71 protein-coding genes and 8 pseudogenes are annotated in these 81,502 nt (G+C 69.0%); 38 read left to right on the plus strand and 41 right to left on the minus strand.

What is annotated here, in order from left to right; genetic code table 11:
• Positions 1–7: 7 nt before the first annotated feature.
• The gene (locus ACFWVP_RS28840) at positions 8–256 is read right to left on the minus strand and encodes a hypothetical protein (protein ID WP_384500901.1); all 249 of its coding nucleotides are present in this window, start codon (positions 254–256) and stop codon (positions 8–10) included.
• A gap of 371 nt (positions 257–627) precedes the next feature.
• Between ACFWVP_RS28840 and ACFWVP_RS28845 the strand changes: the two genes are divergently transcribed.
• The gene (locus tag ACFWVP_RS28845; protein ID WP_384500902.1) at positions 628–942 is read left to right on the plus strand and encodes a hypothetical protein; all 315 of its coding nucleotides are present in this window, start codon (positions 628–630) and stop codon (positions 940–942) included.
• Between the two features lie 77 nt (positions 943–1,019).
• Here ACFWVP_RS28845 and ACFWVP_RS28850 read toward each other — a convergent pair whose 3' ends face one another.
• Entirely contained in the window at positions 1,020–1,601 is a 582-nt protein-coding gene (locus ACFWVP_RS28850) for a helix-turn-helix domain-containing protein (protein WP_384500903.1), read from the minus strand.
• Between the two features lie 399 nt (positions 1,602–2,000).
• Here ACFWVP_RS28850 and ACFWVP_RS28855 point away from each other — a divergent pair, with 399 nt between their 5' ends.
• From ACFWVP_RS28855 to ACFWVP_RS28865, 3 genes are all read left to right on the plus strand, one after another.
• Positions 2,001–2,534: a hypothetical protein gene (locus ACFWVP_RS28855; RefSeq protein WP_384500904.1), complete on the plus strand. Its 534-nt coding sequence runs from the start codon at positions 2,001–2,003 to the stop codon at positions 2,532–2,534.
• Positions 2,535–2,665: 131 nt separating this feature from the next.
• Positions 2,666–3,124 (plus strand): lantibiotic dehydratase, encoded by a 459-nt coding sequence (locus ACFWVP_RS28860; protein ID WP_384500905.1) that lies wholly within the window; start codon positions 2,666–2,668, stop codon positions 3,122–3,124.
• Positions 3,125–3,390: 266 nt separating this feature from the next.
• Positions 3,391–3,558 (plus strand): Tn3 family transposase, encoded by a 168-nt coding sequence (locus ACFWVP_RS28865; RefSeq protein ID WP_384500964.1) that lies wholly within the window; start codon positions 3,391–3,393, stop codon positions 3,556–3,558.
• A 451-nt stretch (positions 3,559–4,009) separates the two neighbouring features.
• Here ACFWVP_RS28865 and ACFWVP_RS28870 read toward each other — a convergent pair whose 3' ends face one another.
• Positions 4,010–4,396, minus strand: coding sequence for a VOC family protein (locus tag ACFWVP_RS28870; RefSeq protein ID WP_384500906.1), 387 nt, complete (start codon positions 4,394–4,396; stop codon positions 4,010–4,012).
• Positions 4,397–4,459: 63 nt separating this feature from the next.
• On the opposite strand from ACFWVP_RS28870, the gene ACFWVP_RS28875 reads away from it, so the two are divergent.
• A complete protein-coding gene (locus tag ACFWVP_RS28875; RefSeq protein WP_384500907.1) occupies positions 4,460–5,425 on the plus strand; it encodes a helix-turn-helix transcriptional regulator in 966 nt (321 codons plus the stop codon).
• 138 nt (positions 5,426–5,563) lie between these two features.
• Here the strand turns inward: ACFWVP_RS28875 and ACFWVP_RS28880 are convergent, their stop codons facing one another.
• On the minus strand, positions 5,564–5,818 hold the full coding sequence (locus tag ACFWVP_RS28880; RefSeq protein ID WP_384500908.1) for a hypothetical protein: 255 nt from the start codon (positions 5,816–5,818) through the stop codon (positions 5,564–5,566).
• Between the two features lie 169 nt (positions 5,819–5,987).
• Between ACFWVP_RS28880 and ACFWVP_RS28885 the strand changes: the two genes are divergently transcribed.
• Complete coding sequence (locus tag ACFWVP_RS28885) at positions 5,988–6,506, plus strand: bacterial transcriptional activator domain-containing protein (RefSeq protein ID WP_384500909.1); 519 nt, start codon at positions 5,988–5,990, stop codon at positions 6,504–6,506.
• A 150-nt stretch (positions 6,507–6,656) separates the two neighbouring features.
• On the opposite strand, the pseudogene ACFWVP_RS28890 reads toward ACFWVP_RS28885, so the two are convergent.
• From ACFWVP_RS28890 to ACFWVP_RS28900, 3 genes and pseudogenes are all read right to left on the minus strand, one after another.
• A pseudogene (locus ACFWVP_RS28890) lies at positions 6,657–6,882 on the minus strand (ISKra4 family transposase); the annotation flags it as partial.
• Positions 6,883–7,011: 129 nt separating this feature from the next.
• Complete coding sequence (locus tag ACFWVP_RS28895) at positions 7,012–8,277, minus strand: MFS transporter (RefSeq protein WP_384500910.1); 1,266 nt, start codon at positions 8,275–8,277, stop codon at positions 7,012–7,014.
• A gap of 62 nt (positions 8,278–8,339) precedes the next feature.
• The gene (locus ACFWVP_RS28900; protein ID WP_384500911.1) at positions 8,340–8,720 is read right to left on the minus strand and encodes a MerR family transcriptional regulator; all 381 of its coding nucleotides are present in this window, start codon (positions 8,718–8,720) and stop codon (positions 8,340–8,342) included.
• Between the two features lie 396 nt (positions 8,721–9,116).
• On the opposite strand from ACFWVP_RS28900, the gene ACFWVP_RS28905 reads away from it, so the two are divergent.
• Positions 9,117–9,824: an alpha/beta hydrolase gene (locus ACFWVP_RS28905; protein WP_384500912.1), complete on the plus strand. Its 708-nt coding sequence runs from the start codon at positions 9,117–9,119 to the stop codon at positions 9,822–9,824.
• A gap of 799 nt (positions 9,825–10,623) precedes the next feature.
• Here the strand turns inward: ACFWVP_RS28905 and ACFWVP_RS28910 are convergent.
• Positions 10,624–11,460 (minus strand): annotated as a pseudogene (locus ACFWVP_RS28910) (helix-turn-helix domain-containing protein).
• A 265-nt stretch (positions 11,461–11,725) separates the two neighbouring features.
• Positions 11,726–12,241, minus strand: coding sequence for a M23 family metallopeptidase (locus ACFWVP_RS28915; protein ID WP_327267791.1), 516 nt, complete (start codon positions 12,239–12,241; stop codon positions 11,726–11,728).
• 645 nt (positions 12,242–12,886) lie between these two features.
• Between ACFWVP_RS28915 and ACFWVP_RS28920 the strand changes: the two genes are divergently transcribed.
• On the plus strand, positions 12,887–13,258 hold the full coding sequence (locus tag ACFWVP_RS28920; protein ID WP_384500913.1) for a ClpX C4-type zinc finger protein: 372 nt from the start codon (positions 12,887–12,889) through the stop codon (positions 13,256–13,258).
• Positions 13,259–13,268: 10 nt separating this feature from the next.
• Here the strand turns inward: ACFWVP_RS28920 and ACFWVP_RS28925 are convergent, their stop codons facing one another.
• From ACFWVP_RS28925 to ACFWVP_RS28940, 4 genes are all read right to left on the minus strand, one after another.
• On the minus strand, positions 13,269–14,117 hold the full coding sequence (locus tag ACFWVP_RS28925) for a transposase (protein WP_384500914.1): 849 nt from the start codon (positions 14,115–14,117) through the stop codon (positions 13,269–13,271).
• Entirely contained in the window at positions 14,099–14,629 is a 531-nt protein-coding gene (locus ACFWVP_RS28930) for a DUF6233 domain-containing protein (RefSeq protein WP_384500915.1), read from the minus strand. The genes ACFWVP_RS28925 and ACFWVP_RS28930 overlap by 19 nt, the downstream gene beginning before the upstream one ends.
• Positions 14,630–14,701: 72 nt before the next feature.
• Positions 14,702–14,947 (minus strand): hypothetical protein, encoded by a 246-nt coding sequence (locus ACFWVP_RS28935; RefSeq protein WP_384500916.1) that lies wholly within the window; start codon positions 14,945–14,947, stop codon positions 14,702–14,704.
• A gap of 1,704 nt (positions 14,948–16,651) precedes the next feature.
• Positions 16,652–17,218, minus strand: coding sequence for an MmcQ/YjbR family DNA-binding protein (locus ACFWVP_RS28940; protein ID WP_384500917.1), 567 nt, complete (start codon positions 17,216–17,218; stop codon positions 16,652–16,654).
• Positions 17,219–17,440: 222 nt separating this feature from the next.
• Here ACFWVP_RS28940 and ACFWVP_RS28945 point away from each other — a divergent pair, with 222 nt between their 5' ends.
• Entirely contained in the window at positions 17,441–18,271 is an 831-nt protein-coding gene (locus ACFWVP_RS28945) for a helix-turn-helix domain-containing protein (protein ID WP_384500918.1), read from the plus strand.
• A 62-nt stretch (positions 18,272–18,333) separates the two neighbouring features.
• On the opposite strand, the gene ACFWVP_RS28950 is transcribed toward ACFWVP_RS28945, so the two are convergent.
• The 8 genes and pseudogenes from ACFWVP_RS28950 to ACFWVP_RS28985 form a co-directional block, all read right to left on the minus strand.
• The gene (locus ACFWVP_RS28950) at positions 18,334–20,901 is read right to left on the minus strand and encodes an excinuclease ABC subunit UvrA (RefSeq protein ID WP_384500919.1); all 2,568 of its coding nucleotides are present in this window, start codon (positions 20,899–20,901) and stop codon (positions 18,334–18,336) included.
• Between the two features lie 317 nt (positions 20,902–21,218).
• Positions 21,219–21,650, minus strand: a complete 432-nt coding sequence (locus ACFWVP_RS28955; RefSeq protein ID WP_384500920.1) for a YybH family protein — start codon at positions 21,648–21,650, stop codon at positions 21,219–21,221.
• A gap of 70 nt (positions 21,651–21,720) precedes the next feature.
• Positions 21,721–22,701, minus strand: coding sequence for an alcohol dehydrogenase catalytic domain-containing protein (locus tag ACFWVP_RS28960; RefSeq protein WP_384500965.1), 981 nt, complete (start codon positions 22,699–22,701; stop codon positions 21,721–21,723).
• Positions 22,702–23,074: 373 nt separating this feature from the next.
• The gene (locus tag ACFWVP_RS28965; protein ID WP_384500921.1) at positions 23,075–23,995 is read right to left on the minus strand and encodes an SDR family oxidoreductase; all 921 of its coding nucleotides are present in this window, start codon (positions 23,993–23,995) and stop codon (positions 23,075–23,077) included.
• Positions 23,996–24,205: 210 nt separating this feature from the next.
• The gene (locus tag ACFWVP_RS28970) at positions 24,206–24,685 is read right to left on the minus strand and encodes a MarR family winged helix-turn-helix transcriptional regulator (RefSeq protein WP_384500922.1); all 480 of its coding nucleotides are present in this window, start codon (positions 24,683–24,685) and stop codon (positions 24,206–24,208) included.
• A gap of 11 nt (positions 24,686–24,696) precedes the next feature.
• Positions 24,697–25,758 carry an alkene reductase gene (locus ACFWVP_RS28975; RefSeq protein WP_384500923.1) on the minus strand — a complete coding sequence of 354 codons (1,062 nt, stop codon included), beginning with the start codon at positions 25,756–25,758 and terminating at the stop codon, positions 24,697–24,699.
• 83 nt (positions 25,759–25,841) lie between these two features.
• Positions 25,842–26,747, minus strand: a complete 906-nt coding sequence (locus tag ACFWVP_RS28980; protein ID WP_384500924.1) for an NADP-dependent oxidoreductase — start codon at positions 26,745–26,747, stop codon at positions 25,842–25,844.
• A 788-nt stretch (positions 26,748–27,535) separates the two neighbouring features.
• Positions 27,536–27,834: pseudogene (locus ACFWVP_RS28985) on the minus strand (DinB family protein); the annotation flags it as partial.
• Between ACFWVP_RS28985 and ACFWVP_RS28990 the strand changes: the two are divergent.
• From ACFWVP_RS28990 to ACFWVP_RS29005, 4 genes and pseudogenes are all read left to right on the plus strand, one after another.
• Positions 27,835–28,653 (plus strand): annotated as a pseudogene (locus tag ACFWVP_RS28990) (transposase); the annotation flags it as partial. It abuts the pseudogene before it with no gap.
• Positions 28,654–28,830 (plus strand): annotated as a pseudogene (locus ACFWVP_RS28995) (transposase); the annotation flags it as partial.
• A 311-nt stretch (positions 28,831–29,141) separates the two neighbouring features.
• Positions 29,142–30,032, plus strand: coding sequence for a MerR family transcriptional regulator (locus tag ACFWVP_RS29000; protein ID WP_384500925.1), 891 nt, complete (start codon positions 29,142–29,144; stop codon positions 30,030–30,032).
• Positions 30,033–30,400: 368 nt separating this feature from the next.
• Positions 30,401–30,643 (plus strand): annotated as a pseudogene (locus tag ACFWVP_RS29005) (transposase); the annotation flags it as partial.
• A gap of 214 nt (positions 30,644–30,857) precedes the next feature.
• Here the strand turns inward: ACFWVP_RS29005 and ACFWVP_RS29010 are convergent.
• Positions 30,858–31,463, minus strand: coding sequence for a TetR/AcrR family transcriptional regulator (locus ACFWVP_RS29010; protein WP_384500966.1), 606 nt, complete (start codon positions 31,461–31,463; stop codon positions 30,858–30,860).
• Positions 31,464–31,781: 318 nt separating this feature from the next.
• Between ACFWVP_RS29010 and ACFWVP_RS29015 the strand changes: the two genes are divergently transcribed.
• The gene (locus tag ACFWVP_RS29015) at positions 31,782–32,636 is read left to right on the plus strand and encodes an alpha/beta hydrolase (protein ID WP_384500926.1); all 855 of its coding nucleotides are present in this window, start codon (positions 31,782–31,784) and stop codon (positions 32,634–32,636) included.
• 171 nt (positions 32,637–32,807) lie between these two features.
• Here the strand turns inward: ACFWVP_RS29015 and ACFWVP_RS29020 are convergent, their stop codons facing one another.
• The gene (locus tag ACFWVP_RS29020; protein ID WP_384500927.1) at positions 32,808–32,960 is read right to left on the minus strand and encodes a hypothetical protein; all 153 of its coding nucleotides are present in this window, start codon (positions 32,958–32,960) and stop codon (positions 32,808–32,810) included.
• Positions 32,961–33,806: 846 nt separating this feature from the next.
• Here ACFWVP_RS29020 and ACFWVP_RS29025 point away from each other — a divergent pair.
• Positions 33,807–34,496 (plus strand): annotated as a pseudogene (locus ACFWVP_RS29025) (transposase); the annotation flags it as partial.
• Between the two features lie 391 nt (positions 34,497–34,887).
• On the opposite strand, the gene ACFWVP_RS29030 reads toward ACFWVP_RS29025, so the two are convergent.
• Both ACFWVP_RS29030 and ACFWVP_RS29035 read right to left on the minus strand, forming a co-directional pair.
• On the minus strand, positions 34,888–37,680 hold the full coding sequence (locus ACFWVP_RS29030) for a GH32 C-terminal domain-containing protein (protein ID WP_384500928.1): 2,793 nt from the start codon (positions 37,678–37,680) through the stop codon (positions 34,888–34,890).
• A 195-nt stretch (positions 37,681–37,875) separates the two neighbouring features.
• Complete coding sequence (locus ACFWVP_RS29035) at positions 37,876–40,809, minus strand: GH32 C-terminal domain-containing protein (protein WP_384500929.1); 2,934 nt, start codon at positions 40,807–40,809, stop codon at positions 37,876–37,878.
• Between the two features lie 262 nt (positions 40,810–41,071).
• On the opposite strand from ACFWVP_RS29035, the gene ACFWVP_RS29040 reads away from it, so the two are divergent.
• The 7 genes from ACFWVP_RS29040 (at position 41,072) to ACFWVP_RS29070 (ending at position 48,518) form a co-directional block, all read left to right on the plus strand.
• Complete coding sequence (locus tag ACFWVP_RS29040; RefSeq protein ID WP_384500930.1) at positions 41,072–42,106, plus strand: LacI family DNA-binding transcriptional regulator; 1,035 nt, start codon at positions 41,072–41,074, stop codon at positions 42,104–42,106.
• 142 nt (positions 42,107–42,248) lie between these two features.
• Positions 42,249–43,550, plus strand: coding sequence for an ABC transporter substrate-binding protein (locus ACFWVP_RS29045; protein WP_384500931.1), 1,302 nt, complete (start codon positions 42,249–42,251; stop codon positions 43,548–43,550).
• A gap of 63 nt (positions 43,551–43,613) precedes the next feature.
• Positions 43,614–44,549, plus strand: a complete 936-nt coding sequence (locus tag ACFWVP_RS29050; protein WP_384500932.1) for a carbohydrate ABC transporter permease — start codon at positions 43,614–43,616, stop codon at positions 44,547–44,549.
• Position 44,550: 1 nt separating this feature from the next.
• Positions 44,551–45,423, plus strand: a complete 873-nt coding sequence (locus tag ACFWVP_RS29055; protein ID WP_384500933.1) for a carbohydrate ABC transporter permease — start codon at positions 44,551–44,553, stop codon at positions 45,421–45,423.
• 80 nt (positions 45,424–45,503) lie between these two features.
• Complete coding sequence (locus ACFWVP_RS29060) at positions 45,504–46,982, plus strand: glycoside hydrolase family 32 protein (RefSeq protein ID WP_384500934.1); 1,479 nt, start codon at positions 45,504–45,506, stop codon at positions 46,980–46,982.
• A gap of 185 nt (positions 46,983–47,167) precedes the next feature.
• The gene (locus tag ACFWVP_RS29065; RefSeq protein ID WP_384500935.1) at positions 47,168–48,163 is read left to right on the plus strand and encodes a carbohydrate kinase; all 996 of its coding nucleotides are present in this window, start codon (positions 47,168–47,170) and stop codon (positions 48,161–48,163) included.
• Positions 48,164–48,350: 187 nt separating this feature from the next.
• A complete protein-coding gene (locus tag ACFWVP_RS29070) occupies positions 48,351–48,518 on the plus strand; it encodes a hypothetical protein (RefSeq protein ID WP_384500936.1) in 168 nt (55 codons plus the stop codon).
• 178 nt (positions 48,519–48,696) lie between these two features.
• On the opposite strand, the gene ACFWVP_RS29075 is transcribed toward ACFWVP_RS29070, so the two are convergent.
• Entirely contained in the window at positions 48,697–48,903 is a 207-nt protein-coding gene (locus ACFWVP_RS29075; protein WP_384500937.1) for an MmcQ/YjbR family DNA-binding protein, read from the minus strand.
• 204 nt (positions 48,904–49,107) lie between these two features.
• Between ACFWVP_RS29075 and ACFWVP_RS29080 the strand changes: the two genes are divergently transcribed.
• The 3 genes from ACFWVP_RS29080 to uppS are packed head-to-tail and all read left to right on the plus strand — an operon-like array spanning position 49,108 to position 52,525.
• Positions 49,108–49,716 carry an ABC transporter ATP-binding protein gene (locus ACFWVP_RS29080; protein ID WP_384500938.1) on the plus strand — a complete coding sequence of 203 codons (609 nt, stop codon included), beginning with the start codon at positions 49,108–49,110 and terminating at the stop codon, positions 49,714–49,716.
• Positions 49,713–50,582, plus strand: a complete 870-nt coding sequence (locus ACFWVP_RS29085; RefSeq protein ID WP_384500939.1) for an ABC transporter permease — start codon at positions 49,713–49,715, stop codon at positions 50,580–50,582. The genes ACFWVP_RS29080 and ACFWVP_RS29085 overlap by 4 nt, the downstream gene beginning before the upstream one ends.
• Before the next feature lie 17 nt (positions 50,583–50,599).
• Positions 50,600–52,525: a polyprenyl diphosphate synthase gene (gene uppS / locus ACFWVP_RS29090; protein WP_384500940.1), complete on the plus strand. Its 1,926-nt coding sequence runs from the start codon at positions 50,600–50,602 to the stop codon at positions 52,523–52,525.
• 200 nt (positions 52,526–52,725) lie between these two features.
• On the opposite strand, the gene ACFWVP_RS29095 is transcribed toward uppS, so the two are convergent.
• A complete protein-coding gene (locus tag ACFWVP_RS29095; protein ID WP_384500941.1) occupies positions 52,726–53,481 on the minus strand; it encodes a transposase family protein in 756 nt (251 codons plus the stop codon).
• Positions 53,482–53,854: 373 nt separating this feature from the next.
• Here ACFWVP_RS29095 and ACFWVP_RS29100 point away from each other — a divergent pair, with 373 nt between their 5' ends.
• Positions 53,855–54,094, plus strand: coding sequence for a hypothetical protein (locus ACFWVP_RS29100; protein ID WP_384500942.1), 240 nt, complete (start codon positions 53,855–53,857; stop codon positions 54,092–54,094).
• 840 nt (positions 54,095–54,934) lie between these two features.
• On the opposite strand, the gene ACFWVP_RS29105 is transcribed toward ACFWVP_RS29100, so the two are convergent.
• On the minus strand, positions 54,935–55,594 hold the full coding sequence (locus tag ACFWVP_RS29105) for a ScbR family autoregulator-binding transcription factor (RefSeq protein ID WP_384500943.1): 660 nt from the start codon (positions 55,592–55,594) through the stop codon (positions 54,935–54,937).
• A gap of 537 nt (positions 55,595–56,131) precedes the next feature.
• Here ACFWVP_RS29105 and ACFWVP_RS29110 point away from each other — a divergent pair.
• Complete coding sequence (locus ACFWVP_RS29110) at positions 56,132–56,812, plus strand: HAD family hydrolase (RefSeq protein ID WP_384500944.1); 681 nt, start codon at positions 56,132–56,134, stop codon at positions 56,810–56,812.
• Between the two features lie 43 nt (positions 56,813–56,855).
• Here ACFWVP_RS29110 and dhaL read toward each other — a convergent pair whose 3' ends face one another.
• The 3 genes from dhaL to ACFWVP_RS29125 form a co-directional block, all read right to left on the minus strand.
• Positions 56,856–57,518, minus strand: a complete 663-nt coding sequence (gene dhaL / locus ACFWVP_RS29115; protein WP_384500945.1) for a dihydroxyacetone kinase subunit DhaL — start codon at positions 57,516–57,518, stop codon at positions 56,856–56,858.
• A 53-nt stretch (positions 57,519–57,571) separates the two neighbouring features.
• Complete coding sequence (locus ACFWVP_RS29120; protein WP_384500946.1) at positions 57,572–58,570, minus strand: dihydroxyacetone kinase subunit DhaK; 999 nt, start codon at positions 58,568–58,570, stop codon at positions 57,572–57,574.
• Positions 58,571–58,919: 349 nt separating this feature from the next.
• Complete coding sequence (locus tag ACFWVP_RS29125; RefSeq protein WP_384500947.1) at positions 58,920–59,096, minus strand: hypothetical protein; 177 nt, start codon at positions 59,094–59,096, stop codon at positions 58,920–58,922.
• Between the two features lie 173 nt (positions 59,097–59,269).
• Between ACFWVP_RS29125 and ACFWVP_RS29130 the strand changes: the two genes are divergently transcribed.
• Positions 59,270–60,436 carry a hypothetical protein gene (locus tag ACFWVP_RS29130; RefSeq protein ID WP_384500969.1) on the plus strand — a complete coding sequence of 389 codons (1,167 nt, stop codon included), beginning with the start codon at positions 59,270–59,272 and terminating at the stop codon, positions 60,434–60,436.
• A 153-nt stretch (positions 60,437–60,589) separates the two neighbouring features.
• Positions 60,590–60,805, plus strand: a complete 216-nt coding sequence (locus tag ACFWVP_RS29135) for a hypothetical protein (RefSeq protein WP_384500970.1) — start codon at positions 60,590–60,592, stop codon at positions 60,803–60,805.
• A gap of 428 nt (positions 60,806–61,233) precedes the next feature.
• On the opposite strand, the pseudogene ACFWVP_RS29140 reads toward ACFWVP_RS29135, so the two are convergent.
• Positions 61,234–61,620: pseudogene (locus ACFWVP_RS29140) on the minus strand (hypothetical protein); the annotation flags it as partial.
• A gap of 181 nt (positions 61,621–61,801) precedes the next feature.
• Here ACFWVP_RS29140 and ACFWVP_RS29145 point away from each other — a divergent pair.
• Positions 61,802–62,122 (plus strand): histidine phosphatase family protein, encoded by a 321-nt coding sequence (locus ACFWVP_RS29145; RefSeq protein WP_384500967.1) that lies wholly within the window; start codon positions 61,802–61,804, stop codon positions 62,120–62,122.
• On the opposite strand, the gene ACFWVP_RS29150 is transcribed toward ACFWVP_RS29145, so the two are convergent.
• On the minus strand, positions 62,090–62,836 hold the full coding sequence (locus ACFWVP_RS29150) for an ABC transporter ATP-binding protein (protein WP_384500948.1): 747 nt from the start codon (positions 62,834–62,836) through the stop codon (positions 62,090–62,092). The two genes, ACFWVP_RS29145 and ACFWVP_RS29150, sit on opposite strands and share 33 nt — an antisense overlap.
• Positions 62,833–63,921 (minus strand): ABC transporter permease, encoded by a 1,089-nt coding sequence (locus tag ACFWVP_RS29155; protein WP_384500968.1) that lies wholly within the window; start codon positions 63,919–63,921, stop codon positions 62,833–62,835. The genes ACFWVP_RS29150 and ACFWVP_RS29155 overlap by 4 nt, the downstream gene beginning before the upstream one ends.
• 171 nt (positions 63,922–64,092) lie before the next feature.
• Between ACFWVP_RS29155 and ACFWVP_RS29160 the strand changes: the two genes are divergently transcribed.
• A complete protein-coding gene (locus ACFWVP_RS29160; RefSeq protein WP_384500949.1) occupies positions 64,093–65,319 on the plus strand; it encodes a sensor histidine kinase in 1,227 nt (408 codons plus the stop codon).
• Positions 65,320–65,321: 2 nt separating this feature from the next.
• Positions 65,322–65,960, plus strand: a complete 639-nt coding sequence (locus tag ACFWVP_RS29165) for a response regulator (RefSeq protein WP_384500950.1) — start codon at positions 65,322–65,324, stop codon at positions 65,958–65,960.
• A 394-nt stretch (positions 65,961–66,354) separates the two neighbouring features.
• Here ACFWVP_RS29165 and ACFWVP_RS29170 read toward each other — a convergent pair whose 3' ends face one another.
• From ACFWVP_RS29170 to ACFWVP_RS29180, 3 genes are read right to left on the minus strand one after another with little or no spacing between them, the layout of a single operon-like run.
• On the minus strand, positions 66,355–67,068 hold the full coding sequence (locus ACFWVP_RS29170) for an N-acetylmannosamine-6-phosphate 2-epimerase (protein WP_384500951.1): 714 nt from the start codon (positions 67,066–67,068) through the stop codon (positions 66,355–66,357).
• Positions 67,065–68,009 carry an ROK family protein gene (locus ACFWVP_RS29175; protein WP_384500952.1) on the minus strand — a complete coding sequence of 315 codons (945 nt, stop codon included), beginning with the start codon at positions 68,007–68,009 and terminating at the stop codon, positions 67,065–67,067. The genes ACFWVP_RS29170 and ACFWVP_RS29175 overlap by 4 nt, the downstream gene beginning before the upstream one ends.
• The gene (locus tag ACFWVP_RS29180; RefSeq protein ID WP_384500953.1) at positions 68,006–68,965 is read right to left on the minus strand and encodes a dihydrodipicolinate synthase family protein; all 960 of its coding nucleotides are present in this window, start codon (positions 68,963–68,965) and stop codon (positions 68,006–68,008) included. The genes ACFWVP_RS29175 and ACFWVP_RS29180 overlap by 4 nt, the downstream gene beginning before the upstream one ends.
• Positions 68,966–69,125: 160 nt before the next feature.
• Here ACFWVP_RS29180 and ACFWVP_RS29185 point away from each other — a divergent pair, with 160 nt between their 5' ends.
• Positions 69,126–69,830 carry a FadR/GntR family transcriptional regulator gene (locus ACFWVP_RS29185; protein WP_384500954.1) on the plus strand — a complete coding sequence of 235 codons (705 nt, stop codon included), beginning with the start codon at positions 69,126–69,128 and terminating at the stop codon, positions 69,828–69,830.
• Positions 69,831–69,912: 82 nt separating this feature from the next.
• On the opposite strand, the gene ACFWVP_RS29190 is transcribed toward ACFWVP_RS29185, so the two are convergent.
• The 4 genes from ACFWVP_RS29190 to ACFWVP_RS29205 all read right to left on the minus strand — a co-directional run bounded on the left by ACFWVP_RS29190 (position 69,913) and on the right by ACFWVP_RS29205 (position 74,662).
• On the minus strand, positions 69,913–71,358 hold the full coding sequence (locus tag ACFWVP_RS29190) for an exo-alpha-sialidase (RefSeq protein WP_384500955.1): 1,446 nt from the start codon (positions 71,356–71,358) through the stop codon (positions 69,913–69,915).
• A gap of 69 nt (positions 71,359–71,427) precedes the next feature.
• Entirely contained in the window at positions 71,428–72,723 is a 1,296-nt protein-coding gene (locus ACFWVP_RS29195) for a GDSL-type esterase/lipase family protein (protein ID WP_384500956.1), read from the minus strand.
• Positions 72,724–72,738: 15 nt separating this feature from the next.
• Complete coding sequence (locus ACFWVP_RS29200; RefSeq protein WP_384500957.1) at positions 72,739–73,776, minus strand: acetylxylan esterase; 1,038 nt, start codon at positions 73,774–73,776, stop codon at positions 72,739–72,741.
• A gap of 154 nt (positions 73,777–73,930) precedes the next feature.
• Positions 73,931–74,662, minus strand: coding sequence for a FadR/GntR family transcriptional regulator (locus tag ACFWVP_RS29205; protein WP_384500958.1), 732 nt, complete (start codon positions 74,660–74,662; stop codon positions 73,931–73,933).
• 166 nt (positions 74,663–74,828) lie between these two features.
• Between ACFWVP_RS29205 and ACFWVP_RS29210 the strand changes: the two genes are divergently transcribed.
• The 5 genes from ACFWVP_RS29210 to ACFWVP_RS29230 all read left to right on the plus strand — a co-directional run bounded on the left by ACFWVP_RS29210 (position 74,829) and on the right by ACFWVP_RS29230 (position 81,344).
• Positions 74,829–76,433, plus strand: coding sequence for an ABC transporter substrate-binding protein (locus ACFWVP_RS29210; protein ID WP_384500959.1), 1,605 nt, complete (start codon positions 74,829–74,831; stop codon positions 76,431–76,433).
• Between the two features lie 73 nt (positions 76,434–76,506).
• A complete protein-coding gene (locus tag ACFWVP_RS29215) occupies positions 76,507–77,457 on the plus strand; it encodes an ABC transporter permease (RefSeq protein WP_384500960.1) in 951 nt (316 codons plus the stop codon).
• A 1-nt stretch (position 77,458) separates the two neighbouring features.
• A complete protein-coding gene (locus ACFWVP_RS29220) occupies positions 77,459–79,432 on the plus strand; it encodes a dipeptide/oligopeptide/nickel ABC transporter permease/ATP-binding protein (RefSeq protein WP_384500961.1) in 1,974 nt (657 codons plus the stop codon).
• Positions 79,429–80,409, plus strand: coding sequence for an oligopeptide/dipeptide ABC transporter ATP-binding protein (locus ACFWVP_RS29225; protein ID WP_384500962.1), 981 nt, complete (start codon positions 79,429–79,431; stop codon positions 80,407–80,409). The genes ACFWVP_RS29220 and ACFWVP_RS29225 overlap by 4 nt, the downstream gene beginning before the upstream one ends.
• Positions 80,406–81,344 (plus strand): dihydrodipicolinate synthase family protein, encoded by a 939-nt coding sequence (locus tag ACFWVP_RS29230; RefSeq protein ID WP_384500963.1) that lies wholly within the window; start codon positions 80,406–80,408, stop codon positions 81,342–81,344. The genes ACFWVP_RS29225 and ACFWVP_RS29230 overlap by 4 nt, the downstream gene beginning before the upstream one ends.
• Positions 81,345–81,502: the final 158 nt, after the last annotated feature.

Raw genomic sequence — 81,502 nt, forward strand, 5'->3', positions numbered from 1 at the left:
TATTTGTTTATAAGCCACAGGCGCCCCACGGGCGGGGTGGAGCGATGGGACGACGATCGCTCCACCGCGACGGTGGAGCGATGGCGATGTAGCGCAGCGGCTGTTCGGTGGGCAGGGGGATCAACTCGCCCGACGGGGTGCGCTCCGCCTTCCACTTCGACAGGTCGACGCAGTCCTCGACCGTGGCGGTCGGGATCTTGGCCTCCAGGTCCACGGCGGTCACCGTGGTGTCGTCGTGGGCCAGGTCGCCGCGCACGACGGTCTGAACCCCAGATCTCGAATGTCCGTCAAAGCGGATCAAGCCCACCGGCTGGTGCCACCCCCGGAGAGCGATCCCCGGGCGTCCCGAACACAAGACGATCCGTGTTCTGGCAGACCCCACACCCGCCGGAGACGCCGACAGTCCGCCACGGGCGGGGCACGGGGAGCCCGCCAACCCCCTCCCCGTCGCACGGGCCTTTGCTCGGCAAGCCACTCTCATCCGGCCGGGAGTGCGAGTCAGCGCACCGCCAAGCGAGCGCATTGTGACGCCTGTTCGTATCAACCAGCGTGTCCCGGCCGGTTGAGGAAACCGGGCACTGGTGAAGTTCACTGCGTCCCTAACCTCCGCTTCCTGGAAGGAAAAGCATGCCGTCTTTCCGTAAGACCTTCGCGGCCGTTGCTCTGGCCGCTGCCGCGCTGATGACCGGCCCCGGAATCGCCTCGGCCAACGACTACTCCGAGCTTGGCCAGGAGCCGACGCTCTACGCGCAGTGCAACGACTTCACCACGCAGCTCGGCGCGGTGAACTTCAACCAGGGCCCCGTCTGTGTCGACTTCGGTTCCTCCTACGAGCAGGAGGGGCACAACAACGGCGGCGGGATGAACTTCTCCTGCAACGCGGCCGTCACGCAGTACGGCCTGGTGAACTTCAACCAGGGCCCGGTCTGCGTCAAGTTCTAACTCACGCACCGACGAGCTTGCTGCCTCGGGCGCGACCAGAGGACGGCCGCCCGCGTGCGGCCGGGAGGGGCCGGCACTCACCGCTCATGCCGTTGCGGCCCATCCCACAAGACAGCACCCGCTGAAAAGCGGACACGTGCCGGGCCCGGACCTCGCGTGGAGGGCCGCGCCCGGCACCGTGTTTCCGGGAGTTCCTCGCACACCCCTGCGCATACGCACGTCCCGGCACGCGTGCCACGGCAGATGGGTGACATCCGTACGGCTCGCCCCGCGCACGGCGCCGGTTCGCCGGGTGGCCACGTGAGGAGGAGCACCGTCACCAGCGCGAGCGCCCGCCCCCGGCCCCCAGCAGGGCCGCCCGAGGCAACGACCATGCCAGCGTCCAGCGCCCACCGAATCGGCGCTATCAGTCCATCCAGTTCATCAGCGCGCAGGTCGTCCTTGTACGGCTGCCCAACGATGGTCGAGACCTCGACGCGCATGGCGCGGGCAAAGCAGGCGACGGAGTGCGGGGTGGACTCCAACCTGCCCTGTTCGATCTTGGTCAGCGTGTTGTACGGGACTCCGGAGAGGTCGGCCAGGGCTTGCTGTGTGAGGTGGCGTTCTCGGCGTAGACGCGCAATTCGCACACCGGTGTGGTCTTGAGGCAGAGCGTGCATAATTGTCTCCTGTTCTGCTCGACAACAGAACGGTGCCCCGCGATCGGCTTCGTGGGGCACGGACGACCCCGCTCCCCAGGGAGCGGGATTCTTCGCTGATTGGCTGTCAAACTGCCGACTGGGGAATGTGCAAGAGCACCCCACCGGAGCGGATTGAAACTGGCACCTTGTCCCTGCGACGAGCGTATCTACGGGCTGGTGCCTGGCCACCGTGCTGAACGGGCTGCGGCTTGTGCTCCGTCGGACCTACGATGGCTGTTCGTCCTGTTCCGGGAGGCACCCGTGGCACCGCACCGCCCCGACTATCCCCCGAAGACTCCGCCGCCACCGAAGAAGCCAGTCGAAGCTCCCCGCCCAGACCCGACGCCCCCGATGACTCCATCGCCACCGACGAATGCCGTGGAACTCTCACGTCCGAGGTCGGAGGATGGACAGGGCGCGGCGAGCCCGGTAGCCATCCGCGGCCGCCGCTCCCGCAACTGGCCCTATGAGGCCAGTGCAACGGTCGCCGGCCGCGCGGGGCGCGTGGCAGAAGACGCCGTGACCCGGTGGGGATACAAGGTCACGGGGCATCAGGTTCAGGCGGTGGTGGAGTTGCTGTTCCGCGCGGCGGCGGAGGACGGGGGCCGACGGCTTTCCGTGCACCTGGCGGATGACGAGGACCGTAGCCAGGTCCTCGTGCTCGTGATCAGCCACCGGCAGGACATGCCGGTGGGCGACGACGACCAGGTCCTGAGGGAAGCGCAGCATATGCGGACGCTGGCCTCTCTCGGGCCGCGCGATGTGGGTGTCGAGACCACGAGCGAGGGTCGGCGATGGTGGGCCGGGCTCGATCTTCCTCGTCCTGGTGTCCCATGTTCACTGGGCAACACGCCAGCTCGGGCGATCTCCCGGGGGCCTCGGAAGTTGGAACGGCCCCCCGTCAGCAACTGATCCCCGCCTGCTATAGCGCATCCACTCCGGTACAGCCCGGCACCGGCGACGGCATCGCTCATTTCTTCACCCACCCCTGAACACCCCGAACCCTGCCGGCCCCTCTGGGGTCGCACGCGATGGACCTCATCATGCAAGGCCCCTCCTACCGCACCCAGCGGCCCATCCTGGTGCGCGCACCAGGACACCACGACCTGCCCGTCCCGCCGCTGCCCGACCCGCGCGACACCATCCCCGCGGGCGCGGCCGCGCGCCAGGCGTGGCTGCACCAGGCATGGGCCGTCAAGGACCTCGCCGAGGCGGTACGTCACGCCTCCCTCAGCCTCGGCGGCTCGATCGACGCCCTGGCCGGCGCCCCGGACACCACCGGCGACGACGGGGCTGTCCTGCGGGTGGCGAAGTCGCTGTGCGGCTACGCGCTGCGCGCCGCCATGAGGCCGACACCGTTCCGCCTGCTCGCGGGCATCACCGAGGGCCGCTTCGCCGACCGGGCGCGAGCGGACTGGGGCACCGGACACACGGTGGTCGCCTCCGCCGGGGCACAGTGGCTCCCCGACATCGTCGACCGGCTCGAAGCCGACAACCGGTAGGTTCCACAACTTCGACGCGGGACCCGCGGCAGGCAGAGCGCCGAGGACGCCCTGGTGATCGCCCCCGCAGCCCGCCGCCAGGGTGTAGCACATCCCAGCAGGAAGCCCGCGGGTTCCCAGTTTCTCGGCGTACCAAGGCAGCGAACCTGGTCGCCGGATCGCCCTGAAGGAGAGGTCCGGAGCGGGTTGGCCTCGGGGGAAGATCGGAGCGGCCGGGTGCCCGACCGCCCTGGGGACGCGTTCGCCCACTGCGGGCGATCTTCAAGATTCTGCACCTGCGCCAGTTCGTCTCCAGGACCGGATACCGCCGCGTGCTTGGTAAGCAGCTCAACATCACCGGGGCCTGCCACCGCCTGGCCCGGAAGATCTTCTTCGGGCAGCGCGGCGAACTGCGCCGGCACTGGTGTGGAGGACCACACGGTCGCCGGGGCTGAGCTGCGTGTGGCACAGGGTGGCTTCCAGGCCCAGATCGGTGCCGAGCGGCGGGCCGGGTGAGCACGGTGGCAGAGGTGACCACCGGCCGTGGCCTGCGGGGCAGACAGGGGGACGACGCGGGCGCGCGGCGACCGGAACGCCCCCCACTCCCGATGTCTGTCACTGGTTCGATTGCTGTGCCCGCCCTGCCCTTCCGGCACTGTTTCAGTAAATGCATATACCTCGCCCCCGAGGCCGGAAATGGCCCGCCGCAGGTCGCGATGATCACGGTAAGGGTCCGCCGCAGTAAGTCCGGTAAGTACTGCGGCGGCAAGCTGCGTCGGAGCCACGGACCGTTGACCAGGGGTTCCTGCTCGCTAGCGCCTTTTCCGCCGCACTCTTACTGAGGACAACGATGAGTTCGCACCTTGCGTGGGCGCGCGGCCGTGGTCGTCGGCCGACCGCTGATGCTCAGTCCTGCGTGGAGATACAGAAGGGGTGGCCTGCGGGGTCCAGCAGGACCCTCCGCTGATCGGGGTGCGGTTGGACAGGGGGTTCCATGGCGCCCAGTGCCAGCATCCGTGTGTGGGCGGCGTCCAGATCGTCGACGCCCATTTCCATGTGAGCCTGCTTGCCCTGGGACGGGTCCGGCCAGGTCGGACGCCGGTAGTCGGCCACCCGGATGAAGCCCAGTCCAGGTGAACCCTCCCGGCCGAGCAAGATGAAGTCGTCGCTGGAGTAGACGACGGGCAAGCCGAGCGCGGCGCCGTAGAAGCGGGCCAGCTCGGCGGGGTCCGGGCAATCGAAGTCGACAGACAGCAAGCGGATCGCGGGTCCAGATTTGGGTTCGGTACTCATGGGCGGAACGCTATGACGGGACCAGGACAGTTCCGGTCCTGGTCATGGGGAACACTTCGGGATGTGATCAGCACCTCCGCCCGCCTGCTGCGACTGGTCTCGCTGCTGTCCACTCGACCGACGTGGACCTGCCGCGAGCTGGCCGAACGAATGGCGGTCACCGACCGCACGGTCCGGCGAGACATCGTCCGGCTGCGGGAACTCGGCTACGGCATCGAATCCGACCCCGGGCCCTGGGGCGGCTACCGCCTCAGCGGTGGTACCCGGGTGCCACCGCTGATCCTCGACGACGAAGAGGCGCTTGCCGTGGCCGTCGCGCTGCGAGAGGCCGCGCTCAGCGGCGTCCTGGGCAGCGACCAGGCCGCGCTGTCGGCGCTGGTGAAACTTCGGCAGGTCCTACCGCCCCGGATCGCGGACCGGCTGGGGGAGATGAACGTGATCTTCGAACACACTCCCAGGCCCGAGGGACGTCAGATCTCGCCCGGCGTGCTGCTGGAACTGGCCACCGCCTGCCGTCGTGGCGAGCGCGCCCGTCTTTCGTACCGCGACCATGCGGGGAAGGCCACTGCTCGGGACATCGACCCCTACCGCCTGGTACACACAGGCCACCGGTGGTACTTCGTCGCCCGGGACGTGGCCCGGGACCAGTGGCGGACATTCCGGGCCGACCGGGTGGTACAGGTACAGCCGACCGGACATACCGTCGAACTTGTCGACCCGCCCGACCCGGCGCTCCTCGTCTCTCGAGCCATCGCGGGTGTCGTGTACCCGCTCTACGTCACAGTCCGGCTAGCGCACCCCATGGACCAAGCGCTACGGCTGGTCCCGCCCACGATCGGCACTCATGACCCGGACGGCCCCGATGCCACCATCGTCGAAATCGGCGGCAACGACGCCGACCAGCTCGTCACATACCTCCTCAGCCTGGGTACCACGCTACGGATCCTGTCACCGGACCACGTACGGGAGGCGCTGCTGCGCCGTACCCAAGACCTGTTCGAGGACAACGGGGGCAATCAGCCCCGGTAGCGGGCGTTGCGCCGGGTATGAGACCTCAGCCGCTACTGGTGTCAGAGGGTCACTCAGCTCCTTCGGACGGATGCGATCAGCGGGTGCCTTCAGGACCGGCCCGGACGGCGGGTCCGCGATGGCCAACCTACATACGCTTCAGGGCGGGAGAGGCTGTGGCGTCGCGCAGGGGCCGCTTGCGGTGCGGGCCTCGAAGGAGACGTTCTCACCCGCGTTGACCGCCGTGAACAGTTCGAGTTTGGAGGCGTACAGCATGTCGTAGTCCTGCTCGTCGTGGTCGAAGAGCGGGAACCGCACGACGGTGAACTTCGCCGAGGCGACCGGTCCGCGCAGTCCGGCATTCGCCATGACGGAGCGCAGGACGCCCAGGAGGGCGGCCTGACCGAAGTGCATGGCCCAGTTGACCGGCAGAGGCTGCCTTCCGGGATGTTCGGGCATACCGGTCGGGCGCTGCAGCACCCGCGCGGGCACATGGGAGTCGGGCCGACCAGTGACGGCTTGCTCGAGTTTTTCGCCGGATCTCGCCGAGCTTGCCGATCGCCCAGTCCGCCGCCGTATTTGCATGCAGCACTTCGTCCACCACGTCCAGCAATCGGAGGCCGAGGGCCTCCACCAGCGGTACTACGTAATCCACTTGCTTGTAGCGGTCGCCACCCGCGGCCTGGCCGCAGGCCCCGGCACGGGCATCCCCGACCTCGAAAACGCGCTGGGCCTGGTCCGCGGCAAGCCTGTCGAAGGCCGGGACTACCCGTGGGCCGACTCCATCCAGCAGGAAGTCATCGCCCGCGTCGTCGACGTCACGCACACCCTCGCCGCCTGGCTCACCGAAGGCGACAACCCCGACATGGACGCGGCCCGGCACGCGGTGCTGCGCGGCCTGGACGTCGACGAGACCTCCGAAGTCCTCTACCGGGACTGGCTGCACATCGAATGGGCCACCGGCAACAACCTCGGGGTCCGCAAGGTCATCGCCCGGCTCCAGCAGGTCGCCCGGCTCTTCGACATCTCCCTCGAACCCCTCACCGAACAGACCATGTCCCTGGTCCTATCCGACTCACACCAGCAGGTACCAGTGCGCTGACCAGCAGTTCCTGACCTCAATCAGGAGACGGCGACCAGGTACGCGGCTGCTGTCAGCCGCCCGGCGCACACACGAATCATCATCGACGATGGGTGTCGCTCTGACCAGGGATTTGTTGATCAAGCTCCGAGTCTGAAGTTGTCCTGGTAGCGGGCTTGGGTGGACGCGCCGGTGTTCCTGCTCCGTGGTAGGCGAAGTAGTCGTCGAGGTCGCCGTTGCTGTGCAGGGCGCGGAGTTTGCGTACGGTCTCGGCGCCGGCCAGGTCCCATCTTGATCCAGTGATATCGAGACGGTCACCGACGAGATGTCTGCACGCCCCCTCGATGATCCCCGTCGCGATCGGCCAGCCCTTGGTCAGTGCGGTGTCGTAGGCAAGGAACTCGCATTTCCGAACCGGCCCCCTGGGCCAAAAGCCGGTGTTCACGACGGGTACATCTCGGTCTCAAGCGCCGAATCGCGCCGTGTGCCCTCCCACCGCCATGGTCGGCCGGGCCCGTACCCCGCCTCATTCCCCGGGCGCGACAGCGACGGCAGAGCCCCGCTGTGCGCGGTCGCGGTCGCGGGAGTACATGCGGCTGGGGGACGGGAAACCATCGCGTCGGGCGAGCACGGCCGTCAGCACGGCGGCGGCGAGCAGGGCGGAGGCCGTCCATGGCAGTGCTCCCGAGCCGGCGCCGTCCAGGACGGCACCGCCGAGCAGGGAGCCGCCGGCCATGCCGATGTTCCAGCCGGTGACCCAGAGGGAGTTGGCGGTGTCGGGATCGAGCGGGGCAGCCTTGACCCCCGCGGTCTGTGTCAGCGTCGGAATGCCGCCGTGTGTCACGCCCCAGAACACCGCACCGAGCACCACGGCCACGGTGCTGTGCCCGACCGCGCCGAATACCGCCAGGCATCCGGCGGCTAGAGCCAGCAGGCCGATCGTGGCGACGCGCAGCCGACGGTCCGCGGTGGCTCCGGCGATCAAGACACCCCCCATGGAGCCGAGGCCGAACAGGAACAGCACGGTGCCGGTGCCGACCCCCATCCCTGCCTGTTCCACGAAGGGGGCGATGTAGGTGTAGAGCACGTAGAAGCCGAGGACCATCAGGAGCGACGCGATGTTGATGGCGGGGATGCCGGGCGTACGGATGGTGCGCATCAGCCCCGTGCCGCGGCTTGCCGCCTCGCCGGGCAGCTGCGGCAGACGCCACAGCGCGGCGGCGGCCAAGGCCACAGCCAGTACGGTGAGCAGCCCGAAGGTGGCGCGCCAGCCGATGAGTCCGCCGAGCGCGGTGCCGGCCGGGATGCCGAGCGACAGCCCGACCGTCATGCCGGCCAGCGCGGTGGCGATCGCCTTGCCGCTGCGCTGCGGGGCCAGCCGAGCGGCGTATGCCGGAATCATGGCCCACAGCAGGCCGGCAAAGACCCCGGAGACGACCCGCGCGGCAAGTGTCAGGGCGAAGCCGGTGGATATCGCTGTCACGACGTTGGTGGCGGCGAAGCCGAGAAGGAGCGCCAGCAACAGGGTGCGGCGGGGCAGGATTAGGGTCCAGGCGGTCATCGGAATCGCGGTGAGAGCCGCGGCCAGTGCGTAGACGGTGATCAGCAGCCCCGCACGTGCCTCGGTGACGCGCAGGTCGGCGCTCATCGCGGGCAGCAGTCCTGCCGGCAGAGCCTCGGTGAGGATGGTGACGAACGCGGAGCCGGCGAGCACCAGCAGCCCGCTCAGGGGCCAGTTCGCATTGGTGGAAGGGGGATTCTCGGCAAGCGGGAAGTGAGTGGCAGAGCTCATGCCCGGAGGCTAGAACCCTCACGTCTACGTCAGAGTCAAATCTCGGTTCCGGCTACCCCGGCTCATGCGTCCTCCGTCGCGCGGGCGGCCTTCCGGGCGGCCCGCAGATAGGCGTCGACGGCGTTGCGATTACGGGTCAGGCATCGGATGCGGCTGTCGAGGTGCTCACGCTCGGCGGCCACCTGGTCGAGCATCTGCGCGCAGGGGACCGGCGGCAGCAGATCCGACGGGCCGTCCAGGTACGGCAGGATGTCGCGGATGATCCGGGTGGGCAGCCCGCACTCGATCAGACCGCGGATCTGCCGTACCACCTCGTCGGCGCCGTCGCAGAAGTCGCGATAGCCGTTGCTGCTACGGGTGGGACGGATCAGCTTCTCCTCCTCGTAGTAGCGCAGTGCGCGCACGCTGACGCCGGTCATCCGCGAGAGCTCGCCGATCTTCATGTGCTCCACCTCACGCCATTTCCGATTGACCCTCACGTACACGTGAGGGTTTTACGTTACTGCACCTCAGCCCTCGAGAGGAAAGGCTCACCCGCATGTCCGACCCGAGCACGACCGACCGCATCGACCCCCAGATCCACCAGGGTCTGCGGATCTGCACACGCTGACCGGACCTGGCGGTCTCATCAACTTCGACATCCCGCGCCAGCGTGAGCTGTACGGGGAGATGAACCGGGCGGCACTTGCGGCGCTGCGGCCCAATGACCGGGTGCGGTACGAAGACCTCACCGTGCCCGGACCGGCCGGCGGCCCGGAGGTGAACATACGGATCCACCGCCCCGCAGACAGCACGGAAACCGGCACCCTCCCGGGCACCCTGTACTCCACGGCGGCGGCATGATCACCGGCAGCGTCCTGACCGACCACCGGCAGGTGCTGCCCCTCGTCGAGGCGGTCGACGCGGTCGTCGTCTCCGTCGAATACCGCCTGGCGCCCGTACACCCCGACCCCGCCCCCGTCGAGGACCGCTACGCCGCACTGCTGTGGATGGCCCGCAATGCCTCCGCGCTCGGCATCGACCCCGGCAGGCTGGCCCTCTACGGCGGCAGCGCGGGCGGCGGCCTGGCCGTCGGCGTCGCCCTGCTCGCCCGCGACCGCAGGCACCCTCACCTGGCCTTCCAGATGCTGCCCTACCCGATGCTCGACGACCGCAACACGACACCGTCCAGCCACGAGATCACCGACATCGGCATCTGGGACCGCGCCGCCAACCTCCAGGGCTGGCAGTCCCTCCTGGGCGACAGGCTCGGCACCGACCACGTCAGCCCCTACGCCGCCCCCGCCCGGGCCGATGACCTCAGCGGACTGCCGCCCACGTACCTATACGTCGGCGGCCTCGGCCTCTTCCGCGACGAAGACCTCAACTACGCCAACCGGCTCATGCAGGCCGGCGTCCCCGTCGAACTCCACGCCTGCCCAGGGGGCATCCACGCCGGCGAACTACTCGCCCCCGACGCCGAACTCAGCACCCGCAACACCAACTACCGCATGACCGCACTCAACCGGGCCCTGCACCCCTCCCGCACCCCGGACGGACCTCAATAACCACCAATACGGGCCGCGTCGCGCTTCCTGTGGGCGCTCCGCTGTCCCGCAACGTACGCACTCCAGGCCCTCCGGCCACACCCACGTCGACCGCCACCCCCGGCGCTCGCCGGACGGCCACCGCATCGGCGGCCCTCCTCCTGCCGGGTCTCGCGGGCCGCCCGCAGGTCCAGCGGTGGGCCGTGCTGCCCTCCGGCCAGCGGGTGGACACACACGGCAACCAGTCCGACTACCTGGCTGCGCAAGTAAGCGCCGACCGGAAGGATGCTGCCAGTCGGCAGTGTGCAGCGCCTTGTCCGTCTGGATCGCCGCGAGCTCGGCCTTCATCGCTACGGCCGGCCTGGGACAGGTACGACTCGTAGAAGCCCAGTTGCACATCGACAGCGGTGCGGTCGTGCTCGATCACCCAGTCGCTCGACGTGGCCAGCATCGCGGTCCCACCCTCGGTGCTGTGCGGGAAACCGACCGGACCGGCCGCAGTCGGCGCAGACCGTGGTGTGCAGCGGATAGGCCCGGTAGGCGATGTCCCGCGGCTGCTCGACCAACGGCACCAGGCCACGCTGCTCCCGGCACGGAGTACACGCGTACAGGCCCGCCCCGGGGCCGGATGTCTGCTCGATGACGTCGACCAGGGCGGCGGTTCCGGACGGTCCCTTGTGCCGGTGGCACCAGTCGGCGGAAACGAAGGCGGTGGCGCTCGTGTTTGTGGCCATGAGTGGACCGTAAGAGCGGTTGTGGTGGGCGGTCCTAACGATTGCGCGGGATTGCGGCAGCCCGGCCGAGGGCTGACCCGGGGCGCTCAAGACTGGGCCATCACGTGCCTCGCTCGGGCGATGATGCGGTGCGCCTGGGCGCCATGCACGGCGGCTTCGTTCAGGCCGTCCCACACCCGCCCGTACAGGATCAGGTCATCAGCCGAGTCGAATGACAACTCCGTGTTGATCGTCTCGACGACGCGCTCCTCGTCGAAGATCCAGAAACCGTGCTTCGGAGTGAGGGACAAGGGCGCGCCGAGCGGGACGATGCCGAACTCCACTGTGCTCATGCCGATCAGCCCGACGAGTCGGTCGAGCCGGCCGGCCATCACCTCCCGCGGGCATACCAGGGCGTGAAGGGCGCCTTCCCAGACGAGGACGCGGAAGAGTCTGCCCGCCTCGTACAGCACCTCCTGAAGGGCATGCGGGCGGCAACGGCCGTATCCGTGTCACGGGGCGAGCGCATCAGCGTGGCGTTCCGCACCAGGAGATGACGGGCATAGTCCGGCGTCTGGAACAGCCGGGATCACGGACGTCTCGTATCCGCGTACCGTCGAGGTCCGGCGGTACTCGACGACGTACCGGTCCTGCACGGGGCCGTGCCCCGCGGCCAGCTGGTCGACGCCAGTGCCGTTGGTGGGACTACAGCCCACGCAGACGTGCCTGCAGCTCCGCGGCGACGTCAGGGGAGCCGACGGCCGCCGCCCACGCTTGCAGGTCCTCGGGCGTGGCCGTCTGCCGGCCGTTCTGGAGCCGGGACACCTTCGACGGCTGGCAGCCGAGCCGCTCAGCGAAGTCTTTGCCGTTGAGCCCCGCCCTCTCGCGCAGTTCGTTCAGGCGCGCACCGAGGGCCCCCTGGCGCTCTGGAATTCGGTGCTCACACCGACACGTACCTGCGCCCACAGAGCGGCAGACGGCGCGGAAAGGGGCCAGGCCGCATCCCGGGCGCGGCAGGCGGCGAGAACGGTCGCAGGATCGTCGAGGAGCTCCACTCCGAGCGTGGTGTCGGTTGTCGTCCTGCCACCCCAGAAACGGCCTGGCGGTCCCGTGTGGGGCGGCGACCTGACACGTTCATTTCCCATGTGGTGAGTGCGCCCGGACCAGACGGTTCGGGCGTACCCAGACGATGAGCGGGGGTGCCGAAGATCAGGCGTACGAGTTCACGCTGACCGGGCGGGTTCCGGTGTAGGGCGTCCAGCCCTGCAGCGTGGCGGGCAGGCCCACGCGGGTGTTGCAGTTGATCACCTGGAAGTGCAGGTGGGGCGCGGTGGAGTTTCCGGTGCTTCCCGACCAGCCGACGACCCGCCCCTGGGGGACCCAGTCACCGGTGTTGTAGATGGCCTTGTTCAGGTGTGCGTAGTGGGTGCACTGGCCGTTCGAGTGCCGGATGATGACCTCGATGCCGTTGCCGGCGTACGGCGACCAGTCGGATATGAGGATCGTGCCGGCTTGTGCGGCCGACACCTCGTAGTTCGCCGGGAGCCCGATGTCCCAGGCGTACTCGTTGTAGGGACCGACGTGCGAGTACGTGCCTTCCGGGCCCTGCGTGATGGTGTACGCCTCGCCCGCCGGGTACGGCATCTCGTAGTAGTAATCCACGGCCGTGGCCGGGGAGGCTCCTGTCAGCGTGATTGCCGCCGCCGTCATCAGCGCACCGGCCATGACAACGATTCTGCGCAGAACTGTTCTCGCTGGACTCACGTACTTCTCCGTTCACGTAGTCCCGGGCGACCTGTCTCCGCGGTCACCGTCGGTGAAGAGATTGCAGGATCGGTCCTGACGGCCCGTCATGCAAGGGCACAAAAAGGGCCCTCAGAGTTCGTTATTGGTCTCGACCACTGGCTTCCGGACATTCCGGTCCAGGCCTCTGGCGCAGGCCGGCGCGCCGGGCAGCGGCAGGCGCAGTCAAAGCGCCAGGCAGGGTGCCACGCCCGACGAGGTGCCGCCGACGCGGCACCCTCGCTCATGCCGGGAAGGTCGCTGACGTGTCACCATCCCGAAGTGATAAATGAAAGTTGACGCGGACCTGACCGCGGAGGCGATTCCTCCAGAAATCCCGGACACCGGGCAGCGCCTCGTCGACGGTTGGGTTGGGCGGCCTGTGGGCTCGGTCTGCTGGATCGCGCCATGACACGTTGTTACGTACGCGCATGAGCGGATGCCCCTCGATCTCTGCCGCCTTCTCCACGAGCGGAGCGGATTCGGTCGGGTCGCCGGTACGCTCTGCTTGTCAGGTGAATCCTGACATCTGTAAAGTGCCCGTCAGGAAAGCCTGACAGGCGGGCTGGTGGTGAATGGAGAGTTGACATGCTCGCCGACGCAGCGGACCGCGACGGCCGGGCCTGCTCCTTCTGCGCCAAAGCCGAGGCAGAGGTGACCAAACTGATCGCCGGCCCCGGCGTGAACATCTGCACCGAGTGTGTCGATCTGGCCGCCTCGATCGTCGCTGAGCACCGCCCCGGGCAGACCGATCTGCGGATACCGATGCGGGGCGACCTCACCGATGCCGGGATGTTGCAACGGCTTCCCCGGATCGCGGCAATCGCCGATCAGGTTGAGTCCGATGTGCGCCTCTGGGTCGTGGAGTTGCGACGGCGCGGCGTGACCTGGGCCAGAATCGGTGAGGCGCTCGGCATCACCCGACAGTCGGCCTGGGAACGGTTCTCCGGGGAGGAGTGACCTTCCGACATCATCCACCTGCTGCATACGCAGGCGGATGCGGGGCCGGCGGCACCGGAGACCGGCGCGAAGCATGTGTCGGCGGCCTTCCGGGCGATGGCCGGTGCGACCACAGGCGAAACGTGTGCTCCAGGTCGAAGCGGCGGAGGAAAAACTGCCAGCAGCGATCCCTGTCCTCGGAGGTGGCCCCGGTCTTGGACCACCACAGCCAGACGGGCTTGTTCACCCCGCCGCTGGGCAGCTTCTCGACCACCAGGCGGACGACAGTGCCCTCGATGATGGGCAGTGGCCCGTCATAGTCGAGCCAGGCCGCCCGGCGGGTCAGACGCGGGTGCAGCCGGTCCCATGCCTGCGCGGTCGCCTTGCCGTAGAGGCGGGTGTCCATTGAGGTCACGGCCTGCTCGGTGCCCCAGGTGGCAGGGTCGCCGAAGGCGAACTCGCCGCCGTGCTTGGGCGGTCGGCCGCCCTTCGGATCGTAGACGCGCGGCGGTGTCGGGCGCCGCATCACGCGGTCCGAACGGAGACGGCCGAGGATCTGCACCGGCAGACCGTCCAGCAAGTGAGCGATGCGCGGTGCGTCGTAGCCGGCATCCAGAGCCACCAGGACCTCCGGGTCACCCGGCTGCGACTGCCCAGCGTCCACCAGTCGCTCGACGACCTCGCGGATCTGGACCGTGGTCACGGCGGCGACGTCCGCCCCAGGGCTCCAGGCGGACCGCGTCCAGCACCGCCGTCCACGAGGTGCGGCCGGTCTCCAGCGCGGCCACCACCGCGTACGGCCAGCCCGGGACCAACTGGAGCTTATCCTCGCCGCGGCCGAACGTGTGACAAAAGGCACCGTCAGCACAGGTGTTGGCATCCGGCCTCAGCCACAGCGAGATCCACAGCCAGCGCCAGCCGGCCGCCGCCCGTGGCAGCGGCACCTCGACCAGGGCTGCGGCCGCCCACCGTGACCCGTCGGCCGCCCGTAGGCGACAGCTGGTGCACGACGATCGGCGGATGCTGCATCCCCCCTGCCTGCACCGGGCCTGCGGGCAGCACCCCGAGCGCGGTGTCCGGCTGGTACACGTCGCACGCCTGCCCCGAGCCGTTGCCGAGCAGGCGCAGCGCCTCGTCCCGGCTCACGGCCCGCATGTGCTTGTCGACGATCCAGCACTCGCCCTGATCCACGGTGACGACCCTGATCCCGTACGCCCGTGCCCTGCTCGACGCCCCAGTCCGGAGGCGGCGGGGGCGCGGCTGGCGGGACGGGGGTCGCGGCCTGGCGCTGCTCCTCGGCGGCGAACCACTGGCGGGTCCGTGCGAGGTCCCGTTCCTGTACGCGTTCCAGGAAGCGGAGCAGATCGAGACACGAAAACCCTTCGGACGCAAATTCGAGTCTACGGTCGTGCACCCTGGCGCCCGCGAAGCCCCTGACCGTAACGGCCAGGGGCATCCGCGCCGTCAGTCCGATACGACGTGGAGAGACTCGTGGGCCTCCTCGTAGTTCGCCAGGGCCAGCCCCAGCCCGAAGAATGTGGGCGCCCACTCACCGACGAAAATCCCCCACCGGTCAGCACGCGCCACCCCCATCGGCTCCACCTTCATCGACCCACACCACGAGACGACGGATAGGCCGATCGAGACGAACGCCGCAGCGTAGGCGTGCTCGGACTTCAGGCCCTTTTTGTGCAGCATCTTGACGATCATGATTCTCCCGGGGAGTGCCGGATACCTTTCAATCCAGGCTCGCCCGGGACGCCGACCACCGCATCTGGAGCACGACGGACGCCCCCGCCACATGGACCGGGGTGGACCCGCCCACAACTGCGACGAAGAGGCAGGTCCGTCATGAATCGTATCGACACGCCCCCCTGGCAGCCCCCACACTGCCCCGCTCGTACACGAGCCAGCTCCGCACTGCGATCGCCGACCAGCACGACGCCGGCACCCCCGGCCTCGTCCTCAGCCCTGCACCTAGAGCAGCGCCCTCGACACGGCCGTGCACCTCGTCGTCGACGGCCTGCCGCAGCCGGTCCGCACCGACGCTCTCGCCGGCCTCATGCGCGGGGGCATCGACATCCGCCCGCACGGATTAGGGCATTCACCGCAGGAACGTTTCGAAGCCTCGCTCACCGGCAGCCGCCCCGAACCGTGGCCAGGGATCGGGCGGCGCGCTGTTGGTCAGGTCGCGGAGACCTGGCGCCTGGCTGCTGCCAGGAGTTCCGCGCGGGCTGCTGCCTCACCGTCCGGGGGCCGGGTCCGCCATCGTGGGCGGCCCCACGGACACGGGTGTGCACCCGTCGGCTTTCCCTGAGATCACGTCACGGCAGTAACGCGGCATCTACTTGCGGAACAACTGTTTTCGGTCACACCCCTGTTGATTGGCTGGTTTCGGTGCCATGCTGATCACGCGAGCACCCGGACCACCCCCGAGACCGGGATCCCGCAACGGCCCCGCCTCCCTGCCTTGGCACAGGCGGGGCGTGCCGCCCCTCCCGGCCTCCCCACGGGAGGGTCGCCGCACGCCATGGCTGGTCAGCTTTTTGTTCTGACCACACGGATGCGACGGTCGTCGAGTCGAACGGTGCATGCGGATCAGCCCACGCATCACCATCGACTTTGCCCGCCCCGGCAGCTGTTCCGCTCTGGCCGGTGAGCCAGCCAGCGCACTAGGTAGTGCGTTGTTGCCAACTTGGGTCCGGAATCATGAATCATGATTTCTCGGCAGCGATCGGCTGGGTCTGCACAGCAGGAACCGGCTGCCGCGACCAAACGAGAAGGCCGCCCGACCCCACCGCCGTACAACAGTGGAGTCGGACGACCGTTCATCTCACGTCACGCAGTGGCAAGCGGCCCGGTTGCCCCCGGGCCGTTTTGCTGTTCAGAGATGGTCGAACAGCTTGTCCAGAGCCCACACGGCGCTCGCACCTGCGATGGCCTCGCCGACTCTGACGGCTGTTCGAGTAGCTGCCTTACGAAAGGGCCGCTTGTTGCTGCCTCCACTGCTGTGACGCTCCGTCTCTCCCGTGGCCGTGCCGGCGTCGCCCGGTTCCTCCGGGTCGTCGTCCGGCGGTTCCGGCGTGTTGCCGGTGGCTGCGGTCGTAGATATCGCATCTCCTCCAGCGCCCTCACCGATGTGACGATGCCCGGACAGAGCACATGCCGCCGGGCACCGGTTCCATCGGTCAGTTCGAGGTAGAAGCTGCACCATGAGCTTAGTCGCGAGGAGGCACTCGGCAGTGCCAACAACGGCGCCAACGCGCTGATTGATGGTCCGTCAGAGGAGCAAGTAGGAGTCATTGCGGATAGTTGAGCGAGGGCAAAGAATCTAGATTTCCTCCGGAAGATCATTTTCCGGGTGCTGCTCGCAGGTAGGGCAGACTGAGCCTTCTCGTCTCAGGGCCGACGGCGTCAGCGAAGCCGGACCACGGTCAGGGTGCCGTGGCGGCCGGTTCCGGCGAGGACTTCCACCACCAGGTCGGTCTCAAGCCCCGTGCAGGGCTCTCCGTGCGCGGGCCGCTGCCCGGTGGCCAGTGCACCGAGCAGGGCGGTGCCGACGCGGGCCGCCAGGACGGGGTCGAGACGTGCGGACAGGCGGGGCCGGGCCGCTCCGGCCGGGACGAGGGCGAGGTTCCGCGGCCGCCGTCGCGTACCGGTGAACCCGACGACCCGGGCCTCGACTGTATCCGCATGTCTGACCTTCACCCAGGCCCTGCGGCCGAAGGGGTACCCGGCGGTGCCGCGCTTGGCCATGACACCTTCGGCCCCCAGCGGCTGCAGCGACTCGGAGAGCGTGGGCCTCACCGGGTCCGCCTCGAGGATCACGACGGGGTGCCTGGGGCCCTCGGTCATCAGCATGAACACCTTGCCTCGTACTTTGAAGACCTCCCAGTTCGGGCCGAAGGGGTGCTCCAGCTGGGCTTCGGGAAGTTCCTCCGCGCACTCGGCGGCGAACATCTGCAGGGTCGATCTGTTCATGAAGGTTCCTTCCTTACTCCGGTGGTGGCGGGCGGGGCCACGGAAGCGGATGGCGCACCCCATCCTTATCTAGGGCGGGCAAAACGGGCAGTAAGATACGGACACGTGATGGTCGACAAGCGACACTCCAGATGTTCTTCTCCACGCGTCGGACGCAGCGGGCAGGCCGTGGTTCCGCTGTACGGCTTCCAGCCCCCGGTCGGCACTCCGTACGGCCTTGAGGTGAGCACCGTCGAAGACTTCTTTGCCGAGCACGACGACTGGCCGTGGAATCCGCCCCGTCCGGGCCGTGCCACCTTCCACTACCTGATTCTGGTCACCGAGGGTGAACTGCTCCACGATGTCGACCACGCCACGCGGACCATTGCCTGCGGCCAGTGGCTGTGGGTACGTCCCGGGCACGCTCAGTGCTGGCATCCGCCGGGTGCCGCCCGTGGCTTGTTCATCCTGTTCGAGCCGGACGTGCTGACGTCTGACGCCGCCCGCCTGCTGGCCCCGCTCACCGCGCACGAGGCCCCTGCCGTACTGAGTCCGCACCCTGATGACGCGGGCTGGCTGCGGCAGACGGCGCTCCAGCTCCTGGACGAGCACCGTGCGCTGGGGCGGCGCCGGCTCGATGTCCACCACGCCCTGCGGCGCAGCCTGCTTGAATCGCTGCTGCTGCGCCTTGCCAACTCCCCTGATGTCACCCCCGCCGGCGCGGCGGCGGGCGGCACGGGCCGCGGGGACACGTACGCACGGTTCGTGAACACCCTGGAGCTGCACTTCCGGGAACTGCACCGGGCCGCGGACTACGCCGGGCTGCTCGACTGTTCGGTTCGCACCCTCAGCCGCGCGGCCCGGGACGCCACCGGCAAGGGGGTGCGTGAGGTCATCGACGAGCGGCGGCTGCTCGAAGCCCGGCGCCTGCTGGGAGGTGCCGGTTGGGATGCCCGGGCTGTGGCCGTCCATCTCGGGTTCACCGATCCCGCGAACTTCGGCCGCTTCTTCCGTAACCACACCGATCTCACCCCGGCCGCCTTCGCGGCCCGCGAAGCGAAGTCCGGTACCTGAGGCCGGGCCGGGCGCAGGCCTCTCCTGGCTGGCGGTCAGGGCGGGGACGACGGGTACGGCCGTCACCGCCGGCCCGGCCGGCCTGAGGGTGCGAGCACGTCACGCAGGTAGCGGCCGGTGACGCTGTCGGGGCTTTCCGCGATCTGGCCGGGGGTGCCGGTGGCGGTGATGCGTCCGCCGTCCATGCCACCGCCGGGGCCGAGGTCGATCACGTGATCGGCGTTGGCGATCATGTCGAGGTCGTGCTCGATGAAGACGACGGTGGCCCCGTTGTCGACCAGCCGCTGCAGTACGCCGAGGAGGACGCGGACGTCGAGCGGGTGCAGGCCGACGCTGGGTTCGTCCAGGACGAACAGGGCGTCGTGCTGGTCGCGGTCGAGTTCGGTGGCGAGCTTGAGTCGCTGTGCCTCGCCGCCGGACAGGGCTGGGGTTGCCTCACCGAGGGTGAGGTAGCCCAGGCCCAGGTCGACGAGGGTCTGCAGGCGGGAGCGGACCTTGTTCAGGTCGCCGTTGTGCTCGATGGCCTGGGTGACGGTGCACGCCAGCAGTTGCGGCAGGGTCAGCCCGTCGTCCGCCTCGCCTCCACGCGGCATCCGGCGGATGGCGTCGGCTGCGGGAGCGTAGCGGGAGCCTTCGCAGTCGGGGCAGAGGATGTCGACGTCGGGAAGGAACTGGACGTCGAGTTCGATCTGGCCGGTGCCTTCGCAGGTGGGGCAGCGCAGGCTGCCCGTGTTGTAGGACAAATCCCCGGCCTTCAGGTCGCGTTCCTTCGCCGCGGGGGTGGCGGCGTACGCGCGGCGAAGGTCGTCGAGGACGCCGCTGTAGGTGGCGACGGTGGAGCGCACGTTGATGCCGATGGGGGAGGCGTCGACAACGTTGACGCGGGTGATGCCGTCCGGGGTGATCTTCTGGACGTGTCCGGGGAGCGGCTGTTCTGCGGCGTGCGCCTTCAGGGCCGGGACCAGGCTCTCCAGGACGAGGGTGGTCTTGCCGGAGCCGGAGACACCGGTGACGGCGGTGAGCCGGCCGCGCGGGATGTTCAGGTCGAGGGCGTGGACGGTGTGCAGGGGCCCGGTGCGCAGGTGGATGCGGCCCGTGGTGAACACGTCGTTGGCGTCGGGCCGGGGGCGGGCGAGGATCTCTTCGTGGCCGGTGAGGAAACCGGCGATCAGGGATGCCTTGCTGCGTCCCACGTTCTTGAGGGTGCCTTCGGCGATGACGGTGCCGCCGTCGCGGCCGGAGCCGGGGCCGATCTCGATGAGGTGGTCTGCTTGGCGCAGGATCTGGATGTCGTGGTCGACGACGATCACCGAGTTGCCGTCCGCGAGCAGGCTGCGGATGACGCCGAGGAGGCCGTCGACGTTGGCGGGGTGCAGGCCGATCGAGGGCTCGTCCAGGACGTACAGGACACCGGTGGTGCGGTTGCGGACCGCGCGGGACAGGGCGACGCGCTGGCGTTCGCCGGTGGACAGGGTGGCTGAGGCGCGGTCGAGGGTGAGGTAGCCCAGGCCGAGTTCGATGAGCCGCTGGGCGGTGGCGGCCATCTGGGAGACGATGCTCTGCGCCATGGGGGCCATCGGTTTCGGCACGGTAGCTGGGATTGCCTGCACCCACGTGGTGACGTCGTCGAGGGTCTTGGCGGTGGCGTCGGCGAGGTTGATGCCGTCGACGAGGCTGGAGCGGGCCTGCTCGCTCAACCGGGTGCCGTGGCAGTCCGGGCAGGTCTGGACGGACAGGAACCTGTCGACACGGTCGAGCCCCTTCTTGGTGGTGGCCTTCTTCAATGCCTCCTCGACCGTCTGGCGGGCGTTGCGGTAGCTGGCGTTCAGCTCGAAGAGCTTGCCGTTCCTGGCCGGGTACAGGATGACGCGCTTGACCGGCTCGCCCTCGAAGACGATGCGGCGCTCCTTCTTCGTCAGCTTCGAGAACGGCACGTCGGTCCGCACGCCGAGTTCGGCGGCCACCTTCGGCACCGCTGCAAGGCCGAACATCTGCCACGGAACGACGGCGCCCTCGTCGATGGTGCGTGAGGGATCGGGTACGAGGGTGTCCTCGTCGACCTCCCGCACGGTCCCGGTTCCCGCGCAGCGCGGGCAGGCGCCGTCGCTGTTGAACGCGTACGACTCCGCGCCCGGCGGCCCGAACACCACCTGGCACTCGGGGCAGGTCAGGGGCAGGTCCAGGGCGACGTCCATGGTCGGTTCCAGGCGGTGCCCGTTGGGGCACCGATGGTGTCCGAGCCGGGAGAAGAGCAGGCGCAGGCTGTTGAGGAGTTCGGTGGAGGTCCCGAACGTGCTGCGCACCCCGGGAATGCCGGGCCGCTGGCGCAGCGCGAGCGCTGCCGGCACATGCTCGACACTGTCCACGGCTGCGTGGGCCGCCTGGGTGAGGCGGCGCCGCGTGTAGGTGGACAGCGCCTCCAGATAGCGGCGGGACCCTTCGGCGTAGAGCACGCCGAGGGCGAGCGAGGACTTGCCCGAGCCGGACACTCCGGCGATCGCGACGAGCTTGCCCAGCGGCACCGAGACGTCGATGTCCTTGAGGTTGTGGACGCGTGCCCCGCGCACCGTGATCGCGTCCGGTGCCGGGGCCGGTCCGGAGCCCGTGGCCCCCTTCGATGGCTTGCCCACCGGCTGGTCCTTTCGCTATGCGTGGTGGCGCCCGACGGGTGATCGTGTCACCCGCCCCACCGCCTCCGGAGAGGACGCGGCGCTTCGGGTCCTCCCTGTCAGGAAGCGAGCTTCAGCGGTCTCCGCTGCTCCATTGCCACTGAATGGACTTCTCGAATTCGACAAGCGATGCGATGTCTTCGGGGGTCATGGCTTCCCATCTTTCGTTCATGTCGGCTTCTTTTGTTTCCAGGCGTGGCCCGCAGGCCTGCCTGGTCCAGCCGGAGCGGCTGCTCACATCGGCGCTGGGCTGCCGATGCGTTCCACGGCCCCGTCGGTCAGGAAGCGAATTTCTCCGTCACGGTCTCGGAGAAGGCCCAGTTGGAGTGCACGATGCGCCACTGGTTGTCCATGAGGCGGTACCCGTGTGTGGCGTTCCAGGCGCGCAACTGCTTCTCCTTGCCGTTCTCGTCGAGGACGTAGGTGTTCAGGTTGTATGCCAGGACAGCGAAGTCACCTTCGTCGCTTATGTGAACCTGCGGGTCGAGGTACTCGCTGCGAACGATGTGCGGGTTGGAGTAGATGGAGTCGATCCATGCGATGACCTTGTCCCGGCCGACCACTATGTTCTTGAGGATCGGGTCGAAATAGCTGACCTCGTCGGCGAACGCGTCGAGGTAGCCGCGGTTGTCGCCGACGCTCCACCGCTCGTTGAAGGACTTCTCCAGCTCGATGATGGTCTTACTGACTTCTTCCTTGTTGACGCCCATGGCGCTTCCTTTCGCGCATGCCGCGGCCGACCGGCTCTGACCTGACCGGCGCGGAATGGTGTGTGTCTCTTCAGTCGTCGAGCAGCACGACGTGCTTGCCCGGTGTCGTGCCGGTCTCGACGTCGGCCTGGGCGGCGCGCACCTGCTCCAGGCCGTGGTATACCTTCGCGACCGAGACCGTGAGCCGCCCGGCGGCGATGGCCTGCAGTTGCCGCTGGAACACCTCGGCGGGCAGGTCTGTGGCCTCGCCCGCGTAGGCGGTCAGCCGCACCCCGCTGGGGATCATGAACGGGCTGAAGTCGGGGATCGTCCACTGGCCCGCCAGGGCTCCGGTGAAGCAGACGGTGCCGTGGCGGCGGACGGTGCGGAAGGTGTCGGCGAGGGTTGAGCCGCCCACCAGTTCCAGTGCGGCGTCGACGCCGTCTGGCATCAGCTCGCGCACCTGGCCGGCGATGGTGCCGTTGTCGACCAGAGGATGGTCGACACCCGCGTCCCGCAGTTCCCCGGCCCTCCTGGGGCTGCGGGTGGTGGACAGCACGGTGGCGCCGAGGTCCTTCGCGATCGTGGCCGCGCTCAGCCCGACCGTGGAGGTGCCGCCGCGGATCAGCAGCGTCTGCCCCGCCTGCAGACCGAGGCCCGTGGCGAGGGAGCCGTAGGCGGTCTGGAACATCTCCGGCAGCGCACCGACCACCTCCCACGGCAGATCGGTCTCGAACGGGATGACCTGCCCCGCAGGGACGGTCACATACTGCGCGTACGAGCCGTCGAAGGACCGGCCCATGCCGCCCATCATGGTCGCCACCTGCTGGCCCGGGCGCAGCCCGCTGCCCTCGTCGGCCTGGTCGACCACACCGACGCCCTCGATGCCCGGGATCCGCGGGTAGGTGACCTCAGGGTCCGACTCGCCCGCTCGGGTGGTGACCTCGGACTCGTTGACGCCGAACGCCTTCACCTTGATGCGCACCCATCCGGGCCGCGGCTCGGGCATCGGCACTGTGGTGACCTCGAGGGCATCCAGGCCGCCGGGCTGAGTGACGACGACCGCGCGCATCGTCACAGAGGTGGCGCCCGCGGATGCTGCGTGCCTGTCCATGCCGGCTCCTTACCTGTCGAGTACGGCCCTGCGGGGGGCCCGCTCCGGCCCGCGGCGAAGTTCTCGCCGCGGTACCTACCGATCCTCTGCCGAAATCCGGCGAATCGCTCAGTCAGGTGCGGACATCTGGTTGTCGATAGGGGACATCTGGTGAAGCCCCACGTTCGCGGCGCTTCACCTGGTGTCCCCCATCCAGGACGGAGAAGCCCTGAGATCCCGCCCGTCAGCCACTCAGCTCGGCCGGAACCGATACGGGTGGTCCGGCCCGAAGGAATAGGCCCGAGGCGTCCTGGTCGGGCCGCCGCGGGGGCGAGGAGGGGACGCGGTCCTGTCAGGGGTGCTGTGCGGTGCGCAGCTCGTCGGTGTACCGGGCGAGGGCGTCCTCGGCCGTGGGGACGGGCCCGAACAGCTGCTCCTGGCGGCGGGGGTCGGCGACGTAGCGTCCGGTCCCGAACCAGCGGAACATCGCGGCCATGTCCTTGATCAAGGGCATGAAGCGGCCGGTGACGGCTCCTGCGGCGCGGGCGACGGCGGTCGGAACGGCCCACACCTTGATCTTCTTTCCGGCCCGGCGGCCCATCACGTCGGCCACCTCCCGCATGCTGACCGGACGGTCCCAGCCGATGTCGATCCGCTCACCGGCCTCGGCCTCGGCGTCGACCGCGGCCGCCAGGTACGCCGCAAGATCGGTGGTGTGGACGAAGGTCAGCGGGACGGTGGCCTTGCCGAACCACATCATGCGGCCCTTGTCGACCGGGTCGCCGGCCATGCTCGCGACCTGGTCGAGGAAGGCTCCCGGGCGCAGGGCGACGAACGGGACGCCGAGCTGTTCGAGCTTGTCCTCAGCGAGCTTCTTGTGCCAGAAGTGCGGGACATCGGGCGTCTGGTCGCTGGTAAGGATGCTGGTCAGGACGAACCGCCGGATGCCGGAGCGGTGGGCGGCCTCGGCGAGGTTGGCGTTGCCGATGGTGTCGACGTCGTTGGCGTTCTTGCCGCCGCGGGTGTAGCCGGCGGCGGTGGTGATGACGGCGTCGGCTCCGTTCATGGCGGCCACGAGCGAGTCGACGTCGAGCATGTCGCCGCGGGCGATCTGAACGCCACGGCTTTCGAGCCGGCCGGCGTTGCTGGTCGGCCTCACCAGGGCGCGGACGTTCTTGCCACGCGCCAGGAGTTCGTCGACGACCTTGCTCCCCAGGGAGCCGGTCGCCCCGACGACGAGGACCGGGAGGGTGGTGGGGTCGGTGGCAGGCATGGGAAGTCTCACTTTCCATCAGGCTGACGGGCGGTGGCTGCAGGCGTAAGGCGCGCCTGCATGTCATGGGGATCATGGCGGCGGGCCGCGGGGGCGGATCCGCAGAGCGCCTCGCCGCCGAAACGTGCCTCGTCCGATGGCGCCGGAACAGCCCGCGTGCCCCTCAATGTGTGGTGTGGCGTAGGCGGGCGGGGGGTGCACACCGGACAGTCACGCGGACTCTTCTTCCGGCAGCGCGCGGCTGCTGATCGCCTCGGTGATGGCGTACGCGGTCTCGACGAAGGACTCCGCCTGCTGCTCCGACAGATTCCGGGCGGAGGTCTCCTCCAGGGCCTGCCACAGGGCGGCTATGGGTTCGCGCATGGCCCGGCCCTTGTCGGTGAGGTGGACCACCATGACGCGCCGGTCATGTGCGGCCGGCTCGCGGATGACCAGGCCGGCGTCCTGCATGCGGCGTAGCGCCTTGGAGATGGTGGAGTGGTCCACTCCGAGGCATTCGAGCAGCTCGGACTGGGTCTGGCCGTCCCGGTCGAGAAGGTGCATCAGCAGCAGTTCCTGTCCGGGATACAGGTCCATTTCGCGCAGCAGGGTGGCGGCGTAGGCGCGGTGGGCGCGGGCGAGTTGGAAGATCGCGTAGCTCATCGGTCCTGCGCCGGCCGTCGTGGGGGTGCGGGGTTCGGGGGTGGGCATGGTGCGATTCCTCAGCCGGTGTGGGTGGGGTAGTCGGTGTAGCCGGCCGCTCCGCCGCCGTAGAAGGTGGCCGGGTCGGGGGTGTTGAGCTCCGCGCCGGTGCGGAGGCGCTCGACCAGGTCAGGGTTGGCGAGCGCGAGGGCGCCAACGGAGACGAGGTCGGCCGTGCCGTTGTCGATGTCCTTCGCGCGGGTGGGCAGGTCGGTGCCGCCCCGGTTGAGGATCAGTGTGGTCGGCCACTGCGCGCGCAGGACGTCGAGGAGGGCCTCGTCGCCGGCGTGCATCACGTGGAGGTAGGCCAGGCCGAGGGGGCGCAGGGCTTCCAGGAGCGCCGGATACAGCTCAGCGGTGTCGGACTCGGCGATGTCGTTGAAGGGGTTCGCGGGGGAGATACGGATACCGGCACGCTCCGGGCCGATCTCGTCGGCCACCGCGGCGGCGACCTCGACGGCGAAGCGGATACGGCCCTCGATCGAGCCGCCGTAGCCATCGGTGCGCTGATTGGTGTTGTCGGACAGGAACTGGTGCACCAGGTAGCCGTTGGCGCCGTGGATCTCCACGCCGTCGGCGCCTGCCGCGACGGCGGCCGCTGCGGCGCGGCGGAAGTCCTCGACGGTCGCCGCGACTTCCTGCGTCGACAGGGCACGGGGGGTCGGCATCTCTTGGGGCCCGGACGCGGTGAACATCTCGCCTTGGGGGCGGATCGCCGAAGGGGCGACCGGCTGGTGCCCGTGGGGGGTGTTGTCGGGGTGGGCGATGCGTCCGGTGTGCATCAGCTGGATGGCCAACCGGCCGTCGGCCGCGTGCACGGCGTCGGTGACCTTGCGCCACCCTGCGATCTGCTCGTCGTTGTGGATGCCGGGGGTCAGGAGGTAGCCCTGGCCGTCGGCGGAGGGCTGGGTTCCCTCGGTGATGATCAGCGCGTGCGAGGCCCGCTGGGCGTAGTACTCGGCGTTCAGCTCGGTCGGTACGCCTTCAGGTGTGGAACGGTCACGGGTCATGGGGGCCATGACCAGGCGGTGCGGCAGAGATATGCCGCCAAGAGTGGTCGGCGTCCACAGGGAATCCAGCATGAGGGGGGTCCTTCGATAGGGCGGTGACCGGCCGGTCACCGAAAAGGCAGCGGGTGGTCGTGGGCAGGTGGTGGCGGGGGTGCTCAGTCGACGGTCAGGACAAGCTTGCCCCGCACGTGCCCGGCGTCGCTGACCTGCTGGGCCGTGGCCGCCTGGTCGAGCGGGTAGGCGGTGACGGTGGTGACGAGCTTGCCGGCAGCGGCGTCCTGGGCCAGGGCGGCCAAGCGGGCGGTCGAGCGTTCCTGGGACCCCTGGGAGAAGGTGATGCCCAGCTGCCGTGCACCGAAGTCGGCGATGGTGACGATGCGCTCGGTGCCGCCCCGCAACGTGATGGAGTCCTCCAGGGCGCCCTTCCCGGCCAGGTCGAACACAGCGTCCACGCCGTCGGGGGCCAGCGCCCGCACCCGCTCGACCAGGTCCTCGCCGTACACGGTCGCGGTGGCGCCGAGCAAGGTGAGGTAGTCCTGGTTGGAGGGGCCCGCGGTGGCAATCACGCGTGCTCCGCGGGCCGTGGCGAGCTGGACCGCGAGGGTTCCCACCGCTCCGGACGCGCCGTGCATCAGCACGGTCTCCCCGGCGGCGACCCCCAGCAGGTTCAGGACCCGCTCGGCCGTCTCGCCGGCCACTGGCAGCGCGACCGCGTGCTGCCAGTCGAGGCCGGCGGGCTTGGGGGCCACGGTGGTGGCCAGCGCGTACTGGGCGTACGAGCCGGTGTCCGACCAGCCCAGCACCTCATCGCCGACCTGCACGTCGCTCACGCCCTCGCCCACGGCGTCCACCACACCGACCAGCTCACCACCGGGGACGGCGGGGAAGACCGTCGGGCGGACGGCCTCCAGCATCCCGGCGCGAATCTTGCCGTCCAGCGCATTCAGCCCGGCGGCCTTCACACGGACCCGGACCTGGCCGGGACCGGGCTGCGGGACCTCGATGTCCGCCTCGTGCAGCACGTCCGGGCCGCCGAACTGGTCGAAAACGATTGCCTTCACGATGACTCCATTCACTTCGACCGCCAAAACGTGGCTGGCCACATAATTAAGGTAACAGCAATCATGTGGCTAGCCAAGTATTCGTGACGCGGCAGCGAGGGTAGCCACCTCGGCTCGCTTCGGGGGGCGCCGACCACTCGCGTGGCCGACCACGTAAACGTACGCGGCCACCGCCAGGTGCGGCCGTACCGCAGATCGTGTTCACGGTGCCGGCGGGCAGGAGTGGGCCGGCCACGCGTGGTCTCCCCGCGCCAACGCCTACACGGACCGGGGCACCCAGTGGCGATGCGGTGGCGAGGTACCGTGTTAGAGGCCCCGTTGTCTCCTGTGGCTACTGGCCACAGGGCGCTGTGACGGCCGCCGGTCTGTGTCCCCGGGGCCGCCCGTATGGGAACGCGGAGCCGAGGATGACGGCTGCTACAGCCCGGCTCCGGGATCATCTGTGCCTGCGGTCCGGGGAGATGCCGCCAGGGCCTCGGCGTCCACCTTGCGGCCGGCGCCGCGCAGTTCGTCGACGGCCACACTGCACCCGCTGGGACAACCGGCGCGACACCGTGGTCAAGCAGCCGTCCGCCACCGCCGGGGAGGGCTCATGCTGAGCACCGTCATCGCCGTCCTCGGCACGCTGCTCGGTGCCGTCGCCGCCGGGGTGCTCCAGCACCGCACCACCCGCACCACCCGCAGCGAGGCCAGGACGACCACCGGCGCGACCGGGAGCTGGAGCTGTCACCGCCTTCGCCTCCGCCGCTGTCGGCCACCGCCGAGCCATGGCCGTACGGGAGGGCCTGTATTCGGCCCGGTACGGCTCCGTCCTGCCAGCGGTAGAGGTCGCGCAGCAGGGAAATCTCGGCGCCGTGATGGATCAGCTCCCTGTTGACGTGCAGGACCCTGTTCTCCATGGGAAACCGCTCAGGACCCACCGTGGGCGGATTGTCCAGGTCAGCTTCCGAGAGCTCGTGGACCCCCGCGTTCCATCTCCCAACATCTCATCGAGCTGTTTAGCGCCTCGCCAGCGGTCCCCGCGTAGGCGAATGCCTGGGACTCGAGGTCCTGGCCGCCGAAGTGGCCATCCGACCCGACAGCCCAGGTCGCCCGCCGCAAATCTGATTACCTGGACGCCATGGTCCTGGCCAACGTGTTGCGGACCGACGCCTCGGCCCATCGGCAGTTGCCGCGTGATTCCGAACTGGCCCAAGCCATTGGAGTCCTGGCCCGCGCCCAGCAGGACGCCGTCCGGGACCGCACCCAGGCCAGCAACAAACTCCGCTCCCACCTGCACGAGTACTTCCCCGCAGCCTTGGAAGCCTTCAGCACTCGCGAGGGGCTGTGCGCCCCCGCGGCCCTGGTCATTCTGACTGCCGCCCCCACTCCGGGGCAGGCCGCCAAGCTCACCCGCACCCAGTTACGGGCGCTGCTGAAGAAGGCCGGCCGTCAGCGCAGCATCGACGCGGAGGCCGAGCGGCTGCGCGAGTTCTTCCGACGCCCTCATATGCGTCAACTGCCGTTGGTGGAGGAGGCGATGAGCCGCCAGACCGTCACGCTGGTGCGGAAACTGGAGATTGCCTGCACCAGCGCGGACGACCTCGCTGCAGCGGCGGTTGAGTCATTTGACAAGCACCCGGACGCACAGATCATCACCAGTTTTCCAGGGCTCGGGTCACTCACCGGCGCCCGGGTGCTCGCCGAGATCGGCGACGAACGATCCCGTTTCGCCGACGCCAAGGGCCTCAAAGCCTTCGCCGGGGCCGCACCGGTCACCCGGGCGTCCGGCAAGAGCGTGGCGGTCATGGCCCGCCGGGTCAAGAACCAGCACCTGGCCGACGTCGGCTACGTCTGGGCTTTCGCCGCACTGACCGCCTCACCCGGCGCCAGAGCTCACTACGACCGCCGGAAAGAGGCCGGCGACCGAGGCATCGAGACTTCGCAACGGCTCGGCCGCCACCGTTGGACCATCGAACGCACCATGTCCTGGCTCGCCGGATGCCGACGCCTGCACCGCCGCTACGAACGCAAAGCCGACCACTTCCTGGCCTTCACCAGCATCGCCTGCACCCTCATCTGCTACCGCAGACTCACCAAATAGGGACGGATACGGCCGGGCTGGATTCGACCTCCTGCGACGCCAGGTCCTCCTCGCGGACTGAGCACCGTCACTCGCCGTTACCGAACCACAAGAAGTGGATCAGAACCGTGGGAATACCCCAGCGGCGGCCACTTGGTGGGGAGCGACCTGGCCACCGGTGGTCACTGTGCGTTGCCGGATGGTTCGTCGTTCTTGATCGGTCCCGGCGGCAGCCAGGGCCTGGCTCCGGTGGCACCTGGATGGGGTTGTTGCACATGCCGTAGCGGCATGTGGTGGGGTCGGGGCATCACGCACGAAAGGCTCTGGCTGCGATGTGCCCCTCCCTCACGCCTCCCCGGCAGGTCAAGATCGGTGATGCCGCTGCGTTCGCCGGGATCACTCCACGCGCCATCCGCCACTACCACGAGATCGGTCTGCTGCCGGAACCCGAGCGCGGTGGGGACGGCCGGCGCCGCTACGGCTATGCCGACATGACCCGCCTGCTGTGGATCCGCAAGATGGCTGATGCCGGTATCAGCCTGGACGACATGCGGGCCGCCTTCGGCGAAGCCCGGGGCGAAGCTGGAGACGAAGCCCTGGACCACGCCCCGGATATCGAGTCGGTCCTGAGCAGGCTGGAGGAAACCTTGGCGGCGCAGGAGGCCGCCATCAAACGTCGGCGCGCGGCTGTCCAGCGCCTGCAGGCGGTGGGCAGTCCGCTGGGGCTGCTCTCCGAACTGGTCACGGACCGGCTCAGCCACCTGCCCCCGGGAGCGTTGCGCCCCTCCGATCTGGACACCCTGCTGGTCACGGAACGGATCTTCGGGCCGCTGGGCGCCGCCATCCAGGCCAGTACGTTTATCGTGCTGGCCACCCACCCCGACCTGCGGGCCGAGGAGGACCGTCTTGAGGCGGCCGAGGCCGCTCTCGACGACGGCGTCGAACCCGACGACCCGCGCGTCGAAGAGCTCGCCGTACAGCGATGCGCTCACCAAATGGCCCTGAATCAGGCCATCGAGGCAGCTGGTCTCGACGCGGTCGAGGAGAAGATCTTCGAGATCTACGACGCCGACCTGAAAGGGGAGGAGGGCACAGAGATGAGTGCCGCCGCAGCGATCACCAAGATGCCCTACGACTTCTCTCCTGCCCGGATGCGCTGCGTGGAACTCGCCGGACGACTCTTCGGCGAGGCCCTTACCGACGCCCACTCCGCGGACAGTTGATCGCCCGTGCCTGGCACTGACGTGGCCCGACAACCGGTCACGTCCATCCGCATGTGACCGGTCGGGTCAGACGTCGAGCCCGGGACGTAACCAAGAGTGACATCACAACGGGCCGTACGTGGGGATTCCGAGCTGGCCGCTGACACACGTCTGCGGTTGCAAAGCCAGCACCTCCCAATCGCCATATCGACGCCGACCACCGCCCTGTGGTCGCGAACGCACCTCGGGCACCACCCGCTGGAACAGTTCCCCCAACGCATCCGGCACCAGCCGCACCACGATCGCCACCACTACCGACAGACCGGCGATCCAATTGAGATGACGTCTAAGACCGTGTCCTACATGGTCAGTTGGCATTTGTACTGGTCATGGGGAGTGGACGGTGGGGATGGATCGTTCCGGACGGATTATGGGAGATAGCTAGGCCGTTGCTGCCGCCGGCGCGGGTGCGACCGCAAGGTGGCGAGGTCGCGAACATCGATGATGAGGCGGTCTTCGCGGCGATCATCGACGTCCTGGTCAGCGGATGCGCCTGGCGGGCCATACCGCCGTGCTTCGGGGCGTCGAAGTCGACCGTGCACCGCCGCTTCGCCATCCGGTCGAGAATAGGTGGGCCCCGTCTGGCGGGCTCCACCTCGCCGCCATCTTCATCTGTTCGGCGCGGTGATGCGATGGCAACGGCCTTGTGCCGCCGCCTCCACGTGCCGATGTCATGGCTGTCGGGCGTGATCCCGGGGGCATGTGGAGGCAGGTGGCCGTCGGCGGCGGCAAGGGCCGCCGAGTTTTCGAAGTGATCTTCGCGCTGTTCCGGATCGGCGCGCCTGCTTAGCGCTCCGGATGTGATCGTGGATCGGGCCGGCCCCTTTTCATACGCAGGATCAAGGTGACTGCATCCTCCGGACGGGTTCCGGGAGTCAGGACTTCCTGCAGAAGGAGGCCGCGTATCGCGGCAACGGTGACGGCGGCCACGTTCCTCGCTTCCTTCGTGTCGAGCCCTTCGCGTTCCGCGAGAGAGGACAGCATCGTGGTGAGGTCGCCGATCGACTCCACGAACTCACGGAATTCTTCGGGTTCGTACGCGGCCAGTCCGACGACGTGGAAGAAGCCCCGGACACGCGACAGTTGTTCCTTCCGGGTATACGTACGCCAGATCGCCGCGACGAAATCATCGAAGGTGCTTTGCTGGGCTGCCTGCAGAAGCGTCTCGTTGTCACGGGACCGCTGCGCCGTGAGCATGGCGGCCAGGGTGCCCGGGAGCGACCCGAAGTGGTAGCGCAGCAGGGCGTGGCTGGTCTCGGTCCGGGCGGCGATCCCACGGAGCGACATCTCCGGCGGGGGAAGGGCCCCGCCGAAGGCATCGAGAAGCCGGGCCAGGAGCCGCTCGCGCGGCGCGCTGCCCTTGGGTTCTGAAGTTGACAGAATCACTCCTATAGTTTTTCCATTGGAAAAGAATGATAGGCGGTCCGGTGCTGCTCCGCACATGGTCGCGGTCAGCTCGCAACGGCGGAGGATCGATCATGGGGCCTGCTCAGGCAGTCGCGTGGCATCCGTCGATGGATCGGGGCGCGTCACAGCAACCTCGACGTCACCGTCGGGAGCGGCCGCGTGCCCCAGCCCTGTGCTTCCAGCGCGGCACGTCGGCGGGCCCCGTTCTGCGGAACGGCAACCTCCCCGAACACCCGAAACCGCTCTCGCCCCCGCCAACGCCGTCCTCGTCATCCGGGCCGGCCCCATCGTGAAGGATCTCAGATGAGCACCATGTGGCAGGGCTGCCTCGCCCACACCGACTACTTCGAGATGCGCTCCAGCGGTGGGCACGACTACGGCATCTGGGTCACCACGCCACCGAACTACGACCCTGTCGCGGCGCAAGCGCCTGTCGTGTACGTCCTCGACGGCAACTGGACCGTGGGCATGACCGCCCCACTCATCGTCACGCAACTCGACCCGATGCAGTCGATCCAGCCCTACGTCCAGGTCAGCGTGGGCTACGCGGGCGAGGAAGCGGAGCAGTGGGAAAGCCTGCGCAACCGCGACCTCGTTCCCCCCGGCGAACCCATCGCGAAGGAGTACATCGATGCGGTGGAGATGGGGATCGAAACAGGCACGATGACACGCGAACAAGCCGACGCCTACCTGGCTGAACTGAGCGACAGCCGCGGGGACATGTTCCTGGACTTCCTCACCGACGACCTGCACCCGCGGATCGAACGCGACTATGGCACCGCCCCGAGCGGGCACGGCCTCTTCGGCTACTCCTACGGCGGACTCTTCAGCCTCTACGCCTGGCTCACCAAGAGCACCTTCTTCGAGAGCATCGGCGCGGGCAGTCCCGGCATCGTCAACGCGGACAGTCAGGTCTTCGCCCTTCTTCAAGCAAGGGGCGACACCTTGCCTGATACCAAGCTTCACGTGACCTTCAACGACCGGGAGATCCTCGGAGACATTGCGGTCTACCAGAACCTCGCGAAGAACGCGGCCACGTTCCTCCACCACCTCACCGCACGCGGCGGATCCGTCACCAGCGCACTCATGCACGAAACCCACGTGACCGGGCTGCAGGCATCGTTCCTCAGCTACCTCAGAACCTGCCGCGCCCAATAGCTTCCTGCTCACCGCCGTCGTCATGAGCCAGGAGGCGCGCTGCCTCCTCCGACAGGCTTCGAGCGAGACCCCCGAGCCCTTGTACGGGCCCGGGGTCAGTCGGAGCCGGGAGCCAGTAGCCATCACGCTCGGAGCTCGGTCCGTAGCGCTCGGTGAGAGCACAGGTGCAGGTCACGCCGCCGTGGCGATGTGTTCATCGGGTCCACCGACGGCGGACGCACCTTCGTCCTCCTCGACCGCCACCTCCGCGGAGCCGACCGGCTGCTGACCGAGATCGGCTTCCTCGCCCGTGAACACCTCGGCCGCAGGCTCTACCTCCGCCATCGCCACCGTGACGGCGATCCTCTACGCCGAGAACCGCACCCTGAGGAAGCGGCTTGGCCGCAGAGGCATAGCGGTCCTGTCCTCCCCGGAACAAGGACCAGCGTATGGACGACTCCGGTCGGTGCCTCAGTGGCGGAAGGCGGTGCGGACGTATCCGGTGCGATCCTCGGTGTCGACTTTGACCAGGCCGATGGCGTCGGCGAGCGTGGTCCCTTCCGCCGCCCGCGACCCCGGGGCTGCATGTGCGGCCTGGGCCGGTGCGGGAGCGAGGAGGGAACGAGAGCGAGGGAGAGCGCGCCGGAACCGCGCAGGAGGTTCTTCATCATCACGACGGCGTTCTCCGGTCGCTCCGCATCCCGCGTACCGAACAGCCCTTGGTCACCCGCACGGATTAGGGCATTCACCGCAGGAACGTTTCGAAGCCTCGCTCGTCCGGAGTCGACTCCACGTGAGCTGCGGCTGCGCCGGCCGGGGGTCGGGTCCGCCACTCGGTGGGGGCGTCGCCCATGTGGCATCTGCCCGCAACGTAACTGTTTCCGGCAATGCCTCTGTCGGTTGGCTGGTTCTGGTCCAATGCTGATCGCGCGTGCACCCGGACCACCCCTGAGACCGGGATCCCGCAACGGCCCCGCCCTGCTTCGGCAGAGGCGGGGCCCTGCCGACCCTCCCGGCTTCCCCACGGGAGGGTCGACGCCCGCCACTGCGGCGGCCGCACCGGCGTCTCCCCTGCCCTCCGGCATCAACTCTCCCTCGGCGCTTGGATTTTGACGCGACAGCTGCTGCGGCCCGATGTGCCGAGCGACCCGGGCGGCGGCCGTCCAGCCCGCGTACTCGGGGTGCTAGTAAGAACGCTGTCACCAGCCGCTCCTCGGCCGGGGCGTCGGCCTGCTCGACTGCTCCCGCCGGCTGGGCCTGGCCGTGAACACCGTCAAACGCTACGCCCGGATGCTCGAATCCCAGGCCCTGCGCATCGCCCCCACCTATCGGCCCACCCTCGTCGGCCCCTACCGCGACCACCTCCGCGAACGCCGCCGGACCGACCCCGCCGTGCCCGTCACCCACCTGCTGCGCGAGATCCGAGAGCTGGGCTACACCGGCAGCGCCAACCTGCTGGTCCGCTACCTCAACCAGGGCGCCCCATCACCACCCCGCGCCACGCCAGCCGCCTCCCGCTCACCGCCCCCGAAAATCTGCGCCCGAAGGAAACGAGCCTGTTGGGAGAGATCACCGCGGCCTGCCCGGAGATGACCGCACTCGCCGTTCTCGTACGCGGCTTCGCCGCCCTGCTGAAGCCAGCCGAGGGCAACAACGACAAACTCACCGAGTGGATCGCCACCGCCCGCGCCGTCGACCTGTCTCACCTGCGCAGTCTCACCAACGGCCTCGAGATCGACCGGGCCGCCGTCGACGCCGGCATCACCTTGCCCCACCACACGCCGCACCGAAGGCGTCAACGCCCGCACCAAGAGGATCATGAGACAGATGCACGGACGCGCCGGATTCGACCTCCTCAGCCACCGCATCCTCCTACCGTGACGGCTACCTGGTGTCACCACCGACTACGGGACAGGGCCGTTCTTCGTACAGTCCCTGGGCTGGCGGCCTGCCTACTACCTCCGATTAGCCCCTCCCTCTGGTGGGACCGCTGTGGTCCCACACTGATGTACGACGTCCGCACGGGCGGCCTCGTCTCCTCTTGCAGAGTGTGTCGTGCACGACGCCCCCGGGCGTTCTCGACAAAGCGTTGCGTCGCAATGGCGAGAGGCGCGCCGCCGGGCAAGCCAACGGCCGGTTGGTGAGGCAGGCGCTTCAGTTGGATGCCGATACCTCGGGAAACACGCTCGGCCCACAGCGGCAGGGCTGTGGGCCGAGGAGGCTGAGGGCACGGCAGCGGAGTAAGGCCGTGCCCTCTGTACGTGTGGTCGGGTCAGTCGGTCATGTTGCCCATCTTCCAGACGGTCATGGACTTGATGACGCTGCCGTCACCGAACAGTCGCAGGCCGAGGGAGTCCTGCCGGAAGGGGTAGGCCCGGGTGGTGATGGACTTGTGGGAGTTTGCGTATGCCTCGATCATCGAGCGGTCGAGAAACACGTCGAGGGTGAGGTTGCCGCCTGAGAGCGTGAGCGGCCCTTTGTGGATGCCGAAGTTGGGCTCGGCGCTGGAGTTGTTCCCGGATCGTGTGCGGTCGACGCCCAGCTGTCCTGCGGGGGCGTCGTAGAACAGGCGGGTTCGTTCTTCGTCTCCGGGGCTTCGGAGCACATCGAGGCCGAAGGTGTCGGCGGTGCCTCGTTCCATGGTCAGCTTGATGTGGAGCATGTTGCCCTTGACGGAGGCCAGGCGTGCGTTGGCGTCGTTGACGGAGGTCGGTGCGGTGATGTTGAGGAGCGGTTCGCCGGTGTGGAGGCGGGCGACCTCCTCCACGGGTCGGAAGCCGAGGTCTCCGTCGGGGCGCATGTTCAGTTCGATGGGGAGGCCGGCGTTGTGGGCCCAGCCGGCGTCGTGGTGGGCGCGTTCGGTGCGCCGGTCCTGGGCGATGCTGAAGACGAGGGAGCGTCCCTTGTCGTCGACGGTTCCGCTGGGGCCGGTGAAGTGGTCGCCGTAGTCCATCAGTTTGGGCTCGGCCGTGTCGGGTGTCCACCGTCGAGCGCCAGCGTCCCAAGTGCCGACCCAGTAGTAGACGAACTTGCTGCTGTACTCGCCGGGGCCGGCGGGGAAGGCCGGGTTGATCAGCAGAGCCCGGCGCTGGCGGCCCTGTGCGTCCTTGCCGATGGGCAGGAAGGTGGGGAGCTCCCAGACCTGGCCGGTCTTGGGATGGGTTGCCACGTCGCCGACCATCAGAGGGCCCGAGTAGGTCCAGTCGGTGAGGTTCTTGGAGGTGTAGAGGAGAGCGGTGCCGCCGATGTCGGTGCCCAGGGTGTTCTGGACGCCCGAGCCCATCAGCTGGAACCAGGTGTCGCCCTCCTTCCAGACGAACGGGTCACGGAAGTCGCCGTAGCGGACCTTGCGTCCCGCGCCGACGTTGAGGTCGGCGGTCTGGCTGGTGACCAGGGTGGGGTGCATCTTCCACTCGACCAGGTCGGGGTCGCTGGGGTCGACGGGCCGGGCGAGTCCGGTCGCCTGGTTGGGGCGCTGGGCGTCGTTCCCGGCCGTGAACAGCAGGACGGGCACCCCGTTCTCGTCCAGGGTCGAGTCGCCGGACCAGACGCCGTCGGGGGCCACGCTGTCGGCAGTGGGGACGAGGGCGTCGGGCAGGTCCTTCCAGTGGACCAGGTCCTCGCTGACCGCGTGCCCCCAGCCGATGTTGTGCCAGTAGGGGCCGTGGGAGTTGTGCTGGTAGAAGAGGTGGTATTTGCCGTTGACCTGGATGGGGGCGTGGGGTTCGTTCATCCAGTGGTTGGGGGCGGTGAAGTGGTAGCCGGGGCGGTAGCGGTCGCCTTCGTAGCGTGCGCGGTCCATGGCCATGCGGGCTTTGGGGATGCTGCCGCCGCTGAACGTCTGCAGATCCTTGTCGTGGCTCGCTGTGACGGCTGCGGGGGTAAGCGGGTTGGTGTGGACCTTCACTTCGTCGATCAGGCCGTTGAACATGTTCACGGCGAAGGTGCCGTTGATGATCGCGGGCTGGTTGTGGCGTCCGATGATCAGGGGGATGTCGGCCTCGGCCAGGCGTGCGTTGGTGGGAATGGTGGTCTGTGCGACCTGCGTACCGTTCAGGTACAGCCTGATGGCACCATCACCCGGTGCGAACACGGCGGCGAGGTGGGCCCACTTCCCGGCTTCCAGGGCTGCGGATTTGGGCACCTTCGTCTCGTACCAGGTGTCTCCGGTGCCGACGCCGAACTCCCACACTCCGTGGCGCCCGACGCCGAGGGAGAAGCCGCGCTTGGCGCCCCTGTCCTGCTGGTTGACGATGGCGGAGGGCTTGCCCTCGTCGCCCCATTCGAAGGCGCGCGGGGCGACCCATCCTTCGACGGTCATGCCGTCGGTGGGGATTTGCGTCTGGGCTGCGGCGCGTGTGACCCAGGTGGAGTAGCCGTCGAACAGGAGGGCGCCGGAGAGGACGCCTTCCTCTTCGCGTTCGGTGCGCCACAGAGGGGCGCTGTCCGGCTTGTCCACCGCGTCGTTGAAGACGTAGCTGATGGGGTCGGCGGCCTGGCTGATCTTCTCGATGGTCGTGGTGCCCTGGCCCTCGGAGAAGTCCCAGTGGGCGGCCAGACCTTCCTGGGCGGGGTTGGGTGCTTTGTCGATGCCGACCCGGACGTCGTCGAGGTTGATGTGGCCCCAGCCGCCGGTGGCCCGGTCGACCGCGGTGATGCGCAGTTGTTGGCCGAGGTGGGCGCGGGCGTCCCAGGTGACGCGGCGGTATGCCTCGTCGTCGGTGCCTGTGGCTTTGTGGAGGACAGTGCCGTCCAGGGTGGTCAGGGCGACGTAGAGCTGGGCTTCGTTACGGCCGCCGGAGATCAGGGCGCTGACCATGCCGGTGCCGTTCACGGTGAACGGCTCGGAGGTAATGGTGCCGATGGCTGCGTCGCCTCCGCCGGCGAATCCCCAGAGGTGGTGGGTGCCTGCCTGGTTGAAGCAGCATCCCCACCCCCATCCCGGGTCGTCGGTGACCGCGCCGTTGAAGGCGGTGCCGGTTGTGGTCCAGCCGCTGAGGTTGCCGGTCTCGAAGCCGGGGTTGGACAGGGTGGTCTCACTCGCGCTGGCGGTCTTGGCCATCATGGGTGATGTCAGGCCGAGGCATATGGTGAGCGCGAGCAGCAGGCGCAGCAGAGTACGCCTGGTTGCTGGTATATGTTGCGCTGGGGAGCGCGTTCGCATGCGGACCTCCGGTGTGGGGGTTGTGGTGTGCGGGTGGACGGAACGCTGCCCCTGGTGGTCGTGCGGTTCGCCGGGGCAGCGTCGTATGGGGGCTTCTCAGGGGCGCTTGACGGGCACGTTGACGTCGTCGACGTTGATGTGGCCCCAGCCGCCCGAGGCGCGGTCGACGATCTCGATGTAGATCCGGTCGCCGATGTGGGCGGCGAGGTCGAAGACGACCCGGCGGTACTGTTCGGCGCCGCGGCCGGTGGCCTTGGCCAGAACCTTGCCGTCGCCGGCGCGGACGACGGCCGCGTAGAGCTGGTCGGGGTTGTCTCCGCCGGAGACGAGCAGGTCGATCACGCCGTCTCCGCCGAGGACCACGGTGGCCGAGCGCAGGACGCCGGTGGCGTCGTCTCCGCCCGCGTCGGGGTTGAAGCCCCACAGGTGGTGACCGGTCGGGTCATCGTCGGTCTCGGCCTGGTAGAAGGGGCCGCCCCAGCCCCAGTCGGGGCGTGTGGTCACGTTGGCGTCGCTGAAGGTCGTGCCCGAGACGACGGTCCATCCGGTGAGGTCGCCGGTGGCGAAGTCGTGGTTGGGCAGGACGTCGACGTCCGTGGGACGCGGCGGGTCGTAAGCAGCGGGGGCGACGGATCTGTCGTAGGCGCCGTTCATGCGCCAGACGTCCAGGGACACCACGTGCGCAGATCCGCCGTCACTGGTCAGGCGCATGCCGGTGGCGTCCCGGCGGGTGGGGTAGAGGCGGCTGGTGAGACTGTTGCTGCCGTTGACGTATGCCTCGATCATCGAGCGGTCGAGCAGGACCCTCAGCCTGAGCTGCCCGCCGTCCAGTTTCACGCTTCCGCCGTGAATACCCTTGCGTACATCCGGGTCGAGGCTGGAGCGGCTGCGGTCGATCTGGAAGCGTTGGGTGGCGGTGTCGTAGGACAGCAGGGTTTCTTCGGTGCTGTCGGCGCAGGCGCGGACCGCCAGAGTGATCGTCCGCGCGCCGCGCGGGTCGATAACGGCGCTGATGTCCAGTAGGTCGCCGGAGACACCGGTCAGGCGCCGGTTGGCGTCCTTGAGCGAGGCGTGCCGGATGTGGGCGAGCTTCTTGCCGCGGAGGGTGGCTGCCTCGTCGATCGGTTCGACGCCCAGGGTGTTGTCCCTGCGCAGGGAGAGGCTCACCGGCATGCCGGCGTTGTGTGCCCATCCGGACTGGGCGTGCTGCTGTTCGGTGCGGCGGTCCTGGGTGATGCTGAAGATCACGGATCTGCGGTCGGGGGTGACGAAGCCGGACGGGCCGGTGAAGTGCTCGCCGAAGTCGAACTCGCGGGGCTTTTCGTGGTCGGGAACGAAGCGGTGCCGCCGCTTGTCGAAGGTGCCGATCCAGTAGTAGGTGTGCTTGACGGCGTTCGGGTTGAAGCCTTCCCACCACGGACAGATCAGCAGGATGTGCTTGCCGGTGCGCCGGCCCCGGGGGTCGGGGAGCGGGAGGAGTACGGGCAGTTCCCATACCTCTCCGGGTTCCGGCAGTGCGGCGAGGTCGTTGTGGTGCAGTGGGCCCTGGTACGTCCACGGCCCTTCGGGCCTGCGGGCGGTGTAGATGAGCGCGGTTCCGCCGTGCTTGTGGGTGACCTGAGTGCCGTCGTAGTCGACGATGCCGCTGCCGACCAACTGGTACCAGGTGCCGTCCTCTTCCCAGACGAAGGGGTCACGGAAGTTCTCCGCCCACGCGGTTCCGGGGCCGGCCGGAAGGGCTGCCGGGGCTTCGGTGACCGGCTCGGGCTTCATCGTCCAGGTGAGCAGGTCGGTATCGCGGTCGGCCTGGTAGGTGGACACGGCGAGTCCGGTGCGCTGGCGGTAGGGAAGCCGGTCGTCGCCGCCGGTGAAAAAGAGCACCGGTCCCCGGTCGCCGTCGACGTAGGCGGAGCCCGACCAGCAGCCGTCCGGGCCGGCCGAGGCCGCTGCCGGGGCGAGGGCGATCGGGAGGTCGCGCCAGTGCACCATGTCGGTGCTGACCGCGTGGCCCCAGTGGATCTGGCCCCAGAAGGGACCGAGCGGATCATGCTGGTAGAAGATGTGGTACTTGCCCTTGAAATAGACGGGCGCGTGCGGCTCGTTCATCCAGTGCCAGGGCGGCAGCATGTGGAACTGGGGGCGGTGCCGGTCGCCGTCGAAGCGGGCCCGGTCGGGGGCCAGATCCGGGCGGGGCACGCGGCGGCCCGGCAGCGCGGCAATTCTCGCGGCGTGCTCCCGGTGTGCTGTCGCGTCGTCCAGGGTGCCCGGGCGAATGGCGAGGCTGTCCATCAGGCCCATGTACATGTTGGCGTGGAACTCGCCGTTGAGCAGGGTGGGGCGGTTGTGCTTCCCGATGAGGAGGGGCACCCCGGAAGCCTGCACGGGGGCCTGGCCGGGCGTGGTTTCCGTTCCGATCAGCCGTCCATCGCGGTAGAGGCGCAGTTGATGGGCCGAGGGGTCGTAGGTGGCCGCGACATGGGTCCATCTGTTCCTGGCGGCGGGCTGGTCCGGGGCCCCCTTGACCTCGACCAGATGGGTTCCGAATCCGAACTGGAAGACGATCTGGCCGAAGCGGCGCAGGCCGAGCAGAAACCCGGTCCTGGCATCCGGGTCGTGCTGGTTGACCAGGGCCTGGGGCTTGCCGTCGATGCCGTGCTCGTAGGCGTAGGGGGCGATCCACACGTCGATGGTCATGCCTCTGGCGAAGTCGAGCTCGCCGGGTCCTTCCGCGGTGACGGCGGTGGAGTAGCCGTCGAAGTACAGTGCCCGGCCCTGTACGCCGCGGCGGCGGACAGGATCGCTGTCGGGCTTGTAGCGGGCGTCGTTGAAGACGTAGCCGACGGGGTTCGCGCAGCCGGATACGGCCTCGCGGGCGACGGAACCGGTGCGCTCGTCGAAGTCCCAGCGCGCGACGGGGCTTCGCAGGGCGGTCCGTCCGGTGGCAGCGGCGTGGGCGGGAGCGATCGAGAGCGGTAGGACGGTGCCGCCAACAGCGGCGGACACGACGCTGAGGGCTGTTCTTCTCCTCATGCAAGCTCCTGAAGTGCGCGACAGTCTGACGACCTGCCAAACCGTTTTAGGTGATGGGTCGGCATGGTTCGCGTGGCGTCGCCGCTAAAGCAAGAGCTAACGCACACAGATTTCGACCTCGTGACCCCCATAGGTGGCGAAAACGACACAAAAGCTCATCGTTATGCAGGCGAGATGTCCGGGGTGTTGACAGTGCATGACGGGTGGAGCAATCTCGTCACATCTTGCTAATCCGATTTAGCCGAACGGGGCTGATCCTCTGATGTCCGAGCGTCGCGTGACCATGGCCGACGTCGCCCGCAAGGCGGGCGTCTCGCCGACGACCGCGTCGTTCGCCCTGTCCGGCCGGACCGACATGCGTATCTCCGAAGCCTCGCGCGAGCGCGTTCTGGATGCCGCCCGGGAGCTGGGATACCGCCCGAACGTCACGGCGCGCAGCCTGCGCACGAAGTCCACGCAGACGATCGGATTCGTCTCCGACCGGATCACCACGACGCCGTTCGCTGGCGATGTAATCCGCGGCGCCATGGAAGCCGCCCGGGAGAAGGACCACCTGGTGTTCATCACCGAGGCGGGCGGCGATCGCGCCGCCGAGTCGTCGCTCGTCCATGCCCTGCTGGACCGTCAGGTCGACGCGGTGGTCTACGCGTCCATGTTCACCCGGTACGTGACCCCGCCCAAGGAACTGTTCGGACGCCGGGTGGTCCTGCTGAACTGCCTTGCCCCAGGCTTCGACGCGCCCTCCGTCGTCCCCGACGAGTTCGAGGCCGGACGGGACGCGGCCCGTGCTCTGCTCGCGGCCGGTCACACAGAGGGGATCTGGGCAGTCGGCGGCCACCAGGCCGTTCCCGCCACCCCCGAGGGAATCGTCGCCGGCAACGAGCGCATGCGGGGCCTGGAAGAGGTCCTCCGGGAGGGCGGAGCACGCCTGGAGGGCGTCGTCGAGTGCGACTGGGACACGCTCGACGGCCACCGTGAGGTGTCCGCCCTGCTGGCGGCGGGCCGCCGGCCCCGCGCCCTGGTGTGTCTGGCCGATCGGGTGTCCTTCGGCGCCTACCAGGCGCTCGGTGAGGCAGGTCTGTCCGTGCCCGGCGATGTATCGGTCATCTCGTTCGACGACCAGGACATCGCCTCCGTGCTGCGGCCGGCGCTCACCACGCTGCGACTGCCGCACTACCGGCTCGGGCACCTCGCGATGGAACTGATCCTCCGCCCCGGCCCGCTCGAAGCCGTCGTGCACCGCGTGCCCATGCCCCTGCAGAGCCGTGCATCGCTCGCCGCACCCGCCAGCGGCTGACACCGGCACCCAAGACAGTCGTCCCGCCACCCGCACCGATGATCGGGCAGGTGACGGGACGACCACCAAGAACAGCGACCGTCGCAACCGGTCGCCGAGAGCGGGTCCTGCAAGACCCGCCTCAGTGAGATGGAGGAACCTCATGCTGTTCAGAACACGACGCCTCGCTACTGCGAGTGTAGCCCTCACGGCGGCGACCGCGCTGGTCGCCGGATGCACCTCAGGAGGCGGGAGCACGTCTGGTGCCAGCGGCGACACGCTGACCCTGTGGACGCACAACGCCGGCAACTCGGTGGAACTCGACGTCGTCAAGAAGATCATCAAGGACTTCAACGGGTCCCAGGACAAGTACAAGGTCAAGCTGCAGGCGTTCCCGCAGAGCGACTACAACAACTCGGTCGTGGCGGCCGCCTCCGCCCGGAAGCTGCCCTGCCTCCTCGACGTCGACGGCCCCAACGTGGCGAACTGGGCATGGGGCGGTTACCTGGACCCGATCGACGTCACCGGCAGCGAAGTGCCCGTGCTCAGCCAGCTGGCCAGCACCGTCGGGCGGTACGACGACAAGCTCTACGCGTTCGGGTTCTACGACGTCTCGCTGGCCTTCTTCGCCCGCAAGTCCGTACTGGAGGAGCACGGAATCCGTGTTGCCACCATGGACAAGCCCTGGACGAAGGCCGAGTTCGACACCGCACTGGCCAAGCTGAAGAAGAGCGGCAAGTTCGAGTACCCGCTGGAGATGGGCACCGGCGGCTCCGGCGAGTGGTGGCCCTACGGCTACTCCCCGCAGCTGCAGAGCTTCGGCGGGGACCTGGTCGACCGCAGCGACTACAAGAGCGCCTCGGGCACCCTCGACAGCAAGGCCGCCGTTGACTGGGCCACCTGGTTCCAGTCCCTGGTCGCCAAGGACTACATGGCGAAGAAGTCCGGAGCCGACCCCAACAAGGACTTCCTCGCCGGCAAGAGCGCCATCCAGTGGGACGGCAGCTGGAACGCGGCCAAGAACGCCGAGAAGCTCGGCGACGACGTGGCGATCATCCCGCCGGTCGACTTCGGTGAAGGGCCCAAGATCGGCGGCGCCTCCTGGCAGTGGGCGATGAGCTCCACCTGCTCCAACAAGGCCGGGGCTCAGGAGTGGCTGAAGTTCTCCCGCCAAACGAAGTACTTCACCGACTACGCCAAGGCCACCAGCACCATCCCGGCCACCGAGGCCGCCGCCGAGCAGATCGCCGATTACCAGCGGGGCGGCAAGTTCGACGTGCTCGTCGAGTTCGCGCGCGAGTACGCGACGGTGCGTCCCGCCACCCCGGCCTACCCCTACATCTCCACCGAGTTCGAGAAGGCGGCCAAGGACATCCTGGCCGGCGCCGACCCGCAGAAGGCTCTGGGCCAGGCCGCGAAGGACATCGACAGCAACCTGAAGACGAACAACTACTACTCCAACTGACCTGCCCGGCCCGGCTCGGGCGCGACCACGCCGCCCGAGCCGGACCGACCCTCTGGAGATACCGTGCCCACCAAGACCGCAGCCCCCGAGCGGCTGCGTCCGGTCCGGCGAACCCGAACGACCAACGCCCGTCGCCGTGAAAGCCTCACCGCCTTCGGCATGGCCACCCCGGCCGTCGTGCTACTGATCGTCTTCCTCGTTGTACCGGTCGCCCTGGCCTTCGCCCTGGCGTTCACCGACGCCAGGCTCGTCTCGCCCACCCCAGCCCGCTTCGTGGGGCTGAGGAACTTCACCCTGCTCTTCCAGGACCCGACCTTCTACAAGTCCCTGCGCAACACGGCCTACTTCGCCGCCGTCGTCGTCCCGCTCCAGGCCGGGCTCGCCCTGGTACTGGCCCTGCTCGTCAATGCCAAGGTCCGGGGCATCAACTTCTTCCGCACCGTCTACTTCCTGCCGGTCGTCACCTCGATGGTCGTGGTTTCCCTCCTGTGGACCTTCCTCTACCGGAAGGACGGACTGGTCAACCACGTCATCTCCACGCTCACCTTCGGCCAGGTCGAGGGACCGGACTGGCTGGGCGACCCGGCCACCGCCATGCCCGCCATCATCCTGATGTCGGTGTGGCAGGGCGTCGGCTTCCACATGATCATCTGGCTTGCCGGGCTGCAGACCATCCCCGCCGAGCTGTACGAGGCCGCCGACCTCGACGGAGCGACCCGCTGGCACCGCTTCCGCCACGTCACCTGGCCGGGACTGCGTGCCACCCGCACGTTCGTGCTCGTCACCATCACGATCGCGGCCTTCAGCCTCTTCACTCAGATCAGGGTGATGACGCAGGGCGGCCCCCTCGACTCCACCACCACCGTCGTCTACCAGGCGGTGCACACCGGCTACGACCAGCAGCAGACCGCCTACGCGGCGGCCATCTCGCTGATCTTCTTCGTGCTCGTACTGAGCGTGTCCCTCGTGCAGCGCTTCCTGACCCGGGAGAAGGACTGACATGACTGCCTTCCTCAAGCACCTCGGCGGTCAATCCGGCCGCATCGCCCTCGCCCTGGTCTTCGCGCTCCCGCTCGTCTTCATGCTCGTCTCGTCGTTCAAGCCGGACGACCAGATCTTCGGCGACCTGGACTCCCCACGTGCCTTCCTGCCCGTCGGAGCCCTGTCGCTCGACAACTACACCGCCGTCTTCGAACGGGTCCCCGCGGCACGGTTCCTGCTGAACTCCGTTCTGATCTCCGCCAGCACGGTGGTGCTCGGCATCGTGATCAACAGCATGGCCGCCTTCGCCCTGTCCCGCATGCAGTGGCCCGGTCGCAAACTCGTCCTGACCGCGGTCATCGCCACCCTCATCGTGCCCTTCGAGACGTTCGCACTGCCACTGGTGTGGTGGGTCAACCAGCTTCCGCTGCTGAGCGTCAACGGCTTCCACCTGCAGTGGAGCACCGGCTGGATGGACACCTACCAGGTGCAGATCCTGCCGTTCGTCGCCAACGCCTTCTCGGTCTTCTTCTTCCACCAGTACTTCCAGAGCATCCCCAAGGAGCTGGACGAGGCAGCCATCGTGGACGGCGCCGGCTGGTTCACCATCTACCGCCGCATCGTCATGCCCCTGTCCGGGCCGGCCGTTGCCACCATCGCGATCCTGACCTTCCTCCCGGCCTGGAACTCCTACCTGTGGCCACTGATGGTCGTGCAGAGCGAGGAACTGCGCCCGGTGATGGTGGGCATCTCCTACTTCTTCCAGCTGAACGTGGGATGGGGCCAGATCATGGCCTACTCCTCCATGATCACCGTGCCGATCCTGGCGCTCTTCGTGGCGTTCCAGCGCTCCTTCGTCAACAGCATCGCCTCCAGCGGCGTCAAGGGCTGACCCGCACAGCGGCGCCACACCGCTCACTCTGCTCGTCCCCTGACACCGTGTGCCTCCGCGCACCCCGAGAAAGGCCCTGTGTGTCCGCGTTGCCTGCCGACCCCCACCTCCCGGCCATACACCTGCGACCGCCCCGCAACTGGATCAACGACCCCAACGGTCTGGTCTTCCACAACGGGCACTACCACGTGTTCTTCCAGTACAACCCGCACGGCCCGCAGCACTCCAACGTGCACTGGGGCCACTTCCGCAGCCCCGACCTCATCAACTGGGAACCCCTACCCGTCGCCCTCACCCCCACCCCGGGCGGAAACGACGCCGACGGCTGCTACTCCGGCAACGCCGTCTCCGTCGACGACCGCATGGTCGCCTTCTACTCCGCCCACCGCAACGACCGCTGGTGGCAGCCCATCGCCACCGCCCAATCACACGACAACGGCCGCACCTGGGCCAAACGCCCCGACCTGCTCATTGCCGAACCACCCGCCGGCACCACCATGTACCGAGACCCCTACGTCTGGCAGCAGGGAGAACGCTGGCGGATGCTGGTCGGCTCCGCCCTCGACGACGGCCGCGCCGCAGCACTGCTGTACGAGTCCGACGATCTGGAAACCTGGGCATACCACGGCCCCTTCCACACAAGCGACGCCGCGCCCGGCACCGACCCGATCGGCTGGGAATGCCCCCAGTACGCAACGTTCGGCGACCGGAGCATCCTGATCGTCAGCGACTGGACCCCGCACAACGGCCCCAGCCACACCACCGTCCACACCGGCCGCGAACAAGACGGCCGCTTCACACCGGTCGCCTCCCCCGTGCCCCTGGACCACGGCCCCGACATCTACGCCCCTGCCCTGCTGAAGGTGCCCGGGACGAACCGCTGGCTTCTGTGGGGCTGGGCCTGGGAGGCACGCGACGAGGACTGGGCGCACGAAACGGGCTGGGCAGGCGTCCTCACCCTCCCCCGCGAGGTGAGCCTCACCCCCGACGGCACCGTCGTCCAGCGCCCTGCCCGCGAACTCCTTGCCCTGCGCGGCGCCCGTGCACTGCACCGCACCGGGCACGTCACACAAACCGCGCCCGCCGCACTCGGACAGGTCAGCCGCACCTTCGACCTCACCGCCTCCCTGGTCCCCGACCCCTCGGGCACGAGCGGGCTGCGCCTGGTCACCTCTGCGGACGGCTCCGAGTACCTCGATATCGGTCTCGATCCCGCGTCCGGGAAGCTCATCGTCGACCGCACCCACGCCTCCCTGGACCAGCGGGCACGAAAAGGCTCGTACACCGCCCCCTGCCCCGCCCTGAGCCGCCCGGGTACCCCCGTCGAACTGCGCGTCATCGTGGACCGCTCGATCGCTGAGGTCCACCTCGGCGACGGACAGGTCCTCACCCTGAGGTTCTATCCCCTCGCCGACGGGCCGTGGCGACTGCAGGTCCGTACAACAGGCACCGGGCGCAGCGACTTCGCCGTCGAAGCATGGGACCTGGCCACCGGCGGTGTCCATCAAGAATCCGTTCTGGCGGGCCAGCCACGGGACCCCGCGCTCACACGTCCCTGACAAGGCGGACGTGTCGGTCTTGTCCGCGGCCCGTCCAACCGAACGACAAGTGCCGTCTTCCCCGTGAAGGCAGCGCATGCCGTCAGTTACCTCCCTCGCAGCACGGTCTTGTCCACCCGGGCCCCGGCTGCGCCCACGGCGCGAGGCGGCAACCCCGCGCCCTCCCTGAGAGGCAGACAGTCACCATGGCCCGATCCGGGTCCCCCGGCAGCATCACCGTTCTCGGCGAGTGCGTCGCCGACATATTCGAAGACCCCGCCCAGTCAGGTCCCGAGGGGCTGTCGCTGCGGGCCATGCCAGGTGGCGGCCCCGCCAACACCGCCGTCGCACTCGCCCGGCTCGGCACCCCCACCCGCTTCCTCGGACGCTTCTCCAACGACACCTTCGGAACCCTCTTCCGCGCCCGCCTCAACTCCAGCGGTGTCGACCTCACCGCCAGCGTGAACGCCCGTGAGCCCAGCACTCTCGCCGTCGCCGACCTCGACGCGACCGGCCAGGCCACCTACACCTTCTACGCCGACGGTGCCGCCGACTGGCAGTGGACCGACCACGAACTTGCCGAAGCCACGAAGGACGACGCTGTCTGCCTGCACACCGGCTCCCTCGCCCTGGTGCGTCAGCCCGGCGGCAGCCGCATCGAGGACCACCTCGCCCAGGCCCGTGAGCAGGCCACCGTGTCCATCGACCCCAACGTCCGCCCCCTGCTCGTACCGCCTTCCGTGTACCACGAACGTCTGCCCCGCTGGTGCGCCGCAGCCGACATCCTCCGCCTGAGCGAGGAGGACTGCGGCATCCTCGCCCCCGGAGCCAGCTTCCAAGAGGCTTGCGACACCTGGCACGCCGCCGGCGTACAGCTCGTCGTCATCACGCTCGGCGGACGCGGAGCACTCGTATCACTGGACGGCACACGCGTCACCGTCCCAGCACCACCTGTCGTGATCGTTGACACTGTCGGCGCCGGCGACTCCTTCACTGCAGGTCTCCTCCACCGCCTTGCCGCCCTCGGACATCTCGGCGGCCGACTTGACGAGCTGACCCTTGAAGATGTCACCGACGCCTGCACCTTCGCCGCCCACGTCGCAGCCTTGACATGCTCGGTCTCCGGCGCAAATCCACCCTGGGCAGACGAATCAACGCTGCGAATCGGTGCCGCACCACATCTGCCCCAGCTCGGGAGCTGAAGATCTTCATCATCAGCGACCGGCCCCCGATGATGTGTACCCCGGCCTGCCGAGGGCGTTCCCCGAGATCAACCGGGCCGCAGCGTCCCTCCCCGCCGGGGTGGAGTTCGCACCCACGACATGGTCCCCGGCGACAAGCTTGCGTCACCGGCCACCTCCGGCTCTCCCGCACCCCCGACGAGCCGGTGTGGCTGTCGTTACCGACCTCGCCGTGCTGGCGACCGCGCCCCTCCTCACCGACCCGGCCACCGACGCCACAGCCGTGCTGGAGCGGTACGGGCCTGCCGTTGCTGACCGGAGCCGGGCGATGTTGGTCGTCCCGACGCCGGCCGGCCCCGCAGGATGGTGGAGCTGAGGCGCTGCGGGCGACCATGGGGGCCGAGCATCAGCGTCCGCGGCCAGAAGGGGGTTCTCCTGGCGCCCTCTTCCAGCACTGGGAGGCGCAGGCGGGCGGGCGCGAACGGGACGAGCCGTTGCACAGGCCGCTGACGAGCGAGAATTCAGCTGTTCGCGAGGAAGCTAGCTCACGGTGCTCATCGGGTACGGGGCCGGTCGCGCCCGGGGAGCCGCTCGACGGCCAGGTCGTAGGAATCCTCGACCGCGTCGGTGACCAGCCGCTCGGTGATGCCGGGGCCCGGTCCGAGCGAGATCCAATGCCGTTTGTCGAGGTAGCGGCCCTGTGTGATCGACGCGTGGGCATGCACGAGCGCGCGGGCGTGTTCGGGCCGGTCACCGCGCACGAGGCTCCTGCCGTGCTGAGCCCGCACCCCGAGGACGCCGCCATGCTCCAGCAGACGGCCGCGCGGCACCGTGGCCTGCGGCTCTTGGATCCGTGGCGCCGATGCAGCCACGCCCCGGTGAGGTGCGATGCCGTGCCCTTTCCAACTCGTGATCGTTAGGCCGTTCGGTCACAGTCGGTTCAGGTCTACGGGGGAAGGACGGGCGTGGAGGTCAGGGATGTGCACCATGCCTACCGGCAGCGCGCGGTCCTGCAAGGCGTTGATCTGCGGCTGCGGGCCGGGACGCTGTGTGGGATCGTCGGGGAGAATGGTGCTGGCAAGTCCACCCTGCTGAAGATCCTCTCCGGCGAGCTGCGGCCCACGCGCGGCACGGTCCGTCACAACGGCCGGTTCGGCTACTGCCCGCAGCACGTGGTCCTCAATGACGCCCTGACCGTTCGGCAGCACCTGAGCTACTTCAAGACGGCCTACCGCCTGGCCAACGTGCGCTACGCCGAGGAGATCATGGAGGTACTGGGCTTCACCGGATACGTCGATGAGCGGGCCGGTGTGCTCAGCGGCGGCACGCGGCAGAAGCTGAACGTGACGCTGGCGCTCATGCACGATCCGCAGGTCCTGCTGCTGGACGAGCCGTACCAGGGCTTCGACTGGGAGACGTACCAAAGGTTCTGGGACCTGGCGGTGCGGCTGCGGGACGCGGGACGCTCGATCCTGGTCGTCTCCCACCTCGCCTACGACACCGAACTCCTGGACGAGCTGTGGCGCCTGGACACCGGAACGCTGCGTGCGGACCGGGCGGGGGTGGCCGCGTGAGGTCCCGCCTGACCCGCTTCGCCGTTGCCACCCGGTTCACGCTCATCGAGCACGGCCGCAACCGCTTCGCCATGATCCTGGTGATCCTGTTCGTACCCGTGTGGACGACCCTGGCGTACGTCGCGATGCCCGACACCCCGGCCCGGATACGGCTGCGCGCCACCGGCGAGGCGCTGGCCCCGCCCGGCAACGAACTGACCTCGATCAGTGGGGCCCTGAACGCCGTCACTCTGATCACCGGGTTCATGATGTTCGCCGCCACGTTCTCCGGCAGCGGCTTCGACCGCCGCCTGGCCATGGCCGGCTACCCCCGCGCCCACCTGGTCCTGGCCAAGGTCACCGCCCTGGCCCTGGTCTCGGCGGCGGTCGCCGCCTACGCCACCGCCGTCGCCTGCCTGGTCTGGACACCCCGCCAGCCCTTGCTGCTCGCCGCCGCCCTGTTCTGTGCCGGACTCACTTACGGCGCCCTCGGTGTCGGCTTCGGGTCGCTGCTGCGCCGGGAAGTCGAGGGGATGTTCGCCATCGTGATGACCAGCATCATCGACCTCGCGCTGCAGAACCCCATCACGAGCTCCGGGGCCGACAACCCGCTCATGCGCTACCTGCCCTCGTATGGGGCCATGCAGGCCAGCACGGCGGCCGGATTCTCCGCCAGCCCCGTCCCCGGGCACCTGGCCATCCAGCTCACCTGGTTCGCCGGCGCTGCCCTTCTCGCCCTGCTGGGCTTCCGCGGCAGCACCCGCAACTGCCTGCCACCGGCCACCCCCGCCCCGCCACCCGGGCCGCAAAGCAGCACAGTCGGCCTTCCCGCGCCGCGCCAAGCCACCACGCCATCGGCTGCGGCGTCTGACGCGGAAACACACTGAGGTCCTGGTTCTCCGACATGCGCGCCGCTACGAAATCCACCACGGCCAACCTCGATGCCGCCCCAGCACAGCGACAGCGTCTTGTCCGCCGCCCGCCCACCCGTCATGACCCGTCGCTGCGGGCGGCGTACCGGCTGTGCCAGCGCACCACACGACAGCACGATCCCGCGATCTACGCCCTCATCCAGTTGATGCCGGCCGTGCTGCGCCCGGCCGGCTGGGCGTTGTGGGCGGCGGCAAGCGTCCTGGACGACCTCGCCGACCAGCGGGATGCACAACCGGCCGAGCGTGAGGCCCGCGTCGAAGCGTGGACCCGAGCCCTGCAAGACGACCTGGCGGCTGGCACCAGCACCGATCCAGTCCGCCACGCCCTGGTGGACACCGCCCTGCGATGGCATCTGGACCTGTCCAGCCTGCAGGGCGCCATGACCAGCACGCGTGAGGACGTCCGCGGCCGGCGCTTCGCCGACTGGGACCAGTGGCGCGCCTGGTGCACCGAGGCAGTGGTGCCGTGGGTCGATCAGCTACGGCACCTGTTCGAGCAGGCCGGAGCGCCGATGACGCTCCGGCTGGACCGGCACGAGGACTACGAGCAGTTCGTCGACGGCGCCCAGCTCACCGACATCCTCACCGACCTGAGCACCGACCTCCCCCAGGGCGGCCTGCTCCTGCCGCACGAAGCCCTGGCCGCCTTCCCCGGCGTGGAAGACGACCTGCGGCAGGGGCGTTGGAGCCCGGCCACAGCGGCGCTGATCGGGGAGATGGCGGCCCTGGCCCGCCAGTGGCTGACCCAGCCCACGATGACCAGGGGCATGCACCCGGGCGCTGCCATCGTCCTCGACACGGCCGCCTGCCTGATGCGCGCCCAACTCGATGCCGTCGACGCGGCCGGACCCGTCCTGCTCGAGCGCGCCCCGCGCCCCACCTTGGTCGCTCGCACCCGCATCCTCGCCCCCGCCCGCCTCCGCTCGCACCTGGCCTGGAGCCTGACGCCCCTGACCGCCCCCGGACCGCGGAGACCCTCGCTCACCCTGAGCGCTGTGAGACCGGCAGCGGAGAGCACCGCCCTGCGGCCCCCGCCCCCGCACCCCGACGGCGCCCGGCCCCCGCAGATCCCCGCCGACCAGATGCCCTCCCACGTGGCGGTCATCATGGACGGCAACGGCCGCTGGGCGAACCAGCGCGGCCTGCCCCGCCCAGAAGGCCACCGCGCCGGCACCGCCGCCGCCCACGAGATGGTCTACGGCGCACTCGAGATCGGCCTGCGCCACCTGACCCTGTACGCGTTCTCCACCGAGAACTGGAAACGCGACACCGACGAGATCACCACCATCCTGGGCGCGATCCGACGGGACCTCGACGAAGGCCCCATCCGCGACCTCGACGTACGCCAGCGCTGGCTGGGCCACCCCGACAAACTCCCCGACGAACTTGTCCACGCCCTGCGACGCGAGGAGCACCGCACCCGCACCCGCACCGCACTGACCCTGACCGTGTGCATCAACTACGGCGGCCGCGACGAGATCACCCGCACCGCCGCAGCCCTCGCCCAAGCAGCCCACGCGGGTGACATCGACCCCCACCTCATCGGCGAGGACGACTTCACCCGCCACCTGCCCCACCCTGACATGCCGGACGTCGACCTGTTGTGGCGCACCGGCAACGAGCAGCGCACCTCCAACTTCCTGCCTTGGCACGCCGCATACGCCGAGCTGCACTTCACCCCCGGCTACTGGCCCGACGCCGACCGACGTGACCTGTGGCAGGCCATCACCGAGTACAGCCGGCGCCAACGCCGCCACGGCGCCGCACCCCTCATCGCCCCCCGCCAACCGTCAACCGTGCCGTTACCTGCGCCGTGTCCTGCCGATGCCACGCCACCCACCACCGCTGGCGCCGTCCCAGCGCCGACGGGGGCGGCCAGCGACTTCGCAAAAGGGTGAGAAGCAAAAGCGTGCCACGAGCCGTGAAGACACAGGCGAAAGATGGATCAGGCCGGGAAACAGTGGCGCTCGGTTCAGCTTTCCATCGAAGCGACGGCACCGACGAGGTTCCTGGAGCAGGCCACCTCACGGGCCGCGGGCCGTAACCCGGGAGCGCCGGTGAGCGTTCGTCGGTCCGTCATACGCGTCATGAACCTCTCTCATATGTCCGACGCGGCGCTCTCACCACGGCGATCGCCTCCGCCGCCGTACTCAGCACGTCCGCCTCCGCGGTGACCGCGCCCCCCTCCGTGGTATCCGCACCCGCCACGGCAGTGGCCGTGCCCGCCTTCGCTCAGGCGGCCGAGTTGTCGCCCGCCTGCCAGTCGGCTCTGCTGGACACGGTGGAGAAGTTCCCGGTCGTGGACTTCGCCGTTCCCGAGAAGGTGCAGAACACGGTGCTGGTCGAGGTCCTCAACCTCAGTGACGCCGACCAGGCCGTGTTCACGCCGACAGCGTGCACCGCTTGGAACAACTGGGCCACCACCAACGGCAAGGCCATCGGCGACGACCTGGACACCCGCTACCGGTCCGCCGCCGCACCGGTGTGCAACAATTTCGCCCGCTCCACCCTCGCCACGATCAAGAAGCACGCCCCCAACATCCCCGCCGAGACCCGGGAACTCGAAAAGGTCGCCAAGAAGGTGTGGGCGAGCTCCATGCGACCAGGACGCGGCGAAGGGTGGAGGCGGACGGCGGAGTGCGGACCCCAAGCGGTCCGTGGGCGCGTATGCCGAGCCGCCGGGCGAGGGTGTGGTGTGCTGGGGAGCGTGGCGGGCCCATTGCCCGATCGCCAGGTAGGAGCGGGCGCCGGCCAGGACCGCGCAGGAGGCGGTGAGGAGAACCGAGACCAGCGAGTGTCGTCGTCCGCGGCGGTCGCGCGGGTCGGGCAGAGCCGTCAACCGATCCCTCAACACGGACAGTTCGCGTGTGGCGGGGCTGGGCGACTTGATCAGGCAGACGATGGCAGACTGGCGGCACTTCGAGGCTCCGGTGATGCAGGGCGACTTTGGTCGGTCACCCCGTCAACCGGAGCCTCCTTGCGTTCGTGACGGCCTCGCCAGTCCCGTTACCCTCCGGTGACCTGCACGACGCCCACTACCCGGACTATGAGTCAGCCCTGACCCCGGACCGGGGCCGAACAGCCCCTTTGGGTATGGCTTCTGGGCTCGCCCACAAGACCGGTACGCTGCCGTGGATAACCTGTGCCGTCGTCGATGCAGGGGGATCACACATGTCGAACACCATTGTCCTGCCCCTCTCCATCGCCCGCTCGCCATGGTCCTGGCGATGATCGCCGCGCACGGGTTGGGCGAGAGCAAGGACGCCTACACCGGGGAGGTCACCGGCCGGGGGGTGAGCAGTTCGACCGGTACCTACGGCCCGACGGGCCACTACATGATGCACATCCGCACCGACGAGGGGCGGGAGCTCAGCATCGAGGTGAACAGCCGGACGTATCGGTCGCTCGCCGTCGGCGACCGGGTGGTCAAGGAGTGGGGTAGGCGCTGGCCGGAGCGGTCGGAGTAACGGAGCGAACAGCTCTGCCGCACCGTCCTGCACGCCCTCGCCGCCCGCGACCACCCACGGCCCTGTACCAGGCACTCGGCTTGCCCGAAGGCCCGCAGACACGCCGCCCGGACGCGGGTCGCACCGGGACACCGCAGACCGCGCGCGGCTCGCGCACCGACACTCTCCGTCAGGCAGGGAACCGCAGCATCGCGGCTGGCCTGCGCGAGGTCTCCTACGCGCCCAACTCCCGCCCCCTCGACCTACTCAGGCTGCCCTGACCGGCAACAACCTGTGGCTACGACAACTATGAATCAGTCCTGGGCAAGAGGGGTGCGGGCATCAGCCACACGACGAATACAAGCTGCGCAATCGCGATGAACTTCCACCGCCCCAGCGCCCGGTGGACCGACACCCCGCGAGCCTGCACACGCACATCCCGCCTGGCAGCCCTTCGGCCCGCCGAATAGCACTCAGCGGACCGAATTCGACAACGCTGTCGATCCGATGCCGGGGGCGGGGCCTTTCCCGTCAAGGTGCCTGCCGAGGCCTGACGTGGGGAGCTGGCCTGCAGCGGAGCTCTCCCCGCCAGGAATGCAACGCACGCGCATGTCGGCGATCGAGATCTGGCTCACCGACGGAGGACTCCTTCTGTGTCAGGCCCGGCTGAGCGCACTACACCAGCGCCCGGCGGTCGCCGTAGCTGCACCCCTGCACTCCTGCACTCCTGCAACGGGAAGATGTGGACGGCAACGCCGAAGAGCTCCTCAATTTGAGCGCCTGCCGCGGTCGCTCCCCCGCCCCATTGGTGTCGGCGTTTCGGAGGACGCCGTCGTCGAGACCGGCGAGTGCGGGACGCCGTCAGCCGCGGCGCGGAGCCAGGTCCTCCGGCGGCGTGGGAATCCGCCCCCGGGCGCGCTCGAGCAGAACGGCCGGCTCCGGCTCCGCCTGCAGGGACTTGAGCATGAACAGCCACCACTGGTCCAGCCGCTCCGCCCAGTTCCGACCGCCCGGCCTCTCCTCGCTCAGCGTGCAGAGGCCGAAGAAGGAGTACACGAGCGTCACGGCCGCGGTCGACGGTGTGACCTCGTCCGCCAGCTCACCTCGCGTGCGAGCCTGGGTGAGAAGCCGGGTGACGGCCAAAACCCAGCCGCCGAACGGCGCCGGCACGGGGGACTTAATGGTGCGGCGTTCCGCCCACAGGCGCGCGCCCGCGCGCGCCACGACGTCCTCGCTGAGGAACCGTGCGACACCGAAGCTGAGTACGACCAACTTCTCCAGTGGAGGGATGTCGGGGGCGGAGTAGGGGGCCGCGAGTTGTGGCCAGGTGGCGAACTGCTCATGGATCACCGCAAGTGCCAGCTTCTCCTTGCTGGAGTAATGGAAATAGATCGCTCCGCTCGTTTTCCCGGAGTGATCACTTATGTCATTGACACTCGTTCCTGCATATCCCCGTTCGATAAATAGATGTGCTGCTGATTCGAGCAGCTCTTTACGGGTGGCACGGGCCCTGTCCTGCACTTCAGTTCCACTTTCGTTCAAATGTTCCAGCAGTAGCGATGGAGGCTGACGTCTCCGCCCGGAGTGCCCATCCACAGCGCGTGGAAGATCCTATTATTCTTTGACCGTGCGCGCTTGGGGGTAACTTCCGTGAATTCGCCACCTGCTGCGCAGAATCGTTTCGCCGGGCGTCCGAACTTCCTGCCAATCGGTGCGACTCGGAACCTGGAGGACGTTTCCCATCAGGCCATTTGCCTGCTTTCCGTGGAGCAGGCAGCACCGCGCACGGGGGAGACGGCCATCTTCCTCGGGAATATTTCTGTCACTCAAAATGGTGATTGCGGAGTCCGGAGAGGCTGAATTAACATAATGCCTACGATGTTTCGGATGTAGCCAAAAAGGGGCGGTCGTGCCTCCCTGACGCGCACGGAAATGTCACGTGGCGCATGAGTGGCGCAGCCCCCACGCTCCTGTCTCATTTCTCCGAATGAACCCATCCAGGCACCCGTCTGCGCCCGTGCCGAGCCGGTCGGCGCAGCCTCCGAGAACGGCAGTCACATGACAGTTCGTCCCATCCTTTCCTGGTCCCCGTCCGCCATCGTTTTCGACTGCGACGGGACCCTGATGGACACCGAGCGACACTGGCAGGAGGCCCGAAATGCCACATTTCGGGCGTTTGGCGTCAAGCCGCCGACCAGCTTCGCCGACCGGGCCAAGGGCGTGCACTTCACCGAGTGCGGGGCGCTCATGGCCGAGGAGTCCGGGAAGCCGGACCTCGTGGACGACTTCACGGATAAGCTCCTCAGCACCTTCACCGCGCTGGTCGACCAGGACCCGGTCACCATGCCCGGAGCCGCCGCACTGGTCCGGCTGGCCGTCGGCCGTGTCCCTCTCGCCGTGGCGAGCAACTGTCCCCGGACGATGGTGGAGTCATGCCTCGGGCGGGCGGGGCTCCTCCGTTGCTTCGACCACGTCGTGGTCGCCGGCGAGGAGCTACGGCCGAAGCCGGAACCCGATGTCTACAGGGAGGCCGCACGTCTCTGCGGCGTACCGCCAGAGCAGACTCTGGCCGTGGAGGATTCGCTCACCGGCATGCAATCCGCACGGCGGGCAGGTCTTCGCGTCATCGGGATCGGGCCGTGCCCGCCGGGCTTGGAGGCGGAGCAGGCCGATCTGTGGGTCAGGAGCCTCGCCGCGGACGAGCTGTTGTCATGGGCCAGGCGCCGGATCCGCGCGTAGAGCGACGCAGCCGCGGACGCCGGGCCCTGGCCTGAGAAGGCGGTCAGCCGGTGGTCACATGGTGCGCCAGGGTGTCCACGGTTCCGGTGGCAGAGGCGAAGAGCAGGGCAACGCCGACCGCCCCGGGGTCCGGGATGCCCGTCGCCCTTTGTCCCAGGTAGCTCGCCCGGCCCATGCGTGCCGTCAGGGACGCCGTGTCCCGCACCCCCTGCCAGGCGCTGTCCGCCGCCGTGGCCAGAGCCTGAGCGGGCGGCGTGCCCTTCGCCACCAGCAACGCGGCGGCAGCCGGAGCGAGCGCGTCGACCAGTGTCTTGTCCCCTGGTGAGGCATCCCCCACACGGCGGATGGCGGCCAGGCCCAGGGCGGTGCCTTCGGCGAGCGAGGCCGTAGTCAGATGGGGTCCGGAGTCGGCGGCCCTGCTCAACGCCTGGAACAGCAGGCCGAACAAAGGACCGCTGGTCCCCCCGATCTCGTCGAGGAAGGCATCTGCCATGACGCCCAAGGTCTCCGCAGGGCCGGTCGGCTCCTCTGTGCGGTCGAGCCGCAGACCGGCGGCCCGGACCCCTGCGGCGAGGTTCGCGCCGAAGTCGCCGTCTCCCACCCGCTGGTCGAGCGCGGTCAGCTCGGCCTCGGTGGCATACACGGACTGGGCGAAGCGACGCATCCAGGCACGGACCTGCGTGCCGTCGAAAGCGACGTGCGTCATGATGTCGTCCTCCTGCTCCAGTGGTGACCTGCGGGATCCCGCAAATACGGGCCTCACCATGACAGCGCAGGGGTGCGGACCGGCGCATCGTAGAAGTCCAGTACGGCCCGGTCGGCGACCATGAGGGTCAGGGAGAAGCCCCGCATGTCGAGAGCGGTGACGTAGTTGCCGACGAGGTGCCGGGCCAGCCGCACTCGCCGCGCCTCGAGAACCCGGGCGAGTTCACCAAATATGCCGTACAGCTCAAGTGACGTGACCGCCCCCAGGCCATTGACCAGGGCAACGACCGGCTCGTCGGGGCCAGGGCGCAGCGCGTCCAGCAAAGCGCCGGCCATGTCCTCCACCAGTACACCCAACGGCTCTCGGCTCCTGGTCCGGTCGGCGCGCTCACCATGGATTCCCACGCCGTACTCGAGTTCACCGGGCGGCAGAGCGAACGCGGGCTCGCCGTCGGCCGGTGCATGGTGAGCGGCGGAAGCAACTGCGAGGGTCCGGCACCGGCCCGCCACGCTGGTGCCGAGATCGACCAGCCCGCCGAGTCCCATTCCGCTGTCCGCGGCACCGCCCAGGACCTTCTCCACCAGCAGAGTGGCACCCGTGCCACGGCGTCCGCCAGCTATCTCCTCGGAGTCGGAAGCGAGGTCGTCATCGACCAGGACGCGCCCGCAGGAGATCCCCGCATCGGCGAGCCGTTCGGCGGCGATACCAAAATTGATCCGGTCCCCGGTGTAGTTCTTGACCACGTGCAGCACGCCTTCCGGCCTCGCCACCGCGAGGGACGCCCGGAAGATCTGCCGGTTGTGAGGAGAGGCGAAGATCCTCCCCGGGCAGGCGGCGTCGAGCATCCCCGCCCCGACGTATCCGGCATGCAGGGGCTCGTGACCCGCCCCTCCACCCGAGAGCAGGCCCACCAGCCGGGCCGGTGCGGTGTGCAGGGCCCTGACGAATCCGTCGGCGGCGTCGTATCCCACGAGATCTGCGTGGGCGCGCGCGAAACCGGACAGTGCGTCGGAGGCCAGTTCGCCCGCGCAGTTCTCGAAGTACCTGGCCATGATCGGCACGCCTTTCGTCCCCGGCACGAGACCGGATGAGCCGGATAGGTCAGCCTCCGGACGAGACCTCCATGGTGAGGGTGACGGTGTGCTGACGGCAACTCGCCCAGAGTGGTCGATGCGTCGAGGACAGGGGCCGCTAGGGCTCAGCGCAGGCTGGTCCTTCGTTCGCGCCGGCCCTTCCATGTGGGGCCAGAGTGTCTGCAAGAGCCCGCCCGGGAAGCTCTCGCACGCTGCCATCGGGCGGGCGTCCTACGGTGTGGCGGATCCTGTGCCGGCTCAGATGAGGTGCAGGACGCGGGATGCCCGCCGAGGGCCATGTAGGGCATCAGCGGGCACCCTGTGATCGTTACAGTCTGGTTCGGTCCTGGCCGAGCAGCAAGGCCAGGGTGGCTCGGGCCTCCTTCCGGCGTTGAGGGGATGGATCGAAGACCGCTGTCAGGGCGACGATGGCGACCGTTATGCCGTGCGCGGCGATGACAGTGGTGGCGATGGGCTCGTTGAGCTGCTCGAGCAGTGTGATCACACTGTTCTCCTCCTGGGTGGGCCCTGGCGTTCATGCGGCGGGGCGTGCGGGAGGATTGCCCCGCGTCCGGAGGGTTTCCGGCGACGCGTGCTCGCCTAGCCGGGACGCGTCTAGGCTGCTCAGGGCCTGCGTGGCGAGTTTTCCGGTGCTGTCCGGTTCTGGATGAGTGGTGGATGGAACGGCAAACTGCGGCCCAGGCCTTCGCAGCCGTTCTCGTCGATCTGCACAGGAAGGCGGGTAGGCCGACTCTCGACGCGCTGGTCCACCAAGGGCAGAAGCAGGTTCCGCCCGTCTCGCTGCGCAAGTCGTCACCGGGCGACTGGCTGACGGGAAAGAGCGTCCCTTCGAACCGGGCAGCGGTTGGGTTCCTCTTCGCTCACCTCATGGTGCTCGCCCGGAGAGCCGATCCATCGCTTCCCGTCATCTCGTGGGTGAAGCTGTGGGAGGAAGCCTGGGCGGAAAGGCAGGCTCTGCGGGGTGGGCGTCCGTCCCGCCCTCGCGTCGCGCCGGCCGAGTCCCTGGCTGCGCCTGTGGGGCGAGGAAAGCTTCTTGCGGCACTGCGGCTGGCGGACGCCTGTACCGAGTGGGAGGTGCGTCCCTCTGGCGAGGCGGCGTCCGGCACACCGGGGGTCTTGCCTCTGTATGTGCGCAGGACGCACGACGCTGTGGTGCGGCAGGTGGTGGCGCAGGCTGAGGGCGGCTCGAGCGGGATGGTCGTTCTGGTCGGCGGTTCGTCGTCGGGCAAGACCAGGGCGTGCTGGGAGGCGGTGCAGGAACTTCCGGCAGGGTGGCGGTTGTGGCATCCGCTCGACCCGACGCCTGTCATGGCGCTGGCCGCTGTGCTGGAGGAAGGCATTGCGCCGCACACCGCGATTTGGCTCAACGAGCTTCGGCGGTACGTCGGGGAAGGCGCCGGCAGGGAAGCGGAGCCAGTGGCGGCGGGGCCTCGTGCGTTGCTTCAGGATCCAGAGCGTGGTCCCGTTCTCGTCCTGGCGACCGTCTGGCCGGAGCACTGGACCGCGATGACCGATCGTCCCTTCATAGGTGCTGACCCCTATCCGCAGGCTCGTGAGCTGCTTGCGGGCCGGGCCATCCACGTACCTTCCTCTTTCGACGAGGCCGTGTGGGGTGACGTGCGTGCGGTCAGTGCGCCCGCCATGACGGGAGCGTCGACAGGGCGGCGGCACGATCCTTGCTGGAAGCTGCGGCTGCCGCCGGCATTGCGCAGGCGTATGCGGCCATGGTCGAGGACGCGGAAGACGCCGGTCTCACGGAGGAAGCCGACCAGTGGGCTCTGCGTGCTGTGGCCGGCGCCTACACACAGCCGCTGTGGAACGTGATCAGAGGGCGGGAGAGGACCGGCCGCTTCGACGCGGCTGAGCGGCTGGCCTGGCACGCGGCCACTTCCCGGGACCTCAATCGTGCGCCGGCTGGCAGCGAAACGCAGCGCCGAAGCGGCACTGCCGCTGCTGTGGCGCGCCCACCAAGCGGGCATGCCCTGGGCTCCCGGCATGCTCGCCATGCGTCTGGAAGCCGCCGGAGAACACGCGCAGGCCGAATCCCTGGCCCGGATCGCCGCCGACTCAGGCGACAGAGAGCCTCTGGAGGGTCTGGCCCAGAAGCGGGCATGTGACGATCCCGGCGGCAACTGGAGGGCGCTGCTGGCCAACGGCCTGACGGCACAGGGAACAACCGCGCTCCCCTGTTGAGTTGAGAGGAACGTCAGCTGCGGGTTCGTGCACACATCCGGCCTGCCGCACCTGCTGGTGGGCCTCTTCAGCGAGAGCTTCGGGGTCGTGGCCGAGGTTCGTCGGCCAGCTGCTCGGGTCAGTCGGGCGGCATCGGGGCGGCCCGGGCGAGGAAGACACCGGGCTGGAGACCAGGCGCCAGTGCCCTGGCATGGGCTCGGGACACCCAGTTCGCGACGCAGCTCGTCGGCGTGGGTGATCCAGAGCCGGTAGAGGCGCTCCCACACCTTGGGTTCATTGGGCCGCTCGTCCAGGTGCTCCACGATGAGACCGGATGCTGCGGCCTGCTCGGCCCACGTGGGGGTGGCGCTTGGGCGCAGGGACCGGGTCATCACGAGCTGGCCGCCCGGGGCCAGGACGCGGCCGAGCTCGGCGACCGCCTGGTCGCGGTCGTTCGCGCGGCCAAGAGCGTCGATGCAGACGATGCCGTGGGCGGCGGAGTCGGGCAGGGCGGTGTTCTGCAGGTCGGCGACGCGGAATGGCGCGGGTGGTGTCGCTGCCGAGGAAGTGGGGGCGGCGGGCGGTGGCTTGGGTGACGGCGACCGGGGAAAGGTCGAAGCCGTCCAGGCGCAGGGCCAGGGCGCGGGCCAGCCAGAGGCCGATCCCCCGGTTCCGCGGCCGGCATCGATGAGGAGCTGCCCCGGTCGCAGTCTCAGCCGCGCGGTGATGAGCCCCAGTAGGGGCCCAGTCGCAGGAGCTCGAAGCGCCGATCTCAGCCGGGTAGTCGGCGCCCATCGCCGCGGCGTACATCCGGGCAACCAGATCGGTGCGGGCACAGGCGGTGTGGAAGGCGTCGCACTGTGCGGAAATCGGCAGCGCAGGCACGGGTGACTGGGGTTCGTCGGGGCATCGATCTCCGGATCCGCGAGTGGGTGCCGGGGCAGAGGACCTGCACGGATGCGCGCTCGTTCGCGGCGTTGGGCGGCCAGGACCGCGGGGTGGCGGGCGTTGACGTGACTGCGTGAGTGCAACTACGGAGACCTCAACGGACACCCGATCTCCCTCATCGCCGCCCAACGAGCCCAGCACATCGACGAACCGTTTCCCGGAGGCCAGAGCTACTGCCAGGTCGTCACGGCCACTCGTGCCTTCCTTCACGACCTCGCCACCGGATGGGACAGCAGCAGAATCCTGGTGATCGCCCACTCGGCCAACCGATGGGCACTCGACCATCTGCTCACCGGAACACCTCTGGAAGAACTGCTCCAAGCACCGCCTACCTGGCGCCCGGGCCGGCACTGCACGCTATCCGCCGACTGGCCCGCCTCGGTCCGGTGAACCTATGCGGTCAGAGCACTGAGCCGCGGTCGGGTCAGGTGTGGCGGGCAGGTGCAGGCGTCCGTCGTGGACTTCGGCGATCTGGTCGACGGCGGCGAGGTGGGCACGGTCGTGGGTGACCAGGACGGTCGCGGTGGCTCGTTGGTGGGTGAGGCGGGTGATCAGGTCGATGACGGCGGCGCCGCGTTCGTGGTCGAGGGCGCTGGTGGGTTCGTCGACCAAAAGGACGGTGGGGTCGTTCATCAGGGCGCGGGCGATGTTGAGGCGCTGGCGCTGGCCGCCCGAGAGCTGGTGGGGCCGCCGTGCGGCCCGGTCGGCCAGGCCGACGGCGTCGAGCATTTCCATGGCCCGGGTGTGGGCGGTGTGGGGCTTGCGGCCGTCGATCTGGGCCATGACCTGGAGCTGTTCGGCGCCGGTGAGGGAGGGCAGCAGGTTGGGCTGCTGGAAGACAATGCCGATCTTGTGGCGGCGCAGTTCGGTGAGTTCTGCGCGGGTCAGGCCGGTAGTGGCCTGGCCGTCGATGGTGACGGTGCCGGAGTCGGGGGTGATGAGGGTGGCGGCGACCGCGAGGAGGCTGGACTTGCCGGAGCCGGAGGGGCCGACGACCGTGGTCAGGGTGCCCTTGAGCACATCCAGGGTGACGTCGTCGAGGGCGGTGAGACGGTTCTCGCCGTCGGGGTAGGTGAGGGTGATGTCGGTCAGGTTGAGGCTCATCGGACGCTCCCCAGAGCGGTCAGCGGGTCGACGGAGGTGATGCGGCGGATGGACAGGGCGGCTCCGATCGCGCCGAGCGCGATCATCACGGCGGCCGGGACGAGAACGCTGGTGGGAGTGAGGAGGAACGGCACGGCAGAGCCGGAGACGAGGGCGCCGAGGCCGGCGGCGATGCCGGTGCCGATCAGGGTGCCGCCGGCTAGCAGAACGACGGCCTGGCCGAGGGCGTCCTTGAGCAGGTTGGCGGTGGAGGCGCCCAGTGCTTTGAGGACGGCGACGTCGCCGTTGCGCTGGATGGTCCACACGGTGAAGAAGGCGCCGATGACCAGGGCGGAGATGGCGAACAGGAAGCCGCGCATCAGCTGCAGGGAGCCGTTCTCGGAGGTGTAGGAGCCGATCGCGGACAGCGAGTCGTCCAGCGAGACCGTCTTGGTGTCCGCAGCCTCGTCGGTGGCGCCGATGTCGGCGCCAGAGGTGGTGTTAAGGGCGATGGCCGTGGCGACCGGTTTGTCGCTCTTGCCCGTGGGGGGTGCGACCTGCTGCCAGGTGCCTAGGCTGGTCCAGATGACCGGGGTGTGGCTGAAGGAGGCGTCGCCGCTCACCGCGGCCACGGTCACCTTCTGTCCGGCCAGGGTGAAGCTGTCGCCCGGGCTCACGCCGAGGTCGTCGGCGGCGGTGGTGGACAGCACCGCCGACTGGTCGTCGATATTGTTGCTGTCGGGGGCGAGTGCGGAGCCGGGCTGCACGCCGAAGGCGGAGACCCCGGTGCTCTTGTTTCCGGCGATGGCCTTGGTGGTGGTGATGCCCAGCGGTTCGGCGCTGATCACGCCGGTTGCCTTGGCCCACTGCTGCCACTGCTGCTCGGTGACGGTGGAGTTGGCGTACGAGATGTCCTGGCCGCTGCTGGGTGCGTCGAACGCGATCTGGTTCGCGGGCAGGGACGTGATCGCGGAGATGTTCTGCTGGCCCAGGCCGGCGGTCAGCCCGGACAGCAGCCCGACCAGCAGAGTGATTAGCACGATGACGGTGCCCATCAGGGCGAAGCGCCCCTTGGCGAATTTCAGGTCTCTCCAGGCGACGAACACGGCGTGGGCCTGCCCTTTCAGGTGGTGGAAGCGGTATGTCTCCACCCTCGCCGCCAGAGCCCCGGCCGGGCATCTGGCCCAGGACAGCACTTGTCGCACCGAAAGACGGCACGCCGGTTGTGACTTTCGATGGAAGCCGCGCCGGGGACTTCTTCATAGGCTGGAGGGACTGTGAACACCACCGCCCCCGCCTTGACCCCTACCACCCGCCCTCTGGCCTGGTGCCTGCACCTGCTGGTCGTCGGTCTCCTTGGGCTGGCCGCCGGCCGGGCCGTGGCCGCCCAGCGTCCGCACGCCGGGTGGGTCCTCGCCGCGGCCGTAGCGTGTGGTCTGGTCTATGCGGTCGGCCCGGCACTGCCTGGCATAAGCCGCTCGCGGCGGGCCGCCGCACTATGGCTGACCGCCGTAAGCACCCTCTGGCTGGTACTGCTGGCCCTGTCCGCCGACGGGGTGTGGGTGGCCTTCCCCTTGTACTTCCTCCAGCTGCACCTGCTGCCCCGCCGCGCCGGACTGGCCGCGGTGACGGCCACCGCGGCGGCGGCCGTCGCCGGCTTCGCCGTACACCAGGGCTCCTTCAACGCGGCAATGGCGATCGGGCCGGCCCTCGGCGCCGCCGTAGCGGTGGCGGTGGTGTGGGGGTATCAGGCCCTGTACCGAGAGAGCGAACATCGCAGGCGCCTGATCGAGGAACTCACCGCCACCCGCGCCGACCTGGCCACTGCTCAGCACACCGCCGGGGTGCTGGCCGAACGCGAACGCCTGGCCCGCGAGATCCACGACACCCTCGCCCAGGGACTCTCAAGCATCCAGCTGCTGCTGCGCGCCGCCGAACGCGCTCTGCCCGCCGCACCCGACAACGCCGCTCGCTATGTCGATCAGGCACGCCAGACCGCCGTCGACAACCTCGCCGAAGCCCGCCGCTTCGTCGCCGCCCTCGCCCCACCCGCCCTGGAAGGCACCACCCTCGCCGCCGCCTTGGAGCGGCTGTGCGCCACCACCAGCACCCGCCACCGGATCACCGCACGCTTCCACCTCACCGGCGAGCCCGTACCACTGCCGACCGCGCACGAGGTCGCCCTGCTGCGCATCGCCCAGTCCGCACTGGCCAACACCGTCCGCCACGCCGACGCCACCACCGCCGAGGTCGCCCTCAGCTACCTCGGCGATCACGTTGCCGTGGATGTCGTCGACGATGGACGCGGCTTCGACCCCGCCCACTTGCCCGTCCCCGACCCCGAGGCCGGTGGGTTCGGACTGGCCGCCATGCGCGCCCGCACACAGGCCCTCGGCGGCACCCTCACCGTCGAATCCGCCCCCGGCCACGGCACCGCCCTGGCCGCCCGACTGCGCCTCGACCCCACCCCCGACACCCCACCCCACCCCGCACCCGAGGCATGACCGTGACCGACACCCCCATCCGCCTGCTCCTGGCCGACGACCACCCCGTCGTACGGGCCGGGCTCCGCGCCGTACTGGAGACCGAGCCCGGCATGACCGTGGTGGCCGAGGCCGCCACCGCCGAGGCCGCCATCGCCCGCGCCGCCCAGGGCGACATCGACGTCGTCCTCATGGACCTCCAGTTCGGCAAGGGCATGAACGGCGCGCAGGCCACCGCCGCCATCTCCGCCCGCCCCGAGGCGCCCCGCGTCCTGATCGTCACCACCTACGACACCGACGCCGACACCCTCCCCGCTATCGAAGCCGGCGCCACCGGCTACCTCCTCAAGGACGCCCCACCCGAGGACCTGGCCGCCGCCGTACGCACCGCCGCCACGGGCCGCACCACTCTCGCCCCCGCCGTCGCGGACCGGCTGATGAACCGCCTGCGCACCCCCGGCACCACCCTGACCCGACGCGAGAGCGAAGTCCTGGCCCTGGTCGCCGAGGGCCTGTCCAACCAAGCCATCGGCGCCCGGCTCCACCTCACCGAAGGGACCGTCAAGTCCCACCTGACCCGCATCTACGCCAAGCTCGGTGTCGACTCGCGCACCGCCGCAGTCGCCACCGCCACCGAACTCGGCCTCATCCGCCGCCGGTAAGTCCCGCCCCACACCCGCACAGCCCGGCCCTTCCCCCGCCGCATTCCCTGGCTCGAGTCCGGACGACGTCCCACTGATCACCCGGCGGAAGGCAGCGCGGTCACCGGGGCCGGGCCATCGAATCGGTGGCATCCAGCACGTTCACCATGCGGTTCAGCCCGCCGCGTGCACGTGCTACGTGAGCTCAGGGCAGCCGGATCTCAGTGGTGGCCCCGGAGGCGTCCGCCACCCCGTGGGACCAGGGCCAGCACCGGCATGCTGCTCAAGCGTGGCGGCAATCCGGCCCAGCGCTCCACGGCTATCGCGGAGCGCCACGCTGAGCGTGCACGCCGCATCCACTCGTGTCCAGGACCAGCCAGTCCGGGCTGCGCGGCGATCACCGTGATCTCTCCGGTCAGCCTCGTACCGAGTCCTCCTGGCCGGCTCCCGGTCCATGTGACAGTGCGCCGACGAATCGTGAAGTCAGAGCGGTCGGCGCGGTGATGGCCGTGCCGACCACGACGCTGTGGGCGCCGCAGGCGAGCGCCTCTGCAGCCTCGCCGGGGGAGTTGATTCGCCCTTCGGCGACGACCGGTACGGAGATCGCTGCCGCAAGTGACACCACGAGAGCTAGATCCGGGCCGGTTTGCTTCGGTGTCCCGGGAATGTAGCCGGAGAGGGTGGTCGAGACGAAGTCGGCCCCCTGCGCAGCGGCGGCAATTCCCTCGGCGAGTGTAGCGACGTCGGCCATGACCAGGGCTCCCGCCGAGTGCACTGCGTTGACCAGCTCGCTGAAGGCGGAGCCGTCCGGGCGTGCCCGGTCGGTGGCGTCGGCGGCGACTACGTCTGCGCCGGCCTCCACCATGGCCAGAGCGTGCCGGACGGTCGGCGTGATGTACACCCCTGTGTCGCCGTCCTTCCACAGACCGATGACCGGCAGGTTCACTGCCTTCACGATCGCGGCGACGACTTCCGGCTCGTTGGCGCGGATCGCGGAGCAGCCGCCGGCCGCTGCCGACAGTGCGAGCCGCACCAGGGTGGCGGTCTCCCGCATGGGATCGCCGGGGGGTGCTTGGCAGGAGACGATCAGCCGGCCCCGGAGCGTGTCGGTCAAATGTCGTGCGTTCATCGGTGAGCTCCCGGACGGTGGAGGGGAAGGGCGACGGTCAGGGCGGCGGCTCCGAGTACGGCGGCGTCCCTTCCGTGCAGTGGAGGCTGGGGGACGAGTCCTCGCAGGGGTGGCATCAGTTCGGCGGCGAAGGCCTCGTTCAGTACGTCCCGGTACAGGGGTCCTATGTGGGGGACGCCTCCGCCGATGACAACCCGGTCGGGGCCCACCGCGTTGGCGAGGCCGCCCAGGGCTCTACCGGCCGCGCTTGCACCTGCGGTGATGGCTCGCACGGCTGCTTGGTCACCCGTGGCGGCGCGGGCAGCGACCACTTCGAGCCGGGCTGCCGACGTGCCGGAGAGCCGCTCGTAATGGGCGGTGATGCCCGGCCCGGAGGCGATGACCTCCAAGTGCCCGACGGCGCCGCAGGTGCACGGCAGTCCGGCCGCCTCCGCGCTGGGCAGGTGACCGAAGTGGCCTGCGATGCCGGCCGCGCCGTGCAGCATCCGTCCATCGACAGCGATCGCGCCACCCACCCCCGTGCCGATGGCAGCGAACACCAGTGAACCGCGGCTGCCCGGCAGGGCGGTGAGCTCCGGTCCGGCAGTGGCGCGAACGTCGTTGTCACAGGCCACCTGGAGACCCGTACGGTCCGCGAGGCCGGTGCCGAGTGCGGTGCCGGCCCATCCCCGGATGGATTCGGTGGCACTGGTGACCATTCCACTGCGTGGGTCGATCACCCCTGCGGCGGCGATGCCGACCATCGTCGCCTGACCGGTCGGGTCCACTGCGGACGCTGCCGCGGCAAGAGCGTCGAGCACCGCCGACGCGCCCTGGAGGGCGGGTGTCGCCCGGGCGTGCCGGGCGACCACCCCGCCGCCGGGTGTGACGAGCGCGGCTGCGATTTTCGTACCGCCTAGGTCAAGGCCGATCACCAGGCCCTCGGTCGCCCCCGCGCTCATCGGATCGGGCCAAGTCCGGCGCCGCGCAGCAGCTCCGCGACCCGTGCGACGGATTCCCCGGAGAGCGGGATCTGCGGGAAGGCGGTGGCACCGTTGTCGATGACACCGAGCAGCCGCAGTGCTTCCTTGAAGGATCCGAGCGCCGATGAGCTGCGGCCCATCTCCTGCTCAGGGCCGACGTCGACCATGGCGAACAGCTCGATGAGCCGTTCCTGTTCCCGGGCGGCGAGCTCCCAGGCGCCGGCCAGTGCAGCGTCGTACAGGCGAACGTAGCCGGCTGGATCCACGTTGCCGATCCCGGGCACGACTCCGTCGGCGCCGGCCAGCAGGGCCGCGTCCACGGTGAGTTCGGAGCCGGTCAGCACGCTGAAGTGCGGCACGGCACCCTGCGCGCGGCCCTCCCGCCCACCGAGCTCCACGATGAGCCTGCGCAGTCCGCCTTCGTCACCGCTGCTGTCCTTGAGGCCGGCCACCGTGCCGTCCTCGGCGAGTTCGCGAACCAGTGCGGGCGAGAGCTTGGAGTGCACCGCGACGGGGATGTCGTAGGCGAACAGCGGAAGGTCGACCGTGGCGCGCAGCCTGCGGAAATGCCCTGCCGTCTCCTTGGGGTGGGTACGGGTGTAGAAGGGGGCTGTCGCGACGAGGGCGTCGGCGCCCAGTTCCGCGGCGGCGCGGGCATGCGCGATGACACGCGGGGTCGTCGTGTCGATGACTCCTGCGAGGACCGGGACCCTTCCGGCGGCCGCGGTCACCACGGTCTGCAGGGCGGTGGCGCGCTGTTCGTCGGTCAGGTAGGCGACCTCACTGGTGGAGCCGAGGGCGAAGAGTCCGTGTACGCCGCCGTCGATGAGGTAGTCGACGAGCCGGGTGAGGGAGGCCGTGTCGACCTCCCCCCGGTGGTCGACCGGGGTGCAGACCGGCGGTACGACGCCGCGCAGAGGTGCGGTCAGGGACATGGTGAGGACTCCAGCTCGCTCGGATGCAGGACTGCCGCCCGTTAGGGAGACAAAGCCCAGACATGAGACGTAAGATGTCTTACGTCTCGGCTACTCTAATCCGATTCCCCGGCGGCCGGTCAAGAGGCCGCGACAGCCGACGGTGCTTCAGGAGGACGTGGTGGCCCGCCCCACCATGGCTCAGGACATCGAGCGAAAGATCAAGGAGCTGATCCTCGACCGTGCTCTGGGGCCGGGCGATCCGGTGCCCGCCGAATCCGAGCTGATGGAGCTGTTCAGCGCTGGTCGGGTACCGGTCCGCGAAGCCCTCAAGGCTCTGCAGGCAGTGAACGTCGTCGAGACTGGACGCGGCTTCGGAACATTCGTCGGCTCACTCTCCCTCACCCCCTTCGCCGAGGCGCTGGCCCTCCGGGCCGCCGTCCGGCACGGCCGGGGAGAGCCAGGGCTGCTGGAATTGATGAGGGTGCGCGAGGCGTTGGAGACCGGATTGGTCGGCGCCGTCAGCGTCGGCGTCCCCGCCGAGGACGTGGCGGTGCCGCAAACTCTGGTCGCCAGAATGGAAGCCGAGGCCGCTGGAGAGGGCAGGGTGGCCCGGCCCACCGACCGGGCTTTCCATCTCGCCCTCTACACCTCGCTCGACAACCACCTCCTCAGTGAGGTGCTGGACGCGTTCTGGGCGGCCATGGACCGGACTCGTGAAAGCGTGGAAACCGGCTCCCAGGACTTCGCTGTGACCTGTGCTCAGCACCGCGAGATCGTCTCAGCAGTCGCGGCCGGAGACTGTGCCCGCGCCGTTCGGGCCATGCGCGCCCACTTCAACGGCATTCGCGCCCGTCTGGAGATTTCCTCGGCCACGCCCGTGTGAACACGGCGTACCAGGTCAAGCTGCCGCCCCTGCCTTCGCCACGAGCGCGAAGGCGGGGGCGGCAGAGGCTCCGGCCCGCTGGTCAGGGAGTAACGACCACCGTCCGGCTACCTGACGCCTGCTTGCCGTCGGCCTTGTACGTCACGGTCAGCACGGCGTTCCCGGAGGCGCCCGCCGGAATCGTGACCGGAACCTTGATGTTCGCCCCCTCACCCGGTCGCGTCGCCGGGAACGCCACCTGCTGGGTCGTCCAGCCGCTGGGCACCGTCAGGTCGAGCGTTCCCGCGCTCCGGGTCACGTCCATCCGGTTGACGACCCGGACGGTCACCTCCGTGGTCGTGCCCGCCTTCATGGTGGTCGGCGGGGTGATGGTGATGTCCGCGCAGGTGCCGCCGAGCCACCGCAGGTCGAACGATGAGTAGGTGATGTGCTTGTAGTCGTCACGCTCGTAGAGGAGCCCGAGCCGGCCGTCCGGCAGCCGTGTCAGAGTCGAGTAGGCGGCGCTGTTCGGGTTGACGACCTTCCGGATCGGCCAGGTCTTTCCGTTGTCGCAGGACATCTTCACAGTGAGGTTGTTCCGCGAGGTGCTGTCCGTGTTGCTGAACAGCAGCCACGACGCCTGGGGGTGCGAGGCGGCAACGTCCGGGGCGTAGCGGATGATCGAGCCGTTGTTCGCCGGGTCGGGCAGGTTGGTGTCCTGGGTGAACGGTGTGTAGTTGACGCCACCGTCAGTGGAGTAGGCCACGGTGCGGTAGGGCGCGGAGCGGTTGTTGAGCATGACCCGGCCGTCGCTGAGTTCGACGGTCTTGTTCTCGTCGCCGCCCGGGCCGACCGGGTTGCCCATCTTCCAGGTCGCGCCGTGGTCGTCGCTGTAGGCGCTGACGGCGTGGTTGGCGCCGTTGTTGCGTATGGCGTACTGCTGGATCAGCCGACCCTTGTGGGGGCCGTTGCGCAGCTGGATGCCTTCTCCGGAGGCCGCGAACATCCCGGCCCAGGCCGGGTTCTTGATCTGCTTCGTGATGCGGCGGTGGGTCCAGGTGAGGCCGTCGTCATCGGAGTAGCTGTAGTCGGCCTGGAGGATGTTGGGGTCGTTCTCGTCGTTGCCGGTGCCCGAGCCGAAGAAGCCCTGGTTCACGGAGCCCGCGTAGAAGACGAAGATGCGGCCCGTCGTGCGGTCCACGAGCAGGCTGGGGTCGCCGTAGCCCTTGGGCGCGGCCTCCTTACGGATGACCTGCTGGCTCTGCCAGGTGTTTCCGCCGTCCGTGCTGCGCCGCAGAACCACGCCGAGGTTGCCGGGCAGGTCCCCGAGCGTGGGGCGTGCGTCGTAGGCGGCGAGCAGCGTGCCCTTGACGGAGGTAGTCAGTGCGGAAATCCGGTAGTGGGGAGATCCGACGCCCTGGGTCGCGATGTCCTGGGAGGTCAGCGTCCCGGGAGCGGCCGCGGTGGCGGGGGCGGCGTGGGCGGTGCCGACCGCGGTGACCACCATGACGGCGGTGGACAGCAGGGCGATGGTGACTCTGCGCTGCATGGACGATCTCTCTTCTACTGAGGGGAGATGTGCGGATGGAGCGGAGCGGCGGCTCGGCGAACCGACGCGTCAGGGGATGGAAAGGGTGCAGACCTGGCTGCCCGTGTCGAAGACCTGGAGATCCCTGATCATCATCAGGGCGATCCGGTGGTGACCCCGCTCGTTCGGGTGCAGCCCGTCGTTGAGCAGGGACAGGGGTACCTGGCCGCCGTCGCCGGTCAGCCAGTCGTTGTAGTGATCGACAAAGACGACCTCCTGCTGCGCGGCCACCTCGCTCATGACCCGCGCGTATTGGGAGAGCCCGGTCCGGCCGGGCCAGCGGGCTGGATCGACCGGGTTCGGCGCTTGGAGGACCGGTATGGGCGATCTGGGCAGCGCGCGGACCGAGCGGACCAGTGAGATGAGGTTGGTCCGGTACTGCTCCGGGCCGAGGCCCGAGGTCGCGATGTCGTTCGCGCCGATCATGATCGAGACGATTTTCGGCGAGAAGGCGGTGACCCGCTCGTCGAAGAAGGAGACGAGTTCGGCGCTCGTGGCTCCGCTCACCCCCGAATCGATCACGAAGTCGCGGTTCTTGGGCTTGCCCAGTTCCCAGCGGACGCGCTCGGTCCAGTGTTCCGGGTAGCTGCGCCACCCATGGGTGTGCAGGGCGCCGTGGGTGATGCTGTCCCCGGTGAACACCCAAGTGGCGGGCGTGTTGCTGTTGAGGATCGTCGAGATCCTGCCGTGATCGGCGACGACGGGGCGCGGGCACTGCGCGACCAGTTCGGCTGCGTCGAGCACCCGGCCCCACACCGCTGCCCGTTCGATGGTGCCGGTGAAGAACCATTCGCCGGAGCGGTGGTCGCTGTCGAGATTCGCGCCGAGCGTCAGAGCTGTCAGCCCTGACACGCTGCTGAAGAACGGGCGTTTCACCGTGTCGAACACGGCTCGGCCGCCTGCGTGGAGGCGGGTGCCGGTGCTGTCGACGGTCACGGCGACGGTGTGCTGTCGGCCGTCGTCGTAGCGGGTCCGGGTGGTGAAGTCGACCAGGACGCTGCTCTGCTGCCGCACCGAGAACTGCAGTGCCCCGCCCTGAAGGGCCAAGGTGAGGTTGGATGAGGGGACTGCGGGGTCGGAGGCGCTGATCAGCGTCATCGCGGCGTTGTGGCTCGTGGTGCGGAAGGTGACGAGGACCGTGCCCGTGGCGAGAGGGGCCACCGCCCCAGCCCGGGACGACAGATCGACGCGTTCGGCGCCGTTCAGGACGGTGACGGTGCTGTGATCCACCAGGGGGCCGCTGAGAGACGCAGCTGACGCGCGCCCGGCCAGGGGGCCGGCCAGTGCCGCGGCGCCGGCGGCGAGAAGCATGGAACGTCTGCGCACGGAACGTCCTCACTGTCAGGAGTGGGCGGCCCGCCCGGCCGGGGGGCCGTCGAACTGGGCGGCCCGCCCGGCCGGGGGGCCGTCGAACAGGGAACGGACCCAGGCCAGTTGCCGGGCCCGGTGGTGTTCGGTGCCGCCTTCGTGCCCGTTGAACTCGTAGACCCGCACGTCCTTAGGGCCGCCATAGCGGTTGTAGGCCGTGAAGCAGGTGGAGGGCGGACAGATGTCGTCCATCATCGCGATCGAGAACAGTCCCGGTGCGGTCGCTCTGGTGGCGTGGTGTGCCGCGTCGAAGTACGACAGCGTGCGGAAGGCGGACTCGGTGCGGTCCGGGTGGAGCCGGAGGTAGGAGGCGACCTCGGTGTACGGTGGCGCCGCGGCGATGCGTGAGGCGCGGGGCATGTTGCACAGGAACGGCACATCCGGCATCACCCCGGCCAGCCCCGTGACGAGACCTGCCACGGCCAGCGCGATCCCGCCGCCCTGGCTCACCCCGGTCACCACGATGCGGGAGGGGTCGATTTCGGGGTGCGCCCGCATCGCCTCCACGCATCGGACCGCGTCGGTGAACACCCGGCGGTAGTAGTGCGTCGCGGGATCTTCGATGCCCCGGGTCAGGAATCCCGGAACGGTCCCGGCAGTGCCGGAATGGGGGTCCGGAGTGTCTCCGGGGGCCGCTGACCAACCCTGGCCGCGCGTGTCCATGACCAGATGCGCATATCCGGCACAGGCCCACATCAGCTGCTCATGGGCCAGCCCTCGTCCTCGCCCATATCCGAGGAATTCCACGATGCAACCAAGCGGTCCGGAAGCCTCGGTTGGCATGCGGAGCCAGCCCCGCACGCACTGGCCGTCGTACCCCGGAACGCTCACGTCGTACGTGCGTACCTGGACCAGCCCGCTGTCGATCTTCTCGAAATGGGGCCGACCGTGACCACCGCCAGGAGATTCCGCACCCAGAGCGTTCTTCCAGAACGCGTCGAACCCGTCAGGCAGTGGAAGGTCCGGCTGGTAGGTGAGGCATTCAGCTAGGGAGAGGTCGGCCGATGGCATGGGTGTGCCTTCCTGGGGGCGCGAAAGCGACAGGACAGAAGACGTCAGATGTCCTGATGGCAAACCAGACCGTAGGGAATCGCGCGTAACGCGTCAAGAGGCCGCCCGAGGCGCGTTCCCGCCCGGAGACCGGCCGGGAACGCGACGGCCGCAGTCAGTCCTGGTCGCCCTTGCGTGACCTGGCCTCGGCGATACGCCGCCTGACCGGCGCGTAGTGTTCTTCGAGAGCCTTGAGGAAGGCGGGGGCGTCACCGGCACGGGCGGCATCCACGATGTTCTGATGGGCGGCGACCGTCTCCGCCTCGTCGGCATGCGTGAACCCCTGCAAGTGCGGTGCGACGATGGCGTATACGTCCCAGAAGGCCATCGAGAGCTGACCGATCAGGTCGTTGCCGAGCGGGGCGACGAGCAGTGCGTGGAACGCCCGGTCCGCGGCCACGAACCCGTGCCCGTCCCCGACGCCGGTCGCGCGCATGGTGGCCACCAGGTCGTCCAGCCTGTCGAGTTCGCCGACGTCGAGCGAGGAGATGATCCGGTCCGCCATGCCCCGTTCGAAGAGCTCCCTCACGTCGACCAGGTCGGCCAATACCTGGAAGTCATCGTCGGGAGAGAGCAAGCCGCGGAACGTTAGGCTTTCCACCAGCGCGGACATACTCAGACGACCGACGTATGTGCCGTGGCCGTGGCGGACCTCGACGATGTCGAGGGCGTCCAGGATCTTCATGGCTTCCCGGACGCTGGAACGGCTGGCGCCGAGGGCCTCGCAGAGGGCCGGCTCCGTCGGTAGCGGATCCCCGGGGCGGAGCCGTTCGTCGAGGATGTAGCGCTTGATGCCCTCCACCACTTCCAGCCGCAGAAGGGTGCGGCCGGGTCGCGTGCCGGACATATGTGAACTCCCCACCTCTTGACCCCTCTCACTTAGCAAGCTACGTTCCCACGCTATCAAGGCATCGGACATCTGACGTCTTACCCCTTGCGTCTCAGGGCAGCCCGATACCCTGCGAAGCAGCCGTTCTCCACCCATTCCCACCTCAACGTCCCTTGGAGGACCCGTGCCCGAGTTGAGGCCAGCCGGCGTCGAGCGCCGCACTTTCCTGCGTTACACCAGCGCCCTTGGCGCGGCCGCCGCCATCACCGCAGGCCTTTCGGCCTGTGGCGGGCCCTCCTCGACCACCGACGGCCAAGAAGAAGCCGGAGGCAAGGGCGACAACAACGGCACCATCGAAGCCGGCCTCTCGTACCCCCTCTCCACGGGCTTCGACCCGATGATCACGTCGGGCGCCACGCCGTACGCCGCCAACATGCACATCTTCGAGGGACTCGTCGATCTTGATCCCGCAACACTCGTGGCCCGCCCCGCGCTCGCCACCGAGATGCCGAAGAAGATCAACGCCACCACCTACCGCGCCACGCTCCGCGACGGTGCGACCTTCCACGACGGCTCCCCGGTCACCGCCGAGGACGTCGTGTTCAGCTTCGAACGCATCCTGGACGAGAAGAACGCGTCGCTGATGGCGCAGTTCGTGCCCTTCATCGACTCGGTCACCGCCGTCGACCCCAAGACGGTCGAGTTCAAGCTCAAGTACGCCTTCGCACTCTTCCCCTCCCGCATCGCCGTGGCGCGGATCGTGCCGAAGAAGATCGTCGAGGCGGACGTCAAGGGCTTCGACGCCAAGCCCGTCGGGTCGGGACCGTACGAGTTCATCGAGGCGACCCGCGAGGACAAGATCGTCTTCGAGCGCTTCAACAAGTACAACGGACCTCACCCGGCCAAGGCCAAGAAGATGATCTGGCGCCTGATGTCGGACCAGTCGGCCCGTGTCAGCGCGATGGAGTCCGGCCGTGTCCAGGCCATCGAGGACGTCCCGTACATCGACGTCAAACGGCTCTCGGCCACCACGAAAACCGAGTCCGTCCAGTCCTTCGGCCTGCTCTTCCTGATGTTCAACACCGCCGACAAGCGGTTCGCCGACAAGCGGGTCCGCCAGGCCCTGCACTACGCGCTGAACACCGAGAAGATCATCACCACCGCGATGGTCGGCAACGCCACCGCCGCCACCGGATACCTGCCCTCGACCCACCCCGACTTCTACAAGGCCGCCACCGTCTACACCCACGACGTGGCCAAGGCGAAGAAGCTCCTCGCCGACGCGGGCGTGGGCAAGCTCAAGTTCACCGTCCTGACCACCGACACCGGCTGGGTCAAGGACATCGCCCCGCTGATCAAGGAGAGCTGGGCCGAGGCCGGCATCGACGCCACCCTCGGCATCGCCCAGTCCGCGGCCCAGTACGCCAAGGTCGACGGCGGCGACTTCGAGGTGCTGGTGGCGCCCGGCGACCCCTCGGTCTTCGGCAACGACGTGGACCTCCTGATGCGCTGGTTCTACTACGGCTTCTGGCCGGAGAAGCGCTACGGCTGGTCCAGGAGCGCCGAGTACAAGCAGGTCAAGCAGCTCCTCGACAAGGCCGCCCAGACCGCCGACGAGGCGACACGCAAGCAGCTGTGGGGCCAGATCACCGACGTCGTCGCCGACGAGGCCGCGCTCTACCCGATCCTGCACCGCAAGCTGCCCACCGCCTGGAACGAGAAGGCCCTGCCCGGCTTCAAGCCGCTGCCCACCACGGGCCTGTCCTTCGTGGACGTCGGCCGAGCCTGACGTCCGCCCGGTCCGGGCCGCCACCTCCCCGGCGGCCCGGACCCGCCTCCGCCCAATCGCAAGGAACACGACGATGGTTGCTTTTCTCCGGCTCGCGCTGCGCCGCGTCGCGATGATGCCGGTGATGATCCTCGGCATCGCCCTTCTGGTCTTCGTGGTGCTGCAGTTCTCGCCGGCCGACCCGGCCTACAACGCGCTCGGGGAGAGCGCCAGTCCCGAGGCCAGGGAGGCCTTCGCCGAGGCCAACGGGCTCAACGACCCGTTGCCGATCCGCTACTTCGACTTCCTCGGCCAACTGCTCCACTTCGACCTCGGCATGACCGTCCCGCCGAGCCAGCCCGTGATCGACCGGATCACCGCGGCGTTTCCCCTCACCCTCCAACTGACCTTCCTCGGGCTGTTCCTCGCGGTCACGCTCGCCGTCATCGGCGGAGTCCTGGGCGCGATGTACCGCGACCGCTGGCCCGACCAGCTCTTCCGGATCCTCTCCATGGCCGGGGTCGCCGTCCCGTCGTTCTGGCTCGGCGTCCTGCTCATCCAGCAGTTCGCCCTGAGCACCCGGATCTTCCCGACCGGCGGATACACCAACCCCGCCGACTCGTTCAGCGGCTGGCTCACCACCATGGCCCTCCCCGCCATATCCCTGGCCGTCCCCGTCGCCGCGTCACTCGCGCGCCTGGTCCGCACCTCCATGGTCGCCGAACTCGACCGCGACTACGTCCGCACCGCACAGGGCAACGGCCTGCCCACCTTCCTCGTGATCCGCTCGGTGCTGCGCAACGCACTCGTCACCCCGCTCACCGTGCTCGGGGTCAAGGTCGGCTACCTGCTCAGCGGAGCCGTCGTCATCGAAGCGATCTTCGACCTGCCCGGCATGGGCAAACTCATCCTCGAAGGTGTCACCGGCGGCGACGTCGCCCTGGTCCAAGGCACCGTACTGACCATCGCCATCGCCTTCCTGGTGGTCAACGTCGTCGTCGACCTGCTCTACCTGCTGGTCAACCCCCGCATCAGGACGGTGTGACATGTTCGCCACGGGCCGTCTGGCCAAGAAGCTCTCCCGACCGGGCATCGCGTTCCGCGCCCTCCCGGTCACCTCCCGCCTCGCCCTCGGCGTGCTGACCGTCGTCGTACTCGGCGCCGTCCTCGCCCCCCTCCTCACCCAGAACCCGCTCACCACGGGCACCCCCGTCCAGGCCCCGAACGGCGACCACTGGTTCGGCACCGACCGGGCGGGACGCGACGTCTTCGCCCGTGTGGTGCACGGCTCGCGCTACTCCCTGGTCATCGGCCTCGGCGCGACAGCCGTCGCCCTGGTCGCCGGCGCCGTCCTCGGCTCGCTCGCGGCCACCTCGCGCAAGCTCGGCGACGAGTCCGTCATGCGCACCCTCGACGTCGTCATGTCCTTCCCCCCGATCGCGCTCGCGGCCGTCCTCGTCGCCGTGTTCGGCACCAGCGTCCCGGTGATCATCTTCACCATCGCCTTCGTGTACACCCCCTCGCTCGCCCGCGTCGTCCGGGCCAACGTCCTCGCGCAGTACGGGGAGGACTACGTCGCCGCCGAGAAGGTCATCGGCGCCCGGCGCGGGTACATCGTGCTCCGCCACGTCGCCGTCAACTGCATGGCGCCGGTCATGGTGTTCGCCACCGTCATGGTCGCCGAGGCGATCATCTTCGAGGCCAGCCTGTCCTTCATCGGAGCCGGCGTGCAGGATCCCGACCCCAGCTGGGGCAGCGTCCTCGCCTACGGCCGGCAGATCCTCCTGGCGGGAGGCTGGTGGGCCACCTTCTTTCCCGGCCTGGCCCTCCTGATCACCGTCCTCGCGCTCAACATCCTCTCCGAAGGCCTCACAGACGCCTCCGCGGCGCCCAAGAGCGCCCGCGTTCTCAGCACCCCCGTCACCACCACGGCTCCCGACCCGGTCGAGGCCGCCGCGACCGTCGACATCGACGCCGCCCTCAGCAAGCTCGCCCGGCACATCAACGCGACCGAGCCCACCATCACACCGGTCCGTGATGACGCCGCCGAACTCCTCGTCGTCCGCGACCTCGCGATCCGCTTCCCCGACCGCTATGGGGAGATCTCCGTCGTCGACCAGCTGAACTTCACCGTCCACGAGGGCGAGACCCTCGGACTGGTCGGCGAGTCCGGCTGCGGCAAGTCCATCACCAGCCTCGCCGTCATGGGCCTCCTCGCCCGCAACGCCGAGGTCAGCGGCGAGATCCTCTACCGGGGCCGGGACCTGCTGAAGCTTCCACCCAAGGAACGGCGCGCCCTGATGGGCCCGGAGATCGCCATGGTCTACCAGGACGCACTGTCCTCCCTGAACCCTTCCGTACTCGTCGGCACACAGCTGAAGCAGCTGACCTCGCGCGGCGGTACGAAGACACCGGCCGAACTCCTCGAACTCGTCGGCCTCTCGCCCGAACGCACCCTGCGCAGCTACCCTCACGAGCTCTCCGGCGGACAGCGCCAGCGCGTACTCATCGCCATGGCCCTCTCCCGCAGCCCGCGTCTGCTGATCGCCGATGAGCCGACCACCGCCCTCGACGTCACCGTCCAAGCTCAGGTGGTCGAACTTCTCATCAAGCTCCGCGACGAACTCGGCTTCGCCATGGTGCTGGTCAGCCACGACCTCGCCCTGGTCGGCGACCTCTCGCACCGGGTCGCCGTCATGTACGCGGGCCGCCTGGCGGAAGTCGGGGACACCCGGTCCGTCCTCACCGACCCCACCCACCACTACAGCCGCGGCCTCCTGGGCTCCGTCGTCTCCCTCGAAGCCGGCGCCGACCGGCTCCACCAGATCCGTGGAGTCGTCCCCGCCCCCCAGGGCTTCGGTCCGGGGTGCCGTTTCGCCGGCCGCTGCGCCGCCGCCACGGAAGTCTGTCGCACCACCACCCCCGTACTCGCCGTGCGCGGCACGGCGGAAGACCACGGCTTCGCCTGCCACCACCCGGCTGGGACGGCCGCCAGAGAGCTGGAAGGAAGCGCCCTGTGATCAGGCTCGACGGCGTACACGTACGCCACAAGGCACGCAGCGGCGGCATATTCAGCCGCGATGCCGTACACGCCCTCACCGATGCCACCCTGGAAGTCAAGCGCGGGGAAATTGTCGGCCTGGTGGGAGAGTCCGGCTGCGGCAAGTCCACGCTGGCCCGCGTGCTGACCGGACTGCAGAAGCCGACAGAGGGTGAGGTTCTCTTCCACGGGCGTGACCTGTGGAAGATGACGGGCGCCGAGCGGCGCAACGACTTCGGCTCCGCCGTCGGCGTCGTCTTCCAGGACCCCTCCACCGCACTCAACCCCCGTCTCACGGTCCGGCAGGTCCTGCGCGATCCGCTGGACGTGCACGGGCGCGGCACGCGCGAGGCGCGCGAGGCCCGGGTAGAGGAGCTGCTCGACCTGGTGGGGCTGCCCGACCACACCCTCGCCGCCCTGCCCGGACAGCTCTCCGGCGGCCAGCGCCAGCGCGTCGCCATCGCACGCGCCCTAGCCCTCGAACCCGAACTGATCGTCGCTGACGAACCGACCTCCGCGCTCGACGTCTCCGTACGCGCCCAGGTCCTCAACCTCCTCGTCGACCTGCGCGAACGCCTGGGTCTCGGCATGGTGTTCATCTCCCACGACATCCAGACCGTCCGCTACCTCGCCGACCGCATCGCCGTGCTCTACCTCGGCCGCGTCGTCGAGGAAGGCCGTGCGGCCGACGTGGCGGGGACCCCCGTTCACCCCTACACCGAGGCACTGCTCTCCGCCACCCCCAGCCTGCTGGAGACGACGGAACGCATCGTGCTCACCGGCCCGGTGCCCTCCGCCACCAACCCGCCGACCGGCTGTCCCTTCCGTACTCGCTGCTGGAAGGCCGATGACGAATGCGCCGGCGTCTTTCCGGTGGAAACCCTCGGTCCGCGCGAACACCGTTGGCACTGCATCCATCCCCAGACTCCCGTAACGCCCGCAAGGAGCACCGCATGACCGCCCCCGCCCGGCTCTATTCCGGGGTGATCCCGCCCGTCGTCACCCCGCTCACCGCTGACGGCGACCTCGATCGCGTTTCCCTGGAACGGGTCGTGGGCCATCTCCTCGACGGTGGAGTCCACGGCCTCTTCGCCCTCGGCAGCTCGGGCGAGACCGCCTATCTGACGCCCGGTCGGCAGGACGAGGTCATCGAGGTGATCACCGGAGCGGCGGCGGGTCAGGTTCCCGTGCTTGTCGGGGCCATCGAGACCACGACCGACCGAGCCATCGAGCGCGCCCGCGCCGCAGCAGCCCTGGGCGCGGACGGCGTCGTTGCCACAGCTCCCTTCTACACGCGCACCCACGTCACCGAGATAGACCGCCATTTCCGGGATATCGCGGCGGCCGTGGACCTTCCCCTTCTGGCGTACGACGTGCCGGTCTGCGTCCACAGCAAGCTGGACCCCGAACTCCTTCTGCCGCTCGCGGCGGACGGGGTGCTCGCGGGAGTGAAGGACTCCAGCGGCGACGACGGATCCTTCCGGCGCCTGGTCATCGGAGCGCGGGACCTCCCGGGATTCTCCATCCTCACCGGTCATGAACTGGTGGTCGACGCGATGATGCTGAGCGGCGCCCATGGTTCCGTACCCGGGCTGGGCAACGTCGACCCGCACGGTTACGTCCGGCTGCACGAGGCGGCCGTGCGAGGCGACTGGGCCGCCGCGAAGGCCGAGCAGGACCGGCTCGTCGGCCTGTTCGACATCGTACGGGCAGCCCGCCCCGGCACAGCATCGGCGACGGCCGCAGGCCTTGGCGCGTTCAAGACCGCCCTGATGCTGCGCGGCATCATCGCCACCAACGTGATGAGCCCACCCATGCGACGACTGGACAAGACGGAGACGGCCTCCGTCGACACCTGTCTCGCACTCGCTGGCCTGTCCCGGGCACAGTAGTACCCCGCCGCACAGGTCTCAGGCGTGGGGCCGCCCCCCCCCCCGGGGGGGGGCCGGCGCCCGGGGTGGAGGCCCCCCCCGGGGGGGGGTTTTATGGCGGCGGGGGGGACGCCCCCCCCCCCAAACACGGGGGCGGCCCGCCGGGGATTGAGGGGTTG

It is taken from the genome of Streptomyces sp. NPDC058637 (assembly GCF_042717325.1).
GTDB lineage: Bacteria > Actinomycetota > Actinomycetes > Streptomycetales > Streptomycetaceae > Streptomyces.

Coding starts and splice junctions, on each gene's coding strand:
- ACFWVP_RS28850 (WP_384500903.1), bottom strand. CDS start 1,601: ATGCACGCTCTGCCTCAAGACCACACCGGTGTGCGAATTGCGCGTCTA.
- ACFWVP_RS29040 (WP_384500930.1), top strand. CDS start 41,072: ATGTCCGAGCGTCGCGTGACCATGGCCGACGTCGCCCGCAAGGCGGGC.
- ACFWVP_RS29045 (WP_384500931.1), top strand. CDS start 42,249: ATGCTGTTCAGAACACGACGCCTCGCTACTGCGAGTGTAGCCCTCACG.
- ACFWVP_RS28845 (WP_384500902.1), top strand. CDS start 628: ATGCCGTCTTTCCGTAAGACCTTCGCGGCCGTTGCTCTGGCCGCTGCC.
- ACFWVP_RS29200 (WP_384500957.1), bottom strand. CDS start 73,776: ATGCCATCGGCCGACCTCTCCCTAGCTGAATGCCTCACCTACCAGCCG.
- ACFWVP_RS29130 (WP_384500969.1), top strand. CDS start 59,270: ATGGAACGGCAAACTGCGGCCCAGGCCTTCGCAGCCGTTCTCGTCGAT.
- ACFWVP_RS29030 (WP_384500928.1), bottom strand. CDS start 37,680: ATGATGGCCAAGACCGCCAGCGCGAGTGAGACCACCCTGTCCAACCCC.
- ACFWVP_RS28955 (WP_384500920.1), bottom strand. CDS start 21,650: ATGGGCGTCAACAAGGAAGAAGTCAGTAAGACCATCATCGAGCTGGAG.
- ACFWVP_RS29000 (WP_384500925.1), top strand. CDS start 29,142: ATGTGCCCCTCCCTCACGCCTCCCCGGCAGGTCAAGATCGGTGATGCC.
- ACFWVP_RS28975 (WP_384500923.1), bottom strand. CDS start 25,758: ATGCTGGATTCCCTGTGGACGCCGACCACTCTTGGCGGCATATCTCTG.
- ACFWVP_RS28940 (WP_384500917.1), bottom strand. CDS start 17,218: ATGAACAGATCGACCCTGCAGATGTTCGCCGCCGAGTGCGCGGAGGAA.
- ACFWVP_RS28860 (WP_384500905.1), top strand. CDS start 2,666: ATGCAAGGCCCCTCCTACCGCACCCAGCGGCCCATCCTGGTGCGCGCA.
- uppS (WP_384500940.1), top strand. CDS start 50,600: ATGCGCGCCGCTACGAAATCCACCACGGCCAACCTCGATGCCGCCCCA.
- ACFWVP_RS28905 (WP_384500912.1), top strand. CDS start 9,117: ATGATCACCGGCAGCGTCCTGACCGACCACCGGCAGGTGCTGCCCCTC.
- ACFWVP_RS28880 (WP_384500908.1), bottom strand. CDS start 5,818: ATGCACTTCGGTCAGGCCGCCCTCCTGGGCGTCCTGCGCTCCGTCATG.
- ACFWVP_RS28895 (WP_384500910.1), bottom strand. CDS start 8,277: ATGAGCTCTGCCACTCACTTCCCGCTTGCCGAGAATCCCCCTTCCACC.
- ACFWVP_RS29015 (WP_384500926.1), top strand. CDS start 31,782: ATGAGCACCATGTGGCAGGGCTGCCTCGCCCACACCGACTACTTCGAG.
- ACFWVP_RS29175 (WP_384500952.1), bottom strand. CDS start 68,009: ATGAGCGCGGGGGCGACCGAGGGCCTGGTGATCGGCCTTGACCTAGGC.
- ACFWVP_RS29110 (WP_384500944.1), top strand. CDS start 56,132: ATGACAGTTCGTCCCATCCTTTCCTGGTCCCCGTCCGCCATCGTTTTC.
- ACFWVP_RS28970 (WP_384500922.1), bottom strand. CDS start 24,685: ATGCCCACCCCCGAACCCCGCACCCCCACGACGGCCGGCGCAGGACCG.
- ACFWVP_RS29180 (WP_384500953.1), bottom strand. CDS start 68,965: ATGTCCCTGACCGCACCTCTGCGCGGCGTCGTACCGCCGGTCTGCACC.
- ACFWVP_RS29055 (WP_384500933.1), top strand. CDS start 44,551: ATGACTGCCTTCCTCAAGCACCTCGGCGGTCAATCCGGCCGCATCGCC.
- ACFWVP_RS28885 (WP_384500909.1), top strand. CDS start 5,988: ATGCAGCACTTCGTCCACCACGTCCAGCAATCGGAGGCCGAGGGCCTC.
- ACFWVP_RS29150 (WP_384500948.1), bottom strand. CDS start 62,836: ATGAGCCTCAACCTGACCGACATCACCCTCACCTACCCCGACGGCGAG.
- ACFWVP_RS29190 (WP_384500955.1), bottom strand. CDS start 71,358: ATGCAGCGCAGAGTCACCATCGCCCTGCTGTCCACCGCCGTCATGGTG.
- ACFWVP_RS29120 (WP_384500946.1), bottom strand. CDS start 58,570: ATGGCCAGGTACTTCGAGAACTGCGCGGGCGAACTGGCCTCCGACGCA.
- ACFWVP_RS28960 (WP_384500965.1), bottom strand. CDS start 22,701: ATGCGCGCGGTCGTCGTCACTCAGCCCGGCGGCCTGGATGCCCTCGAG.
- ACFWVP_RS29065 (WP_384500935.1), top strand. CDS start 47,168: ATGGCCCGATCCGGGTCCCCCGGCAGCATCACCGTTCTCGGCGAGTGC.
- ACFWVP_RS29215 (WP_384500960.1), top strand. CDS start 76,507: ATGGTTGCTTTTCTCCGGCTCGCGCTGCGCCGCGTCGCGATGATGCCG.
- ACFWVP_RS29100 (WP_384500942.1), top strand. CDS start 53,855: ATGATCGCCGCGCACGGGTTGGGCGAGAGCAAGGACGCCTACACCGGG.
- ACFWVP_RS28925 (WP_384500914.1), bottom strand. CDS start 14,117: ATGCCAACACCTGTGCTGACGGTGCCTTTTGTCACACGTTCGGCCGCG.
- ACFWVP_RS29170 (WP_384500951.1), bottom strand. CDS start 67,068: ATGAACGCACGACATTTGACCGACACGCTCCGGGGCCGGCTGATCGTC.
- ACFWVP_RS28965 (WP_384500921.1), bottom strand. CDS start 23,995: ATGCCTGCCACCGACCCCACCACCCTCCCGGTCCTCGTCGTCGGGGCG.
- ACFWVP_RS29230 (WP_384500963.1), top strand. CDS start 80,406: ATGACCGCCCCCGCCCGGCTCTATTCCGGGGTGATCCCGCCCGTCGTC.
- ACFWVP_RS28915 (WP_327267791.1), bottom strand. CDS start 12,241: ATGGCCGGTGCGCTGATGACGGCGGCGGCAATCACGCTGACAGGAGCC.
- ACFWVP_RS28935 (WP_384500916.1), bottom strand. CDS start 14,947: ATGATCGTCAAGATGCTGCACAAAAAGGGCCTGAAGTCCGAGCACGCC.
- dhaL (WP_384500945.1), bottom strand. CDS start 57,518: ATGACGCACGTCGCTTTCGACGGCACGCAGGTCCGTGCCTGGATGCGT.
- ACFWVP_RS29220 (WP_384500961.1), top strand. CDS start 77,459: ATGTTCGCCACGGGCCGTCTGGCCAAGAAGCTCTCCCGACCGGGCATC.
- ACFWVP_RS28900 (WP_384500911.1), bottom strand. CDS start 8,720: ATGAAGATCGGCGAGCTCTCGCGGATGACCGGCGTCAGCGTGCGCGCA.
- ACFWVP_RS29205 (WP_384500958.1), bottom strand. CDS start 74,662: ATGTCCGGCACGCGACCCGGCCGCACCCTTCTGCGGCTGGAAGTGGTG.
- ACFWVP_RS28870 (WP_384500906.1), bottom strand. CDS start 4,396: ATGAGTACCGAACCCAAATCTGGACCCGCGATCCGCTTGCTGTCTGTC.
- ACFWVP_RS29020 (WP_384500927.1), bottom strand. CDS start 32,960: ATGGCGGAGGTAGAGCCTGCGGCCGAGGTGTTCACGGGCGAGGAAGCC.
- ACFWVP_RS29135 (WP_384500970.1), top strand. CDS start 60,590: ATGCCCTGGGCTCCCGGCATGCTCGCCATGCGTCTGGAAGCCGCCGGA.
- ACFWVP_RS28920 (WP_384500913.1), top strand. CDS start 12,887: ATGCTCGCCGACGCAGCGGACCGCGACGGCCGGGCCTGCTCCTTCTGC.
- ACFWVP_RS29035 (WP_384500929.1), bottom strand. CDS start 40,809: ATGAGGAGAAGAACAGCCCTCAGCGTCGTGTCCGCCGCTGTTGGCGGC.